Origin of the sequence: Paraburkholderia sediminicola (genome assembly GCF_902859805.1) — a bacterium.
Taxonomy (GTDB): domain Bacteria; phylum Pseudomonadota; class Gammaproteobacteria; order Burkholderiales; family Burkholderiaceae; genus Paraburkholderia; species Paraburkholderia sediminicola.
In genome coordinates, this window is record NZ_CADIKC010000007.1 from 115,344 (window position 1) to 230,686 (window position 115,343).

Annotated in this window: 99 protein-coding genes, 1 tRNA gene, 1 other RNA gene, 1 pseudogene and 1 riboswitch (2 of these 103 cut by a window edge); of the genes and pseudogenes, 59 read left to right on the forward strand and 43 right to left on the reverse strand. The window is 62.3% G+C overall.

Features of this window, described 5'->3' with window-relative positions; genetic code table 11:
- From R8871_RS23625 to R8871_RS23655, 7 genes are all read left to right on the forward strand, one after another.
- Positions 1-1,149: the 3' portion of a nitrite/sulfite reductase gene (locus R8871_RS23625; protein ID WP_175052648.1), read on the forward strand. Its footprint begins 531 nt before the window's first position; the window shows 1,149 of its 1,680 coding nt (coding positions 532-1,680); its start codon lies off the left edge, out of view; it ends in the stop codon at positions 1,147-1,149.
- A gap of 22 nt (positions 1,150-1,171) precedes the next feature.
- Entirely contained in the window at positions 1,172-1,711 is a 540-nt protein-coding gene (locus tag R8871_RS23630) for a DUF934 domain-containing protein (RefSeq protein WP_175052649.1), read from the forward strand.
- Positions 1,708-2,454, forward strand: a complete 747-nt coding sequence (locus R8871_RS23635) for a phosphoadenylyl-sulfate reductase (protein ID WP_175052650.1) — start codon at positions 1,708-1,710, stop codon at positions 2,452-2,454. Before R8871_RS23630 ends, R8871_RS23635 begins: the two co-directional genes overlap by 4 nt.
- Before the next feature lie 113 nt (positions 2,455-2,567).
- A complete protein-coding gene (gene cysD / locus R8871_RS23640; RefSeq protein WP_054042851.1) occupies positions 2,568-3,530 on the forward strand; it encodes a sulfate adenylyltransferase subunit CysD in 963 nt (320 codons plus the stop codon).
- Between the two features lie 25 nt (positions 3,531-3,555).
- Positions 3,556-4,872, forward strand: coding sequence for a sulfate adenylyltransferase subunit 1 (locus tag R8871_RS23645; protein ID WP_054042849.1), 1,317 nt, complete (start codon positions 3,556-3,558; stop codon positions 4,870-4,872).
- 74 nt (positions 4,873-4,946) lie between these two features.
- The gene (cobA, locus tag R8871_RS23650) at positions 4,947-5,699 is read left to right on the forward strand and encodes a uroporphyrinogen-III C-methyltransferase (RefSeq protein ID WP_175052651.1); all 753 of its coding nucleotides are present in this window, start codon (positions 4,947-4,949) and stop codon (positions 5,697-5,699) included.
- A 716-nt stretch (positions 5,700-6,415) separates the two neighbouring features.
- Complete coding sequence (locus R8871_RS23655) at positions 6,416-6,868, forward strand: hypothetical protein (RefSeq protein WP_175052652.1); 453 nt, start codon at positions 6,416-6,418, stop codon at positions 6,866-6,868.
- A gap of 596 nt (positions 6,869-7,464) precedes the next feature.
- Here R8871_RS23655 and R8871_RS23660 read toward each other — a convergent pair.
- From R8871_RS23660 to lptF, 3 genes are read right to left on the reverse strand one after another with little or no spacing between them, the layout of a single operon-like run.
- On the reverse strand, positions 7,465-7,839 hold the full coding sequence (locus R8871_RS23660; RefSeq protein WP_175052653.1) for a sirohydrochlorin chelatase: 375 nt from the start codon (positions 7,837-7,839) through the stop codon (positions 7,465-7,467).
- An 11-nt stretch (positions 7,840-7,850) separates the two neighbouring features.
- Positions 7,851-8,999: an LPS export ABC transporter permease LptG gene (lptG, locus tag R8871_RS23665; RefSeq protein WP_175052654.1), complete on the reverse strand. Its 1,149-nt coding sequence runs from the start codon at positions 8,997-8,999 to the stop codon at positions 7,851-7,853.
- Positions 9,000-9,002: 3 nt separating this feature from the next.
- The gene (gene lptF / locus R8871_RS23670) at positions 9,003-10,100 is read right to left on the reverse strand and encodes an LPS export ABC transporter permease LptF (RefSeq protein ID WP_175052655.1); all 1,098 of its coding nucleotides are present in this window, start codon (positions 10,098-10,100) and stop codon (positions 9,003-9,005) included.
- A gap of 137 nt (positions 10,101-10,237) precedes the next feature.
- Here lptF and R8871_RS23675 point away from each other — a divergent pair, with 137 nt between their 5' ends.
- The 3 genes from R8871_RS23675 to R8871_RS23685 all read left to right on the forward strand — a co-directional run bounded on the left by R8871_RS23675 (position 10,238) and on the right by R8871_RS23685 (position 13,031).
- Entirely contained in the window at positions 10,238-11,764 is a 1,527-nt protein-coding gene (locus R8871_RS23675) for a leucyl aminopeptidase (RefSeq protein ID WP_175052656.1), read from the forward strand.
- A 52-nt stretch (positions 11,765-11,816) separates the two neighbouring features.
- Positions 11,817-12,233: a DNA polymerase III subunit chi gene (locus R8871_RS23680; RefSeq protein WP_175052657.1), complete on the forward strand. Its 417-nt coding sequence runs from the start codon at positions 11,817-11,819 to the stop codon at positions 12,231-12,233.
- A 117-nt stretch (positions 12,234-12,350) separates the two neighbouring features.
- Positions 12,351-13,031, forward strand: coding sequence for a DUF2486 family protein (locus tag R8871_RS23685; RefSeq protein WP_175052658.1), 681 nt, complete (start codon positions 12,351-12,353; stop codon positions 13,029-13,031).
- 83 nt (positions 13,032-13,114) lie between these two features.
- On the opposite strand, the gene R8871_RS23690 is transcribed toward R8871_RS23685, so the two are convergent.
- Positions 13,115-13,456 carry a c-type cytochrome gene (locus tag R8871_RS23690; protein WP_175052659.1) on the reverse strand — a complete coding sequence of 114 codons (342 nt, stop codon included), beginning with the start codon at positions 13,454-13,456 and terminating at the stop codon, positions 13,115-13,117.
- A gap of 198 nt (positions 13,457-13,654) precedes the next feature.
- Entirely contained in the window at positions 13,655-15,328 is a 1,674-nt protein-coding gene (gene ilvD / locus R8871_RS23695; RefSeq protein WP_175052660.1) for a dihydroxy-acid dehydratase, read from the reverse strand.
- 228 nt (positions 15,329-15,556) lie between these two features.
- Here ilvD and R8871_RS23700 point away from each other — a divergent pair, with 228 nt between their 5' ends.
- Together R8871_RS23700 and lgt are read left to right on the forward strand one after the other, a co-directional pair.
- Entirely contained in the window at positions 15,557-16,540 is a 984-nt protein-coding gene (locus tag R8871_RS23700; protein ID WP_175052661.1) for a LysR family transcriptional regulator, read from the forward strand.
- Between the two features lie 143 nt (positions 16,541-16,683).
- The gene (gene lgt, locus R8871_RS23705) at positions 16,684-17,589 is read left to right on the forward strand and encodes a prolipoprotein diacylglyceryl transferase (RefSeq protein WP_175052662.1); all 906 of its coding nucleotides are present in this window, start codon (positions 16,684-16,686) and stop codon (positions 17,587-17,589) included.
- Positions 17,590-17,683: 94 nt separating this feature from the next.
- Here the strand turns inward: lgt and R8871_RS23710 are convergent, their stop codons facing one another.
- The 5 genes from R8871_RS23710 to R8871_RS23730 form a co-directional block, all read right to left on the reverse strand.
- Positions 17,684-18,415 carry an SIMPL domain-containing protein gene (locus R8871_RS23710; protein WP_175052663.1) on the reverse strand — a complete coding sequence of 244 codons (732 nt, stop codon included), beginning with the start codon at positions 18,413-18,415 and terminating at the stop codon, positions 17,684-17,686.
- 196 nt (positions 18,416-18,611) lie between these two features.
- Positions 18,612-19,070 carry an EVE domain-containing protein gene (locus R8871_RS23715; RefSeq protein WP_175052664.1) on the reverse strand — a complete coding sequence of 153 codons (459 nt, stop codon included), beginning with the start codon at positions 19,068-19,070 and terminating at the stop codon, positions 18,612-18,614.
- Between the two features lie 95 nt (positions 19,071-19,165).
- Positions 19,166-19,347: non-coding RNA, 6S RNA (ssrS, locus tag R8871_RS23720), on the reverse strand.
- Between the two features lie 94 nt (positions 19,348-19,441).
- Positions 19,442-19,753 (reverse strand): cell division protein ZapA, encoded by a 312-nt coding sequence (locus tag R8871_RS23725; RefSeq protein WP_054035122.1) that lies wholly within the window; start codon positions 19,751-19,753, stop codon positions 19,442-19,444.
- Positions 19,750-20,106 carry a hypothetical protein gene (locus R8871_RS23730; RefSeq protein ID WP_054035121.1) on the reverse strand — a complete coding sequence of 119 codons (357 nt, stop codon included), beginning with the start codon at positions 20,104-20,106 and terminating at the stop codon, positions 19,750-19,752. Before R8871_RS23730 ends, R8871_RS23725 begins: the two co-directional genes overlap by 4 nt.
- 207 nt (positions 20,107-20,313) lie before the next feature.
- Positions 20,314-20,570, forward strand: a riboswitch (cobalamin riboswitch).
- 91 nt (positions 20,571-20,661) lie between these two features.
- Here R8871_RS23730 and R8871_RS23735 point away from each other — a divergent pair.
- The 7 genes from R8871_RS23735 (at position 20,662) to R8871_RS23765 (ending at position 28,608) form a co-directional block, all read left to right on the forward strand.
- Positions 20,662-22,569, forward strand: a complete 1,908-nt coding sequence (locus R8871_RS23735; protein ID WP_175052665.1) for a TonB-dependent receptor domain-containing protein — start codon at positions 20,662-20,664, stop codon at positions 22,567-22,569.
- 27 nt (positions 22,570-22,596) lie between these two features.
- The gene (locus tag R8871_RS23740; RefSeq protein ID WP_175052666.1) at positions 22,597-23,652 is read left to right on the forward strand and encodes a FecCD family ABC transporter permease; all 1,056 of its coding nucleotides are present in this window, start codon (positions 22,597-22,599) and stop codon (positions 23,650-23,652) included.
- Positions 23,649-24,488, forward strand: a complete 840-nt coding sequence (locus R8871_RS23745; RefSeq protein WP_175052667.1) for an ABC transporter ATP-binding protein — start codon at positions 23,649-23,651, stop codon at positions 24,486-24,488. The genes R8871_RS23740 and R8871_RS23745 overlap by 4 nt, the downstream gene beginning before the upstream one ends.
- A 36-nt stretch (positions 24,489-24,524) precedes the next feature.
- Positions 24,525-25,586, forward strand: a complete 1,062-nt coding sequence (gene cobT / locus R8871_RS23750) for a nicotinate-nucleotide--dimethylbenzimidazole phosphoribosyltransferase (protein WP_175052668.1) — start codon at positions 24,525-24,527, stop codon at positions 25,584-25,586.
- Between the two features lie 48 nt (positions 25,587-25,634).
- Positions 25,635-26,411, forward strand: a complete 777-nt coding sequence (locus R8871_RS23755) for an adenosylcobinamide-GDP ribazoletransferase (RefSeq protein WP_175052669.1) — start codon at positions 25,635-25,637, stop codon at positions 26,409-26,411.
- On the forward strand, positions 26,396-26,986 hold the full coding sequence (cobC, locus tag R8871_RS23760) for an alpha-ribazole phosphatase (protein WP_175052670.1): 591 nt from the start codon (positions 26,396-26,398) through the stop codon (positions 26,984-26,986). The genes R8871_RS23755 and cobC overlap by 16 nt, the downstream gene beginning before the upstream one ends.
- 206 nt (positions 26,987-27,192) lie before the next feature.
- Positions 27,193-28,608 (forward strand): Fic family protein, encoded by a 1,416-nt coding sequence (locus R8871_RS23765; RefSeq protein WP_175052671.1) that lies wholly within the window; start codon positions 27,193-27,195, stop codon positions 28,606-28,608.
- 36 nt (positions 28,609-28,644) lie between these two features.
- On the opposite strand, the gene R8871_RS23770 is transcribed toward R8871_RS23765, so the two are convergent.
- From R8871_RS23770 to cobU, 4 genes are read right to left on the reverse strand one after another with little or no spacing between them, the layout of a single operon-like run.
- Entirely contained in the window at positions 28,645-29,556 is a 912-nt protein-coding gene (locus R8871_RS23770; RefSeq protein WP_175052672.1) for a cobalamin-binding protein, read from the reverse strand.
- Entirely contained in the window at positions 29,553-30,590 is a 1,038-nt protein-coding gene (gene cobD, locus R8871_RS23775) for a threonine-phosphate decarboxylase CobD (RefSeq protein WP_246287676.1), read from the reverse strand. The genes R8871_RS23770 and cobD overlap by 4 nt, the downstream gene beginning before the upstream one ends.
- Complete coding sequence (gene cbiB / locus R8871_RS23780; protein ID WP_175052673.1) at positions 30,583-31,518, reverse strand: adenosylcobinamide-phosphate synthase CbiB; 936 nt, start codon at positions 31,516-31,518, stop codon at positions 30,583-30,585. Before cbiB ends, cobD begins: the two co-directional genes overlap by 8 nt.
- Positions 31,518-32,072, reverse strand: coding sequence for a bifunctional adenosylcobinamide kinase/adenosylcobinamide-phosphate guanylyltransferase (cobU, locus tag R8871_RS23785; protein ID WP_175052674.1), 555 nt, complete (start codon positions 32,070-32,072; stop codon positions 31,518-31,520). The genes cbiB and cobU overlap by 1 nt, the downstream gene beginning before the upstream one ends.
- 154 nt (positions 32,073-32,226) lie before the next feature.
- On the opposite strand from cobU, the gene R8871_RS23790 reads away from it, so the two are divergent.
- Positions 32,227-33,696, forward strand: a complete 1,470-nt coding sequence (locus R8871_RS23790) for a cobyric acid synthase (RefSeq protein ID WP_246287696.1) — start codon at positions 32,227-32,229, stop codon at positions 33,694-33,696.
- A 143-nt stretch (positions 33,697-33,839) separates the two neighbouring features.
- Complete coding sequence (locus tag R8871_RS23795) at positions 33,840-34,256, forward strand: DoxX family protein (RefSeq protein WP_054035112.1); 417 nt, start codon at positions 33,840-33,842, stop codon at positions 34,254-34,256.
- Positions 34,257-34,408: 152 nt separating this feature from the next.
- Here R8871_RS23795 and R8871_RS23800 read toward each other — a convergent pair whose 3' ends face one another.
- Positions 34,409-34,828 (reverse strand): PaaI family thioesterase, encoded by a 420-nt coding sequence (locus R8871_RS23800; RefSeq protein ID WP_054035109.1) that lies wholly within the window; start codon positions 34,826-34,828, stop codon positions 34,409-34,411.
- A gap of 210 nt (positions 34,829-35,038) precedes the next feature.
- On the opposite strand from R8871_RS23800, the gene R8871_RS23805 reads away from it, so the two are divergent.
- Positions 35,039-35,677 (forward strand): ParA family protein, encoded by a 639-nt coding sequence (locus R8871_RS23805; RefSeq protein ID WP_115782118.1) that lies wholly within the window; start codon positions 35,039-35,041, stop codon positions 35,675-35,677.
- Between the two features lie 74 nt (positions 35,678-35,751).
- On the opposite strand, the gene panD is transcribed toward R8871_RS23805, so the two are convergent.
- The 4 genes from panD to R8871_RS23825 all read right to left on the reverse strand — a co-directional run bounded on the left by panD (position 35,752) and on the right by R8871_RS23825 (position 38,272).
- Positions 35,752-36,138, reverse strand: coding sequence for an aspartate 1-decarboxylase (gene panD, locus R8871_RS23810; RefSeq protein ID WP_046566452.1), 387 nt, complete (start codon positions 36,136-36,138; stop codon positions 35,752-35,754).
- A 49-nt stretch (positions 36,139-36,187) separates the two neighbouring features.
- A complete protein-coding gene (gene panC, locus R8871_RS23815; RefSeq protein ID WP_175052675.1) occupies positions 36,188-37,021 on the reverse strand; it encodes a pantoate--beta-alanine ligase in 834 nt (277 codons plus the stop codon).
- Between the two features lie 188 nt (positions 37,022-37,209).
- Positions 37,210-38,082 (reverse strand): segregation and condensation protein A, encoded by an 873-nt coding sequence (locus R8871_RS23820; protein ID WP_175052676.1) that lies wholly within the window; start codon positions 38,080-38,082, stop codon positions 37,210-37,212.
- Positions 38,083-38,086: 4 nt separating this feature from the next.
- Positions 38,087-38,272: a DUF3460 family protein gene (locus R8871_RS23825; RefSeq protein ID WP_054035105.1), complete on the reverse strand. Its 186-nt coding sequence runs from the start codon at positions 38,270-38,272 to the stop codon at positions 38,087-38,089.
- Positions 38,273-38,686: 414 nt separating this feature from the next.
- Between R8871_RS23825 and R8871_RS23830 the strand changes: the two genes are divergently transcribed.
- Positions 38,687-40,525, forward strand: a complete 1,839-nt coding sequence (locus tag R8871_RS23830; protein WP_175052677.1) for an autotransporter assembly complex protein TamA — start codon at positions 38,687-38,689, stop codon at positions 40,523-40,525.
- Between the two features lie 28 nt (positions 40,526-40,553).
- A complete protein-coding gene (locus R8871_RS23835; RefSeq protein ID WP_175052678.1) occupies positions 40,554-45,017 on the forward strand; it encodes a translocation/assembly module TamB domain-containing protein in 4,464 nt (1,487 codons plus the stop codon).
- A 125-nt stretch (positions 45,018-45,142) separates the two neighbouring features.
- Here the strand turns inward: R8871_RS23835 and metG are convergent, their stop codons facing one another.
- Both metG and R8871_RS23845 read right to left on the reverse strand, forming a co-directional pair.
- Positions 45,143-47,278 carry a methionine--tRNA ligase gene (metG, locus tag R8871_RS23840; protein ID WP_175052679.1) on the reverse strand — a complete coding sequence of 712 codons (2,136 nt, stop codon included), beginning with the start codon at positions 47,276-47,278 and terminating at the stop codon, positions 45,143-45,145.
- Between the two features lie 394 nt (positions 47,279-47,672).
- Positions 47,673-48,326, reverse strand: a complete 654-nt coding sequence (locus R8871_RS23845) for an OmpA family protein (RefSeq protein WP_093636247.1) — start codon at positions 48,324-48,326, stop codon at positions 47,673-47,675.
- 340 nt (positions 48,327-48,666) lie between these two features.
- Here R8871_RS23845 and apbC point away from each other — a divergent pair, with 340 nt between their 5' ends.
- The 5 genes from apbC to R8871_RS23870 all read left to right on the forward strand — a co-directional run bounded on the left by apbC (position 48,667) and on the right by R8871_RS23870 (position 54,367).
- Positions 48,667-49,755: an iron-sulfur cluster carrier protein ApbC gene (apbC, locus tag R8871_RS23850; RefSeq protein WP_175052680.1), complete on the forward strand. Its 1,089-nt coding sequence runs from the start codon at positions 48,667-48,669 to the stop codon at positions 49,753-49,755.
- A 131-nt stretch (positions 49,756-49,886) separates the two neighbouring features.
- On the forward strand, positions 49,887-50,420 hold the full coding sequence (locus R8871_RS23855) for a superoxide dismutase family protein (RefSeq protein ID WP_093636251.1): 534 nt from the start codon (positions 49,887-49,889) through the stop codon (positions 50,418-50,420).
- 262 nt (positions 50,421-50,682) lie between these two features.
- The gene (gene dcd, locus R8871_RS23860; RefSeq protein WP_012432068.1) at positions 50,683-51,252 is read left to right on the forward strand and encodes a dCTP deaminase; all 570 of its coding nucleotides are present in this window, start codon (positions 50,683-50,685) and stop codon (positions 51,250-51,252) included.
- An 83-nt stretch (positions 51,253-51,335) separates the two neighbouring features.
- Positions 51,336-53,621, forward strand: a complete 2,286-nt coding sequence (locus R8871_RS23865; protein ID WP_175052681.1) for an arginine/lysine/ornithine decarboxylase — start codon at positions 51,336-51,338, stop codon at positions 53,619-53,621.
- 2 nt (positions 53,622-53,623) lie between these two features.
- Positions 53,624-54,367, forward strand: coding sequence for a lysozyme inhibitor LprI family protein (locus R8871_RS23870; protein WP_175052682.1), 744 nt, complete (start codon positions 53,624-53,626; stop codon positions 54,365-54,367).
- Between the two features lie 11 nt (positions 54,368-54,378).
- Here R8871_RS23870 and R8871_RS23875 read toward each other — a convergent pair whose 3' ends face one another.
- The 4 genes from R8871_RS23875 to zwf form a co-directional block, all read right to left on the reverse strand.
- Positions 54,379-55,305: a bestrophin family protein gene (locus R8871_RS23875; RefSeq protein ID WP_175052683.1), complete on the reverse strand. Its 927-nt coding sequence runs from the start codon at positions 55,303-55,305 to the stop codon at positions 54,379-54,381.
- A gap of 1,018 nt (positions 55,306-56,323) precedes the next feature.
- A complete protein-coding gene (locus tag R8871_RS23880) occupies positions 56,324-58,240 on the reverse strand; it encodes a bifunctional transcriptional regulator/glucokinase (protein ID WP_175052684.1) in 1,917 nt (638 codons plus the stop codon).
- Positions 58,218-58,925 carry a 6-phosphogluconolactonase gene (pgl, locus tag R8871_RS23885; RefSeq protein ID WP_175052685.1) on the reverse strand — a complete coding sequence of 236 codons (708 nt, stop codon included), beginning with the start codon at positions 58,923-58,925 and terminating at the stop codon, positions 58,218-58,220. Before pgl ends, R8871_RS23880 begins: the two co-directional genes overlap by 23 nt.
- 196 nt (positions 58,926-59,121) lie before the next feature.
- Positions 59,122-60,585 carry a glucose-6-phosphate dehydrogenase gene (gene zwf / locus R8871_RS23890; RefSeq protein ID WP_175052686.1) on the reverse strand — a complete coding sequence of 488 codons (1,464 nt, stop codon included), beginning with the start codon at positions 60,583-60,585 and terminating at the stop codon, positions 59,122-59,124.
- Positions 60,586-61,118: 533 nt separating this feature from the next.
- On the opposite strand from zwf, the gene R8871_RS23895 reads away from it, so the two are divergent.
- The 4 genes from R8871_RS23895 (at position 61,119) to R8871_RS23910 (ending at position 65,569) form a co-directional block, all read left to right on the forward strand.
- Complete coding sequence (locus tag R8871_RS23895) at positions 61,119-62,366, forward strand: ABC transporter substrate-binding protein (protein WP_175052687.1); 1,248 nt, start codon at positions 61,119-61,121, stop codon at positions 62,364-62,366.
- Between the two features lie 198 nt (positions 62,367-62,564).
- On the forward strand, positions 62,565-63,503 hold the full coding sequence (locus R8871_RS23900) for a carbohydrate ABC transporter permease (RefSeq protein WP_175052688.1): 939 nt from the start codon (positions 62,565-62,567) through the stop codon (positions 63,501-63,503).
- Complete coding sequence (locus tag R8871_RS23905; protein WP_175052689.1) at positions 63,493-64,350, forward strand: carbohydrate ABC transporter permease; 858 nt, start codon at positions 63,493-63,495, stop codon at positions 64,348-64,350. The genes R8871_RS23900 and R8871_RS23905 overlap by 11 nt, the downstream gene beginning before the upstream one ends.
- Before the next feature lie 103 nt (positions 64,351-64,453).
- A complete protein-coding gene (locus R8871_RS23910) occupies positions 64,454-65,569 on the forward strand; it encodes an ABC transporter ATP-binding protein (RefSeq protein WP_175052690.1) in 1,116 nt (371 codons plus the stop codon).
- Positions 65,570-65,708: 139 nt separating this feature from the next.
- Here the strand turns inward: R8871_RS23910 and R8871_RS23915 are convergent, their stop codons facing one another.
- On the reverse strand, positions 65,709-66,626 hold the full coding sequence (locus R8871_RS23915) for a LysR family transcriptional regulator (protein WP_175052691.1): 918 nt from the start codon (positions 66,624-66,626) through the stop codon (positions 65,709-65,711).
- A 111-nt stretch (positions 66,627-66,737) separates the two neighbouring features.
- Positions 66,738-67,397 carry a glutathione S-transferase family protein gene (locus tag R8871_RS23920; RefSeq protein ID WP_175052692.1) on the reverse strand — a complete coding sequence of 220 codons (660 nt, stop codon included), beginning with the start codon at positions 67,395-67,397 and terminating at the stop codon, positions 66,738-66,740.
- A gap of 84 nt (positions 67,398-67,481) precedes the next feature.
- Between R8871_RS23920 and R8871_RS23925 the strand changes: the two genes are divergently transcribed.
- Together R8871_RS23925 and fliD are read left to right on the forward strand one after the other, a co-directional pair.
- Positions 67,482-67,631, forward strand: coding sequence for a hypothetical protein (locus R8871_RS23925; protein WP_175052693.1), 150 nt, complete (start codon positions 67,482-67,484; stop codon positions 67,629-67,631).
- Positions 67,632-67,753: 122 nt separating this feature from the next.
- A complete protein-coding gene (fliD, locus tag R8871_RS23930; RefSeq protein WP_175052694.1) occupies positions 67,754-69,262 on the forward strand; it encodes a flagellar filament capping protein FliD in 1,509 nt (502 codons plus the stop codon).
- Positions 69,263-69,352: 90 nt separating this feature from the next.
- On the opposite strand, the gene R8871_RS23935 is transcribed toward fliD, so the two are convergent.
- The 3 genes from R8871_RS23935 to trxB all read right to left on the reverse strand — a co-directional run bounded on the left by R8871_RS23935 (position 69,353) and on the right by trxB (position 71,907).
- Positions 69,353-69,973, reverse strand: coding sequence for a trimeric intracellular cation channel family protein (locus R8871_RS23935; protein ID WP_175052894.1), 621 nt, complete (start codon positions 69,971-69,973; stop codon positions 69,353-69,355).
- 13 nt (positions 69,974-69,986) lie between these two features.
- Positions 69,987-70,745: a Smr/MutS family protein gene (locus R8871_RS23940; protein WP_175052695.1), complete on the reverse strand. Its 759-nt coding sequence runs from the start codon at positions 70,743-70,745 to the stop codon at positions 69,987-69,989.
- A gap of 163 nt (positions 70,746-70,908) precedes the next feature.
- Complete coding sequence (trxB, locus tag R8871_RS23945) at positions 70,909-71,907, reverse strand: thioredoxin-disulfide reductase (protein ID WP_175052696.1); 999 nt, start codon at positions 71,905-71,907, stop codon at positions 70,909-70,911.
- Positions 71,908-72,253: 346 nt separating this feature from the next.
- Between trxB and R8871_RS23950 the strand changes: the two genes are divergently transcribed.
- Together R8871_RS23950 and lolA are read left to right on the forward strand one after the other, a co-directional pair.
- Complete coding sequence (locus tag R8871_RS23950; protein WP_175052697.1) at positions 72,254-74,569, forward strand: DNA translocase FtsK; 2,316 nt, start codon at positions 72,254-72,256, stop codon at positions 74,567-74,569.
- Positions 74,570-74,785: 216 nt separating this feature from the next.
- On the forward strand, positions 74,786-75,523 hold the full coding sequence (gene lolA, locus R8871_RS23955) for an outer membrane lipoprotein chaperone LolA (RefSeq protein ID WP_175052698.1): 738 nt from the start codon (positions 74,786-74,788) through the stop codon (positions 75,521-75,523).
- Between the two features lie 85 nt (positions 75,524-75,608).
- Here lolA and R8871_RS23960 read toward each other — a convergent pair whose 3' ends face one another.
- Positions 75,609-76,529: a LysR family transcriptional regulator gene (locus R8871_RS23960; RefSeq protein ID WP_175052699.1), complete on the reverse strand. Its 921-nt coding sequence runs from the start codon at positions 76,527-76,529 to the stop codon at positions 75,609-75,611.
- A 171-nt stretch (positions 76,530-76,700) separates the two neighbouring features.
- On the opposite strand from R8871_RS23960, the gene speB reads away from it, so the two are divergent.
- Positions 76,701-77,690: an agmatinase gene (gene speB / locus R8871_RS23965; protein WP_175052700.1), complete on the forward strand. Its 990-nt coding sequence runs from the start codon at positions 76,701-76,703 to the stop codon at positions 77,688-77,690.
- 93 nt (positions 77,691-77,783) lie between these two features.
- Here speB and cytX read toward each other — a convergent pair whose 3' ends face one another.
- Positions 77,784-79,100: a putative hydroxymethylpyrimidine transporter CytX gene (gene cytX / locus R8871_RS23970; RefSeq protein ID WP_175052701.1), complete on the reverse strand. Its 1,317-nt coding sequence runs from the start codon at positions 79,098-79,100 to the stop codon at positions 77,784-77,786.
- A gap of 448 nt (positions 79,101-79,548) precedes the next feature.
- Between cytX and R8871_RS23975 the strand changes: the two genes are divergently transcribed.
- The 3 genes from R8871_RS23975 (at position 79,549) to R8871_RS23985 (ending at position 82,568) form a co-directional block, all read left to right on the forward strand.
- Entirely contained in the window at positions 79,549-80,862 is a 1,314-nt protein-coding gene (locus R8871_RS23975; RefSeq protein ID WP_175052702.1) for a replication-associated recombination protein A, read from the forward strand.
- Between the two features lie 136 nt (positions 80,863-80,998).
- Positions 80,999-82,294, forward strand: a complete 1,296-nt coding sequence (gene serS, locus R8871_RS23980; protein WP_175052703.1) for a serine--tRNA ligase — start codon at positions 80,999-81,001, stop codon at positions 82,292-82,294.
- 184 nt (positions 82,295-82,478) lie between these two features.
- A tRNA-Ser gene (locus R8871_RS23985) sits at positions 82,479-82,568 on the forward strand.
- A 103-nt stretch (positions 82,569-82,671) separates the two neighbouring features.
- On the opposite strand, the gene R8871_RS23990 is transcribed toward R8871_RS23985, so the two are convergent.
- Complete coding sequence (locus R8871_RS23990; protein ID WP_175052704.1) at positions 82,672-83,193, reverse strand: hypothetical protein; 522 nt, start codon at positions 83,191-83,193, stop codon at positions 82,672-82,674.
- 757 nt (positions 83,194-83,950) lie between these two features.
- Between R8871_RS23990 and R8871_RS23995 the strand changes: the two genes are divergently transcribed.
- The 6 genes from R8871_RS23995 (at position 83,951) to R8871_RS38875 (ending at position 90,068) form a co-directional block, all read left to right on the forward strand.
- The gene (locus R8871_RS23995) at positions 83,951-84,709 is read left to right on the forward strand and encodes a hypothetical protein (RefSeq protein ID WP_175052705.1); all 759 of its coding nucleotides are present in this window, start codon (positions 83,951-83,953) and stop codon (positions 84,707-84,709) included.
- 42 nt (positions 84,710-84,751) lie between these two features.
- Positions 84,752-85,933 (forward strand): transporter substrate-binding and LysM peptidoglycan-binding domain-containing protein, encoded by a 1,182-nt coding sequence (locus tag R8871_RS24000; protein ID WP_175052706.1) that lies wholly within the window; start codon positions 84,752-84,754, stop codon positions 85,931-85,933.
- A 244-nt stretch (positions 85,934-86,177) separates the two neighbouring features.
- Positions 86,178-87,482 carry an NAD(P)/FAD-dependent oxidoreductase gene (locus R8871_RS24005; protein WP_175052707.1) on the forward strand — a complete coding sequence of 435 codons (1,305 nt, stop codon included), beginning with the start codon at positions 86,178-86,180 and terminating at the stop codon, positions 87,480-87,482.
- Positions 87,479-88,330 carry a DUF1365 domain-containing protein gene (locus tag R8871_RS24010; RefSeq protein WP_175052708.1) on the forward strand — a complete coding sequence of 284 codons (852 nt, stop codon included), beginning with the start codon at positions 87,479-87,481 and terminating at the stop codon, positions 88,328-88,330. Before R8871_RS24005 ends, R8871_RS24010 begins: the two co-directional genes overlap by 4 nt.
- A 12-nt stretch (positions 88,331-88,342) precedes the next feature.
- Positions 88,343-89,554, forward strand: a complete 1,212-nt coding sequence (locus R8871_RS24015; protein WP_175052709.1) for an SAM-dependent methyltransferase — start codon at positions 88,343-88,345, stop codon at positions 89,552-89,554.
- 1 nt (position 89,555) lies between these two features.
- Positions 89,556-90,068, forward strand: a complete 513-nt coding sequence (locus tag R8871_RS38875; RefSeq protein ID WP_175052710.1) for a chalcone isomerase family protein — start codon at positions 89,556-89,558, stop codon at positions 90,066-90,068.
- Positions 90,069-90,133: 65 nt separating this feature from the next.
- On the opposite strand, the pseudogene R8871_RS24025 reads toward R8871_RS38875, so the two are convergent.
- The 3 genes and pseudogenes from R8871_RS24025 to R8871_RS24035 all read right to left on the reverse strand — a co-directional run.
- Positions 90,134-90,991 (reverse strand): annotated as a pseudogene (locus tag R8871_RS24025) (alpha/beta hydrolase); the annotation flags it as partial.
- 94 nt (positions 90,992-91,085) lie between these two features.
- The gene (locus R8871_RS24030) at positions 91,086-92,411 is read right to left on the reverse strand and encodes an Nramp family divalent metal transporter (protein ID WP_175052711.1); all 1,326 of its coding nucleotides are present in this window, start codon (positions 92,409-92,411) and stop codon (positions 91,086-91,088) included.
- A 121-nt stretch (positions 92,412-92,532) separates the two neighbouring features.
- Positions 92,533-93,510, reverse strand: coding sequence for a ferritin-like domain-containing protein (locus R8871_RS24035; RefSeq protein ID WP_175052712.1), 978 nt, complete (start codon positions 93,508-93,510; stop codon positions 92,533-92,535).
- Positions 93,511-93,899: 389 nt separating this feature from the next.
- Between R8871_RS24035 and map the strand changes: the two genes are divergently transcribed.
- The 6 genes from map (at position 93,900) to R8871_RS24065 (ending at position 98,280) form a co-directional block, all read left to right on the forward strand.
- The gene (map, locus tag R8871_RS24040; RefSeq protein WP_175052713.1) at positions 93,900-94,685 is read left to right on the forward strand and encodes a type I methionyl aminopeptidase; all 786 of its coding nucleotides are present in this window, start codon (positions 93,900-93,902) and stop codon (positions 94,683-94,685) included.
- A 185-nt stretch (positions 94,686-94,870) separates the two neighbouring features.
- On the forward strand, positions 94,871-95,404 hold the full coding sequence (locus tag R8871_RS24045) for a GNAT family N-acetyltransferase (protein ID WP_175052714.1): 534 nt from the start codon (positions 94,871-94,873) through the stop codon (positions 95,402-95,404).
- Between the two features lie 207 nt (positions 95,405-95,611).
- Positions 95,612-96,445: a septum site-determining protein MinC gene (gene minC / locus R8871_RS24050; RefSeq protein ID WP_175052715.1), complete on the forward strand. Its 834-nt coding sequence runs from the start codon at positions 95,612-95,614 to the stop codon at positions 96,443-96,445.
- 104 nt (positions 96,446-96,549) lie between these two features.
- A complete protein-coding gene (gene minD / locus R8871_RS24055; protein WP_054035077.1) occupies positions 96,550-97,365 on the forward strand; it encodes a septum site-determining protein MinD in 816 nt (271 codons plus the stop codon).
- Positions 97,366-97,379: 14 nt separating this feature from the next.
- Positions 97,380-97,643, forward strand: coding sequence for a cell division topological specificity factor MinE (gene minE / locus R8871_RS24060; protein WP_054035076.1), 264 nt, complete (start codon positions 97,380-97,382; stop codon positions 97,641-97,643).
- A 325-nt stretch (positions 97,644-97,968) separates the two neighbouring features.
- Positions 97,969-98,280, forward strand: coding sequence for a YXWGXW repeat-containing protein (locus tag R8871_RS24065; protein WP_175052716.1), 312 nt, complete (start codon positions 97,969-97,971; stop codon positions 98,278-98,280).
- A gap of 233 nt (positions 98,281-98,513) precedes the next feature.
- Here the strand turns inward: R8871_RS24065 and R8871_RS24070 are convergent, their stop codons facing one another.
- Positions 98,514-99,929, reverse strand: coding sequence for a chloride channel protein (locus R8871_RS24070; RefSeq protein WP_175052717.1), 1,416 nt, complete (start codon positions 99,927-99,929; stop codon positions 98,514-98,516).
- 212 nt (positions 99,930-100,141) lie between these two features.
- Between R8871_RS24070 and waaC the strand changes: the two genes are divergently transcribed.
- Positions 100,142-101,146, forward strand: coding sequence for a lipopolysaccharide heptosyltransferase I (waaC, locus tag R8871_RS24075; protein ID WP_175052718.1), 1,005 nt, complete (start codon positions 100,142-100,144; stop codon positions 101,144-101,146).
- Positions 101,147-101,865: 719 nt separating this feature from the next.
- Positions 101,866-102,000: a hypothetical protein gene (locus R8871_RS38745; RefSeq protein ID WP_256390474.1), complete on the forward strand. Its 135-nt coding sequence runs from the start codon at positions 101,866-101,868 to the stop codon at positions 101,998-102,000.
- A gap of 165 nt (positions 102,001-102,165) precedes the next feature.
- Here R8871_RS38745 and R8871_RS24080 read toward each other — a convergent pair whose 3' ends face one another.
- The 5 genes from R8871_RS24080 to R8871_RS24100 all read right to left on the reverse strand — a co-directional run bounded on the left by R8871_RS24080 (position 102,166) and on the right by R8871_RS24100 (position 107,321).
- Positions 102,166-102,345, reverse strand: coding sequence for a hypothetical protein (locus R8871_RS24080; RefSeq protein ID WP_054035073.1), 180 nt, complete (start codon positions 102,343-102,345; stop codon positions 102,166-102,168).
- Positions 102,346-102,443: 98 nt separating this feature from the next.
- A complete protein-coding gene (locus R8871_RS24085; protein ID WP_175052719.1) occupies positions 102,444-103,751 on the reverse strand; it encodes an MFS transporter in 1,308 nt (435 codons plus the stop codon).
- 246 nt (positions 103,752-103,997) lie between these two features.
- A complete protein-coding gene (locus tag R8871_RS24090; protein WP_246287680.1) occupies positions 103,998-104,456 on the reverse strand; it encodes an energy transducer TonB family protein in 459 nt (152 codons plus the stop codon).
- Positions 104,457-104,939: 483 nt separating this feature from the next.
- Complete coding sequence (gene argH / locus R8871_RS24095; protein WP_175052721.1) at positions 104,940-106,346, reverse strand: argininosuccinate lyase; 1,407 nt, start codon at positions 106,344-106,346, stop codon at positions 104,940-104,942.
- A 162-nt stretch (positions 106,347-106,508) separates the two neighbouring features.
- Positions 106,509-107,321 (reverse strand): helix-turn-helix transcriptional regulator, encoded by an 813-nt coding sequence (locus R8871_RS24100; protein ID WP_093643881.1) that lies wholly within the window; start codon positions 107,319-107,321, stop codon positions 106,509-106,511.
- A 168-nt stretch (positions 107,322-107,489) separates the two neighbouring features.
- On the opposite strand from R8871_RS24100, the gene R8871_RS24105 reads away from it, so the two are divergent.
- Both R8871_RS24105 and R8871_RS24110 read left to right on the forward strand, forming a co-directional pair.
- A complete protein-coding gene (locus R8871_RS24105) occupies positions 107,490-108,242 on the forward strand; it encodes a class I SAM-dependent methyltransferase (protein ID WP_175052722.1) in 753 nt (250 codons plus the stop codon).
- A gap of 121 nt (positions 108,243-108,363) precedes the next feature.
- The gene (locus tag R8871_RS24110; protein ID WP_175052723.1) at positions 108,364-108,693 is read left to right on the forward strand and encodes a hypothetical protein; all 330 of its coding nucleotides are present in this window, start codon (positions 108,364-108,366) and stop codon (positions 108,691-108,693) included.
- A 55-nt stretch (positions 108,694-108,748) separates the two neighbouring features.
- Here R8871_RS24110 and ppc read toward each other — a convergent pair whose 3' ends face one another.
- The gene (ppc, locus tag R8871_RS24115; protein WP_175052724.1) at positions 108,749-111,943 is read right to left on the reverse strand and encodes a phosphoenolpyruvate carboxylase; all 3,195 of its coding nucleotides are present in this window, start codon (positions 111,941-111,943) and stop codon (positions 108,749-108,751) included.
- A 408-nt stretch (positions 111,944-112,351) separates the two neighbouring features.
- Here ppc and hemC point away from each other — a divergent pair, with 408 nt between their 5' ends.
- Together hemC and hemDX are read left to right on the forward strand one after the other, a co-directional pair.
- Positions 112,352-113,356: a hydroxymethylbilane synthase gene (gene hemC / locus R8871_RS24120; RefSeq protein WP_175052725.1), complete on the forward strand. Its 1,005-nt coding sequence runs from the start codon at positions 112,352-112,354 to the stop codon at positions 113,354-113,356.
- Positions 113,356-115,343, forward strand: the 5' portion of a protein-coding gene (gene hemDX, locus R8871_RS24125; RefSeq protein WP_175052726.1) for a fused uroporphyrinogen-III synthase HemD/membrane protein HemX. 34 nt of this gene lie beyond the right edge of the window; the window shows 1,988 of its 2,022 coding nt (coding positions 1-1,988); its start codon is at positions 113,356-113,358; its stop codon lies off the right edge, out of view. Before hemC ends, hemDX begins: the two co-directional genes overlap by 1 nt.

Genomic DNA, 115,343 nt, shown 5'->3' on the forward strand with positions numbered 1-115,343 from the left:
GCTGCCGTGCAGATTCACGACATGGGCGTGTATCTGAAGAAGAACGAGCAGGGCGAGCTGGTGGCCGACATTCTGGCCGGCGGCGGCATGGGCCGTACGCCGATCATCGGCGCGATCATCCGTAAAGATCTGCCGTGGCAACACCTGCTGACGTACTGCGAAGCCGTGCTGCGCGTGTACAACCGCTATGGCCGCCGCGACAACATTTACAAGGCGCGTATCAAGATTCTCGTGAAGGCCTTGAGCCCGGAGAAATTCTCGGCGCAGGTCGAAGAAGAATGGCAACACCTGAAAGACGGTCCTTCGACGCTGACGCAAACTGAAGTCGACCGCGTGTCGCAATACTTCCAGCCGCCGGTGTATGAAAAGCTGGCCGACACGGATGCATCGTTCGAAAAGCATCTGCTGGAAAACCGTGCGTTTGCCCGTTGGGTCGAACGTAACGTGCGTCCGCACAAGGTCGAGGGTTATTCGTCGGTCACGTTGTCGCTGAAGCCGACCACGATCGCCCCGGGCGATGCAACCGACGCGCAGATGGAAGCGGTCGCCGATTGGGCCGACGAGTACTCGCTCGGCGAAATCCGCGTGTCGCACGAACAGAACCTGATTCTCGCGAACGTGAAGAAGCGCGACCTGTTCGCCCTGTGGGAAAAAGCCAAGGCACAAGGTTTCGCGACGCCGAATATCGGCTTGCTGACCGACATCATCGCGTGCCCGGGCGGCGATTTCTGCTCGCTCGCGAATGCGAAGTCGATTCCGATCGCGCTGGCGATTCAGGAACGCTTCAACGATCTCGACTACGTGTACGACCTCGGTGACGTGTCGCTGAACATCTCGGGTTGTATCAATGCTTGCGGTCACCACCACGTCGGCAACATCGGCATTCTGGGCGTCGATAAGGACGGCTCGGAGTGGTACCAGGTGACGCTCGGTGGCGAGCAGGGCACGGGTGCCACCGGCGCGCATCTCGGCCGCGTGATCGGCCCGTCGTTCTCGGCGGAAGAAATGCCGGACGTGATGAGCAAGGTGATCGACACGTTCGTGGAGAATCGCCACGAAGGCGAACGCTTCATCGAAACGTACAACCGCATCGGCATGGCCCCGTTCAAGGAACGTGTGTACGCCTCGCGTCAACCGGCTCACGCGTAACCGCGAAAAGGATACTGAACAGATGGCTTCTATTATCAAGAACCGCGCGATCGTCAACGATGACTGGACGGTGGTGCGCGCCGCTGAAGACGGCACGCTGCCCGCAGTGAATGACTTGCCGGCCGGCAAAGTGCTGGTGCCGCTCGCGCTGTGGCAGGCTTCGCGTGATGCACTGATCGCATCGCGCAGCACCGCTGAAATCGGCGTGTGGCTCGCGCCGGATAGCGAACCGGTGGATATCGTCGGCGACTTCGACACGATCGCGCTGATCGGCGTGGACTTCCCGGTGTTCCGCGACGGCCGCGGCTATAGCATCGGCCGCCTGTTGCGCGAGCGTTATGGCTACAAGGGTGAACTGCGCGCGATCGGCGACGTGCTGCGCGATCAGCTGGCGTTCATGTTCCGCTGCGGCTTCGACGCGTATGCACTGCGTGAAGACAAAGACTTCGACGACGCGCTCAAGGCGTTCGACGAATTCAGCTTCAACTATCAGGGTGCGGTGGGCTCGTCGCCGCTGTTCCGCCGCCGCGAAGCGGGCGAACTGGCGAAGGCCTCGGCATGAGCGGCGCACAATTGCTCACGCCGGAACTCGCTGCGAAGGTTGAGCGCCTCGATGCGCTGCTCGATTCGATCGCAGCGCGTCACGCGAACGTGAAACTTGCCAGCAGCCTCGCAGCGGAAGACATGCTGCTCACGCACGCGATTCTGTCGCGTGGCGTGAAGATCGGCATTTTCTCGTTGAACACGGGCCGTCTGCACGCGGAAACGCTGGGCATGCTCGATCGCGTGAAAGAGCGCTACGGTTACGATATCGAGCAGTTTCACCCGCAAGCCGCCGCGGTTGAAGAGTATGTCGGCTCGCATGGGCTGAACGCGTTTTATGAAAGCGTCGATCTGCGCAAGCGTTGCTGCGAAATCCGCAAGGTCGAACCGTTGAACCGCGCGTTGTCGGATGTCAGCGCATGGGTGACGGGTCAACGCCGCGAGCAGTCGGTGACGCGTGCCGAACTGCACGAGGAAGAGCACGACGCCGCTCGCAACATCGCCAAGTTCAATCCGCTGACGGACTGGACCGAAGCTGAAGTGTGGGACTATCTGAAAGCGTTGGACGTGCCGGTCAATCCGCTGCATGCGCGCGGTTACCCGAGCATCGGCTGCGAACCTTGTACCCGCGCGATCCGCCCCGGTGAAGACAGCCGGGCAGGGCGCTGGTGGTGGGAGTCGCGCGATACGAAGGAGTGCGGGCTACACATCACGACGATTACGCCGATCCACGTCAGCAGCAGCGAGAACGCTTCGGCATAAAGCATTCAGGCGAATCAGGCCTTGGTTTTTAGCTTGAACGCCGCACATACCGATTTGAATACTTCCGCGACGCAGGCAACCGCTTGCGACGCGAATCAACGAAGGACCCAGACATGAGCACCACGCTCGATTCCACTGTGAATGCACCGCTTACCAACACGGCGAACCGGATGGATCACCTCGATTGGCTCGAAGCCGAATCGATCCACATCCTGCGCGAACTGGTCGCCGAATGCAGCAAGCCCGCGTTGCTGTTTTCGGGCGGCAAGGATTCGGTCGTGGTGCTGCACCTCGCACTGAAAGCTTTCGGCATCGGCGCAAATCGCAAGACTGTGCTGCCGTTCCCGCTCGTGCATATCGACACCGGTCACAACTATGACGAAGTGATCGACTTCCGCGATCGTCGCGCGAAAGAGATCGGTGCTGAACTGGTGGTGGGTCACGTCGAAGATTCGATCAAGCGCGGCACCGTGCGTCTGCGCCGTGAACTGGATTCGCGCAATGCTGCGCAAGCCGTAACGCTGCTCGAAACGATCGCTGAACATGAGTACACCGCGCTGATCGGTGGCGCACGCCGTGACGAAGAAAAGGCCCGTGCGAAAGAACGGATCTTCTCGTTCCGTGACGAATTCGGCCAATGGGATCCGAAGGCGCAGCGCCCGGAACTGTGGAGCCTGTATAACGCGCGTCTGCATAACGGCGAACATCTGCGTGTGTTCCCGATCTCGAACTGGACCGAACTCGACGTGTGGCAATACATTGCCCGCGAACAGCTTGAACTGCCGTCGATCTATTACGCGCATCAACGCGAGATCGTGCGCCGCAACGGCCTGCTCGTGCCGGTCACGCCGCTTACGCCGATGCGTGAAGGCGAGACCAGCGAAACCGCGCTGGTGCGTTTCCGTACCGTGGGCGATATCAGCTGCACGTGCCCGGTGGAAAGCGATGCGGATGATCTCGAGAAGATCATCGCCGAAACGGCCGTGACCGAAATCACGGAACGCGGCGCGACGCGGATGGACGATCAGGTCTCCGAAGCCGCGATGGAACAGCGTAAGAAGCAAGGTTATTTCTAAGCACACGAACCAAGGTAAAGCAATCATGAGCGGTATTCACCAACCAGAAGACCTCGGCGTGCTGCGTTTCATCACTGCGGGCAGCGTCGACGATGGCAAGAGCACATTGATCGGCCGCCTGCTGTACGACAGCAAGGCGGTATTGAGCGATCAACTCTCCGCACTGTCGCGCGCAAAGAATAAGCGTACCGTTGGCGACGAAATCGATTTGTCGCTGCTGACAGACGGCCTCGAAGCCGAACGCGAACAAGGCATTACGATCGACGTCGCATACCGTTACTTCGCAACGGCCAAGCGCAAGTTCATCATCGCCGACACGCCGGGCCACGAGCAATACACGCGCAACATGGTGACGGGTGCATCGACCGCGCACGCAGCGATCATTCTGGTCGACGCAACGCGTGTGACGTTCATCGACGGCGTCGCGCAACTGCTGCCGCAAACCAAACGTCACAGCGCGCTGGTGAAGCTGCTCGGCTTGCAACACGCGATCGTCGCGATCAACAAGATGGACCTCGTCGACTACAGCGAAACGCGCTTCAACGAGATTCGTGATGCGTATGTCGAACTCGCGCGTCAACTCGGTCTGAACGATGTGCGCTTCGTGCCGGTGTCGGCGCTGAAGGGCGACAACATCGTGACGGCAAGCGAAAGCATGCCGTGGTACGCGGGCGAGCCGCTGCTCGATTTGCTCGAGGCGTTGCCGGTCGAAGTTCCGACGGGCCAGGCGCTGCGTTTCCCGGTGCAATGGGTCGCGCGTCAGGACGGCAGCCAGGCCGACGATTTCCGCGGCTACATGGGCCGTGTCGAAGCGGGCGAGGTGAAGGTCGGCGATACCATCGTCGTGCTGCCGGCGAACCGTGAAGCAACGGTTGCCGAGATCATCGCACCCGTGACGGGCGGAACGGCCGCGGTGGACCGCGCATTTGCTGGCCAAACCGTGACGATCCGTCTGGCGGAAGACGTCGACGTGTCGCGCGGCGACACCTTCGTGCTGCGCGAAGCAGCGCCGGAACCGGCCAAGAAACTGGAAGCCGATCTATGCTGGTTCGACGACACGCCGCTGTCGACGCAACGCAAGTATCTGTTGAAGCAGACCACCAACACGGTGTTCGCCCGGATCGGCGCGATCAAGGAAGTGCTCGACGTGCATACGTTGTCGCAGGCCACCGATCGCAAGGATCTGACGATGAACGACATCGGCCGCGTGTCGCTGACGTTGCAAAAGCCGCTGGTGTGCGACGTGTACGACTCGCATCAGGGCACGGGCGCATTCGTGCTGATCGACGAAGCGACGCACCACACAGTCGCCGCTGGGATGATCCGGGCGTTTTCGGCTTGAGTTGCCGACTGGGCAACTAACGCGCGCTCACGGCTTCGGGTTTCGCACGAACTGGACGAATGGGGTTAAGGCGAATGGGTAAGGTGTATCTGATCGGTGCAGGGCCAGGGGCCGCGGATCTCATCACGGTGCGCGGCGCGCGGCTGCTCGGCACGGCTGATGTCGTGTTGCACGACGCGCTTGTCGAGCCGGCGATGCTCGACTACGCACCTTCCCACGCGCGGCGGATTGCGGTTGGCAAGCGGTGCGGGCAGTTGTCGACGGCGCAGCAGTTCATCAACAAGCAGATCGTGGATGCCGCGCTTGAGCACGATGTGGTGGTGCGTTTGAAGGGCGGCGATCCGATGTTGTTTGGGCGCGCTGATGAGGAGATGCGGGCGCTCGAGGCGGCGGGTATCGAGTATGAGGTGGTGCCTGGGATTACGGCGGCACTTGCCAGTGCGGCAACGCTAAAGCGGTCGTTGACGCTTCGCGGCGTGTCTCGCAGTGTTGCGTTGGCGACGCATAGCCGGGCGGCTGATACCGCGGCGATTCGGGAGCAGGTGAATGCTGATTCGCTCGTGTTCTACATGGGGCGGGATAGCGGGCCCGAGATCGCGCAACAGTTGATCGATGCTGGGCGCGATGGCGCGACTCCTGTGGCGATTGTGGAGGCGTGTAGTACGCCTCGTGAGCGGATGCTGACTCTTACGCTTTCGGGTCTCGCTTGTGGTGAGGCTCAGCAGTGGCTTGATGGGTCGCAGCCTAGTTTGCTGATGATAGGGGAGGCGTTTGCTGCTCGGCAGCTGGGTGTTCGCTCCGCGGATGGGATGTTAGTGGCTGCTTGAGGTTTTTTTGCCTTTTGCGGCGCTTGTTTGTCCGTGTTCCTGGGGCTTTGGCCTTTCCTTGCAGTGTTAGTGGTCTATTAGCGTTGCCCCTGTGCGGGGCGGCACCTACTTTTCTTTGCCGGCTGCAAAGAAAAGTAGGCAAAAGAAAGCAGCTCAAACCGCTAATGCTAAGCGGGCACCGTGGTTTTCTGCGGGTAGTGGTGCATCTGGAATCTGTGTTCTCCCGCATTCGGCGCCAGTGACAAGGGCGTCATACTTCCCATCTCACACTTCGTGCTCGCCGGAAGCGTTTGCCCGGCCGCGCTTCGCGCGACGTCATGGTCGGTTATCTGCCACTACTCCGTTTCTTTGCTGACGTTTCTTCAGTGCTGTAGTCCTGTGTGCGGGCGCGCGCTTGGGAAATTTCGGAAATGCTGGCTTCGCGCGCTCTTTAGCCCAAGCAGGCGATCACTCGCGAAACGATACGTTTTAAACTCAATTCGCCGTCAAAACAACGACGGTCAGGCTTGGCGGCCTGTTGCCAAACGCATACCTGCCTCGGCGGGTCTGTGTCTATCTCTGCGCGTCTTATGGGCGGGCCGTGATGGGGAGGCCTTCGGGCCTGCCGGTTTTCGTTTGGCACCGGTCGCCAACCTTGTCATTGAGCCCGCTCACCACTTTGCAAACTACAAGCTAGTGCGCCGGGCGGTCCAGGTAAGTTTCAGGGAGATCGCGCCATGAGTAAATCCGCCAAAAATTCACGAACCACGTCGCGCCCACCCGTTGACGCACTTCAGTACGAAAAGCTCGCCTTATCCGCTTTCGGACTTGTTGACCGGCAACTAAGCCAACTGGACAAGTTGGTCACGCTTGCGGCCTCGATATTCAGGAGTCCGGCGGTGACACGGGAAGAGAGGCATCGTCAGCGAAAATTGCTGGAAGTGTTGATCGACACTGGCGAGGATTATCGGCGAGAAGTCGAGATTGATCGCGAGTTGTACCAGGTCATCGCGCTTGATGCGAAGGGAGTGCCGCAAAGCTGCATTACCGCGCGCCGCGCAGCGAACCTTCTGGCGAAGGCCACGCAGAGGGCACCGGAGAACTGCAGAGGCATGCGCGCACTGGGGACAATGCGAAACAGGCAAGGGCGTTTTAAAACGATCACGCGCCCTATTGCAACAGCACACTGACAAAAACCCACGGTACCAGGCTACAAACATAAAAAGGCGCGAGCGCCTTTTTATGTTGTAACTGGATGGCACCCATGCCTCGCCAACAGATGTGGCTCGTCATCGCATCTGCCTCACCATCATCATGGCGATTGGAACAACGACCGCAACGGCACCCGCGGCCGGGACGGTGATTCAGCACACCGACATATCATTGAGGTGGGGTTCCTGGGGAGTACAGAGGCGCGTACCGAGGCGAAGCCGACGGCCCCCACGGCGCGCAACCGAAGCCGGCGGTTTCCCATGCAGACCCATCCGCGACGCACGCAGTGCGGAGTGGGAACTGATGAGTCCTTTGTCACTAACGCCGAATGTGCGAGAGCACGGATTCCAGTCGCACCACTACCCGCAGCGGACCACGGTGCCCACTTAGCATTAGCGGTTTGAGCCGCTTTCTTTGCTTATCTTTCTTTGCGGCGGCAAAGAAAGTAAGTGCCGCCCCGCACAGGGGCAACGCTAATAGACCACTAACAAATCAAGGAAAGGCACGAAAGCCAGAACAAGGAAAAGCCAACGCCCAAGGCAAACAGAAAAGAAGCCCCGCACAGGCAAAAAAATCAACCCTGCCGAAGGCAATACCCAGCAACAGCCTCCAACACCCCTTCATCCTCGCCAACAGCAACAGCACACCTAATCTCGACCGCAGGATACAACCCCCGACACCGCTCAATCACCTCCGGCAGATCCCTACGCACATGCCCACCTTGCCCAAAAAACACAGGCACAACAGTCACAACAGAACACCCGTCGGAGACAAGATCCCCCACAGCGGTAGGCAAGTCCGGCTCCATCAACTCAAGAAAAGCCAACAACACCGCCCCGGTATCAGAACCGCGCGCAGCGCGCACCTTCTCAGCGAGCCTCTCAAACGGCTCCCGCCACCGCACATCCCGCGCGCCATGCGCAAACAGCACAAGTCCATGCGTAGCCATGACAAAGGCCCCTAATGGCGATCAACCCACTTCAATCCGACCAGCCCGAGCACGAGATAAACAAGCCCAGGCGTAGCCGCAGTCAACGGCGCAGGCCACGTATTCAACGTGCCGATATGCGAGAACAGCGTATTGAACAGCTGGAAACTCATCCCCAGCATGATCCCGCCGAAAACCTTCACACCCACCACGCCGGCACGCGTATGCAGATACGCAAACGGCAGCGACAACACCAGCATCACGAACACCGCGAACGGATACAGCAGCTTGCGCCACAGCGCAATTTCATACCGCTGCGTGTCCTGATGATTCTCGGTCAAATGCTGGATGTAGCGGAACAGGTTGAACATCGACATCCGGTCCGGCGACACCAGCAGCACCGACAAAATCTGTGGCGTCAGTTCCGAACGCAGCGAATACTCCGGCAACGCCACCTGCTTTGCACGGTACACCGGATTCAACGCATCGGCCGGCGTGCCCGCGGGAGGGGGCACGTCGATCAGTTGCGTGTCCGTCACATCAGTCAGTTGCCAATGACCCGGCGGCTGATACGTGCCGCTCTTCGCAATCCGCACGTTCGAGAGACGGAACTGCGAATCGAATTCGTAAATGCGCACGTTGCTGATCGTCGCATCCGGCTTCAATTCGCCGACGTTGACGAAGCGCGTCACCTGCTCGCCGTCGGCGCGCGCCGTGAGCGTGTCCTTGACCCATACGCCCGACTCGAAGTTGCTCGAGACCGACGACCCCAGTGCCTCGAGCCTCACGCGCTCCGACAGCTGATCCGTGTACGGGCCAATCACTTCGCCGATCAGGTAAGTCAGGAACACCAGCGGAATGCCGATTTTCATGAGCGAGCGCAGCGCCTGATTGGTGGCGAGGCCGGACACGCGAAAAATCGTGTACTCGGAATTCGCCGCCATCTGCGCGAACACGTAGATCGCGCTGATCAACGCCGCAACCGGAATGATTTCGTAGAAGCGCGACGGCGTTTGCAACGCGACGCGCAGCACTGCGTACTGGAACTTGTAGTTGCCGTGGCCGACGGAATTCAGTTCATTGATCAGGTCGAAGAAAAAGAACAGACCCGAAAACGCGAACAGAATAAAGACGAACGTGAGATAGATCTGACGCGCGAAGTACCTTTCATAGATGCGCATCGGTCAGGCCCCCTGCGAACGGCTGAACATCGCCCGCGTGAATAGCGGCCGGTTGCGCACGCGCAGCCAGAAGATGAACGCGACGATCAACGCCACAATAACGTGCAGGCCCACCAGTCCAACCGCGAACGACATCCGGCCTTGCTCGATCCATGCCTGCACGACGTTCAACAGATTGGAGTACGTCAGATAGATCAGGACGGCCATCACCAGATTGATCGTGCGGCTGCGTCGCGGATTCTGGTGCGCAAGCGGAATCGCCAGCAGCATCAGGTTGATCGCGATCAGCGGCAGCCCCGCGCGCCAGGCAAATTCGGCGAGATTGTCGTCGGTCGGGTTACGCAGGAGCGTAAGCGTGGGCAAGCTGGTCGTGGTGGGCGTATTGACGACCGGCTGGCTCTGGATCTTCAGGCCGTAGCGTTCGAATTCCATGATGCGGAAATCGGGGTGGCCCGGTTCGCCGTCATAGCGGCGGCCGTTTTCCAGCACGACAAAGCGGTCGCCGTTCTTATGAGTTTCGGTGTGGCCGGTTTTCGACACGACCACGTTGACCTTACCGTTCTCCGTACTGGTCACGAAGACGTTCTCGACGCGCGCCTGGTCGGGCGACATCTTCTCGATGAAGAACACACGGTGGTTGGTGGTCGACTCGCGGAATTGACCCGGCGCGAGCAGCGAGACTTCGTCGCGCTGCTGGAAACGCGCGCGCAGCAGCTTGTTCTGCTGGTTCGACCACGGCCAGCCTACGAACACGAAGAACATGATGAGAATGATGATCGGCGTGGAAAAAATGGCGATCGGCTTGATGAATTGCGTCAGGCTGACACCGGAGGACAGCCATACGACCATCTCGGAGTCTTTGTACCAGCGTGTCAGGACGAACAGGATCGACACGAACAGGGTCGCGACGAGCATGATCGCCAGGTAGCCGATCACAGTCAGGCCGATCAGGACCAGCACGTCGCGCGGGTCGATCTCGCCCGAGGCCGCGAGGCCGACGATGCGGATCATCATCGTCGTCAGCACGAGCGTGAGGAGAACCATGAACACGGCACCAGCCGTATACGCGAGTTCGCGCTGGAGGGAGCGTTCGAAGATCATTATTGATGATGAGGTGGGGCGCTCTCAGTGACGAACGGATTGGTTCCCGTCACGCCTCCGGTGCAGCCGCCGCGGGAAAAATAGCGGATAATTGCGGCTTTCATCCTAAGCCCAGATTTTATCCGAGGACAAGCGCGATGGACTTTAGCATAAAAGCCTGTGATTGGACCAAAGGCTCGTCAAACGGTTTCCTGACCGGGAAATCCGATTGCATCGTAATCGGCGTGTTCGAGTCGCAAACGCTCTCGGGCGCTGCGCTGGAGATCGACGCGGCCACCAAGGGCCTCCTGACCCGCGTCATCAAGGCCGGCGACATGGACGGCAAGGCCGGCACTACCCTGTTCCTGCACGAAGTCTCAGGCATCGGCGCTTCGCGCGTGCTGCTGGTCGGCCTCGGCAAGCAGGATGCTTTCAGTCAGAAAGCCTACGGCGAAGCCGTGCGGGCCGCCTGGCGCGCATTGCTCGGCACCAAGATCGTCCAGGTCACCTTCACGCTCGCCCAGTTGCCGATCCTCGAGCGCTCGGCCGATTGGGGCGTGCGCGCCGCGATCCTCGCGCTGCGCGAGTTGAGCTACCGCTTCACGCAAATGAAGAGCAAGCCGGACAACGCGCCGCGCGCTCTGAAGCGCATCGTGTTCAGCGTCAACACCGGCGACGAAAAGGCCGCCAAGCTCGCGGCCAAGCAGGGCGCCGCGCTTGCCAACGGCATGGATCTGACGCGCGACCTCGGCAACCTGCCGAGCAATGTCTGCACGCCGACCTATCTTGCCAACACCGCTAAGAAGCTCGCCAAAGACTGGAAGCTGAAAGTCGAAGTGCTCGGCGAGAAGCAGTGCGAGGCCCTGAAGATGGGCTCGTTCCTGTCGGTCACGGCCGGCTCGGTCGAACCGGCCCAGTTCATCGTGCTGCAGTACCAGGGCGGCGCCGCGAAAGCCGCGCCGGTGGTGCTGGTCGGCAAAGGCGTCACGTTCGATACCGGCGGCATTTCGCTCAAGCCGGGCGAAGGCATGGACGAGATGAAGTACGACATGTGCGGCGCCGGTTCGGTGCTGGGCACGTTGCGCGCCGTCGCCGAAATGGGCCTGAAGATCAACGTGGTCGGCATCATCCCGGCCGTCGAGAACATGCCGTCGGCCACGGCCACCAAGCCTGGCGACATCGTCACCAGCATGAAGGGCCTGACGATCGAAGTGCTCAACACGGACGCCGAAGGCCGGCTCATCCTGTGCGACGCGCTGACCTATGCCGAGCGTTTCAAGCCGGCAGCGGTGATCGACATCGCCACGCTCACAGGCGCCTGCATCATTGCGCTGGGTCATCACAACAGCGGTCTGTTCTCGAAAGACGACGCGCTGGCGGGCGAGCTGCTCGATGCCTCGCGTGAAGCCTCCGACCCGGCCTGGCGCCTGCCGCTCGACGACGAGTATCAGGATCAGCTCAAGTCGAATTTCGCGGATCTCGCCAACATCGGTGGACGTCCGGCGGGCAGCGTGACGGCGGCGTGCTTCCTGTCGCGCTTCACTGAAGCGTATCCGTGGGCCCATCTGGACATCGCCGGCACCGCGTGGAAGAGCGGCGCGGCGAAGGGTGCCACCGGCCGCCCGGTGCCCTTGCTCGCGCAGTTCCTGATCGATAGGGCCGCGGACGGTCGCGCTGCACAATGACGCATTGCAGTAAGGTTGCGGGCGTCGCTGTAGGCGCAAAGCGGAGCCGCCGATGACGAGAATCGATTTTCACTCGAACGTCGGCGATTCGCTGCTGTATGCGTGCCGCCTGATCCGCAAGGCGTATCAGGCGGGCCAGCCGACCATCGTGCTGGCCGAGCCCGCGCGTCTGCGGGCTTTCGACGAGCAGTTGTGGACCTTCTCGCCCCTCGACTTCGTGCCGCACTGCATGGCGGGCACGCCGCTCGCGGCGCAAACGCCAATCGTGCTGGCGTCGAACCTCGATGATGTGCCGCATCATCAGGTGCTGCTCAATCTCGGCGCCACGGTTCCGGCGCAATTCGCTCGCTTCGAAAGATTGCTGGAAGTGGTCGGTAACGCACACGACGAACTCGCGGCGGGCCGCGAACGCTATCGTTTCTATCGCGATCGCGGCTATGCTTTGAACAACTACAAGCAAGGCAGCTAGGTCCTCAACCAGGTCCTCGACCAGGTCCTATCTGGCCCGCGTCGCGTGATGTTTTGTCGGATGGATTCGACGCGCGCGCGGCCTGCCTCGGCTTGGACTCAAACACGGAGAGCGCGCGTGTCCGATCCTAACGATAGTTCGATCCCGGTTCTGAACGAGATTCTCGTGCCGGGCAATCCTGCCCAGGCGCGTCAGGCTGAGGGCGGCGCAGCGGCGCCGGCCACCCAGCCAGCGGCCGATCCCGCGACTGCGCAAGAACCGGTCCTTACGCCAGAACCCAGGCACGAGCCTGAGCCGCTGCTTGCACCAGAATCCGCGCACGCGCCAAAGGAGCCGACGCTCGCGCCGGAGCCCACGCATGTGTCGGAGGAAGCGCATCCGGCCGAGCACCACGCCCACCCGAAAAAGCGCTCGAGGGCGCACCACGCTTCCGATCACCGGCACGGGCATGAGCCGGCGTTGGCGCCGTCAGCGGGCGTCTTCGATCGGGCTGAACCGCATGCGCCGATCGAGGCGGGTGCGATCGTGCCGCCGGATATCGCTCACGAAACACAGCCGCAGCCGAATCTCGATGCCGATGTCATCGCCGAACGTCTGCGTGGACGGTTCGCGGGTTTTCTGACGGGCGATGGACGCGGCATCATCGAAGCACGTTGCCGCGATGCATTGCAGGATCACACGTCGTGGCTGGTCAACCAGATCACGCGCGAAGTGGCGTTGGCGCTGGAGACGGAATTGACCGGCTGGGTCAGGGAAGCGGTCGATCAGGAGATCGCGCGGCGCTCGGGCAGCGCCTGATCGTGGCTGAGGGCGCGCCGTTATCCGGGCGCGCTCACCGCTTTCATCAAGCGGCGTTCATTTGAGTCTTCGTTCGAATGTGCTTATTTGAGCGTCAGCACCCAGCTCGCCAGCGTAGCCGCCTGATCGGGCGTGAGTTGCGTATTCGCGGGCATCGGCACCGCGCCCCACACGCCCGTGCTGCCATCCAGAATCTTGTGCTTCAGATAGGTGGCGGCATCTTCGCGGCCGGCGTATTTCGAGGCGACGTCATGCAGCGCCGGTCCCATGAATGGACGCGACACCGAGTGGCAGCTCATGCAGTTCTGCTGCTGGGCAAGCGCGAGGGCGGCGGGCACCTCCGCGTGCGCCGCCGGACTGCCGGCGCCTAACATAGCGCTCAGCACGCTGGCCGACGCGAGCGCTGCATACGACATTGATTTCATTCTGGTCTCCGTCGGTGCAAGTGCCCGACTCGTGGTGCTCGCATTATAAAAGGAAAGGGGCGCACGGTTTCCCGTGCGCCCCTTTGCGCTTTCTCGTAACTGACGCAGCCGATGTGGCGTCGAGCGATGCGGCGCATCCGCCCCGGAGTATCGAGGCGGATCAGCGCAGCGCGTGCTTAGTGCGCGCTTAGTGCCCGCTTAGCCCGTCACTGCGCCCTTGTTGGCCGGCAGGGCCAACGCGGAGTACTTCGCCAGCACGCCACGCGTGTAGCGCGGCTTCGGTTGCTGCCATGCTGCGCGGCGGCGTTCCAGTTCGGCGTCGTCGATGTTCAGTTGCAGGAGCAGCTTATGCGCGTCGATCGTGATCGAGTCGCCTTCCTGCACGAACGCGATCGTGCCGCCCACAAAGGCTTCCGGCGCCACGTGACCGACCACCATCCCCCACGTGCCGCCCGAGAAACGGCCGTCGGTGATCAGGCCGACGCTTTCGCCGAGTCCCTTACCGATGATCGCGGATGTAGGCGCGAGCATTTCCGGCATGCCGGGGCCGCCCTTCGGGCCGAGGTAGCGCAGCACGACCACGTCGCCTGCAACGATCTTGTCGGCCAGAATGGCTTCGAGCGCGCTTTGCTCGTCGTCGAACACGCGGGCCGGACCGGTGATGACCGGGTTCTTCAGACCGGTGATCTTGGCGACGGCGCCGTCGACGGCCAGGTTGCCCTTCAGGATCGCCAGATGGCCTTCCTTGTACAGCGCCTGCTCGATCGGGAAAATCACCTGCTGGTCGGCGCGCGGCTTGCTCGGCACGTCCTTCAGTTCTTCGGCGATCGTCTTGCCGGTGATCGTCATGCAATCGCCGTGCAACAGGCCTGCGTCGAGCAGGATCTTCATGACTTGCGGAATGCCGCCGGCCTTGTGCAGATCGGTCGCCACGAACTGGCCCGACGGCTTCAGGTTGCAGATCACCGGCACTTTCTTGCGCATGCGCTCGAAGTCCTCGATGGTCCATTCCACTTCTGCCGCGTGGGCGATGGCGAGGAAGTGCAGCACGGCGTTGGTCGAGCCACCCGTGGCCATCAGCACGGCCACGGCGTTTTCGATCGCCTTCTTCGTGACGATGTCGCGCGGCTTCAAATCCTTCTTGACCGCTTCGACCAGCACACGTGCCGATTCGGCCGCCGAGTCGACCTTTTCCTGGTCCGGATTGGCCATCGTCGACGAATAGAACAGCGACATGCCCAGCGCTTCGAACGACGAGCTCATCGTGTTGGCGGTGTACATGCCGCCGCACGAACCCGTGGATGGGCACGCGTTCTTTTCGACCCCTTCGAAATCTTCCTGCGACATCCGGCCGGCTGTGAATTCGCCCACGGCTTCGAACGACGACACGATGGTCAGGTCCGTGCCCTTCCAGTTGCCCGGACGGATCGTCCCGCCATACACGTAGATGCTCGGCACGTTGGTGCGCAGCATGCCGATCATGCCGCCCGGCATGTTCTTGTCGCAGCCGCCGATCACCACCACGCCGTCCATCCACTGGCCTTGCACGCACGTCTCGATACAGTCGGAGATGACTTCGCGCGACACGAGCGAGTACTTCATGCCTTCGGTGCCCATCGACATGCCGTCCGAAATCGTCGGCGTGCCGAAGATCTGCGGATTTGCGTCGGCGCCCTTGACCGCGGCGACCGCTGCGTCGGCCAGACGCTGCAGGCCGGCGTTACACGGCGTGATGGTCGAGTGGCCGTTGGCGATGCCGATCATCGGCTTGTCGAAATCGGCCTTTTCGTAGCCGAGTGCGTAGTACATCGAGCGGTTCGGTGAGCGCGCCACGCCTTGCGTGATGTTCTTGGAACGACGGTTGTATGCCATGGGGAACTCCAATCTGTTTTGTTTTGATCCGTGCTGCGTGTGCGGGACTCGGGTGCTGCCGCAGAGGCTGGGCTGACGCTGCCGATGTCTTACCGGCGTCGGCGTCGGCCGATACGGCGATTCAGGTCAGTTCAGTGTAGTTCCGACGCGTTGCGCAAGGGTGCAGTTTTGCGAAGCGCGTGTCCAATATATTATTCAGGCTCTATTAGGTCGTAAAATGTATTAATCATGTTGCCTGCGATTCCTGACCTGCGCCAATTGCGCTATTTCGTGACCGTCGCCGAAGAAAAGCACTTCGGGCGGGCGGCCGTGCGTCTTTCCATGACGCAGCCGCCGTTGTCGCAGGCGATTCGGGCGCTGGAGGAAACGCTCGGGGTCGAGTTGTTCGCGCGGACCAAGCGCTCGGTGGAGCTGACTCCGGTGGGCGCTGACCTGTTGCCCGAGGTGCAGCGTCTGCTGGCGAGCGCCGAAGGGCTGCGGCCGCTGGCGCAGAGCCTCGCCCGAGGCGAGGCCGGGGCGCTGTCGCTGGCTTTTGTCTCGACGGCCGATTACGGCCTGCTGCCGCTGCTGCTGCGCGATTTCGGCGCGCGCCATCCCCGGGTGCGGCTCGAACTGACCGAAGCCACCAGCGACGTGCAGGTCGACGAACTGGTGGCCGGACGCATCGACGCGGGCCTCGTGATCGCGCCGCTGCCGTTGCGGCATGCCACCCAGCTCTCGTGGTTGCCGATCGCTCGCGAGCCGCTGGTGATCGCGATGTCGACGGATATGGCGAAGCGCGTGGGCAGCGCCGCCGGCTCCGTGGCTGACTCGCATGCGGAGTGGCTGGACACGCCCATCAGCCTGCGCGACGTCGCCGAGGAGCCGCTCGTGATCTTCCCAAGACGTCTGGCGCCAGGCTTTTATGACATCATTATGGATTGCTACGGCGTGGCGGGGCTGGCACCGCGGGTTGGCCAGGAGGCGATCCAGATGCAGACGATCGTGAGCCTTGTGTCGGCCGGGATGGGCGTCGCACTGGTGCCGCAATCGTTGCGTAATCTGCGCCGCACGGGTGTCGTGTACCGGCCGCTCGCCGAATCGGTGCCGGCGATCGAAACGGGGTTGGTCTGGCGCACGGCGGAGGTGAGTCCGGTGCTGGCCGGCTTCATCGAGATCGTGCGGGCGCACGCGGCCACCATGGAGGCGCCGTCCGCGGCGCCTCGTGCTTAGGCGAGCTCAGGTGAGCCGCTGCCGCGAACGCATTGCAAACGGAACCGTCCAACGCATGCGCCGCATGATGCGCGTACCGCCGGCCGCTACTTGAAACTCGACTAGAAATCCGCTTCTGAACCTGAACTGCCCATAACAACACGATGCTCATTCACCCGAATTTCGACCCCATTGCCATTCATCTGGGGCCGCTTGCTGTGCGCTGGTATGGACTGATGTACCTCGTTGCGTTCATCGCGGCGATCGTCGTCGGCCGCTTGCGGCTGCGTTTGCCGTACGTCGCCGCGCAAGGCTGGACCGCTAAAGATATCGACGACATGCTGTTTTACGGCGTGCTCGGTACGATCCTCGGCGGCCGGCTTGGCTACGTGCTGTTCTATAAGGCGAGCTTTTACTTCGCGCATCCGCTCGACATCTTCAAGGTGTGGGAAGGCGGGATGTCGTTTCACGGCGGCTTCCTTGGCGTCACGCTGGCAATGGTGCTGTTCGCCTATCAGCGCAAGCGCTCGTGGCTGCAGGTCACCGATTTCGTCGCGCCGATGGTGCCGACCGGGCTCGCGGCAGGGCGCCTCGGCAACTTTATCAACGGGGAGTTGTGGGGCCGCGTAACCGATCCGTCAGCGCCCTGGGCGATGCTGTTTCCGGGCGCCGCGCCGGACGACGCCACGTGGCTCACCACTCATCCGCAACTGGCCGCGCAATGGCATCTGAACGAAGTGTTCGCGCAATATCACATGCTGCCGCGTCATCCGTCGGAGTTGTATGAGATCGCGCTGGAAGGCGTGGCGCTGTTCTTCGTGCTGTTCTTCTTCTCACGCAAACCCAAGCCGTTGGGCGCGATTTCCGCGGTGTTCCTGATCGGCTACGGCCTCGCACGTTTCACGGTGGAATTCGCACGTGAGCCGGATGACTTCCTTGGCCTTCTGGCAATGGGTCTCTCGATGGGCCAATGGCTCTCGCTGCCCATGATCCTGGTCGGCATCGGGATACTGGTGTGGTCCTATCGCCGTGCGCGGCGTGAACCGGCGCAACCAGTCGGCGCAAACTAAGCGCTACGTTTTATCGTAGTGAGAAGCCAACAAAAAAAAGCCACGGCATGCCGTGGCTTTTTCTTTTACAACGAGACGTCTGGTGTAAAACGCGTTACTTCATCTGCACCGAGCCCGACACATTGACCGTGACAGTCGACGTGCCGCCTTCAATCGGCACCGGCGCGGATGCCTTCGCATCGGCGCCCATTGCGCGTGCGCTCATCATCATCATGGGACGCGGCATGACGCCGTTGTGCCCAACGTTGACCTCGCGAATCGAATAGCCGCTGTAGCCGAATGCCTGCGCCGACGAAGCGGCTTGCTCACGGAACGACTTGATGGCTTCACCGGTGAGCTTCTGCTCCGCTGCACGCTGCGCTTCCGGCGACAACGAAAACTGCACGTTGCCGACCTGCATGATCGATGCCATCTGGCCCGCGAGTTTCGATGCCGCGGCGAAGTCGTGCGATTCAAGCACAATTTCAGTACGGCCGCGCCATGCGGAAATGCGGCCGTCACGATCGGTGGACGGATAGATCGAGAAGGAGCCAGTGCGAGCCGTTACGCCGTTCACGCCCTTGGCTTTTTGCAGCGCCGAATCGGCGCGCTGATTCAGCGTGGAGGTGAGCACAGACGGATCACTCGCTTCCTGCTCATAAAACAGTGTGATATCGACGACGTCTTGCGGCACTTCCGAGCTTGCCTGCGCATTCAGCGATAGCACGCCCGCGGGCTGATATTGCGTCACGCCCTGCGCGCGGGCCATAGCCGGCGTCAGCGCGAGCGCGGCAGGCGCGGCGCATACGAGAGCGAGCGCGAGTGCACGTGCGGTGTTTTTCGTCATTCTTGGACTCCTTGCTTGAACAGGTTGTGCACGATTGGAGCGAACGCCATGCAGTGGCACAACGTTTGCGAGTCCGTTAGGCGCTTGTAACCTGAGCTTGGTTCCCTAATTTGACGTTTGCTGAACGTTTGTGTTCATCGGCGCACAGACTTGCGCGTGACACAAGCGGCAACAGGTCACATGCGCGTATGCAACTTTAAACAAGACGTTTGGTGATGAAGCGCCATTCAGCTTCGGTCACTGGTGTGATCGACAGGCGGTTGCCTTTGACGAGCACGCGCATGTCCTGCAATTCCTCATGCTCGCGCAGCGCCGCAAGCGGAATCAAGGGGATCTTCTTCTTGAACACCACATCGACGAGCAGCCAGCGCGGCGTTTCCTGCGACGACTTCGGGTCGTAGTAGGGGCTCTTCTTATCGAATTGAGTGGGGTCCGGATATGCGGTGGACGATACCTCCGCGAGCCCTGCAATGCCTGGCTCCGGGCAACTCGAGTGATAGAACAGCACGCCGTCGCCGACCTGCATCATGTCGCGCATGAAGTTGCGCGCCTGATAGTTGCGCACGCCGGTCCACGGCAGCGTATGGTGCGGTGCCTGGGCGAGATGGTCGATGCTTGCTTCGTCCGGTTCGGACTTCATTAGCCAGTAGCGCATGAATCGAATTGAACGTTAAAGGTTTGAAGATACAGCAAGAAAAATCGAGGCCCAAAGAAAAACGGCACCGAACCGAAGTCCGATGCCGTTTGAATAGGGTCCCCGCCTTAGCCGCTAGGCCGGCATCCTGAACCGGGGGTTCAGAATTGGTCGCAGTTAGCAGCACTTCGGGTACATCAGACAGAGTGACGCGCACACCCGTGCTACAAATTTCCACAACCGTGCACATGGCATTGGTTCAAGGAATATATGACCTTGGCGAACCAGGCAGGGAAGTCAAACCGATTGAATTCAAAACGTTTGCATGAATCTTTGCTCATGCACCTCGTTTGAATCCGCAGCCGATCTCAGGACCGGCTACAAGATACTTTCTACATGCTGTACTGCTGAATCACAGTACCCAGTTGTTCGTTCATTTGGTGCATTGTACGCCGGATTTCTTCAGCGGGAAATGCTTCTCCGTGCCGCACGCTGCTTTGCAGCTTAAGCAGTTCTGATGCCAGCGACAGCGCAGCCATGACGGCAATGCGATCCGTGCCACGCACGTTGCTGCTATTGCGGATCTTCGACATCTCTGCGTCAACGCGTGCAACCGCTTCAAGCAGCGCGCCTTCAGTTTCCGGCGAGCAGGCGAGACGATAGGGCACGCCGAGAATCGATACTTCGATCTGCTTGGTGGTCATGCATTTTCTCCATGGCGGGTGACGTCGCTCTCCGCTTCTTCCTCATGCGGCGCGGCCTCGAGCAGATCGAGCTGATTATCAGGCTCGCTGTGCGCGCGGGCCCGCGGCAATTTTTCGAGGATCGCATTGAGGCGCACCTGTGCGTCGTCGATCTTTGCCGACAGCGCGTCGCGTTCCGCTTGCAGCGCATCGCGCTCCTCGCGCATCAGCGCGAGTTCCGTGCGCGTGGCTTCGGCTTCCGCACGCGTTTGGGCGAGCTGATCTTCGAGCGCGAGCCGCGCTTCATTGTGGCGTTGGCTGATCGTGATCAGCTTGCCGATATTCTGTGAAAGTGTTTCGAGTTCGGTGAGCATCTGCTGCGTCCTCTAAAGACATCGCATTTTAGCGCGGAATGTCGCAGGTTCCGACAATTGTCTCGTTTCGAGACGTAACAACATCGCTTTGTGCCGGCTTTTATCGACCATATGATGAAAAACAACTCATGCATCGGACAATAACCTGCACTTAACAGAACAGTTTGCGCACGGATTAACCATTCTTGACGGACCCGAAGGCCGCTCCTAAACTGGCCGCACTTTGGTGCCCGCGCGCGCTTTTCCACAGTGCGCGCAGTTAAACGGGAAGCAGGGCGCGCGCTTCGCCTGAACGCGCCAACCTGCGCTGCCCCCGCAACGGTAAGCGACCGCATTCGTCATGCAGGTCGATCCTGATCGCGTGTTTGAAGCTGAACACGCGAGTGTGCCACTGCGCGTCACGCGTGGGAAGGCGGGATCGATGTGTCGCCAGCCCGGATACCGGCCAGAGGGAGAGGCTCGTTCCCGCGCAAACGTAAAACAACGCGGGCGCCTCGTTACGCATCGGCCCGCGGGGAAGCGGGCCGCGCACGCTATCCACAGGAATGTCATCCCATGCTGTCCCCTATCGCTCGCGCGGCGTTGCTCGCCTTTGCGAGCCTGCCGCTCGTCGTGCATGCGCAAGCTGCTTCTTCTTCGTCGCCGTCTTCACCTTCATCGCCATCTTCTTCAGCTGATACAGGGGCGAGCGGTTTGTCAGCCGCGGTGTTGTCGCCCGTTGTCGTGACCGCGGAGCGTGGGCCACAACCGCTCGCCGATGCGATCCCGCAGACTACGCTGTTCGATCAGCAGGACATCGCCGATACAACCGCGACCGATTTGCCCGGTCTGTTGCAACTCGCGCCCGGCGCGCAAATTTCGCGCACCGGTGGCCCCGGTTCCACGACGAGCCTGTTTCTGCGCGGCGCGTCGTCGACACAATCGCTTTTGCTGATCGACGGCGTGCGGGTCGACTCCGTGAGCCTGGGCGCGCCGCAACTCGCGCAGATTCCGCTCGACCAGATCGATCACGTCGAAGTGGTAAATGGCAACGTGTCCGCGCTTTACGGCTCTGGCGCAATTGGCGGCGTGGTGCAAGTGTTCACCAAAGACGGCGGCGACCATCCGCCGCGTTTCAATTTTTCGGTAGGCTACGGCAGCTATCACACGCAGACGCAGCAGGTCGGCGTGAACGGTGCGCTGGATAAAGACGGCAACACCACCTTCAGCATTTCGCTCGCGCGTTCGAAAGACGACGGTTTCTCCTCGCTCAATCCGTCACAGGCGCCCAACGCGAATCCGAACGCGAACGGCTATCTGAACGAAAGCATCTCGGCTTCGTTGCGTCACAAGTTCAGCGACAAGTGGGACGCGGGCGTCACCTACTTCCAGTCGAACGGCAATAACAGCTACGACAACGCGTATGGCGTGCCGACCGATCTGAACAACCTCTACAGCAAAGTGCGTCAGATGTCGGTGTTTGCGAACGGCAAACTGACCGACTGGTGGACCACACACTTCATCGTTTCCGAAGGAGACGACCGCAGTGTGTCGAATACCAACGGCCTCTACAACGGTCGCTTCGATACGGACAATCGCCAGTACACGTGGCAGAACGATTTCGCGCTCGCCGCGCAGCAGAAGCTGCAGGTCGGCTACGAGCATCTCGATCAGAGCCTCGACTCGGATACGTTCGCCGCACCCGACCGGCATGTGGATTCGGGCTTTGTCGGCTACACGGGGCGCTTTGGGCGCAATCAGATTCAGGCCAACGTGCGGCGCGATCAGTATTCCGATTTCGGCGGGGCGAACAGTTACTATCTCGGCTACGGTTTCGTCATCACCGAGCATTGGAAGGCGACTGCAAGCTATTCGGATTCGTTCCGCGCGCCGAGCTTCGACGATCTGTACTATCCGATCAGCGGCAATCCGTCGATCCAGCCGGAGCGCAGCCATTCAATCGAAGCAGCGTTGCAGTACGCGTCGAACGCGCTTGGTGTGATGCGGCTGAGCGCATTCCAGACGCGTTATTCGAATCTGATCGACTACGAACAGGTCACGCCCGGCATCTATCTGGCCGAGAACGTCGGCCATGCGAAGGTGCAGGGGCTTGAGGGATCGTGGAGCGGGCATGTGGGCAAGACGGATGTGCGCGCGTCGGTAACGCTGCAAAATCCCGTCGACCTCGATAGCGATACCGATCTCGTGCGGCGTGCAAGGCGCTTCGCGTCGCTGGCGGTAAATCGCAGCATTGCCGGGTGGCGTGTCGGCGGCGAGTGGATCGTCAGCGGCGCCCGTGAAGATAGCAGCGGCACGCTGGGCGGCTATGGCGTGGTGAATCTGTCGGCGCGCTACAACATCACGAAGGCGTGGTACGTCGCCGCGCAGATCCAGAACCTGTTGAACAAGGACTATGAAACGGCCTACTCGTATAACTCGCCGCGGCGCGGTGCGTATGTCACGGTCGGTTGGCAGCAGCAGTGACGAACGTACTTGCATGAGAACGCGCCGATGATCCGTAGCTCGAGCCCGATGCCCACGACCCCGTTGCGCGTGATGAGCGCGAAGCGCGCGGCCGCGATCTGGCTCGTGCTCGCGGTAATCGCGCTAGTTGTGCTGATGGCGTCGCTCGCGCTCGGCAGCGTGTCGCTTGCACCGGCGCGCGTGTTGGCGGCATTGCTGCCGTCGCATGCGTCGCATGTCGAGTCCGGCGATCTTGCCGGCGAGATCGTGCGCACGCTGCGTTTGCCACGCGCGCTGGCCGGCTTCACGTGCGGCGCGTTACTTGCGCTGGCCGGTGCGCTGCTGCAAGTGCTGTTGCGCAACCCATTGGCCGAACCCTACGTATTGGGCGTATCGGGTGGCGCGGCGACGTTCGCGCTGGTGGCGATGATCGCTGGTTGTGCGTGGTGGATTGTCGACGCCAGCGCATTCGCCGGCGCCTTCGTGTCTATCCTGCTGGTGCTCGGCCTCGCCCGCCGTGAGTTGTGGCGGGGCGAGCCGCAGGATACGTCGCCGCGTTTGCTGCTGACCGGTGCGGTGATCGCGGCCGGTTGGGGCGCTTTGATCACCTTGCTGCTCAACCTTGCGCCGGACAATCGGCTGCGCGGCATGCTGTTCTGGCTGACCGGCGATCTGAACGGCGGCGCGATGCCGTGGACGGCGCTCGCCGCGCTCGTCGTCGTGCTGGTGGCAATCGTGCCGGTTGCACCGCGTCTGAATGTGCTGCTGCGGGGCGACGCCGCCGCGCAGGCGCTGGGCGTCGCCGTGATGCCGCTGCGCTTGCGTGTGTATCTGGTGGCGTCGCTGGCGGCCGCTGCCGCGGTGACCACGGCCGGTACGATTGGCTTTGTCGGGCTCGTCGTGCCGCATATGCTGCGGCTCGCGTTCGGCAACGATCAGCGCATGCTGCTGCCCGCAGCGGCGCTCGGTGGAGGTGTCGCGGTGATGGGCGCGGACCTGATTGCGCGTACGGTGATTGCACCGGCGCAATTGCCGGTCGGCGTGATCACGTCGATCGTCGGCGTGCCCGTGTTCCTGTGGATGCTATTGCGCAGACGCCGATGATGAATGCACATAACGCTCCGCATTCGGCGCTCAGCGCGCAACGCCTGACCTTGCGCGCGGGCATGCGCACCTTGCTCGACGCATTCACGCATACGTTCTACGCAGGCGAGATCTGGTGTATCGCGGGCCCCAACGGCGCGGGCAAGACGACCTTGCTATCCACGCTCGCCGGTCTCGCGCAGCCGTCGGCGGGGCATGTCGAACTCGACGGCGTGCGTCTCGCCGACTGGCGGCCGTTGCCGCTTGCGCAGCGTCGCGCGCTGATGCCGCAAAGCGCTGCGGACGCCTTCAGCGCGAGCGTCCTCGACATCGTGATGCTGAACCGCTTTCCGCATTTGACCGGCTGGGGTTGGGAGGGCGAGGCCGATCGCGCGGCCGCGCATGCCGCGCTGGACGCTTTGGGCCTCGCCGCATTTGCTGCACGCGACGTGCTGTCGCTCTCGGGTGGCGAACGTCAACGCGTCGCCCTCGCGGGGGTGTTGTGCCAGGGGGCGCCGTTGTTGCTGCTCGACGAACCGCTCTCGCATCTGGATCTGCACCATCAGATCGACTGTCTCGAAGCGCTGACCGCCTGGACACGTGAACCTCGGCGTACAGTGATGTTTTCGTGCCACGATCTGAACCTCGCGCGCCGCTTCGCGACGCACGCGTTGCTGCTTGACGGCAACGGCGGCGCGTATGCTGGACCGGTGCGCGATGTCCTGACGCCCACGCTGACAAGCCGTGCGTTCGGCTATCCGTTGATTCTGATTCGCGACGGCGAGCATGAGGCGCTGATTCCCGCGCCGCGCTCGCGTCACGAATCGCCTGCGGCGCATGACACGCCGGCAGGCTAAGCGCTTTATAAAACACTCTCTTTTTTAGAAACGTCTATGACTTCTTTGCCAGGTTTGCCGGGATTGACCGAAGTCGAACCGCTCGATCAAACGTTGCGTGCCGAACTGCAACACATCATCGATACCAAGACCAAGCCGCCTGGCAGTCTTGGGCGGCTGGAGACGCTCGCGCGCCAGATGGGGCTGATCCAGCGTACGACGCGCCCCACGGTCGAACGTCCGACGATGATCGTGTTCGCCGGCGATCACGGTATTGCGCAGGAAGGCGTGAGTCCGTATCCACAAGCCGTGACCGCGCAAATGGTCGCTAACTTTCTCACCGGCGGTGCGGCGATCAATGCGTTGAGCCGTGTCTCGGGCGTCGAGCTCGAAGTGGTCAACTCGGGCATTGCGACGCCGCTGCCGTCGACGGAAGGTCTCATCGACATTCCGGTTGCGGCCGGCACGCGCAACTTCGCGCACGAGCCCGCCATGACGCACGAACAGGCGCTGGCCGCAATGCAGGCAGGTGCAACTCGCGTGCGGCATCACGCGGCGCTCGGCACCAATGTGATCGGCTTCGGCGAAATGGGGATTGCGAATACGTCGTCGGCCGCGTGTCTGATGAGCCGCTTGTGCGGCGTGCCGATCGACGAATGCGTCGGCCGCGGAACGGGTCTCGACAACGCGGGGCTTGCAAAAAAGCGCAACGTACTTGCCTCCGCAGTCGCGCATCACGCGGCGTCCAGCGATCCGCTCAACGTGCTCGCCACGTTCGGCGGCTTCGAAATCGCCATGATGGTGGGGGCATACCTTGCTGCAGCGCAAGCGCATATGACGATCCTCGTCGACGGTTTCATCGCGACCTCGGCGTTGCTGGTGGCCGATGCGTTCGCACCGAACGTCCGCGAGTATTGTGTGTTCGCGCATGCGTCGAATGAGGCGGGGCATCGGCGCATGCTCGATCATTTCGGCGCGCTGCCCTTGCTCTCGCTCGATATGCGTCTCGGCGAGGGGACCGGCGCGGTACTCGCGGTGCCGTTGCTGCGCGCGGCGGTAGCGTTCGTGAACGAAATGGCCAGCTTCGAATCGGCCGGTGTCGCCAATCGCGATGCGTGAGCTGTTATACGAAGCGCAGTCATACAGAAGCGTGCGTCCTGCTCACTCATGAATCCGCTCGCTGAACTCCGCTATTTCTTCACGGCGCTCGGCTATTTCACGCGTGTGCCTGTGCCGCGCTGGGTCGGCTATGAGCCGCACTATCTGAATGCGGCGGCGCGCTATTTTCCGCTTGTCGGTCTATTGGTCGGCGGATTGAGCGCGCTGGTTTATCTCGCGGCCTTGCGTGTCTTTCCAGCGGGCGTGGCGGTGCTCCTGTCGATGGCGGTGTCGCTTCTCGTCACCGGCGCCTTTCACGAGGACGGACTCGCCGATTGCGTCGATGCGTTCGGTGGCGCCTATACGCGAGAGGACGTGCTGCGCATCATGCATGATTCGCGCATCGGCGCTTTCGGCGCCATCGCGCTCGTGATTGCGCTAGCACTGAAGTGGCAAACGCTCACCGCGTTGCCGCCGATGCGCGCAGCAAGTCTGATGATTGCAGCGCATGCCGCGAGCCGTGTGTTCGCCATCAGCTATCTGGCCACACTCGACTACGTGCGCGCCGAAGGCAAAGCCAAACCGGTTGCGCAACGCTTGAGCGGCCCCGCGTTGCTTTGCGCGGCGGTGTTCGGCCTGCCGTTGTTGCTCTGGCCGAACCTGCTGGATTCGCCGAATTGGCGCTTCGCCTGCGTGACGCTCGCCATACTGGTGGCGCTGCGTTTTGCGTTGGGCCGCTATTTCGTCAGACGCATCGGTGGCTACACCGGTGACTGCCTCGGCTTCGCGCAACAGATCTTTGAACTGAGCATCTACCTCGTGGGGCTCGCATGGATATCGTCCTGATCCGTCATCCTGCCGTCGCGCTCGATTCAGGGGTGTGCTACGGCCACAGCGACGTAGCGCTCGCCGAAGACGTTGAGGTATCGGCAAGTGCTCTTGCACTGAAGCTGGCGACCTTGCAGATACCGCCGCCGCGTGTGCTGATGTCGAGCCCGTTGACACGTTGCGCGACACTGGCCGCGGTCATGGCGAACGACTTCGGTTGCGCGCTCAGTCACGACGATCGTCTGAAGGAAATGAATTTCGGCGACTGGGAAGAGCAGCGTTGGGACTCGATCGATCGCGAACTGCTCGACGCCTGGGCGGCCAACTTCGAGCACGCGCGTGCGCATGGCGGCGAGAGCGTCGCGCAATTCGTCGCGCGGGTGCGGGCGTGGTTTGACGCGTTTGCGCTGACGCGCGAGTTGTCGCCGGCATACGTGGTCACGCATGCCGGCGTGATACGGGTGATCGCTTCGCTGGTGCTGGAGGTGCCGGTGGAAAGCTGTCTGCGCTGGTCGTTGGAGATGGCGGGGATTGTCTGGCTGCGCAGGGATGATGAGACGCAGCAGTGGTCGTTGGTGAGGTGGAATGTGTGAGGGACGGGGCTTGGTCCCTGCAGTCCCTTGAATCGCGTCAGTCCAGCGCTATTCGTGACACTTTTTCAGGAAATTTGTCGCGAAAACAGAAATCGTGACACTTTTAGACATCAAAAGTGTCGCGATTCGCGCGATTTGTGCCACAATGTCATGAAAAAGTGTCGCGATTAGGATTTATCGCGCCACATTGGCACGAGGTGGCGCGCATGAACAGCAGTGGCATCAAGCAGGAACTGGATCTGATCGAGCAGCTCATCGCTGCAAGCGCCGCGGGGCGAGGCGTTCGCGCGCTTGCAGCGGCACTTGCCGGGCGCCGCCATCCCATGCAACGCCGCACGCTGCAACGTCGTCTTGACGTGTTGCTCGAAGCGGGCCGGATCGTCTCGGAAGGTGCCGGCCGGGCAGTGTCCTACAAGCAGGTTGCGGTTCAAGGCGCGGCTGTTTCCCCCACCCAGGTTGTCGCTGCCGCAAGCACCTCCGGCGAGGCCTACGTGCCCGTATCGAGTGCGGGCCTCGAGGTGCGCGCGGAAGTGAACCGGCCGCTGCACGAGCGCCGGCCGGTTGGCTATAACCGTGCGTTTCTCGAACGCTATCGTCCGAATCAGGACGCGTATCTATCGCAAGCGCAGCGTGAACGCCTGCATGAATGGGGCCGTACGTCGGCCGATGTGCGGCCGGCCGGCACATATGCACGCGACATCATGAGTAGGCTTCTGATCGATTTGTCGTGGGCTTCGTCGCGGCTCGAGGGCAACACCTACACGCGGCTCGACACCGTGCGGCTGATCGAGCAAGGGCACATTGCGGAAGGCAAGGACGCCCAGGAAACGCAGATGATCCTGAACCACAAGGCCGCGATCGAAATGATCGTCGAGAGCGCTGACGAGGTGGGCTTCAATCGATTCACCGTACTGAACCTTCACGCGATTCTCTCCGACAACCTGATGTCCGATCCGTTCGCCAGCGGCCGTTTGCGCGCGCGCGAAGTAGAGATCAGCGGCACCGTATTTTTTCCGCTCGCGGTACCGCAGCAAATCGCCGAATGCTTCGAGGCCGTGTTGAACAAGGCCGCCCAGATCGACGATCCCTTCGAGCAGGCTTTCTTCAGCATGGTGCATCTGCCCTATCTGCAGCCGTTCGAAGACGTCAACAAACGGGTCTCGCGTCTGACCGCGAATATCCCGCTGATCCGGCAGAATCTGTGTCCGCTGTCGTTCATCGACGTTCCCGAAAAGGCCTATGTCGACGGCACACTCGGGGTGTACGAGACCAATCGCGTCGAGTTGTTGCGCGACGTCTTCATCTGGGCATACGAGCGCTCGTGTCAGCGTTATCTGGCGATTCGACAATCGATCGGTGAGCCTGACGCGTTCCGCCTCAAGTATCGCAATGCGTTGATACAGGTGGTGCAGGAGGTGATTCGCGGCGGCCTTGCCGGCACACGCGGCGAGATTGAAACGCTCGCACAGAATCAGGTGGAGGCGGCGGAGGTGTCTTCGTTCGTCGATGCGATCCAGTCCGATCTCGATCAACTCTATCTAGGCAATGTCGCGCGCTACCGGCTGCGGCTTTCCGAATTCGAACACTGGCCGTTCAAGCGGGCAGACGCCGTCTCGCGCTAACGCGGCACGGCTTGCTTCACGACTTTCGCGGCGGCATCACTGCGCGCCGTTCTTTCTCCGCGAGCGCGCAAGCTCCAGGTCTTCGCACATCTGCTTCGCCCCTTGCGCAATACGCGGCGCGGGCCGGTTGATCAGATCGCCGTCGATCGCGAACAGATTGTTGTTCGCCACCGCTTTGAGGCTCGGCCAGGCTCGCCATGTGTCGAGTCGCGGCAAGGTGGTGTCCGGTTTGGTCGCGCCGGGTGCGGCGGTGACGATCGCTTCCGGATTCGCTGCGAGCACCGCTTCGGTCGAGACGGTCGGCACCAGCGGTTCGAGTTTCGCAAACACATTGCGGCCGCCGCATAGCGCAATCACGTCGCTGACCATATGCTCGCCGTTGAGCGTCATCAACGGCTGATCCCACACCTGATAGAACACGCTGACAGGCGGGCGGCTCGCATACTGCGTGCGCAGTCGTGCGATGTCCTGGCGGTATGTTGCCGCTGCGGCATCGGCGGTCGGCGAGGTGCCCAGCAATTGCCCAAGCTTCGTCAGCGACACCGCAACATCGTCGAGATGATGCGGCTCGCTGAAGAACAACGGCACATGCATTTCACGAAGGCGATCGAGTTGGCGCTGCGCATTGCCATGCCGCCACACGACGATCAGATCGGGCTTCAACGCGACGATCCGTTCTAGGTCGAGCGCTTTGTTGTCGCCAACGCGCGGCAGTTGCTTTGCTTCAAGCGGGTAGTCGCTGTAGGACACGGCGCCGACCATTTTCGCGCCACCGCCTGCGGCGTACAGCAGTTCGGTGACATGCGGCGCGAGACTGATGACGCGCTGTGCGGGAGTGGGCAGCGCGACGGTTGCGCCGGTGTCGTCGGTGACGGTGATCTCGGCATGCGCGTGCAGCGTGCTCACTCCAAGTGCCGCGGCGATGAAGAAGCGCGAGAGTCGAATCATCGAACGGCCTCGCGCAGACTCTCTTCAAGGCGTGCCCATTCCGTGTCGCTGGCGGGCAGCCCGAAACGCACGCTGCCCGTTGCCGTGAAGAGGCGTGTCCACACGCCGCGTTGCGCTAACGCTTCATGTAGAGCGGCGGCGCGAGCATCGTTGGTCCACGCAAAGAGGGGAGTGCTGTTCGTGGCGAGACCGTGTGCTTGCAAGAGACTTACCAGACGGGCGCTCTCGGCTTCGAGCAGCGTACGCATCTGCTGCTGCCACGCCACGTCTTCAAACGCGGCTTTGACGGCGTGACGAGCCGGGCCGCTGACAGTCCACGCCCCGAGCGTTAGACGCAATGCATCGAGCAAAGCCGGCGCACCGAGTACGAAACCTGCGCGCACACCCGCGAGCCCGAAGAATTTCCCCGGTGAACGCAACACGATCAACCCATTGCGATGGGTGCTTGCCGCGAGCGACGCTGAAGGCAGCGTGTCGGCGAAGGCCTCGTCGATCAGCAGCGTGCCGCCGCGTGCGCTAAGTTGCGCGTGCCAGTGCAGCAGCTTGCCGGCGCTGAGATGCTCGGCGGTCGGATTGTTAGGATTCACGACGACAACATGGGTGAACGCATCGGGCAACGTGTCCCAGGACACATCCAGTGGCACAACCTCGTGCCCTGCGCGCTCGAATGCGGGCGCGTATTCGCTGTACGTGAGCGGCGCGATGCCGACCCGGGCACGTGGCAAAAGTGACGGCAGTGCGCGAATCGCCGCCTGGCTTCCTGCTACGGGGAGCACATGGGCTGCATCGGGCGCGCCATAGTAACGCGCGGCACAGTCGGCAAAACCGTCACCGTCGTCGGGCAGGCGGCGCCATGCATCGGCGGGAACCGGCGGCACCGGATAGCCGTGCGGATTGATACCCGTCGACAGGTCGAGCCATTGCGCGTACGGAATGCCGTAACGCTCAGCCGCTTCGTGCAGATTGCCGCCATGAACCACGGCGTTGAACGAGATACCGGCATTCGTCGTGCGCTCGACCATTCGATCAGCCATGAAAGGGAACACTCAGCAACGCCATCACGATCAGTACCGCCAGCCAGAGAATGACCGTCCGTTCGACCAGCATCAACGCTGCCGTAACGTGACTGGCCTTCGCCGCGTGTCCGAAACCAAGCATCGGCCTGTGTTCAAGCGCGCCGTGATACACCGCAGGCCCGCCGATCAGCACGTTCAGACTGCCCGCGCCCGAGGCCATGACCGGCCCGGCGTTCGGACTGTCCCAACGCGGCGCCTGTTCGCGCCAGCAACGCAGCGCGGTGCGCGTGTCACCGAGCAAGGCGTAGCTCGCCGCGGTGAGGCGCGCGGGAATCCAGTTGAGCACGTCGTCGATGCGCGCGGCGGCCCAGCCGAAGCGCAAATAGCGCGGCGTGCGGTAGCCCCACATGGCATCGAGCGTGTTGGCCAGACGAAACCCCAGCGCGCCCGGACCGCCCGCGATCGCAAACCAGAACAGCGCGCCGAAGATCGCGTCGTTGCCGTTTTCGAGCGCCGATTCGACGGCAGCGCGTGACAGCGCCGCTTCGTCGGCATGAGCGGTTTCGCGCGACACGATGCGCGAGGTCAGGAGGCGCGCTTGCGCCAGATCGCGCCGCGTCAGGGCCTCGGCGATCGGTGCAATGTGATCGTGCAGGCTGCGTGCGCCGAGCGCGAACCACAGCAACACGACATGCACCGCGCATGCCGCAAAAAAAGGCAGCACGGAGACGAGCCACCAGGCAATCAGCACCGGCGGCATCACCGTCAGCGACCAGGCGAGCAGCCCCTTGAGACGCAAGCGCCGGCCAGTGTTGTAGTGCGTTTCGAAGCGCATCGCCCATTTGCCGAAGCCGACCAGCGGATGCGCCGTGCGCGGCTCACCAAGCCAACGGTCGACGGCGACGCCCGCCGTTGCCAGCGTAACGATCAAAGGAAGCGACAGCATCACGCACCCCCCGCTGTCTTCAAGGCGAGCGGCAAGCCCGCGACCATCATCGTGACCTGGGTGCTCAACGCGGCGATGCGCTGATTGAGCCGCCCGAGTTCGTCGACGTAGAGGCGTGTTTCCGCGCCGAGCGGCACCACGCCCAAACCGATTTCATTGCTGACCACGATGATCTTGCCTCTGGCGTTGATGAGCGCTGCTTCGAAAGCGGCAAAGTGCGTGTGATAGTGATCGACCGGCAAGCCGTCGCCGTCGGGTGGGCACAGCAGGTTGGCGAGCCACAGCGTCAGGCAGTCGATCAGAATGCAGTGACCCGGCGAGTCGATTTGCGTGACGGCGCCGGCGAGATCCACGTCTGCTTCGTGCAAAGCCCAATGCGCCGGACGCCGTTCGCGATGATGCGCGATTCGCGCGCTGAATTCGGCGTCGTCGGCTACGCGCGCGGTGGCGATGTACGTGACGGGGAGGGCGCTATCGTTCGCCAGTTTTTCGGCGTGCACGCTCTTGCCCGAACGGGCGCCGCCGAGAACGAAGGTGAGGTCGCGGGAAATCATCGCGTGATTGTACCGGCGTGCAGCGCGTGCCGGCACGATGGGATAATGCCGCGTTCATCGCCCGCATTCATTGCTTATTCACCGCCGAAGCCGATATTCCGTGACCGCCATTTCGAACCCGCATGACGCCGTACCCGTGCCGCGCGGCACGCTGATGATTCAGGGCACTACGTCCGATGCGGGCAAGAGCACGCTCGTCGCGGGTTTATGCCGGCTGGCGCGCCGCGCCGGCGTGCGGGTCGCGCCGTTCAAGCCGCAGAACATGGCGCTCAATAGCGCGGTGACAGTTGACGGTGGCGAAATCGGCCGCGCTCAGGCCTTGCAGGCGGTGGCGGCCGGCATTGACGCTCACACCGATCTGAACCCGGTGTTGCTCAAGCCGACGAGCGACCGTGGCGCGCAAGTGATCATCCACGGCAAGGCGCGCATGAATCTCGATGCTCGCGCGTATCACGACTACAAGCCGGTCGCCTTCGAGGCGGTGCTGGAATCGTATGCGCGTCTGCAAGCGGCGTATGACACGATTTTTGTCGAAGGCGCGGGCAGTCCCGCCGAGATCAATCTGCGCGACCGCGATATCGCCAACATGGGTTTCGCTGAAGCTGTTGATTGTCCGGTCGTGCTGGTGGCCGACATCGACCGGGGTGGGGTGTTCGCGCACCTGACCGGTACGCTCGCGTGTCTGTCGGACAGCGAGCAGGCGCGTGTGCGCGGCTTCATCATCAATCGCTTTCGCGGTGACGTCAGTTTGCTCAAGCCCGGGCTCGACTGGCTCGAAGCGAAGACCGGCAAACCGGTGCTCGGCGTGGTGCCGTATCTGCACGGTCTGACGCTCGATGCCGAAGACATGCTGCCGCCCGAGTTGCGCGCGGCGCACAGCGGCCAAGGTGACGACCCGAACCGGATGTTGCGGGTAGTCGTGCCGGTGTTGCCGCACATCAGCAATCACACGGATTTCGACGCGCTGCGCGCGCATCCCCAGGTCGATTTTCACTACGTGCGAAGCGGCACGCCGCCTCCGCCGGCCGATCTGATCATTCTGCCGGGCTCGAAGAACGTGCCGGGCGATCTGGCCTTTCTGCGTGCGCAAGGCTGGGACGCGGTGCTGCAACGGCATCTGCGCTATGGCGGCCGCGTTATCGGAATTTGCGGCGGCATGCAGATGCTCGGACACGAAGTAGCCGACCCGCACGGCGTGGAAGGCGCGCCTGGCACAAGCGCCGGCCTTGGCTGGCTCGATTATTCGACAGTGCTGACGCGCGAAAAAACGCTCAAGAACGTGACCGGGCGTCTCGCGTTGCCAGGGGCGCCCGAGGTGGCCGGCTACGAGATTCACATGGGCGAGACGCAGGGCCCGGCGCTCGGCTCGCCCGCGCTGCAGTTGGGCGAAACGCCAAATGCGCATCCGGACGGTGCGATCTCGGCCGATGGCCAAATCCTCGCGACCTACGTGCACGGGCTGTTCGACACGCCGGCCGCGTGCGCCGCATTGTTGGCGTGGGCAGGACTGAGCGACGCCGAGAAAATCGACTACCCGGCGTTGCGTGAGGCCTCGCTGGATCGTCTGGCCGACACGCTGGCCGAACACCTCGATCTTTCGAAGCTTTTCGCCGCGATTGGCTGACTGAAGTTGACTGGATGGCAGCGATTAAACCCCATTGGGAAATAATCAAAGCCTGAAAGGCAGTTTTTCACCTCATCTGGTTCGAATACAGTCGTGACATCGACGGCCGATGCGGGCCGTCTCCCTTTCGTAAAGGACTCGTCATGAACTCGAACCGCTCCGCCGATCTGGCCGCCTTGATCCTTCGTCTCGCCTTGGGCGTTCTCTATCTCGCGCACAGCTTGCAGAAGATATTTGTTTTCACGCTGCCGGGAACGGCGCAGTTTTTTGTTTCGCTCGGCTTGCCGGGCTGGCTCGGCTATGTGACGGCGTTCGTCGAATTGATCGGCGGTATTGCGCTGCTGCTCGGCGTGCAGGTCCGCTGGGTCGCGCTGGTGCTGCTGCCGTTCATGCTCGGCGCAACGTCGCAGCATCTGCAGAACGGCTGGGGGTTCGCTTCGCCGCACGGCGGCTGGGAATATCCGGCTTTCTGGGCAGTGACTCTGGTTGTGCAGTCGCTGCTTGGCGCCGGTGCGCTGGCGCTGAGCGGTGCGAAGGCGCCGCGCGCAGTGGCCGCCTGATACGCCTCACCCAGGCACGAAACCGCCGCTGGCGCTTCGCCGCGCCGGCAACAAAAAAGCACGCGCCGTGTTGCCGCGTGCTTTTTTATTTGCGCTGAGCAAGGCGTACTTCAGGCGTTCCGGTCCCTGCGCCGTACCCCCGCGCCAATCAATCAATACAACACGATCTGCGTGCAGCGAAACAGCGCCATCGTCTTGCCGTTCGGATCGGTGACGGTGGCGTCCCACACCTGCGTGCTGCGGCCCAGATGGACGGCCTTGGCGACCGCGCGGATCGTGCCCTCCGTCGCCGTGCCGAGAAAATTGCTTTTCAGCTCGATGGTCGTGAAATTGCGCGCCGTCTCGGGCAGGTGGGCGAGGCACGCATAGCCGCAGGCGGTATCGGCGAGGCCGATCACCGTGGCGGCATGCAAAAAGCCGTTCGGCGCCAGCAACTCCTCGCGCACGGTCAATTCAGCGGTCAGCGTGCCTTCCTCCAGCGCCAGAACATGCACGCCCAGCAAGCCGGGCAGCTTGCCCTTTTGGCGTTCGTGCAGGCGCTCGATGGAGTATTCCGGGCGAAGTTTGCTCATGAGATTCGGGTCCTCGATGGAAAAAACAGCGATGTAAGGCGGTCAATAGCCGTTTGGGGGCTTCGGCCCCGGTGAATTTGTCGATATTATCAACGGCTGGATCGGCGGGTGAACCTGAAACGGGCACGAATCAGGGCACCTCGGCGCAAGTCAGAGCAAACTGCGCGGTAAACCGGCTGGCGGCGCCCAGCCTTCTTTCCGGGAGAATTCATGACGGTAATCGTGGTGGCGAATCCGAAGGGCGGCGTGGGCAAAAGCACGCTGTCCACCAATCTGGCCGGCTATTTCGCGTCGCAAGGGGAATGGATCGCGCTGGCGGACATGGACAAACAGCAGTCGTCGCACGCGTGGCTGTCGCTGCGGCCGCCCGCGCTGCCGCCTATCGAGACCTGGGAGGTCGACCTTGAAAACCCCGCCAAACCGCCCCGAGGTCTGGAACACGCGGTCATCGACACGCCGGCCGGGTTGCATGGCAACCGACTGAATATCGCGCTGGATCTGGCTGACAAGGTGATTGTTCCGCTGCAGCCGTCGATGTTCGACATTCTCGCCACCCAGGAATTTCTCGAGCGGCTGGCCAAGGAGAAGGCGGTCCGGAAAGGCGCGATCGAGATCGGTGTGGTGGGCATGCGCGTCGACGCGCGCACCCGCTCAGCGGAGCAGCTGCATCGCTTTGTCGAGGGACTGAAGCTGCCGGTGCTGGGTTACCTGCGCGACACGCAGAATTACGTGCAACTGGCCGCGCACGGCCTGACCTTGTGGGACGTCGCGAAAAGCCGCGTGGAGAAGGATCTGGAGCAGTGGCAGCCGATCATCCAATGGACCAACGGCGCCGGTAAGAAGGCTTGAAGTGAATGGCAGGCGGCGTGGCCGCCCGCTTTATGGAACCGTGCCGTGCGGCGAAAAGCCGGTTCAGATCCCGCTTAAGTCCAGTTCTGGGTCGGCACGTGGTCGCGGCTGCCCTTGATCTTGTTGTTGTCGTCGACAAACACCAGATCCGGTTTCCAGCCTGCCTTCAATTCCGCTTCGTCGACTACGGCGAACGCCGCGATGATCACCAGATCGCCCAACTGAGCACGCCGCGCGGCCGAACCGTTCAGCGAAATCATGCCGCTGCCGCGTTCACCCTTGATTGCGTACGTCGAGAAGCGCTCGCCGTTGTTGATATTCCAGATGTCGATCCGCTCGTTTTCAATGATGTTCGCGGCTTCCAGCAAGTCTTCGTCGATCGCGCACGAACCTTCGTAGTGCAGTTCGCAGTGCGTGACCGCGACGCGATGGATTTTCGACTTCAGCATGTTGCGTTGCATGACCAATCCCTTGTGCTTCTAATGCGTGTTTGCGCAGCCTAAGACGGCTTCAGATTTCGAGGTTGTCGATGAGACGGGTGCTGCCGAGCTTGGCGGCAGCCAGCACGACCAACTCCGCATTCGCGTCTTGTGCGCCCGGCGCCAGCAGATTCGAGCGCTTGCGCACCGCGATGTAGTCAGGCTGCCAGCCGCGCGCGGCCAGTGCCGCCATCGCTGCCTGTTCGAGTTTTGCGAAGTCGCGGTCGCCGGCGAGCACCGCATCGCGCACGCGATTGAGTTCGGCAGCCAGCATCGGCGCCTCGGCGCGTTCGGCCGTTTGCAGAAAACGGTTGCGCGAGCTGAGCGCGAGGCCGTCCGTATCACGCACGGTTTCCGCGGCGATGATGTCGGTCGGCAGCGCGAACTGGTGGCACATGCTGCGCACGATCATCAACTGCTGGTAATCCTTCTTACCGAACACCGCGACGCGCGGCTGCACGCACGACATCAGCTTCATCACCACCGTGCACACGCCCTGGAAGAAACCAGGCCGGAATTCGCCTTCGAGGATGTCGCCCAGATCGTGCGGCGGATGCACGCGGTACTCCTGCGGCTCCGGATACAGATCCCGTTCCGTCGGCGCGAACAGCACGTAGACGCCTTCTTTCTGCAGCTTCTCGATGTCGGCTTCGAGCGTGCGCGGGTATTTGTCGAAATCTTCGTTCGGACCGAACTGCAGGCGGTTGACGAAGATGCTCGCCACCACCGGATCGCCGTGCTGGCGCGCGAGGCGCATCAGCGACAGATGGCCCTCGTGCAGATTGCCCATGGTCGGCACAAAGGCGGTGCGATTCTGGCCGCGCAACTGGTCGCGCAATTCATGGATCGAGCTGATGACTTTCATGATCGGACAGGGATTTCCTCGCGCGGCGCGAGACCCGGTTGGCGCAAAAACTTAGGTTTTCGCGTGACCCGTGGCCTCACTGGTAATGACAGGTTCGGAGCGCGGGATTGTAGTGGATTTGCTCCCGGGGCGCACCGAAATGAGGCGTTTGCGGCAGCGATAGCGCACGCAAGCCCCGTTTCGCGGCGTCAGGCCGGCAGATAGGCGAGGCGCACGTAGATCGGTGCGAACGGCTCGGCCTGCGTGATTTCGACGAGCGACTCACGGCACAACTCGAGCATCGCGATGAAATTCACCACGACCACTGGCACGCCTTTGCTCGTGTCGAACAGGTCCGAGAACTCCATGAAGCGCGCGTTCTGCAGTCGCCGAAGGATCGTGCTCATATGCTCGCGCACCGATAACTCTTCGCGCGAAATCTTGTGATGCTGGACCAGCTTGGCGCGTTTGATCACGTCGGCCCACGCGGCGCGCAGGTCTTCGCTATCCACGTCCGGGAAACGCGGCGTGATGCTTTGCTCGATATACACCTCTGCGCGCAGGAAATCGCGGCCAAGCTGCGGCAGATGGTCGATGCGCTGGGCAGCGAGCTTCATCTGTTCGTATTCGAGCAGACGGCGCACCAGTTCGGCACGCGGATCTTCGGCTTCGTCGCCGCTGTCGGCCTTCTTCACCGGCAACAGCATGCGCGACTTGATCTCGATCAGCATGGCGGCCATCAGCAGATACTCGGACGCGAGTTCGAGATTGGTCTGGCGCAGCTGATCGACGTAGCCGAGGTATTGGACCGTGACATCCGCCATCGGGATGTCGAGCACGTTGAAGTTCTGCTTGCGGATCAGGTACAGCAACAGATCCAGCGGGCCTTCGAACGTTTCGAGGAACACTTCGAGCGCGTCCGGCGGAATGTACAGATCCGTCGGCAGCTTGAAGAGCGGCTCACCGTACAGGCGTGCGAAAGCGATGCCGTCTACAGTGTCCGGCGTCGAATCGGTGGTGGGCGCGGCAAGCGCGGCGTCGGGCGCCAGTGCGGCGCCCTTTGCCTCGTCGGCGTGACTCACGCGCTTAGAAGTTTTGATAGTACGAGTAAGGCGTCTGCTCCACGCGCGAGGCTTTCTGCTCGGCGCGTTCTTCGAGGTCGATCGGCTGTTTGTCCCACAGCAGCGACCGGCCACGGCGCTGCTCAGCTTCCAGATTCGGTTTTTGTTGCTTGAGCTGGTTCAGGAACTGGGTGATGTCCGATTGATACATGGCTAGACGTCCGTGGTGTGGGGAATGGCGGCTGCTGGGCGGAAACAGGCGTGAACCCGCGCAGCATCGCTCCTATTCGATAATTTTACCGCATGCGCCGCGCGTGGTCGAAAAACGATGGCCGGCGCGAGCGGCCCGCCTGCAAAAACGTCTGGAACCCGTGCTGCTGCGACGCGTCAAAGGCGGGCGCGCCGTCGGCGGGCGGTGCGCGAATCGGGACCGTGCGTCCATGTGGAAATCACTACGCATGCGGCATGGGGCGCGGCACATCGGGCCAAAGCGCCTGCCGGGTCCCATGCGGCAAACGCCCTTTTAAGAGATGGCGCGGTCTCGCCGATGTGGTCAAATAGCGAGCTTCGGCCGCCGCGGCGAGCCCGAGCGACAGAATTCATCAACCACGGCCGGAGGTCCTGTTTGGCGGGGTGTGCGATCGAAGAGCCGCAAAGGCGGCGCGGCAAAACCGGTGACGAGCGAGGGCCGCTGACGCCCATTCGGCGCTGGCTGCACGCGTGGCTGGCATTCAGCATCCTCATGCTCATGCTTGCCTCGGTCGACGCGCACGCGGCGCGGCGCCCGCCCGCCAGCTACAAGGTCGATATCGAAGCCACGCCGCGCTCGCTGCGCAAGCTGCTCGAAGCGCATCTGGACGTGGCGCGTTTCGCCAAGCGTCCCGACATAAGCGACGACCAGTTTGAATTTCTGATTACGGCCACCCCGCAGCAGGTGCGCGACCTGGCCGCCACGCAGGGCTATTTCTCGCCGGTCGTACGCACCGACGTGCGAACCGTCGACGACCAGAAGCAGGTGACCGTGAGCGTCGATCCCGGCCCGCAAACCCTCATCACGTTGATTTCGCTGTCATTTCGCGGCCCAGTGCTGACCGAAGACCCGGCGCAGGAAAATGCGGCGCGCTTCGCGTTTTCATTGCACGAGGGCGATCCGTTTTCGCAAGGCGACTGGGACGACGCGAAAAACGCGTCGCTCAAGGCGCTGCAGTCGCGTCGTTACCTGGGCGCGAAGATCTACCACTCCGAAGCGCGGATCGACCCGCGTACGCACGAGGCGAAACTGTCGGTGACGTACGAGAGCGGCCCGACCTTTACGATGGGCAAACTCGACGTGTCCGGCACGCGGCGCTATCCGGAACAGATCGTCGACAACGTAAATCCGATTTCGCCCGGCGATATCTACGACGTGCAACGTGTCGCCGAATTGCAGCGGCAGCTGCAGAACACGCCGTACTACGCGAGCGTGGCGATCGACGTGGACAGCGATCCGGCCAAGCCGGTCGAGACACCGATGCACGTGAAGGTGTCGGAATACCCGTACAACAGTATCCGCGGTGGCGTGGGTTATTCGACCGACAACGGCCCGCTGATCCAGGGCTCGTATTCGTATCTCGACACGTTCGGCAAAGCATGGCCGTTCACGGTCGACGGCCGCATCGACCAGATTCAGCAGTACGGGCAAATTCAGCTCGCAATGCCGCCGGGGCCGCGCGCGTGGACCAACAGCGTGCTGGCTTCCTACACCACGACCGACGTGTCCGACACGCGCATCTACAGTATCCGTGGCGGCGTGCAGCGGTCCCGTACGTCGCAGTTCATCGACTATAACTACGCGATTCTCTATTACCAGGACCGGCTCGATCAGAACGCGATCGCGCCGACTACCAGCCGCGCGCTGGTGCCGTCGTGGTCGTGGACGCGCCGCAATACCGACGATCCATTGTTCCCGCGTTCGGGCAACCTGATTCACGTCGAAGCGGGCTTCGCGGTCAAAGGTGCGCTGACCGACCAGACATTCGCGCGCGGCTACGCCCGTGGCCAGCAGTACCTGCCGATCGGCAGGGAAGATCTCGTGCTGATCCGTGCCGAACTCGGCGGCGTGTTCACGAGCGGCAGTTCGAGCGGGATTCCGGCTTCGCTGCTGTTCCGCGCGGGCGGCTCGAATTCGATACGTGGCTATAGCTATCAAAGCATTGGTAATAACGTCGACGGTTCGGTGCTGCCCACCAAGTATCTCGTGACCGCGTCGGCGGAGTACCAGCATTGGTTCAATCACGACTGGGGCGCAGCCGCGTTCTTCGACGTCGGCACCGCTACCGATACCTGGGGCGAGAAAGTTTTTTATCCCGGCGTCGGCGTTGGGGCGCGCTGGCGCAGCCCGGTCGGCCCGGTCAATGTCGACGTCGCCTATGGGATCCGCAACCGGAGCGTGCGGCCGTACCTGACCCTCGGCATCGCCTTCTGATGGAAAGCCGCTTTTACATGATCCACGCATGACCACGGACGTTTCCGCCCAACCTCCCGCGCAGCCGCCCGGCGCTCTTCCGCCAGGAGAGCACGGACAGCAGCCTCCGCCCGATGCGCCGCAGCCCAGGCGCCGTCGCGGGCGGTTGTTGCTGAAAACGCTTGCGTGGATGGTCGCCGTGCTGGTGCTGCTGGTCGCCATGGCAATCGGCCTGCTGTACGGCGCGCTGACGACTGAGCGTGGCACGGCTTACGCGTGGCAGGCGGCCGTCAAACTGCTGGGCGGCAAGCTGACCGGCACGCTCGAGAGTGGCGCTATCGCCCACGGCGTCCAACTTCGCCAGGTGCGCTGGCGCAGTTTCGACGGCAGCGGCACCGATATCCAGATCGACCGCGTGGCCGGCCGCTGGGAACTGACAAACAAGCCTTGGCGCTTCTCGATCGACTATCTGCATGTCGGTACGATTGACGCCCGTATCGGCTCGTCGTCGTCCAGCAGCAGCGGGCCGCTGAAACTGCCGCAAGACTTGCGCTTGCCGATGCAACTCGAAGTGCGCGACGTGCAGGTCGACAAACTGCTGTTGCGCGAGGGCGGATCGACGACCGAGCTGTCCCGTTTCATGTTTCATGGCCGCAGCGACGGCCGGCACCACGAGGCCGCGATCGAGCGGCTCGACACACCGTTCGGCGCCGTGACGGCAATGGCGAAGCTCGATGGGGTGCGGCCGTTTCCGCTGACCGGCGACCTCGGCTATTCGGGCAAGGTCAACGACGAGGCGGTGCAGGTGGGCGGCCATCTGACTGGCTCGCTGGAGAATCTCATCGCCGAACTCGACGCTAGCGGCATGAAGCTCGCCGGCCATGCGCGAGTCGAGGCGACGCCGTTCGGCGACGTGCCGTTGCAACGCGCCACGCTGACTTTTGATCACATCAACCCGCAGGCGTTTGCGCCGGGCGCGCCGCTGGCGGATCTGGCGGTGCGGGCTGAACTGCAGCCGGTGGGGCAGGATGCAACTGGTGCGGTGACGTTGGGTGCGGCGGGTGGGGCTAGTGCGGCCAGTGGGGTGAGTGTTGCCGGCGCGGCAGATATGGCGAGTTCGGCGAAGGCGGCGAAGGCGGCAAGTTCGGTCAGCGCTTCCCGCACCACGAGCACCGCGGGTGCCAGCAGCGCTACCGGTATTGCCGAGCCGCAGCACGTTGTCAAAAATGGCAAAGGCGGCGTCAACACCGATGCGGCAGCAAAAGCCGCAGCGGGATTCGCCGTCGCCGGCCATATCTCGATCGTCAACGCCAAACCCGGTGCGATCGACCAGAACCTGCTTCCTGTGATCGATGCCAACGCCGACGTACGCCTCGACGCGCAGGCGCAGCGTATTTCGAACTTGATGGTGCGGCTCGTGAAAAGCGCCACGCTTACGGGCGGTGGTGCGCTGACCGGCAAGCGCGGCCAGTTCGATCTGCAAGTCGCCGGACTCGACCTGAATGCGCTCGAAGCGACCGTGCGGCCTACCCAGCTTTCCGGCCCGATCGGCATCCGTCTGAACGACGATGTGCAAAGCCTGACACTCGATCTCGCCGATCCGAAAGCGGGTCTGCGCGCGCAAGGCAAGGTGACCTTCGATCCCGCGCGCATGAGCTTCAACGACGTGCGTGTCACGTCGGGCAAAGGCCGCATCGATCTGTCCGGTGCGCTTAAGCACGATGCGAATTCCACCTACAACCTGAAGGCGCAACTGACGGATTTCGATCCGTTGACGCTGACTTCGCAGATGCCGTCCCGCACGCCGGTAACGGGCCCGGCGCCTGCGGCAAGCTCTGCCAAAAACACAAAAGGCGCACAAGGCGCGAAAAACGCACAAGGCGCGGCAGAAGCGGGCAGCACCGCCGGTGCGAAAAGCGCGGCCCCCGGCGACAAGGCCGCCGCCGTGGTAAAGAACACCGCCAAAGCCGCCGTGCGAACCGAAGTGGTTCAACGTAAGACGCCACCCCCCAGGCACGCCGCGCCGGCCGCCCACAAGATCGAGGCACGCGTGAACGGCACGCTCACGGCAGCCGGTATGCTCGGCCCGGTCTTCACCACCAAGGCCGAATTCAAACTCGGCCCGAGCGTCTACGACGGCCTGCCGTTGACGGGGGGCGGCGTGGTCCAGTTGTCCGGCTCGCGGATTCTGCCGAGCCGCGCGAATCTCTCGGTGGCGGGCAATCAGGTGGACTTGCAGGGCAGCTTCGGCGCGCGCGGCGACCGGCTGCGTTTCCGCGTCGATGCGCCGGAACTGGAGCGCCTCGGTTTCGGCCTCGCGGGTCTCATTGCCGCGGATGGCGACGTTACCGGCTCGTTCGCGCATCCGAACGTGGTGCTGAACTACAAGGCAGACAGTGTGGTGTTCAGCAGCAACCGCATCGGTCATGCCGAAGGTCACGCCGAATTGCGCGACGGCGCGAACGGCGCGCTCGTTTTCACGACCGATGCGCGCAATCTCAGCGCCGGCGGCGTCGATCTCACCACGCTCACGGCGCGCCTGTCCGGCACGCGCGCCAACCATACGCTGGAGGCGGCGGCCACCGGCAAATTGCAGGAGCGTCCGCTCGATCTGACGCTTGCCGCCAACGGCAAATTGACCGAAGCACGTGATGGCACGCGCTGGGACGGCACTGTGACCCGCCTGCAGAATCGCGGCACACCGGCGCTGAATCTCGAATCGCCGCTCGCCGTGAGTGCCGGGCCGAATCGTCTGACGCTCGGCGCAACGCGTCTCACGCTGGAAGGCGCGGTGCTGAGCCTGAAATCGTTCGCGTTCGACCACGGCAAGATCCAGTCCGCAGGCACCTTGACCGATATTTCGCTCGCGCGCCTGCAGGATCTGCGGCGGCAAATCACGGGCGAGCCGCCGGCTGTCAAAACCGATCTGGTGTTCGACGGCGATTGGGACTTTGCGCTCGGCAGCACCGCGAGCGGCCACGTCCAGTTGAGGCGTCGCAGCGGCGACGTCACGGTCGAGATCGGCCGTGGTCTGGCCTCGCTGGGCATCACGGATATGAACGCGCGCGCAGAATTCAGCGGCGGCAACCGGCTAAATGCAACCGTGCACGCGCAGGCTACCCGAATCGGCGTGGTCGACGCCGACGCGCACACTACACTCGTGATGCGCGACGGCTTCCTGACCGTCAACGAGGAGGGCGCGGTCAGCGGGAATGTGAATGCGAACGTGCCGTCGCTGAAAACGACCGGCGGCCTGTTCGGCCCGAGCTATCTGCTCGACGGCCACCTCGCGCTAAAACTTGCGCTCGGCGGCACGGTCGCCAAGCCGAACCTGACAGGGTCGCTGATCGGCGATGGCTTGTCAGCGACGATGGTCGATCAGGGCGTGCAGTTGAAGGACGGCGTGGTGCGGATCGCGCTCTCGCAAAATCTGGTGGACTTCCAGCAGGTGGAGTTTCACGGTGCGAGCGGCACACTGCGCGCCACCGGCCACGTGCGTCTGGACGGCGCGCAACCGGATCTGACCGCGAGCATCGTCGCGGACAAGCTGGAATTGTTTGCGGCGCCGGACCGCAATCTGTCGCTGTCGGGCAGCGCGAGCGTGGCGAACGCCGGGGCAGAGGGCGGTATGGCGATCAACGGCAAATTCGTGGTCGATCACGCGCTGTTCGATATGCCGGAGCAGTCCGCGCCGAAGCTTGGCGACGACGTCGTGGTGGTGCGCCCCGACGGTACGGTGGCAGGCGAGCGGCCACCGCCACAGGTGGCAGGCACGAACAAGCCGATCGGCCCGTTTGCGCCGCGCGCCAATATCGACATCAGTCTCGGCAACAGCTTCCGTTTCCGTGGCATGGGCGCGGACCTCGGCCTGAGCGGCACGATCACCGCGATGAGCGCGCCGAACCTGCCGTTGCGGGCGGTCGGCAATGTCCGCGTGACGCAGGGCTCGACCTATACCGCGTTCGGCCGCAAGCTCAACATCGAGAATGGTTTCTTCACGTTCAACGGTCCGGTGGCCAATCCGGGGATCAACATCCTGGCCATGCGCCGCAATCAGCAGGTCGAGGCGGGTGTGCAGGTCACAGGCACCGTCCAGTTCCCGGTCGCGAAGCTGGTGTCCGAGCCGAACGTGGCGGACAACGAAAAGCTCTCGTGGCTGCTGTTCGGACACGGCACGGATCAGGGCAACAACCTCGGTCAGCAAAGCACCATGACAACCGCGCTCGCCTTGCTCGGCAGTGCGAGCGGCAAGCGGATCGCGCAGACCTTCGGGCTCGACGAGTTTTCGATCGGGCGAAGCGAAGTCGGGCTGACCGATCCGCAAGTGGTGATGGTGTCGAAGGCGATCAACGAGTGGCTCGTGGTGGGCTACGAGCAGGGGCTGCAGTCGGCGAGCAATGCGATCAAGGCAACGGTGAACCTCACGCGCTATTGGTCGGTCGCGGCATATGGCGGCACGTTCGACGGCTTGGAATTGCTGTACACGCGGCGCTTCGATCAGATCCGGTGGTGAGTTGATGGAGGCGATGGTGATGGCGATGGCCGTGGTCTGAGCAAGGCCACGACACAAAAGAAAACGGCACGCTTTTTAAAGCGTGCCGTTTTTGTTGATGCCGGCAGCGTTCGACGCCGCGCGCTTTACTTCACGCGCATGCCTGGCTTCGCACCGCTATCCGGTTCGAGCACGTAGAGGCCCGGTTCCGCTTTCTCGTCGGTGGCCGAGGCCGCCAGCACCATGCCTTCGGACAGGCCGAACTTCATCTTGCGCGGCGCGAGGTTCGCGACCATGACCGTCAGCTTGCCGACCAGTTGCTCCGGCTGATAGGCTGACTTGATGCCCGAGAACACGTTGCGCGTCTTCTCTTCGCCGATGTCGAGCGTGAGTTGCAGCAGCTTGTCCGAGCCTTCCACCGCCTTGCAGTCGACGATCTTCGCGATGCGCAGATCGACCTTGGCGAAGTCGTCGATCGAGATGATGCCGGGCGTTTCATCCTTGTCGGCGGCGGCTGCTTTCGCTGCCTTCGACTTGGCCTTAGCATCCGCCGGCGCCGCGGCTTCCGGCGTGGCTTGCAGCGAATCGCGATTCGCTGCGATGAGCGCCTCGATCTGCTTCGGATCGACGCGTGTCATCAGATGCTTGTACGCATTGATCGGGCGCGTGGAGGAGAGCGGCACGCTCGCGTCGGCCCACACCAGCGGCTCGATGCCGAGGAAAGCTTCGACCGCTTCCGCCAGCTTCGGCAGCACCGGCTTGAGCGCCAGCGACAGCAGACGGAATGCCTCGACGCTCACGCTGCAGGTTTCGTGCAGCGCGACCGAGTTGACCGGATCTTTCGCCTGATCCCACGGCTTGGCGGAGTCCACGTATGCATTGACCGCGTCGGCCAGTTCCATGGTCTGACGCAGCGCGCGGTTGTACTCGCGCGCCTCATAGTTCGCGGCGATTTGCGGCACGGCGGCGCGCAGCGAGGCGAGCAGCGGATGCTGCATCGCGCTGTCCTGCACGCGGCCGTCGAAACGCTTGATCAGGAAACCGGCGGCGCGGCTCGCGATGTTCACGTACTTGCCGACCAGATCGCTGTTCACGCGCGCCTGGAAGTCGTCGAGGTTGAGGTCGAGGTCTTCCATCGTGCTGTTCAGCTTGGCCGCGAAGTAATAGCGCAGCCACTCCGGATTCAGGCCCGTGTCGATCACGCTTTGCGCGGTGATGAAGGTGCCGCGCGACTTCGACATCTTCGCGCCATCCACCGTCAGGAAGCCGTGCGCGAACACGTTGGTCGGCGTGCGGTGGCCCGAAAATTCGAGCATGGCCGGCCAGAACAGCGTGTGGAAATACAGAATGTCTTTGCCGATGAAGTGGTACTGCTCGGCGGTCGAGCCCTTGCGAATCCACGCGTCGAAGTCGAGGCCGCGTTTTTCAGCGAGGTTCTTGAAGCTTGCGTAATAGCCGATCGGCGCATCCAGCCACACGTAGAAATACTTGCCCGGCGCGCCCGGAATTTCGAAGCCGAAGTACGGCGCGTCGCGCGAAATATCCCAGTCGGCGAGCTTGGCTTCGCCAGCGTCGCCGAGCCACTCGCGCATCTTGTTGGTGGCTTCCGGCTGTGCCAGACCACCCACCCACGCGCGCAGGAAATTCTCGCAGCGCGGATCGGACAGGCGGAAGAAGTAGTGCGTCGAGGTCTTACGAATCGGCGTGGCGCCCGAGACGACGGAGTACGGATTGATCAGATCGGTCGGCAGGTAAGTCGAACCGCATACTTCGCAGCTGTCGCCGTACTGATCCTTCGCGCCGCACTTCGGGCATTCGCCCTTGATGAAGCGGTCCGGCAGGAACATTTCCTTGACGGGGTCGTATGCCTGTTCGATGTCACGCGCTTCGATCAGGCCGGCTTCCTTCAGCGCCAGATAGACCGATTCGCTCAGCACGCGATTCTCTTCAGAATCGGTCGTGTAGTAATTGTCGAACGAAATCCCGAAGCTGTCGAAATCGCGCTTGTGTTCCTGCCAGACGCGGTCGATCAGCTGCTTCGGCGTCAGACCTTCCTTTTCCGCGCGCAGCATGACCGGTGTGCCGTGCGTGTCGTCGGCGCCCACGTAGTAGACCTCGTGCCCGTGCATTCGCAACGTCCGGACCCAGATGTCCGTCTGGATATATTCAACCAGATGGCCGATATGGATTTGCCCGTTCGCATACGGAAGGGCCGACGTGACGAGAACCTGGCGACGGCCTGACGGCGCGCCTGCGGAGAGATCGGTTGCGGGTGCTGACATAAGGATGGTGGGAGCCTGCGGTGGGACGAAACGTTGATTCTAGCAGGGCCGGCGTCTGGCGCGGGCTGGGCCGCTTGGGCCAGGGCTGGGTCGCTGCAAGGGCAGGGCGGTGTGTCCCTCAGGGAGACTCCTGCGGAACGAAAACCGAGCGCCCAAAAAAAAACCGGGGCTATTAACCCCGGAGCAACAACGACAAGAGGAGAATGGTGACGCGGCGGCTTCGCCAGCCACGTACCGTAAAGACAGACCGCGGATTTTCGGCAGAGTTCGAAATTTTTTTCGTTCTCGTGCGAGATTTTGTTTCCCGCGCCTTTTACGGCTTACCGGACGCCTCTGACCAAACTGGCAAAAGCCGCCCTGCGCCCGGTTGCTCCCCCCTCTTCAGGCTGTGCCGTTATTGCGTGGCGTGCTGAGCCGTGGCGCGCAGATAGATTTCCACGCGACGGTTTGCGGCACGGCCGGCTTCGGTGTTGTTGTCGGCGACCGGCTGGTTCTGGCCCATGCCTTGTGCCGACAGGCGTTGCGGCGCAACGCCGCGTTGCCCCAGATAGCCCGTCACGCTTTCCGCGCGATTGACCGACAGCGTCTGGTTATAAGCCGGCTGACCCGTGCTATCCGTATAGCCGATCACCTGGGCGATCAGTTCCGGATTCTGCTGCATGGTCTGCGTCAGCTGATCCAGCACAGGCGCGAACGACGGCTTGACCGCGTAGCTGTTGGTGTCGAACGTGACCGAGCTCGGGATGTTCAGCTTGAGCGAGCCGTCCGGCTGCTCGGTGATCTGCGTGCCGGTGCCCTTGGTGGCGCCCGACAGCTTGTTGTGAATGGCTTGCCAGTTGTAGCCGGTGATACCGCCCACCGCCGCGCCGACGCCCGCGCCGATCGCCGCGCCCTTGCCGCCACCGAAGATTGCGCCGAGTGCCGCGCCCGTGCCGGCGCCCACGCCCGTACCGACGGCCGTGTTAGTGCCTTGTTGGGTTGCGCAGCCAGCCAGCAACGAACCGGCAACGGCAAAAACAGCCAGGCGAGTCATGAGTTTTGCGTTCATTTTCTGTTTCCTCTTGAGTGAAGCGAGTAAAGCGGGTGGAAGCTATAAATCTATCCGTCGAACGTGACGGCCGTAAAGCGCGTTACTCGACAATATGAGAATCCTGCGTCTTCCCTGGTCCCGGTCCGACAGTGGAGAAGGGTCTTCCGGCAAGGCTTGGCGCCAGCCACTACAATGATGACTGAAGTACGCAGCGATGCGACCCCATGGCGGTCCGCCTGCCCGAAGGGTGCACGGCGTGCCTGGTTTTAGCAATGCTGTCTAACAATTTTTTTCAAATTCTGGCGCGTGGCGGAGTCTTGGATTCCACCGCGCCGCAAGTGTTCCCCACGGAGTGTCAATGAGTATCGATCGGGCTTTGGTCGACGCCGCCCTCGCGGCCGTCGCTGACCCCAACACGGGCAAGCCCTACGCGGCGGCCAGGAACATCAGGAACGTGGCCGTGGAGGGTGACACGGTTAGCCTCGAGGTGGTACTCGGCTATCCGGCCAAGCGGCAGTTTGAAGCGATCCGCACGCAATTCACCGAAGCGCTGAAAGCCGTTTCCGGCGTGGCAAACGCGCGCGTCGAGGTGTCCCAGCAAATCGCCGCGCATACCGTGCAGCGCGGCGTCAAACTCTTGCCGAACGTTAAAAACATCGTCGCGGTGGCGTCGGGCAAAGGCGGGGTCGGCAAGAGCACGACCGCCGTGAATCTCGCGCTGGCACTGGCGAGCGAAGGCGCGTCGGTCGGCATCCTCGATGCGGACATCTATGGCCCCTCGCTGCCGATGATGCTGGGGATTGTCGGCCGTCCGGAATCACCCGACGAAAAGTCGATGAACCCGATGACAGGCCACGGCTTGCAGGCCAACTCGATCGGCTTTCTGATCGAGCAGGACAACCCGATGGTGTGGCGTGGCCCGATGGCTACTTCAGCGCTCGAACAGCTGCTGCGGCAGACCAACTGGCAAGATCTCGACTACCTGATCGTCGATATGCCGCCGGGCACCGGCGACATCCAGCTGACCTTGTCGCAGCGCGTGCCGGTGACGGGCGCCGTGATCGTCACGACGCCGCAGGACATCGCATTGCTCGACGCGAAGAAGGGTCTCAAGATGTTCGAGAAGGTCGGCATTCCGATTCTCGGCATCGTCGAGAACATGGGGATGCATATCTGCTCGAATTGCGGTCACGAAGAGCATATCTTCGGCGCCGGCGGCGGCGAGCGGATGGGCAAGGAATACGGCGTCGACGTGCTCGGCAGCCTGCCGCTCGACATCGCTATCCGTGAGCAGGCCGACTCCGGCAAACCTACCGTCGTGGCGGACCCGCAAGGGCGTATCGCGGAGATCTACCGGTCGATCGCACGCAAGGTTGCGATCCATATCGCCGAGCGGGCGCGCGACATGACCTCGAAGTTTCCCAGCATCGTCGTTCAGAACACCTGACTCGCCGTTCGGACAAGGGGTTAAAGCGGGGCCAAGTCGCCAATTTGCGTCTGGTCTCGCGGTATCATGTCGACTTCACAAGTTCGGCTCGGCGGCCGCAGGGGCGGCCACCAGGCCGGCAAGAGGATCGCATGGGAAAACGAATCGACGGGCAGGCGGTGCATGCGTTCATCGTCCTGGCTGCCAGCAGTGTGCTGTTATGCGGCTGTAGCACGTTCCTGAGACCACAGGAAAAGCGTGCTGACGCGCAGTTGCTGCCCACCGTGGGCAATCAGGCACGCGGTCTCGTCACGTTCATCGAGCGTTCGGACGGTGTGCAGGTCACCTACAATCTCTCGGGTTTGCCGCCCGATAGCGACCACGCGTTGCAGGTGCATGAGCGTGGCGACTGCAATGCCGCCGACGGCTCCAGCGCCGGCCCGGTGTTCTCGCCGGCAGCAGAGCGTCTGAAAACCGGCGCCCGGGTCGAAGGCGATCTCGGCAACATCCACGCGGACGCGAACGGCGTGGCCACTGGCTTCATCGTTGCGCCGGACGTGTCGCTCGACGGTATCCGCTCGGTGTTGCAACGCGCGGTTCTGTTGCATCACGACGCGACCGACCCTTACGCGTATCCGCAGCATGGCGCGGGCCCCGCGCTCGCATGCGGGTTGATTCGCCAGTGAGGGCAATGCCCTGCGGGTCTCATCAGACGCAAGCGGTTAGCCGTTTGAATTGCGTTGCAGCAAGTCTTTTGCGGCGCCGGGGGCGGCTTTCAGGCCCCGCCGGCGGCACCGTTTTCCTGATCGCGTAAAATAAGCGCCTTTCGGCGGGGCGCGTAGCCGGAGGAGCCCAGTCCGGAGCGAGTAGCCGGCGCGCCCGGCCCGGACCTTATGCCGGATCGTTACCCGTCACACATCTGTCACTCAAGTCGAGCAGCGTTCACCTATGACTATCAAATCCGACAAGTGGATCCGACGCATGGCCGCGTCGCACAACATGATCGAGCCGTTTGCACCGGATCAGGTCCGCGTCTCAGAAGACGGCCGGAAGATTGTCAGCTACGGCACCTCGAGCTACGGCTACGACATTCGCTGCGCCGACGAATTCAAGATTTTCACCAACATCAACTCGACCATCGTCGACCCGAAGAACTTTGACGAGAAGTCGTTTGTCGACTTCAAGGGCGATGTCTGCATCATCCCGCCGAATTCGTTCGCGCTGGCCCGCACCGTCGAATATTTCCGCATTCCGCGCAGCGTCCTGACCGTGTGTCTGGGCAAATCCACGTATGCGCGTTGCGGGATTATCGTGAACGTGACGCCGTTCGAGCCGGAATGGGAAGGACACGTCACGCTCGAATTCTCAAATACGACACCTTTGCCTGCGAAAATCTACGCGAACGAAGGCGTCGCCCAGGTGTTGTTTTTCGAAAGCGACGAAATTTGTGAAACGTCGTACGCGGATCGCGGCGGCAAATATCAAGGTCAGCACGGCGTCACGTTGCCCAAGACGTGACGCCCGGCAGTACTGACCCACCAGCTATTCGGGTGACCGCTGCCTAGTCGAATGCAGCGGTCGTTCTTTTTGGAGAATCGCCCATGAAGTTTCGTTTTCCCGTCGTCGTCATCGACGAAGATTTTCGCTCCGAGAACATCTCAGGTTCCGGCATCCGGGCTTTGGCCGAAGCTATAGAGAAAGAAGGCGTGGAAGTGCTCGGGTTGACGAGCTACGGCGACCTGACCTCGTTCGCGCAGCAATCGAGCCGCGCGTCGTGCTTCATCCTCTCGATCGACGACGACGAGTTGCTGCCGTACGTCGATAACGTGGTGGTGGAAGGCGAGACGCCGGAACTGGCGGCCGCGATCATCGCGCTGCGCGCGTTCGTGACCGAAGTGCGCCGCCGCAACGCCGATATTCCGATCTTCCTGTACGGCGAAACGCGCACCTCGCGCCACCTGCCGAACGACATCCTGCGCGAACTGCACGGCTTCATCCACATGTTCGAGGACACGCCGGAGTTCGTCGCGCGCCACATCATCCGCGAGACCAAGGTGTACCTGGATTCGCTCGCGCCGCCGTTCTTCAAGGAACTGGTGCAGTACGCGGACGAAGGTTCGTATTCGTGGCATTGCCCTGGACACTCGGGCGGCGTCGCGTTCCTGAAGAGCCCGCTTGGCCAGATGTTCCACCAGTTCTTCGGCGAGAACATGCTGCGCGCCGACGTGTGTAATGCCGTCGACGAACTCGGTCAGCTGCTCGATCACACCGGCCCGATTGCCGCCTCCGAGCGCAATGCGGCGCGCATTTTCAGCGCGGACCACGTGTTCTTCGTGACCAACGGCACGTCGACCTCGAACAAGATCGTCTGGCACGGCACCGTGGCGCCGGGCGATATCGTGCTGGTGGACCGCAATTGCCACAAGTCGATCCTGCACGCGATCACGATGACCGGCGCGATTCCGGTGTTCCTCACGCCGACGCGCAATAACTTCGGCATCATCGGCCCGATTCCGCGCAGCGAATTCGAGCCGGAAAACATCAAGAAGAAGATCCTGGCGAATCCGTTCGCCCGCGAAGCATTGGCGAAGAATCCGGACCTGAAGCCGCGCATTCTGACCATCACGCAAAGCACGTACGACGGCGTGATCTACAACGTCGAGATGATCAAGGAAATGCTCGGCGACTGGCTCGACACGCTGCACTTCGACGAAGCGTGGCTGCCGCATGCCGAGTTCCACGAGTTCTATCAGGACATGCACGCGATCGGCGCGGGCCGTCCGCGCATCGGCGCACTGGTGTTCGCCACGCACTCCACGCACAAGCTGCTGGCCGGTATTTCGCAGGCTTCGCAGATCGTCGTGCAGGATTCGAAGAACAGCCGCTTCGACAAGCATCGCTTTAACGAAGCGTATCTGATGCACACGTCGACCAGCCCGCAGTACGCGATCATCGCCTCGTGCGACGTGGCCGCGGCCATGATGGAAGCGCCTGGCGGCACGGCTCTGGTTGAAGAGTCGATTGCCGAAGCGCTGGATTTCCGCCGCGCGATGAGCAAGGTCGACGCCGAATACGGCGACGACTGGTTCTTCAAGGTGTGGGGCCCGGAGACGTTCGCGGAAGAGGGCATCGGTTCGCGCGAAGACTGGATGCTGCGCCCGAACGACGCGTGGCACGGCTTCGGCCCGCTCGCCGAAGGCTTCAACATGCTCGACCCGATCAAGGCGACCATCGTCACGCCGGGTCTGGATATGGACGGCGGCTTCGGCGAGTCCGGCATTCCGGCTGCGATTGTGACGAAGTATCTGGCCGAGCACGGCATCATCGTCGAGAAGACCGGCCTGTATTCGTTCTTTATCATGTTCACGATCGGCATCACCAAGGGCCGCTGGAACTCGATGGTGACCGAGTTGCAGCAGTTCAAGGACGACTACGATAACAACCAGCCGCTGTGGCGTGTGTTGCCCGAGTTCGTCTCGCATCATCCGATGTACGAGCGTGTCGGTCTGCGCGATCTGTGCGAGCAGATCCACAGCGTGTACCGCGCGAACGACATTGCGCGCCTGACGACCGAGATGTACCTGTCGAGCATGGAGCCGGCAATGAAGCCGTCGGATGCGTTTGCAAAGCTCGCGCACCGCGAGATCGACCGGGTACCGATCGACGAACTCGAAGGCCGTGTCACGTCGATCCTGTTGACGCCGTATCCGCCGGGTATTCCGCTGCTGATTCCGGGCGAGCGCTTCAACAAGACCATCGTCAACTATCTGCGTTTCGCGCGCGAGTTCAACGAACGCTTCCCGGGTTTCCACACGGATATCCACGGGCTTGTCGGCGAAACCATCAACGGGCGCATCGAATACTTCGTCGATTGCGTGCGCGCCTGACGATGTGGGTGGGGAAGTCCTTGCCGGGTGCTGACGGCTGGCGGCGCGCGTTTGGCGCGCTGACCCTGACGTCGGCGCTGTCGGTGGCGGTGTTCGGCATCGCGCCGCTTCAGGCGCATGCCGAAGTCGCCGCTGCCGACCCGATCGACGCGTCGATGCGCACCTGTCTTGCGCGCAGCGACATGTCGTCGACGGCGGGGCAGGTGCAGTGCATGGACAACGCGCGAATCGGCTGGAAGGCCGCATTGGACGGCGCCTGGCAGCAGCTTCAGGCGAAGTTGCCGCCGGCGCAGCGCAAAGCATGGGAAAAGAGCCAGGCAAGCTGGCTCGCCTCGCGCGATGTCGAGAAGCAGTTGCTCGCTGCCGTGTTCGCGACCACTCACGGCTCGATGTATGTGCTGGCCGAAGCCGATATGCAATTACAGCCGGTGCGTGACCGCGCGCTTGCGCTGCGCAGCGCCTTGGCCAGGGTCAGTGCCGGCGGCGGGGATCCACCGCGCCGTCCGCGCGCCTGTACGGCGGACGCGCAATGCGAACACGCGATGTTCGATCTGAATCGCTATTACAGCCGCTTGCAGGCGAAGATGCCGTCGCGCTCGCGTCCGACGCTTGCGCGTGCTCAAAAGGCCTGGACCGCGTATCTCAACGCCGCTACGCCGGTGATCGATGAAAACAGCCGCATCGATATCATTGGTGCGCGGGTGGCGACGCTCAAGCGCTTGTCAGAGACGGTCGGCAACAACTGAGTGTTCGCGGCTTACGTGAGCACGTAGGTTTCGGCTTGCGACGACGGCCGTGCAAGGGCCGGCTCTCCTAGCAGATCGCGCATGGCGTCTTCGATGCCGAGCGACATTGTTTCGAGCGCGAGGTCGTTGTCGTCGGTGCCGAAGGGCTCTTCGATCTGCGAGGCGATCGCTTCGTGCGCCATGAACGTGTACGCGACGAACACGGCGAAGACTGGCGTGAAGATGCCGATACTGTCGACCAGTCCGAACGGCAGGGACGCGCAGAAGAAATACACCGTGCGGTGAATCATCACCGAGTAGGCGAAGGGCAGCGGCGTCGACACGATGCGCTCGCAACCGCCGATCACATCCGACAGACCATTCAGATTCCGATCGAAGGCGAGCACCGCCATCGGATCGATCGTGCCTGCTTGCGCGTGGCGCTGTACCCATTCCCCGAGAAACAGCAGGAGTGTTGCCGGTTTGTAGCGCGACGCTATGACGCGGTCAAAAAGCGCTTTGGGCAGGCGTGCCGCGAGATCTTCACGCGGGTCGCTATTGCGGAGTTGGTGGCGCAGGGCGTGGGGGAGTGCGCTGAGGGCGGCGACGAACTCCTTGATGTCTTCCTTTGGCAACTGTTTATTTTGCAGCGTGAGGGCCTGGCGGGTGAGCGAGCGGGACTCGTTCAGGAGCTGCCCCCAGAGCTTGCGGGCTTCCCACCAGCGGTCGTAGCTGGCGTTGTTCCGGAAGCCTAGAAAGACCGCCAATGCTATGCCCAGCAACGAGAATGGGGTGGTGGTGTTGAGATTGAGCGAGACCGGCAGCAGGTGGTCGTGGGCGGCGACTGCGACGATCGCGATGCAGAAAATGAGGAATAGCCTTGGGAGCAGTTGCGGGAGGACGGAGCCTCGCCAGGCAAGCAGCATGCGGAACCAGTGGAGGTGAGGGCGGATGATCATCGCAGCGGGGTTTTTGCCTTCGGCGGGTGGGGATTCTATTATCGCTAATGGTGTTGGGGTATGGTTTTTTTTGCCTTTTGCGGCGCTTGATTGTCAGTGTTCCTGGGGCTTTGGGCTTTCCTTGTTTTGTTAGTGGTCTATTAGCGTTCCCCCTGTGCGGGGGGGGCACCTACTTTTCTTTGCTTGCCGCAAAGAAAAGTAGGCAAAAGAAAGCGGCTCAAACCGCTAATGCTAAGTGGGCACCGTAGCCTGCAACGGGTGGTGGTGCATCTGGAATCCGTGTTCTCGAGCATTCCACGCTAGTGACAAAGGAGTCATCAGCTCCCACTCCGCACTGTGTGCGTCGCGGACGGGTATGCATGGGAAACCACGGGCTTCGGTTGACGTTTGTGAGGCCATCGGCTTCGCCTCGGCGACGCGCGTCTGCACTCTCCCGCGAACCCCCACTTCAAATGATATGTCGGTGTGCTGAATCACCGTCCCACTCACGACCACAGTCCCAGCCGCGGATACCGTTGCGGTTGTCGTTCCACTCGTGAAGACGATGATGGTGAGGCGGTGCGATGACGAGCCACGACCTGTTGGCGAGGCGTGGGCATCAAAACGTAGCGGGGGGGGTTAAGAATTACTCTTCGGCGCGCGGAGCGCCGCCGGAAGTATGACGCCCGTGTCACTGGTGTCGAATGCGGGAGAACCCAGATTCCAGATGCACCACTACCCGCAGAAAACCACGGGCCCCGCTTAGCATTAGCGGTTTGAGCTGCTTTCTTTTGCCTACTTTTCTTTGCAGCCGGCAAAGAAAAGTAGGTGCCCCCCCGCACAGGGGGAACGCTAATAGACCACTAACAAAACAAGGAAAGGCACCAAAGCCAGAACAAGGAAAGGCACCAAAGCCAGAACAAGGAAAGCCCAAAGCCCCAGGAACACTGCCAAAAAGCGCCGAGCAGGCAACAACCCTAAACCAAACGCCAACGCCGCAGGCAACCAACCCCCCTGCAACGAAGGCGCAATCCAACCTTCAATCCCGCGGCGAAGAAGCCGCCCCATGACTTAACCAATCAAGCACAGCAGTAGCATCATCATCCGCGCCCTGTCGCGCCTTAGCGACCGTCTCAGCCACATCCGCGCTAGGCACAGCGCGCCGGATCGCCACACCAACAGCAAGAATATCGATCATGACGAGATGCAGAATCCGCGAAATCATCGACAACTGCGACTCGCGAATCTCGATGTGATCGGTCTCCAAAGCAACGGTAGCCCGCTTGGCCAGCGCCGTGTTGCTGGATGTAATGGCAATCACCTTCGCCCCCGCCTGCATGGCGACGTCAAGCACGCGCAGTAACTCAGGCGCACGTCCCGACTTGGATACGGCCACAATCACGTCGCCCTTGCCCAGCAGCGCAGCAGACGCCGCCTGCATATACAGATCGCCGTAGGCAATCGTCGGGATACCAAACCGGAAGAACTTGTAGTGCGCGTCCTGCGCGACGATGTTCGAATTGCCGAGTCCATAAAACTCGATCCGCCGCGCACCGTTCAACAGATCAATGGCCCGCTCGACCTGGTCGAAATTCAAATGCTCGCGCAACTGCAAAATCGCCGACACGGTGTTGTCCAGCACCTTCGCGCCGAAGTCCGTCGCGGTGTCGCCCAGATGCACCTGGCTATGACTCACCGGAATCGTGCCGGTCAAACCCGTCGCCAGCTTCAGCTTGAAATCCGACAAACCCTGGCAGCCGAGCGAGCGGCAAAAGCGGATCACTGTCGGCTGGCTCACGTCGGCCTTGCGCGCGATATCCACGATCGGATCGTTGATGATCGAGCGCGGATGATTCAACGCGAGATCGGCCACGCGGCGCTCGGCCGGCGTCAACGCGTCGCGCATCTGGCGAATCCGCTCGAACACGGCCGATGAACTGCCGCCCGCGCGGTTCGACAACTGCTCCGCGAGAATCGCCGACACACCCAGAAACGCCGGGTATTCAGCGGTAATCACGTAAGTTGGCACGTTCTGTAGATACGCCTCGAAGCGGCCCTTCGCCTCGAACCGTTTGCGAAACGACGAACGCGCGAAGAACTCGCCGAGCCGCGGCACGACGCCGCCGCCAATGTAGATGCCGCCCAATGCGCCGAGCGTCACCGCGATATTGCCGGCGAAGGTGCCAAGAATTCCGCAGAACACGTCGACGGATTCGGCCGCGAGCGGCTCGCCTTCCATCGCGCGCTTGACGATCTCGATCGTGTCGACGTTCGCCGCCACGCGTTTCTTGTCGCGGCCCGCCAGTGCGCGGTAGATCACTTCGAGGCCGGGACCCGCCGCCACACGTTCGAACGAGACGTGTGACCATTTCTTGCGTGCGTATTGCAGCACGATGTCTTCGCGTTCGTCGGCCGGCGCGAAGGTGGCGTGGCCACCTTCGCTGCCGAGCGCGATCCAGCGGTCGTCGGCGGGAATCAGGCCGGACACGCCCATGCCGGTGCCCGGACCGAGCAGGCCGATCACGCTGTTCGGACGGCGCGAGCCGCCGCCCACCTGCACGCGCTGCGCGTCGGTCAGGCCGGGCAGCGCCATGGCCAGCGCGGTAAAGTCGTTCACCACCAGCAAGGTGTCGAAGCCGAGCGCGCGGCGCGTGGCTTCGATCGAAAAGCTCCAGTCGTGATTGGTCATGCTGACCTGATCGCCGTCGACCGGATTCGCAATCGCAATCGCCGCGTGATTCACGCGGCCGATCTTGGTGTCCTTCAGATACTTCTTGATGACTTCGGCAACGCCCGGATAGTCCGCGCACGGATAGACCTGCACCGAGCCGATTTCGCCCGGGCTGTATTCGAGCGCGAAACGCGCATTGGTGCCGCCGATGTCGGCGAGCAGCCTCGGTCCATCGGCGTGCTGGCCCGCGCCCGGAACAGCCTTAGTTTGCACACCAGTAGACATCGAGTCTCACTCCCTTGTCGTTTGCCAACTGCGAGATGGCATTTTTTTGTAGCGCAACGGTGGCGGCATTGAGCACGTCCATCTTGCGCGGTCCTGCGATCAGCAAAAACAGATGCTTCACTTCTTTCAATGCGGAGAGCGACCAGCTCACACGCGCATGCGGCGCGCTGCCGGGATGCACGGCAACGAAGCGCTCGGGGGTGGTGATCGCGTAGTCCCATTCGGGCGCATCCGCGAAAATCGACGCAGTGTGGCCGTCTTCGCCCATGCCGAGAATCGCGACGTCCGGCACGGCGCTAAAGCGCGGGTCGGCGTTCAGCGCGGCAACGTGCGCGTTCAGGTCTTGCGTGGCGTCGACCAGCGGCCAGAAAGCGGCATTTTTCGCGGCGTTCTGCAACAGCGTGTCGTGCACGAGTTGCGAATTGCTCGCGCTGTCCGTTTCCGGCACCCAGCGGTCGTCGACCAGCGTCACGGCAATGCGCGACCAGCCGAAGGATTGCGTGGACAACGTCTGCAGGAACGGCCGCGGGCTGCTGCCGCCGGACACTGCAAGCATGGCCGGGCGCGCGTCGTTGGTTGACGTAGCCGTCTGTGCGGCGAGCGACGCATGTAACGCGTCGCCAACCGCCTTCGCCAACGCGTCGGATTGGGCGCGTTGATCGTCGAAAGCGTGAAGCTCGATCACTTCTCCTCCGTGCTGCTTTCTTGTTAGATCTGCGGAATGTGCCGTCCTGCTCTCACGCGATGCCTGCAAGTGGGATGACTTGCAGGCGCCTTCGTGATACCGGCGCCATTCCGTTCAGTTCGTCGGTGGGTCTTGCAGGCGCCGTGCCGTGCCTCGATCGGGATCGCGCATGGTACGACGCCGTAATTCAGTTGATTCAATTCTCTTCTTCGAGCCAGCAGGTGCCGTGCTGCGCCAACATCGCGCTCGCCGCGGCCGGCCCCCACGTGCCTGCTGCATACGGCTTGGGCGGCTTGTTGGCGGTAGCCCATTCGTTGAGGATCGGTTCGACCCAACGCCATGCCGCTTCCTGCTCGTCGCGCCGCACAAACAGCGCGAGGCGGCCGTTGATGACATCGAGCAGCAGACGTTGATACGCCTCCATTTGTCCTTCGCGGAAGAAGCGGTCGAACGCGAGGTCGAGGTGGACGCTGGCGAGGTTCATACCTTCGCCTGGCTGCTTCGCGAGGCAGTAGAGGCGAATGGTTTCGTTCGGCTGCAGTCGGATCACGAGACGGTTCGCACCGCCGCGCAACGCGGACGCGCCCAGCGCCGAATGCGGCACCGCACGAAAATTCACCACGATCTCGGCGACGCGATCCGCGAGGCGCTTGCCTGTGCGCAGGAAAAACGGCACACCGGCCCAGCGCCAGTTTTCGATTTCCACCTTCACCGCAACGAAGGTTTCGGTGTTGCTGTCCGGCTTCACGCCAGGCTCGGTTGCATACGCCGGCACCGCGCTGCCGCGGATCACGCCCGCATGATACTGGCCGCGCACGGCGACCTTGCCGATATCGCGCGGATCGATCGGCTTCAACGCGCGCAGCACGCGCAGCTTTTCGTCGCGGACCGAGTCGGAATCCATGGAATGCGGCGGTTCCATCGCGACGATGGAAAGCAGTTGCAGCAAGTGGTTCTGCACCATGTCGCGCAACGCGCCGGTGTTGTCGTAGAAGTCTCCGCGCGCTTCCACGCCGAGTTCTTCCGCAATCGTGATCTGAATGCTCTCCACCCATTCGCGGCGCCACAGCGGTTCGAACAGCACATTGCCGAAGCGCAGCGCGAGCAGGTTCTGCACCGGCTCCTTACCGAGGTAGTGGTCGATCCGGTAGATCTGTTCTTCAGCGAAGATTTCACCGACTGCATCATTAATTGCGTTGGACGACTTGAGGTCGTAGCCGAGCGGCTTCTCCAGCACGATGCGCGAATTTTCGTTGAGTCCCACCGACGCGAGCGCGCGGCAGATCGGCACGAACAGCGACGGGCCCGTGGCCAGATAGAACACCCGGATGCCGGCGCGGCCGCTCAAGGCGTCGCGCAGCAGCGTGAAGTCTTCGGGGTTGCCGAGATCGATCTTCACGAACTCGATACGGTCGAGGAAGCTCGCCCATGCTGTTTCATCCACACCGTTCTTCGACACGTGCGGTTTGACGTGCTCATTGACCCAGTCAATGTAGGCCGCACGATCCGCTATATGCCGCGCCACCGCGACGATCTTGCCACTGTCGGCCAGCATGCCGCCTGCACGGTGCGCTTCATACAGTGCCGGCAGGATCTTGCGCATCGACAGGTCGCCGGTTCCGCCGAAGAGAACGAAGGTGAAGCTTGAATCGGTTTGCATGTGTCTCCGTCGATATCCTGGGGCCGCCGTGGGGACCGAAAAAGGGCGACCGTAGTCCGATAAAATATTTTTTGACACTGAATTGTAGTTTAACTACAATCCAAATCAAGAGGTAGCGCTAATTCGATGAAAAAAGCGTGCGCTGTGAGGCTAGATGCGCGTTTTCCCGAATCGGCAGGCGTCCCCTGCATGTTAACGGACATTGCGTGCGAGCACGTGCCAGCATGCCCCCGGCGGCCCTTACGGAAGGCCGGAAAGCTGATCTGGCGTCAGGGTTAACGTGCAAGGCACCTCGAGTCTGCCGCGCGCGACGCGGGCAGGCAAAAATCAAAAGAGGAGACAGTCAGTTGCATCCCGAACCACTCATCTCTTGAGCTTCCAGCGGCCGGATATCGGTCCGCCGGCACATGCCTTAACGCATGCGCCCGACCGTGCTCGATTGCCCAGTGTTTTGCCTGTTTGAACCAACCACAGCACCCTGGCGACATCAGGGGCCATTTGTTTTTTGTTCAGGTGTCTGGAGGAGATAAGCAATGAAATTTCGCGCGATCATGGGCGCTTTGTGCGCCGCAGGTCTGATGTGTGGCGTCTCGGCTGTGCAAGCTGCCGAGTCGATCGAAGTGTTGCACTGGTGGACTTCGGGCGGCGAATCGAAAGCCGTCGGCGTCCTCAAGGACGACATGACGAAGCAGGGTTACACGTGGAAGGACTTCGCGGTTGCTGGCGGCGCAGGTGCGGCTGCCATGACGGCACTGAAGACGCAGGTGATCTCGGGCAACGCGCCGAGCGCTGCGCAGATCAAGGGTCCGCTGATCCAGGACTGGGCTTCGCAAGGCGTGCTGGTGCCGATCGACTCGGCCGCAGCCGACTGGAAGAAGAACCTGCCGCCGGAAATCGACAAGATCATGCACGCGGACGGTCACTATGTGGCAGCGCCGTTCTCGGTGCACCGCGTGAACTGGCTGTACATCAACAAGGCAGCGCTGGACAAGGCAGGCGGCAAGGTGCCGACCACGTGGCCTGAGTTCTTCGCGGTGGCCGACAAGATGAAGGCCGCGGGTATCCAGCCGATCGCGATGGGCGGCCAGCCGTGGCAAGACCTGACGCTGTGGGAAGACGTGGTGCTGTCGCAAGGCGCAGGCTTCTACAAGAAGGCGCTGGTTGATCTCGACGAGAAGACGCTGACGTCGGATCAGATGGTCGGCGTGTTCGACACGGTCCGCAAGATCCAGGGTTACTTCGACGCGGGCCGCACGGGCCGTGACTGGAACCTGGCAACGGCGATGGTCATCAACGGCAAGGCCGGCATGCAGTTCATGGGCGACTGGGCGAAGGGCGAGTTCGCCAACGCCGGCAAGAAGGCGGGTTCGGACTACGTCTGCGCTGCGGTTCCGGGCACGGAAAAGTCGTACACGTTTAACGTCGACTCGTTCGTGTTCTTCCAGCAGAAGGGCCAGACGGGTGCAACGCCGGGTCAACTGGCGCTGGCCAAGACGATCATGTCGCCGGACTTCCAGGAACAGTTCAGCCTGAACAAGGGTTCGATCCCGGTTCGTCTGGGCGTGTCGATGGCCAAGTTCGACGACTGCGCGAAGAAGTCGTACGCGGATGAACAAGTGGCGATCAAGTCGGGCGGCTATGTGCCTTCGCTGGCACACGGCATGGCGCAACCGGATGCAGCAGCCGGCGCGATCTCGGACGTGGTCACGAAGTTCATGAACTCGCAGCAGGATTCGAAGAGCGCGGTTGCTGCGCTCGCGAAGGCTGCGAAGACCAAGTAAGTAGCGTCAAGCGAAGTAGTGCGCCTGGTCGTTCCCTGCGGGGGCGCCGGGCGCGTTCTTCGGAATGCTTGCAGCCGTTGCGTTACTTAGGGCGAGACACTTCACCCCTGGTTTCATCGAGTCATACCTATGCCGTTCCGGTCTCGCGTCTTTCGTGAGCGAGCGCCCCGGCGGTACAGTTTCAGCAGGAGTCGAGTAGTGACTGCTTCTATCAGCGGAAACGGGAAAACGGCCACCGTGACCCGCCGCACGTCGCCGATGGCGGCCCTTGCCGATCGCTGGATTCCGAAGCTGGTGCTCGCACCCAGCGTCGTGATCAGCCTGATCTTTGTGTACGGCTTTATCGCTATTACCGGCTATCTGTCGCTGTCGAATTCGCGGCTGATGCCTCGTTATGAATTTGTCGGTCTCGACCGTTATCGCGAACTGTTCGATAACGATGTGTTCTGGACTTCGGCTGCCAACCTCGGCTGGTTCGGCATTCCGTTTATCGGTATCTGTATCGGCCTCGGCCTGTTCCTCGCGATCCTGCTCGATCAGCAGATCCGCAATGAAGGCGCGCTGCGCGCCGTGTTCCTGTACCCGATGGCGCTTTCGTTCATCGTGACGGGTACCGCGTGGCAATGGATCATGACGCCGAGCGTCGGCCTTGAAAAGGTGTTCCACGACTGGGGCTGGACGAGCTTCTCATTCAGCTGGCTCGGCGACCCTGATAAAGCGATTTTCTGCGTCGTGATCGCGGCCGTGTGGCAATCCACCGGCTTTGTGATGGCGCTGTTCCTCGCGGGCCTGCGCGGTGTCGACGGTGAAATCTTCAAGGCCGCGCAAATGGACGGCGCGGGCTTGCCCACCATCTATCGCAAGATCGTGATTCCGAGCATGCGCCCGGTGTTCTTCTCCGTGCTGCTGATTCTCTGCCACATCACGATCAAGACCTTCGACCTGGTGGTCGCGTTGACCGCGGGCGGTCCGGGTACGTCTTCATCGCTGCCGGCTATTTTCATGTACACGTTTTCGTTCAATCGCGGGCAGCTGGGCGTCGGCGCTGCATCGTCGATGATGATGCTCGCCACCGTTGTGGCCGTGCTCGTGCCGCTGATGTATCTGGAATCGAGGAGCACCCGCAATGCAGCCTAAGATGACGATCAGCCGTGCCGTCATTTATGCGGCCTTGATTCTGTTTGCCCTGTATTTCCTGTTTCCGCTGTACGTGATGCTGTCCACGTCGTTCAAGGACATCGATCAGCTGCGCTCCGGCAACCTGCTCACGCCGCCTACTCACTGGACCGTCGACCCGTGGATCAAGGCGTGGAGCGGTGCATGTACGGGTGTGCGCTGCGACGGCATGCAGCCGTTCTTCATGAACTCCGTGCGCATGGTGATTCCGGCCGTGCTGATCTCGTCGATCATCGGCGCGTTCAACGGTTATGTGCTCACGCACTGGCGCTTCCGCGGCGCGGATCCGATCTTCACGATGATCCTGGTCGGCTGCTTTATTCCGTTCCAGGCAATCCTGCTGCCGATGGCGCGTTTCGAAGGCCTGCTCGGCCTGTCGAATTCGATTACCGGTCTGGTGGTGGTGCACGTGATCTACGGTATTGCCTTCACGACGATGTTCTTCCGCAACTTCTACGTGAGCATTCCGGCTGAACTCGTGAAGGCCGCGCGGATCGACGGTGCGGGTTTCTTCACGATCTTCACGAAGATTCTGATGCCGGTGTCGCTGCCGATTTTCATGGTGTGCCTGATCTGGCAATTCACGCAGATCTGGAATGACTTCCTGTTCGGGATTGTGTTCTCCGGTGTCGATTCGATGCCGATCACGGTGGCGCTGAACAACCTCGTGAACACTTCGACCGGCGTGAAGGAATACAACGTGGACATGGCCGGCGCGATCATCGCGGCATTGCCGACCTTGCTCGTCTACATCGTTGCCGGCCGCTATTTCGTGCGCGGTTTGACGGCGGGCGCAGTCAAGGGTTAAGCCCGGGCTAACCATACGCATCGCGGCGGCGCTTCGTTGATAATGCGCCGCCGTCATCCGACCAGAGTTTTCAAGCAGTACCAGAGACAAGAGGATTCACAGCATGGCAAGCCTTTCCATCCGTGACGTGTACAAGACTTACCCGAATGGGGTGCCGGTTCTGAAGGGTGTCAACATCGACATCGAAGACGGCCAGTTCCTGATTCTCGTTGGCGGCTCGGGCTGCGGTAAGTCGACGCTGCTCAATATGATCGCCGGCCTCGAAACCGTGACCAAGGGCGAGATCCAGATCGACGGCAAGACGGTGAACAACCTCTCGCCGAAAGATCGCGACATCGCGATGGTGTTCCAGTCGTACGCGCTGTATCCGTCCATGACGGTGCGCGAGAACATCTCGTTCGGCCTGGGTATCCGCAAGGTGCCGAAGCAGGAGCAGGCGCAGATCGTCGACCGCGTGTCGAATACGCTGCAGATTACGCACCTGCTGGACCGCAAGCCGGGTCAGCTCTCCGGTGGCCAGCGTCAGCGCGTGGCCATGGGCCGTGCGCTCGCGCGCGATCCGGTGATGTTCCTGTTCGACGAACCGCTGTCGAACCTCGACGCGAAGCTGCGTATCGAAATGCGCTCGGAAATCAAGCTGCTGCACCAACGCCTCGGCACGACGATCGTCTATGTGACGCACGATCAGATCGAAGCCATGACGCTCGGCGACCGCATCGCGGTGATGAAAGACGGCATCGTCCAGCAGTTCGGCGCGCCGCAGGAAATCTACGACTCGCCGGCGAATCTGTTCGTGGCCGGCTTTATCGGCGCGCCGCCGATGAACTTCATCCAGGGCAAGCTGGTGGAGCAGGGTTCAGGCGTGGGCATCGAACTGGATACGGGCACGGCGCGCAATGTGCTGAATCTGCCGTTCGATTCCGCGAAGGTGAAGTCGCACATTGGGCGCGAAGTGATTCTCGGCTTGCGCCCTGAGCGGATCACCGACGCACGTGGTGCGCACGGCGACCACGCGAACCTGCAGGCAATCGATGTGAACGTCGACGTGATCGAGCCGACCGGTCCGGACACGCTGGTGTTCGCGCAGGTGAACGGCAAGCGCATTGTGAGCCGCGTGCACCCGGCTTCGAATCCGCAGCCTTTGTCGACTGCGACCTTGTTGTTCGACGCGTCGAAGGCGGTGTTGTTCGACCCGACTAATGAAGAGCGGATTGCCTGAGGCGAATTATTCGCTGAGCGATTCGCGTTGAAGAAAGGCCCCATGCGTTGTGAGACGCATGGGGCCTTTCTTCATTTGCCGCGTGTTGTTTGCGTCGGATTGCAGCGGGCCCGGAACATCGCGCCCCTGCGGCACGACGTCAAGCGTCCTTGATGCGCAGATCCGGATTGTTCCGCGCCAGCTCGGTGACCCACTCGGTGAAGGCGCGCAGCCGTGAACTCAGATTGCGGCGATGCGCGTACAGGATCGACAGCGGCGTGCCGGGGCTCTTGTAGTTCGTGAGAATCTCCTTGAGCGCGCCTTGCGCAATCAGATCCGCGACCATGAAGCGCGACGGCTGGATGATGCCGTGGCCAAGCGCGCTCGCGCTGATGTAGACGCTGCCGTCATTCACCGCGAGCACGCTTTTCAGCGTGACCTTGGCGATCTCGCCATCCACCTCGTATTCGAACGGAAAGGTCTTGCCGCTGCGTGCGGAAACGTAGTTGACCGCGCGATGCTCGCTGAGCTCCTCGAGCGTGGTCGGCGTGCCGTATTGCTCCAGATAGGCGGGCGACGCGCACGTCACGATCCGCGCCTCGCCGATGCGCCGCGCGACGAGACTCGACTCTTCCGGCGTGCCCATGCGGATCACGCAATCCACCCCGTCCTGAATCAGATCGATGTTGCGATCCGCCAGCCCAAGACGCACGTCGATCTCGGGGTATTGCCGGTAAAAGTCGTCGAGCGCGGGCAGCAGCAACGCACGGGCGAGCGTGCCGGACGTATCCACGCGAATCGTGCCGCTCGGATGTTCGCGCTTGTTCGACAGCGACGACTCGGCATCGGCGACTTCGGCGAGGATGCTCACGCAGCGGTCGTAAAACAGCGCGCCGTCTTCAGTGACGCTGACCTGCCGCGTCGAACGGTTCAGGAGCCGCACGCCGACGTGTTCTTCCAGGGCCTGAATGGTCCGGCTGACTTTGGCGCGAGGCAGGTCGAGCGACTCGGATACTTTGGTGAAGCTGTTCGCCTCGACCACACGCGTAAATATCTCCATCGCTTCGAAACGGTCCATGTTTTGCCTTATGAGTGATGGGCGGAAGTGGGTTTCGAAGTGAAGTGTATCGCTTGGAAATAGTGTTGGCGCGCTCGTGTGCTTATGTCGGACCCGAGCGCGTCCGTACGATCAATCCCGATCGGGCGCGCCAAGCGGGAATAGCGGGCGATACGGGCGTGCCTCGTCGACTGCGCGAGCGAACGATGGCCGGGCCAGCAGCCGCTTCCGGTAGGCGAGCACGTGCTCAAAAGCCGGGCCGATGCGATGTGTCCAGTCGGCGTAGAAGAGGAACGGCGCGGCGCCGCAGTCGGCGAGGCTGAAGGTATCGCCGGCCGCCCATTCGCGCCCGGCCATGACCTTGTCGAGCCAGCCGTAGGCGGTGTCGAGCATGCTGCGGGCTTCGGCCACGGCCCGCGGATCACGCTCCGGCTCGGCGCGCAGGCTGTCGTACACGATCTTTTGCTGCGGCGTGGAGATGTAGTTGTCGAAGAAGCGATCCATGCTGCGCACTTCCAGCGCGGCGCGGGCGTCGGCCGGCAAAAGCGGCACCGGGCCCGGGTGATACAGGCCGAGATACTCAATGATGATGCTCGCCTCCATCACGGTCCGGCTGCCGTCGACCAGCACGGGAAAGCGCTTGATGGGCCAGAGCGCGGCGAACTCCGCCATGACCTGCGGGTCGTCGTGCGCCAGCAGGCGCAGCTCGAACGGCGTGCCGTTTTCGTAAAGCGCGGTCAGCACCTTCTGGCAGTAGGAGGAGAAGGGGTGGGCATAGAGCTTCAGGGTCATCGGGGTCACCTAGGGCGGTTTGCGAGGAGCGCTGTGGCGCGACGACGGCCGGAGGGGCCGTTTACCTGACGACGAACGAGAGCGATGGGAATCGACAATCTCACGACAACCCCGAAAATTTTAGCGGAAGACGAATGGTCATCCGTATCCGGCAAAGGCTGGACGCTGGAAAAAGCCTTTGCGCCGCGATTTGTTACGACAAAACGTCACAAACTTTCCAGAAATATCGTGTAACATTTGAAAAAATTGTAATAAATCGACGTGACCGCGACATCACCGGTTCGCCGCCGCCATCAGAAAGACCACCGGGGCGTCACGTAATAAATAACGAATAACTCGACGCACGGAGCCTTTGCATGTCAACGATCACCACGTCTGTGAACAGCGCGACTGCTAACGCACAAAGCCAGGTGCAGCAAGCGGCGCAATCGATTATCAGCGGTTCCACGGGCAACTCGACGATGGACGTGGCGACGCTGGTGTCGGCCCTCGTGAATGCGAAGACGGCCGGCCAGACGGCGGCGCTGAAGGCCAAACAGACGAGCGATACCACGACCTTATCCGCGTTCGGCGCCCTGAGCTCCGCGTTGAACGCCTTGCAGGCAGCGATCAAGAGTCTCTCCGACGGAACCACCCTGTCGACCTTCGGCGCCACCGCGAGCGGCAAAGGCATGGATCCCAAGGCGGGCCCCGGCGCGGTCGCCGGCAGCTATTCGATCGATGTCAAGCAGATCGCTGCGTCGCAGAGTCTCTCGTCGGCGGCGTTCGATGCCACGGCCAAGTTGGGCACCGGCAAGCTGACCATCTCGATCGGCGGCAAGTCGACGGATGTCACGATCGACAGCACCAACAACACGCTGAGCGGTATCGCCAATGCGATCAACAAGGCCGGCAACAATCCGGGCGTCACGGCCACCATTGTGACCGGCACGGGTGGCGCCCACCTGGTGTTGCGCTCGACCACCACCGGCGCGGCCAACACGATCAACGTGTCCACCAGCAACGTCCAGAACGACACAGGCCTGTCGAGCCTGGGCGTAACCTCCACGCCGGGTGCGAACGGCGCGGCGTCCACGATCGTGTCCTCGGATACCAGCAAAGCCTGGCAGCAAAGCGAGGCCGCTCAGGACGCGCTGTTCACCATCGGCGGGATTGCCGCGAGCAGTTCCGCGAACGCGGTCACGGCGGCAATTTCCGGCGTCACGCTGAACCTGTCGAGCGCCGCGGTCGGCACCACGCAAACACTGACGATCGCGCCGGATACGACCGCGCAGAACACGGCCATCACCAATTTCGCCAATCTCTACAACACCGTCGTCACGACCATCAACTCGCTGTCCTCGTACGACAAGACGTCGAAAACCGGCGGCGCACTGCTCGGCGATTCGACGCTGACGACGATCAAGAATTCGTTGGCGTCGATCGTCGGCGGGGGCGTCGGCACGGGTTCTTCGGCGATCGGGCTCGCTTCGATCGGTATTACGCTGAAGGGCGACCCGGCGGACGGCACGCTGGTCATCGACAGCAAGAAGCTGAGTACGGCGCTCACCAGCAGCCCGGCGCAGGTCGCCGCGTTGTTCAACTCGACCAACGGCATCGGCGCAAAGTTGAACAAGAGCATTACCGATTTCGTGAAGACGGGCGGCATCATCGACACCCGCAGCACAGCGTTGAATGCCGACCTGAAGAGCATCACCACGCAGCAGACCACGCTCGCCAATTACAGCGCGCAATTGACGAAGCAGTACCAGAATCAGTTCACCGCGCTCAACACGCTGATGGCGACAATGAACAACAACTCCCAGTACCTGACGGCGCTGTTTGGCGGCTCGAAGAGTGCGGGGGCGTTGGCGACCAACAAGTAAGGCTGCCTTAAAGGGCGCGCCGCCTGATTCCGGGCGGCGCGCTTTGGATGAAGGCAGTTTGGTGAAGCAAGCAAGCTCAGTGAAGCAAGCTTAGTGAGGCAGCCGGACGTTGAACCTGAACGTCGCCAGCCTCGCGAGCAGGATAAAAGCGGTGGCGATCAACACGCTATAAACCGTATCGACGTTCATGTAGTCCAGCAGCACGTACAGCCAGCACCCCACGAAAGCGCATGTCGCGTACGGCCGCGAATCGCGCAAAATCAGCGGCACCTCGTTGCACAGCACGTCGCGAATCACGCCGCCGAATACGCCTGCCAACACCCCCATCATCACCGACGTGAACCACGGCATCTGCGCGTCGTGCGCGATCGACGTGCCTGAAATGCTGAACAAGCCCAGCCCGATCGCATCGGCCACCAGCAGGACGCGCTCGGAGAGCAGCCGCGACGTCATCTTCAGGAGCGTTGGCGCAAACAACGACATCACGAAAATCGCGATCAGATAGGTCTGATGCTCGACCCAGTAAAAGGGCCGCCGCTCGAGCAGCACGTCGCGCAACGTGCCACCGCCGAAGGCCGTCGCGATGGCCACGAGGAAGGTGCCCACAGCGTCGAGCCGGCGAGTCCTCGCTTCGATAAAACCGGAAATCGCGTACGCGAAAATAGCCAGCGCTTCCATGATGGTCAGCGCCAGCGTCAGCCTCGGATGGATCACCGGGACTCCGTCAGGACTTGGGGGAAGCCGGCAATGCGCCCGGCTGCAACAGAACAACCACCGCACCCGCGCCGCCGTCATGCGGACGCGCCTGGCAGAACGCAATCACCTCGGACTTCTGCACGAGCCACGCGCGCACTTTGCCCTTCAATACGGGTTCTTTTCCAATCGACCCGAGGCCCTTGCCGTGGATCACGCGCAAACACCGCAGGCCACGTTTCACCGACTCACGAATGAATTCGGCCAGTGCCTCGCGCGCTTCCTCGCGACGCATGCCGTGCAGGTCGATCTGTGCCTGCACGATCCAGTCGCCGCGCCGCAGTTTGCGTACGACTTCCTGGCTCACGCCGGGACGGCAATAGGAGAGCGTTTCGTCGGTTTCGAGCAGGACCTCGGGATCGAACTCGTCGGAGATCGCTTCGTGCAACACGGCTTCTTCGTCGAGTCTGGTTTGCACCGGCAGCGGCGGCGGAGGATTGCGCGGCAAGCTGGCGCGCGGCGGGACCGCCAGTGGCGCAACCGCGCCGATCTCGCGGCGAAACAGATCGGCATCCGCTGACGCTTCGCGTTGCGCTGCTGCTGCAGCCGCACGCTCGCGTTCACGGCGTTGCGTGTCGCCCTTTAACGCATCGCGCAACGCGCCGAGGCCGGCCAGGCCGGCGGCCGGCTCGATCTTCGGTTTGACGGCGGGTGCGAGTACCTCGGGCGCGGGCCTGGCAACAGCTCGGGCGCGCTTCGGTTCGCTAGGGTGGGGCTGATTCTTCGGCATATCGGTAATACACAGAAAAGTAGATCGATCGCGCGAATCCGACGCGAACAGAATGCAAACAGGACGCAAAAAAGGCCGCCGGCTTCTCAGCCGCGGCCTTCTTCAAAGCTGGCGGCCGGGCTATGCCCAGCCGCCATTTTACCGTTGCACCTGATGTTTCAGATTAGCGGTCGGCTTCTGCGCTCATCACGTGTTCGCCGATCTCATCGAGCGTTTCCAGATAACGTTGCGCGTCGAGCGCGGCCATACAGCCCGTGCCCGCGCTGGTGATTGCCTGACGATAGACGTGGTCCTGCACGTCGCCCGCTGCGAACACGCCCGGCACGCTGGTCGCCGTTGCGAAACCGTTCAGGCCGCCCTTGGTGATGATGTAGCCGTTCTTCATCTCCAGCTGGCCGGCGAAAATGTCCGTGTTCGGCTTGTGGCCGATCGCGACGAAGATGCCTTGCAGCGCGATATCCGTGGTGTCGCCGGTTTGCGTGTTCTTGATACGCAGGCCGGTTACGCCGGACTGGTCGCCGGTCACTTCGTCGAGCGTGCTGTTCCATTTGATCTCGACCAGGCCTTCCTTTTCCTTCGCCAGCAAGCGGTCGATCAGGATCGGTTCGGCGCGGAACTTGTCGCGGCGATGGATCACTGTCACCTTTTTGGCGATGCCGGAAAGGTAGAGGGCTTCCTCGACCGCGGTATTGCCGCCGCCGATCACGGCCACATGTTGTTGCTTGTAGAAGAAACCGTCGCAGGTGGCGCAAGCCGACACGCCCTTGCCCATGAACAATTCTTCAGACGGCAGGCCGAGATACTGCGCCGATGCGCCGGTCGAAATGATCAGCGAGTCGCAGGTGTATTCGCCCGAGTCGCCGATCAGGCGGATCGGCTTTTCATCCAGCTTGGCCGTATGGATATGGTCGAAAATGATTTCGGTGTTGAAGCGCTCGGCGTGCTCCAGGAAGCGCTGCATCAACTCCGGGCCTTGCACGCCGTTGCCGTCCGCCGGCCAGTTTTCGACGTCGGTCGTGGTCATCAGCTGGCCGCCCTGGGCGAGACCCGTGATCATCACCGGCGACAGGTTGGCGCGTGCCGCGTAGACCGCTGCCGTGTAGCCGGCAGGACCGGAACCGAGAATCAGAACTTTGGCGTGTTTCGTGGAAGTAGCGGGCATGATCGAAATCCTTTTACGGCGCCCGGCTCGCCCATGCGAGGCCGCGCGACTTGAGCTGAGACTATAGATGGGTATCAGAGCGGCATTATAAAGGGCGGCACGCCGGCCTGCTCCATGAAGCTTTCCGATCGTGGCGATAGCGTTGCCGCGGGCTTCGGCGGCCGTTCGTGTGGTCGATCGGCTAAGTTACCGTCATTTACAGCCTCGCGTGAGGCACTGCGTTTACAATAGGCCGCATCGATGGATCCGGCAGCCGGGACCGGGTCTGGAGCCGCCTTAAGGGTCGCTTCGGGCCGCTTCGGGCCGCGACTCCAGCGGCAAATCGGCCACACAAGCAACAGGATCAATGGCAAAAGCTCCCTATTCCGCGAGCGCGCAGGCATTGCCGCACCGCATGTCGCGCCTTTTCACCGAAATCCGCTGGATCTTGCAGGTCGCGCTCGGCGTGTTCCTGCTCATGGCGCTCGTCAGCTACAGCCGGCACGATCCGAGCTGGACGCACGCCGCGCAGGTCGACCATATCGCCAACTGGGCGGGCCGCGTCGGCGCGTGGACGTCCGACATCCTGCTGCTGCTGTTCGGGCTGTCCGCCTACTGGTGGATCGTGCTGCTCGGCCGCCATATCTCGGCCAATTACCGCCGTATCACCCGTCACGAGGAATTGCAGGAAGACGCGCCGCGCGATGCCGGCTGGTTCGCGGACGCGTTCGCGTTCATGCTGGTGTTGCTCGCCTGCGACGGTATCGAAGCGCTGCGCATGTGGTCGCTGAAAGTGCAGTTGCCGCGGGCGCCGGGCGGCGTAATCGGCGAGGCGGTCGCGCGCGGCATATCGCATGCGCTCGGCTTCACGGGCGGCACGCTGGCCCTACTTATCGTGCTCGGCATCGGTTTGTCGCTGTATTTCCGTTTTTCGTGGTTGTCGGTGTCGGAAAAGGTCGGCGAGTCGATCATCTCAGCGGTCACTTTCGCCAAGCTGCGCCGCGAGGCCGGCCGCGACCGTAAATTGGGCGAAGCCGCCGCCGTGAAGCGCGAAGGCAAGGTCGAAAAGGGCCGCGTGCGGATCGAGGAACACGAGCCGGTCATGATCGTGCCGCCGATCGTCACGCCCGCCAAATCGGAGCGCGTCGAGAAAGAGCGGCAAGTGCCGCTGTTCACGGACCTGCCGGGCGACTCCACCTTGCCGCCTATCTCGCTGCTCGACGCAGCGCCGGCCGCGCAGGAAACCATTTCCGCCGATACGCTCGAATTCACTTCGCGCCTGATCGAGAAGAAGCTCAAGGACTTCGGCGTCGAAGTGAGCGTGGTCGCCGCGTATCCGGGGCCGGTCGTTACGCGTTATGAAATCGAGCCGGCTACCGGTGTGAAGGGCAGCCAGATCGTCGGTCTGGCCAAAGATCTCGCGCGTTCGCTGTCGCTGGTGTCGATTCGCGTGGTCGAAACGATTCCGGGCAAGAATTTCATGGCGCTGGAGTTGCCGAACCAGCGCCGTCAGACCGTGAGTCTCTCGGAGATTCTCGGCTCGGCAGTCTATGCGGACGCGGCTTCGCCGCTCACTATGGGTCTGGGCAAGGACATCGGCGGCAAGCCGGTGTGCGCCGACCTCGCGAAAATGCCGCACTTGCTGGTGGCCGGTACGACCGGTTCGGGCAAGTCGGTGGGTATCAACGCGATGATCCTCTCGCTGCTCTACAAGGCGAGCGCCGACCAGGTCCGCATGATCCTGATCGATCCGAAGATGCTCGAAATGAGCGTCTACGAAGGCATTCCGCATCTGCTCTGCCCGGTGGTCACCGACATGCGCCAGGCCGGTCACGCGCTCAATTGGGCGGTGGCCGAAATGGAGCGCCGCTACAAGCTGATGAGCAAGCTCGGTGTGCGTAACCTCGCCGGCTACAACAACAAGATCGACGAAGCCACCAAGCGCGAAGAGAAGCTGCCGAATCCGTTCAGCCTGACGCCGGACGATCCAGAACCGTTGTCGCGTCTGCCGAACATCGTCGTCGTGATTGACGAATTGGCCGACCTGATGATGGTGGTCGGCAAGAAGGTTGAAGAGCTGATCGCGCGGATCGCGCAGAAAGCGCGCGCGGCCGGCATCCATCTGATTCTGGCTACACAACGTCCGTCGGTCGACGTGATCACCGGCCTGATCAAGGCCAACGTGCCGACGCGCATGGCCTTCCAGGTGTCATCGAAGATCGACTCGCGCACGATTCTCGACCAGCAGGGCGCGGAGTCGCTGCTCGGTATGGGCGACATGCTGTACCTGCCACCGGGCAGCGGTTTGCCGGTGCGCGTGCACGGCGCGTTCGTGTCGGACGAGGAAGTGCATCGCGTCGTCGACAAGCTCAAGGAGCAGGGCGAGCCGAACTATATCGAGGGCATCCTTGAAGGTGGCGTGACGGGCGAGGGCGATGAAGGCTCAGCGGGTGCCGGGGGATCCGGCTCGGGCGACGGCGAGGCGGATCCGTTGTACGACCAGGCGGTCGATGTGGTGCTGAAGAACCGCCGTGCGTCGATCTCGCTGGTGCAGCGGCATTTGCGCATCGGCTATAACCGCGCGGCGCGCCTGCTCGAACAGATGGAGAACTCGGGCGTGGTGTCGGCGATGTCGTCGAACGGCAATCGAGAGATTCTTGCACCGGCGCGAGAAGCGGAATAGGCGGTCTACACGGCCAGCCCACCGAACCAGCGGCAAGACGCAGGGCATAAACGCCGTATAAGCCCCGCTTAAGGCTTCTTGCTTAAGCTGTGACCCAAGGCTGAGGGTTCGTCCCTCAGCTGCGCGGTTCACGCTAGCCGCCACGGTCACCCGGCCGCTGTCCTCACCATCCGCCGGCGTGACCGCCCAACAAATTCAATCAAGGGAGAAAACACCATGCAGCTATTCGCGCAGCAGCACGCTCGACAGAGTGCTCAACCCAACCGTGTCGGCCAACTCGCGCGCAAGATCGTGCGCGGCTTGGGCAGTGTGGCAATCGGTGCGTCGATGCTCGTCGCGTCGCAGGCATTCGCGAGCGGCACCGAGCAACTGAAGGCGTTCGTCGCGCAAGTGCATTCCGCGCGCGGTACCTTCGTGCAGCAGGAAGTGCGCGCGCCGAGCAAGGCGCAGGGTGCAAGCGGTGCGAGCGGTGTCCTGTCCACGACGGGCAAGACTGGCACGTCGAGCGGCACGTTCACGTTCGCGCGCCCCGGCAAGTTCATCTGGCAATACGAGAAGCCCTACGCGCAACTGCTGCAGGCCGACGGCGACAAGCTCTACGTGTACGACAAGGATCTGAACCAGGTGACGGTGCGCAGTCTCGGCGGCGCGCTCGGCGCGAGCCCGGCGGCGATCCTGTTCGGCAGCAACGATCTGGACAAGAACTTCACGCTGCATGATGCAGGCGTGAAGGCCGGCATCGACTGGCTCGAACTGACGCCCAAGGCGAAAGACACGCAGTTTCAACGCGTTGGCATCGGCTTCAAGGACGGCAATCTTGAAGCGATGGAGCTGCACGATGTGTTCGGCAACGTGACGCTGCTGACGTTCTCGAACATTCAGAAGAACCCGCCGCTACCGGCCGACGCGTTCAAGTTCACGGTGCCGAAGGGCGCGGATGTGATCAACGGTTAAGCTGCCGCAATTTGTCTCTGCAATGAAAAAGCCGCGCATCGGTTGCGCGGCTTTTTCTTTTGGCGGCGCGTGCAACGCCGAACCGCTACTCATCCACTTCCAGCACCTGCATGGGATGCGCGGCCTTCATATCGTCGATAAACGCTTCAACGATATCCGTTCGATGCTGCCGCGCCCGCGTGACCATATGGAACGCCACGCGGTACTTCATCTGTGCGGGATTCAACGCGGCCAACAAGCCTTGCTTCACGAACGGCGCCGCGAAATGCCCAGGCAAATAGCCGAGATGATGCCCTGACAACACCAGCATCGCGACCGCTTCCATGTTGTCCGCGACGGCGGTGACGTTCTGCGGCGAGGTCGAACTTTCGGCTTCCGGCAGGGGATAACTGCGCCACGCCCATTCGTGAGCCGCGGCTTCGACGGGGGGCACTTCGCCGGCAGAAGCGAACAGCGGATGTCCCTTCGCGCAATACGCGAACTGATCTTCGGCGAACACCTCGGTGTATTCGAGCGACGGCACGCGATGCCAGAAATAGCCGATGCCGATCTGAATGCGGCCGTTCAGCAGCAGTTCTTCGAGTTCACCCGGCGAGCGCACCAGAATCGAAAACCGCACCGACTGATCGCGTGCCCGAAACCGGCCGATCGCATCGCTGATGCGCGCGCTTGCCGATACCGGCGTGTGGCCGATCATGCCAATATCGAGCGTGCCGACCAGTTTGCGGCCGACATTGCGCGCCTGCATGCCGAACGTATCGACGGCGGACAGTAGGGCGCGGGCTGCGTCGATAAATTGCTCGCCGCGCGCGGTCAGGCTGAAGCCGCCCCGGCCGCGCTCGCACAGCCGGTAACCGAGGCGCGTTTCCAGCGTGGCGAGTTGCGTGCTGATGGTCGACTGGCCGACGTTGAGCGTGGCCTGGGCCGGCGAGACGCCGCCGGCGTCGACGATGGCGAGGAAGACGCGGATCAGCCGCAGGTCAAGATCGGTGAGTTGGGAGAACATACGGCAGGATACATCGCTACGAATCAATGTGAAGTTTATTCTGTTCGTATTTTAACTTGCGGGAAACTGCTCAAGAATCGAGATTCGCCCGGCAAGGTGCGCTTTTTCTATTGATCCCTCGGCCGGTTGCACGTATTTGCTTACTGCCCCTCTTTTCATTGCCGAGACACGATGAATACTTCCTCCTTCATTTCCCCCGACGCCGGTGAACGGCCGCAGCCGCTGTCCGGCAACGCCATGCCTCGCTGCGGCGGCATTGCGACGATGATGAGGCTGCCGAACGTCGGCTCGGCCGAAGGGTTCGACGCCTGCTTCGTGGGCGTGCCGTTCGATCTCGGCACCTCGAACCGCACCGGCGCGCGCTTCGGGCCGCGCCAGATTCGCAGCGAATCGGTGCTGCTGCGTCCGTACAACATGGCCACCCGCGCCGCGCCGTTCGATTCGCTGCGCGTGGCCGATCTCGGCGATGTCGCAATCAATCCGTACAACCTGCACGATTCGATCAGGCGCATCGAAACCGCCTACGACGAAATTCTCCAGCACAACTGCAAGCCGATCACACTGGGCGGCGATCACACGATCGCGCTGCCGATCCTGCGCGCGATTCATCGCAAGCACGGCAAGGTCGGTCTGATTCACGTGGATGCGCATGCCGACGTCAACGACACGATGATGGGCGAGAAGATCGCGCACGGCACGCCGTTCCGTCGCGCGGTGGAGGAGGGCTTGCTGGATTGCGACCGCGTCGTGCAGATCGGTCTGCGTGGCACGGGCTACGCGGCTGAAGACTTCGACTGGTGCCGCGATCAGGGCTTCGAAGTCGTGCAGGCCGAGGCGTGCTGGAACCAGTCGCTGGCGCCGCTGATGGCGCGTGTGCGTGAACGCATGGGCGACGGTCCGGTGTACATCACCTTCGACATCGACGGTATCGATCCGGCGTTTGCGCCGGGTACGGGCACGCCGGAAATCGCCGGTTTGACGGTGCCGCAGGCGCTGGAAATCATTCGCGGCTCGCATGGCTTGAACATCGTCGGCTGCGATCTGGTTGAGGTGGCACCGCCGTACGATCCGTTCGGCACGACCGCATTGCTCGGTGCGAATCTCGCGTTCGAATTGCTGTGTGTGTTGCCGGGTGTCGAGTATCGGGCGTCGAAGCGTTGAACTGCGTATTGAGCTGATCAAGCTTGATGGCGCATAAAGAGAAAAGGCCTGCATTTGCAGGCCTTTTCTTCATTGCAGTGATGCTCCAGCGACTCAAGCGTAGGCAGTCTTCCGCGCCGACACCAGCGCCAGATAACATGCCGCGCCGATGACCAACGCGGGCAACGTAGCCCCCAGATTCGGCAGCCATTGATTGATCACCTGATACGCGGCGATCCCGATTGCCCACGAGATAAATGCGCTCAGATGCCAGCCTCCCGAGAAGCCGTAACGGCCGCGCACATCGCCGAGCACGGCGGCTTCAATGCGACGCTTGCGCACGATGAAGTGATCCACCAGCACCACGCCGAACAGCGGCGCGAACACCGAGCCGATCAGCAGCAGGAAGTTCTGATACTTCGCCATCGGCACGAGCAAGGCGATCGCCGTGCACAGCGCGCCGAATGCCGCCGACAACAACGGCACGCTGCCGCGCGTCCAGAACGTGCCGGTCGAGACCGCTGCCGAGTGGATGTCGGCGAACGCGTTGTCCACTTCGTCGATCAGGATCAGCAGCAGGGCGAGACCGCCGCCTGCTTGCGCCAGCGCGCCGGTCAAGAGCGCATCGCCACCGCCGGCCGCGAGACCGTAGATCGCGCCGAGCGCGTAAAACCAGATGTTCGCAATGCCATAGCCGAGCAGCGTGCCGCGGAACGTCTCGCCGGGGCGTCGGCCGAAGCGTGTGTAGTCGGCGATCAGCGGCAGCCACGAAAGCGGCATCGCGACCACCAGGTCGATTGCTCCGCCGAACGACATCTCGCCAGTGCCCGGACGGCGCATCAACTCGGCCAGATCGTGCTTGGCAAGCAGATTCCACGAGAGCCACGCGGCGCCGGCCAGCAGCAGCCAGATGCCCCACGTGCGCAGAAATCGCCGCACGAACGACAGCGGGCCGCTGATCGCCAGCAGCGTTGCAAGCAAACCGAAGATCACGGTCCAGATCAGCGGCATCGAGAAACCGAAGGCCTGCTTGGCGAGCGCATCGGCGGAATCGCGCATCACGATCACCTCGAACGAGCCCCAGCCGACCAGTTGCACCGCGTTCAGCACGGCAGGCACCGAGGCGCCTCGTACCCCGAGCGTCGGCCGCAACGACGACATCGCCGCGAGCCCGGTATCCGTGCCGATCACGCCGGCCAGCGCCAGCAATACGACGCCGATCACGCTGCCGATCACGATCGCCAGCAACGCATGCGGCAGCGACAGCCCGGGCACCAGCAGCGCGCCCGCCTGCGCGACCAGCAGGCCGATGCCGAGCGAGAACCAGAGCGCGAAAGCGTCGCCGGTGCGGAAGGCGCGGCGCGCGTCGGGCACCGGCGTGAGCGGTGCGTAGGTGGAGCCGGCGTCGCCGGCGAGTGGATCTTGTGCCATCTAATCTTGTCCCTGTGTCGACCGGCGTTAGTGCGTTACTCCGGTCCCATGCAACGTAGTTGCGGTTGGTGTTGCTTCTAAATTCGTGTGCGATGCCGGTGTTGCCGGTCAAACCGCGCGCGATGATAGCCTGTCAGGCTGTCGGCGAGATTACGGGCTAAGCGGCGCGCTTATCAGGCTGCGATTTTGCCAGCTGAGCGATCTGCGCGGTTATCGGTCTCGTTAGCCTGCTGATTCGGGTGCTTTTTGCGCTGTTCACCACTCATGATCTTGCTCGAACCTTGCTGCTCGAATCGCTCCGGCACAGCGCACGGCCATCGCCCGGGCGCCGTCGCTGTCATAATGCTCGACGTTGCCCGCACCTTTGCGTGCCGGCTTTGTCCATCCGGCAGCACGCCGCCTTCATACGGACCGCGTCCGGAAAAGCCGAGATTATCCCCAAAACGTCATGTTTGAAGAAACCCGTGCCAATGTTCCGCTCGCCGAACGCCTGCGGCCCCGCAATATCGACGAAGTGATCGGCCAGAAGCACCTGCTCGGCCAGAACAAGCCGTTGCGGGTCGCTTTCGAATCCGGCGAAGCCCATTCGATGATCCTCTGGGGCCCGCCCGGCGTCGGCAAAACCACGCTCGCGCGGCTCATGGCCGACGCGTTTCATGCCGAGTTCATCGCGTTGTCCGCGGTGCTCTCGGGCGTGAAGGATATCCGCGAAGCCGTTGAGACCGCGCAGATTCATCGCGCGAACGGGCACCAGACGCTCGTGTTCGTCGACGAAGTGCATCGCTTCAACAAGAGCCAGCAGGACGCGTTCTTGCCGCACGTCGAGTCGGGGCTGTTCGTGTTTGTCGGCGCGACGACCGAGAATCCGTCGTTCGAGGTGAACAGCGCGTTGCTCTCGCGAGCCGCCGTCTACGTGCTGAAAAGCCTCACCGACGAAGAACAACGAGAACTGCTCGATCGCGCGCAAAAAGAACTCGGCGGCCTTACGTTCACAGACGAAGCCCGCGACGCCCTGATCGGTTCCGCCGACGGCGACGGCCGCAAGCTGCTGAACAACCTGGAAATCGTCGCGCGCGCGGCGGCCCAGCAAAAGAGCACCGAAATCGACGGCGCTTTGCTTGGCAGCGCGCTCGCCGAGAATCTGCGCCGCTTCGACAAAGGCGGCGACGCATTTTACGACCAGATCAGCGCGTTGCATAAATCGGTGCGCGGCAGCAGCCCGGACGGCGCGCTGTACTGGTTCTGCCGCATGCTCGACGGCGGCGCGGATCCGCGTTATCTCGCGCGGCGCATCGTGCGCATGGCGTGGGAAGACATCGGCCTCGCCGACCCGCGCGCGGCCCGCATCGCGCTCGACGCCTCCGAAACCTACGAGCGCCTCGGCACACCCGAAGGCGAACTGGCGCTGGCGCAGGCGATCATCTATCTGGCGGTCGCGCCGAAGTCGAACGCCGGGTACAACGCCTACAACGAGGCTCGGCGGTTCGTCAGCAAGGACCAGTCGCGCGGCGTGCCGGTGCATCTGCGTAACGCGCCGACCAAGCTGATGAAGGAACTTGGCTACGGTCACGAATACCGTTACGCGCACGACGAACCCGATGCCTACGCGGCTGGCGAGACCTATCTGCCGGACAACATGCGCGACCCGCATTGGTACGAGCCGACGCCGCGCGGTCTTGAAGGCAAGATCGGCGACAAGATGGCGCGTCTGGCCGAGCTCGACGCGCAGTGGCGCAGCGAGAACAAGCCGAAAAAGGGCTGAGCCTTTTCGCCCGTGCTTCTGCGGTCGTTTCAGATGCCGTGCCGCCATTCCGCACGCCTTGACCATCTAACGCACCGGCCGCCCGCGCCGGTGCGCTAAAATCGCTGCTTCATACAACGAACACCTGCCCCGTCCCATGCTCGACATCCAGCTGCTGCGCAAAGACCTCGACGGCGTCGCCAAACGCCTCGCCGACCGCGGCTATACCCTCGACGTGGCGGCCTTCGCCGCCCTCGAAGCGGAACGCCGCGACACCCAGACCCGTACCGAAGAGATGCAGGCGCGCCGCAACACCCTGTCGAAGCAGATCGGCGGGATGAAAGGGCGGGGCGAGGATACGTCGGCGCTGATGGCCGAAGTGGGCGGTATCGGCGACGAGATGAAAGCGTCGGCGGCCAAGCTGGACGACATCCAGAAGCGTCTGTCCGACCTGCTGCTCGGCGTGCCGAACCTGGCGCACGAAAGCGTGCCCGCAGGCAAGGACGAAACCGAGAACGTCGAAGTACGCCGCTGGGGCACGCCTCGCCAGTTCGATTTTGAGGTGAAGGATCACGTCGACGTCGGCACGCCGCTCGGCCTCGATTTTGAGACCGGCGCAAAACTGTCGGGCGCGCGTTTTACCTTGCTGCGCGGACAGATTGCGCGGCTGCATCGCGCGCTGGCGCAGTTCATGATCGACACGCACACGCTGCACCACGGCTACACCGAGGTGTACACGCCGTATATCGTGAATCCTGAGATTCTGTACGGCACCGGCCAACTGCCGAAATTCGCCGACGACATGTTCCGCGTCGAGAAGGGCGGTGAAGAGAATACGGTCACGCAGTATCTGATTTCGACTTCGGAAATTTCGCTGACAAACACGGTGCGCGACAGCATCGTCGAAGCGGACACGTTGCCGATCAAGCTCACCGCGCATTCGCCGTGCTTCCGCTCGGAAGCGGGTTCGTATGGCCGTGACACGCGTGGGCTCATCCGCCAGCATCAGTTCGACAAGGTCGAGATGGTGCAGATCGTCGCGCCGGAAACGTCGTATGACGCGCTGGAGCAGATGGTCGGCCACGCTGAGGCAATTCTGCAGAAGCTTGAACTGCCGTACCGCGTGATTACGCTGTGCACAGGCGACATGGGTTTCTCGGCTGCCAAGACGTATGACCTGGAAGTGTGGGTGCCTGCGCAGAATACGTATCGCGAGATCTCGAGCTGCTCGAACACGGAGTCGTTCCAGGCTCGCCGGATGCAGGCGCGTTTCCGCAATGCGCAAGGCAAGCCGGAGCTGGTGCATACGCTGAACGGTTCGGGTCTGGCGGTTGGCCGTACGCTCGTGGCTGTGCTGGAGAATTTCCAGAACGCGGATGGCTCGGTGACGGTACCGGTGGCGCTGCGTCCTTACCTCGGCGGAGTGGAACGGCTGGAAGTGCCGGCGGCCTGATTGGCGCTGGGCTGATGCGCGGTTAAGGCCGCTACCGATTGCCAAGTCCCTTTGAAATTTTTTGGCCGAGGGGCTTGGAAATCGGATTCAGCTGTTCTATAATCTTTCTCTCCCAAGCAGCGACCCGCTTGGATCTGACGAAATTGCAACCAAGTAGCCTTGTTTGCTGTGAGTTGGAAGACCCGGAAAGGTGGCAGAGTGGTCGAATGCGCTGGACTCGAAATCCAGTGTACCTTTAGGGGTACCGTGAGTTCGAATCTCACCCTTTCCGCCAAATTTAAAAACCCCCGCTGAGCGAAAGTTCAGCGGGGGTTTTGCTTTTGGGTCGTCCGAATTTGGGTCGTCCGAATTTGAGTCGTCTGAATCGCGTGCCCGGCTCAAAACCCATGCCAAACAGAAAGCGTCGCGCCCGTATCGTGCGAATGGAGAACTGCCACACGTGCAGTTCCAGAAAAGACCCAGTCGTTGACGCTCAACGACAGTCTTCGCTGCGGTTGCGCACCGAGCGTTAGCGTCGTGTTCGGCAACTGGACTATCGAGAGTTGCGGCGCCGTCGACGGCCCTAGATTGAGATAACTCGATGTCTGCTGCGGCGCGGCCTCAGGCGTTGGCGTTGCCGCGCTCCCAGCGCCAAATCGGAACTCGCGAATCGCCTGCGTGCTATAGAAATTATCGACTTGCGCGTAAAACGGCTTTCCCTGGTCCGACTGATATTCCATTTCATAGCGGTGCAAATACCGTTGTGGCTCCGGAATCGGCGGAGCAACCGTCTCGGGCAGAGGCGCGATGTTCGCAACGGTCATCGCTTCGGGCAGGTCGGTGGCAACGCCACCCGCGAACGCATATCCGTTCAGAACAAGGAATATTGCGCCGACAATCCTTTCGTTCAGGCAGGTCATGGCCGTGCCTCCAATGAAGGAATTGAAACGTCACGCTAGTGACCGCTATGCCTGAATGGACCGACGACCGCCCCTGCAATCTCGCTTTTATCAATACATTGTAGTCAGCCCTTTGCGTCTGGCTAGCAATGTATGCAGCATCACCGTGCTACGGAGATTGATGCGGGAGACGGTACGGGCTGGCGCGTGAGCGAGCCAGGCCGGCACCTTGAACGCATCGGATATGAAACGTTAATTTGAATCGATCGTCATTCGTTCTCTTTATCCATGCTGTCGCTGGCTACGGGACCATTTGATCATTGCGCGCCTCCGCATCGCCCGTTTGATTGCGCTGCGAGGCATTCTTCACCACCCAACTTTGCTTCATCCAAAACGATGCAAATAAAGCGAGCACAGCATCAAATTTATGCGATTCACATAATGGACATGTGCGGTTTCAGGTCGCAAGAAAGAATCCACTCACTGCAGACGCACGAATTGAAAGCAATTAGAAAATAATCCGATGCTTGTTTGTCATAAATATCTCCGCCTGCGTTCGACACGTGCAGCCATTGCCCATTAGGCCGATTCGAGTTCGTGACCCGCCGAATCAGGGTGAAAAAGAAGTGGCACTTCCCGAGTCGCCTGAGTGCCTGTAAAGTCATACAGCGTTTTCGCGTCGAGTCCAAAAACACAGACACCAAACGCATAGCCACAACGATGTCCCGAACAGTTTGCAAGACCAGTTTTGTAAAACAGGCTTCAAAAGGGGATTCACATGTCAGTCGGCAATTCGGTCGTTGACACGACCAGAAGCAGCACGAAATACAAAGTCATCAAGTGGTCGATTATCGGGCTGTGCATCGCCATCGGCGCGCCGCTCGCCATCCTGCTGGTCAAAGGCCTGGTCGGCCTGATCCTCGCGGCGGTGATTGGGCTTGCGGCGATCAACTTCGGTCCCGTTCTCGCCATGAAGTTCGCGAACCAGAAGGTCAAGATGTTCGTGAACGAAGCGAAGTCAAACCCGATCGAGACGCTCTACAACGAACTGGCCGAAAAGCAGGAAGGAGCCGAGCGGTTCAAGAAGAGCATCACCGATTTCCGCACCGAAGTAAAAAACTTCGAAGATAAAACCGCGCAGTTCAAAAAGCAGTATCCCGAAGACGCGGCTCGTTTTGAGACCCAACTCGCGACGATGAGAAAACTGCTCGCGTTTCGCGAGGGGCGCTACAAGCAGGTTCAGGACGAACTCAAGCGATTCTCCGACGCGATCGATCGGGCCAAAGCGCTGTGGGACATGTCGCAATCCGCGCAACGCATGAACAAGATCGCCGGCATGCAATCGAGCGACACGTTCGCGCAAATCAAAACCGACGCCGCACTCGATTCGGTGATGAACTCGGTCAACAAAGCATTTTCCGAAATGGAAACGTCGCTGATGGAAAGCGCGGAAGTGCAGCAAGCCAAGGCCGCTACCGAGATAGGCGCGATCAGTCAGCCCGCCCAGCAACTCGGCTCGCCCGCGGCGCCCAAATAATCTGGCGCTCACCGCTCGACTACTCAACTCGATCAAAAAATAATGAAGAAAATTCTGGGTTCGGTTCTTTTCCTGATCTTGCTGGCTGCCGGCTGGTATATCCACGAAGGCGGCCTGAAAAATCCACTTAACAGCAGCCAGAGCGCCGACAAGGACACCGTCGCGGTGAATGGCGGGGTGAATGGCGGGGCGAATGCGGTCGACACCGGCAACCCCAGCAGCGCCGACGTCAAAACGCCGGCACCGAGCAATCCGGACGGTTTCGTGCCCAACAAGGACACGCTGAAGTCGATCCTCGGCAACGGTGTCGTGCGCGTCAGTGTCGAAAATCCCTCGCGGCCGTTTTACTCGGAAGACAACGGCAAGCCGCAAGGCTTCAACGTCGACTTCGCCAATCTGCTGTTCGCCCAGAAAGAGTTCACCTCGGGCGACCATCCGACCATCGCCGTCGACACGCACCACGGCGTGGATACGTATCCGGCAGTCCCCGATCAACTGACGAAAACCGACAAGCAGGGCAACGCGGTCGTCGACGTCGCCATGGACGGCCTGACGTTCCCCGACAACACCCCGAGCGGCGTCGTCTATTCGATTCCCTATGTGGAGGACTTCGGCTATTCGTTGATCGTCGCCAAGGGTTCGCCGGTCCGCTCCGCCGCCGATCTGGCGGGCAAAACGGTCGGCGTGCTGCAGGGCGATCCGGACGTGAAAGCGTATGTCCAGAAAGCGTTCCCGAATAGCAAGATCGTCGAACTATCGGATGCGAGTATCGAAGGCCAGCGTTCCTGGATGTCGCACTTCCTGGACGACCATCAGGTCGACGCCATCGTCTACGACTATCCGTTCGGGGTATCGGAGATCAAGGGCACCGATCTGACGTTCGCGGTCACGAAGCTGGACGGTTCCAACCTCGCGTACAAAATCGGCGTACGCAAGGAAGACAGCGCGCTCCTGATCTACCTGAATTCCGCGATCGCGAAGGTCAAGCAGTCGCCGGCCTATCTGGACCTGCTGCGTAAATACTTCATCAGCGACCAGGTGCTCACCACCGCTGCGACCGGCGGCGAGAAGACCTACGTGGTCCGCTCAGGCGACACGCTGAATGCCATTGCCGCGAGCCAGTTGGGAAGCGGTGCGCGATTTGTTGACGTGCAGAAGCGCAATAACCTGCCAAACCCCAACCTCATCCTGATCGGTCAGCACCTGATCATTCCGGTGCGCTGAGGCGGTAGATTTTTCATGCCGGGCCTTCGCGGCCCGGCATGAACAACACGGCCTGATTGCCAATGTGAGGACGTCGTACGCCGGCTAGCTCTGTCTCGCCGGGTCGCGTGCCCGTGTCTGCCGCCCAAAATCCGCCAGATTTGCATCCGTTTCAACCCCCGCTGCGTAAATCCCCTCAAGGACGCGCAACCCCCGCCATACCCAACTAACCAACCGCGCGCCCCTGAAACCAGGAGACGCGCCAATGACCCATTCCGCACCGACCTCACCACTACCGCGCGGCTCGCGGGTCGCGGTTATCGGCGCCGGTATTTCGGGTTTAGCCAGCGCCTATTTGCTGGCGCGCAACCATCAGGTCACGCTGTTTGAGTCGGCAGGCTACGCGGGTGGCCATACCAACACGGTGGACGTCACGCTCGAGGGCCACACGCATCCCGTCGACACGGGCTTCCTGGTTTTCAACGACCGCACCTATCCGAACCTGATTGCGCTGTTCGCCGAACTGGGCGTCGAGTCGCATCCGAGTGAAATGACCTTCTCGGTCTCGCTCGACGAAGGCCGGCTCGAATGGGCCGGCACCAGCCTGAACACCGTGTTCGCGCAACGTCGCAACCTGTTCTCGCCGACCTTCATCGGCATGCTGCGCGACATCATGCGTTTCAACAGCAGCGCGCAAAGCAATCTCGATCTCGCGATAGAAACACGCGCATCGATGGGCGAACTGCTGACGGCCGGTGGCTACGGCGGCGCGTTCCAGCGCCACTACCTGCTGCCGATGGCCGCGGCGATCTGGTCGAGCGCGACCGCCGACATTCTCGCGTTCCCGGCCACCACGTTCCTGCGCTTTTGTCTGAACCATGCGCTGCTTCAGGTGAACCGCCGGCCGCAGTGGAAAACGGTGGTCGGAGGAGGACGCGAGTATGTGCGGCGTATCGTCGGCACGCTAGACGACGTCCGTATCGGCACCGCAGTCAAAGGTGTGCGACGCGATGCAGACGGCGTCGATGTCTTCACGGACAAGGGTACGGAGCGCTTCGACGCGCTGGTGCTCGCCACGCACGCGCCGACCTCGCTGCGCCTGCTGGACAACGACGCCGATCAGGACGAGCGCAACGTGCTGGGCGCCGTGCGCTACCAGCCGAACGTCGCGGTGCTGCATACGGATACGAATCTGCTGCCGCGTCGTCAGCGTGTGTGGTCGGCGTGGAATTATCTGGGGAGCCGCGCGGTGGACGGCACGCATCCGGTGTGCGTCAGTTATCTGGTCAATCAACTGCAGCCGCTGCCGTTCAGAACACCGCTTGTCGTCACGCTTAATCCGGTGACGCAGCCCGCGCCGGGCACCGAGTTGCGCCGCTTCGTCTACGACCATCCGTTGTTCGATCTGGCCGCCATCGATGCGCAACACCGTTTGCCGTCGCTGCAAGGCAAGCGTCGAACATGGTTTGCGGGCGCATGGACGGGCTATGGTTTTCACGAGGACGGTCTGAAATCGGCACTGCGCGTGGCCGCCGATTTCGGCTCATCGCCGGCGTGGGCCAAACTATGAATCCGGCTCACGTCGAAACCAACGTTGATCCGGCTGCCTGGATTTTGACGGGCCAGGTGATGCACGAGCGTCTGCGGCCGAAGCATCATCGCTTCACGTACCCGGTGTTTTGCGTGCGCTGCGACCTGGATCGTCTTGCGTCACTCGATCGCGGCTGGTTCGGCGTCGATCGCTGGCGGCCGCTCAGCTTGCACCAACGCGATCACGGCCCACGCGACGGCAGCGATCTCGCCACATGGATGCGCGCGCAACTATCGGCGGCAGGTATTGAAGCAGCGGACGGCAAGATCTGGCTGCAAGCGTTTCCGCGTGTGTTCGGCTATGCGTTCAATCCGGTCAGTTTCTGGTTTTGCCACGATCGCGACGGTCGTTTGCGCGCGCTGCTGACTGAGGTGCGCAATACCTTCGGCGATCGTCACAGCTATCTGCTGAGTGCCGTGGGCAACGCGCCGATCACGGCTGAAACGGAGCTCAAATGCCGAAAAGTGCTGCACGTGTCGCCATTTTGCCGCGTCGAAGGGACCTACGAATTTCGTGTGAGAGAGACGCCAAACAGCGCGTTGGTCTCAATCGACTATCAGGACGTTGACGGTTTGCTGATCCGCACGGCGCTGGGTGGCCGATTGAAACCCTTAACGCGCTCGACGGCGCTCGGCGCGTTGATCCGCCAGCCGTTGTTGACCGTCGGCGTCGTCGCACGCATTCATTGGCAGGCGTTGCGCCTTGCCATCAAGAAAGCGCCGTTCTACGGCAAACATCCCGCGCCGGCCGGCACCGCCGACACACCTGCCAATCACGCCGCAGCCGGCCAACCGTCCGCCGCTGTGCGCCCCATTTCGTCCGATTGAGGAGATTCAGCCATGGCGCTTTCAAGAACCCTGAGCGAACACCGAACCGTCCCCGCTTCGGGCCGTCTGTTTCTCTCTTTGCTCGAACGGATTCAGGTTGGCCATCTGGTGTTGATCACGCCCGACGGTCAGCAGCGCGTGTTCGGCGATCCGCACGCGGCGCCGGGCGCGCGCCTGGAGCTGCGCGACTGGCGTGCGTGCGGCGCGATTCTGCGCAAAGGCGATATCGGTTTCGCCGACGCATGGCGCGCGTTCTGGGTGGACACGCCTGATCTGGCCGCCTTGCTGCGCGTCGCGATTCGCAACGAGCGCGCGCTGCAACGTACTGTTTACGGCGGCTGGCTCGCGCAACTCTGGTACGGACTGCGTCATAAGCTCAGGCGCAATACGCGTGCGGGCAGCCAGCGCAATATTCACGCGCACTACGATATCGGCAACGCGTTCTACGCTCAGTGGCTGGATTCGACGTTCACCTATTCGAGCGCGGTGTTCGACGGCAATTTCTATCAATCGCTCGAAGCCGCACAACATGCGAAGTATCAACGCATCATCGACACGCTCGGTTTGCGCGAAGGCATGCACATTCTGGAAATCGGCTGTGGTTGGGGCGGGTTTGCGATGCACGCGGCGCGCCAGGGCATTCACGTGCACGGCATAACGATCTCACCAGCGCAGCTTGAATTCGCCCAGCAGCGTGTGAGTGAGGCAGGCCTGAGTGACCGGGTGAATCTTGAGCTGCGCGACTACCGTACGCTGACGGGCCAATACGACAGCTTCGTATCGATCGAGATGTTCGAAGCCGTCGGCGAGAAATTCTGGCCGACTTACTTTCGCATCTTGCGCGAACGCCTCCTGCCCGGCGCGCGCGCGCTCGTGCAAACCATCACGATCGACGACTCGCACTTCGCCGCCTATCGCGCAACCAGTGACTTCATCCGCGAATTCATTTTCCCGGGCGGCATGTTGCCGAGCCCGCAGCGTTTCATCGAAGCGGCGCGGCGAGGCAAGCTCACGGCGCGTACGTCGTTGGCATTCGGACGCGATTATGCCGAGACCCTGCGCCGCTGGCGCAGCGCGTTCGAAGCGCAACTCGATACGATCCGCACGCAAGGCTTCGATGAGATTTTCGTGCGGACGTGGCGGTTGTATCTGGCGTACTGCGAAGCCGGCTTCGACGAAGGACGCACCGACGTGATGCAATTCGTGCTTACGTCAGCGGACTGATATGCGTGCACTCGCGGCGATCGCGCTGGTGTTGTGGGCGACGGCCGCCTGCGCCGACTGGCGTGGCGACGTGCAGTCAGCGACCCTCGTGGGCGAGGGCGATTTCAGCGTGTTCGGCTTCAAGCTCTATCGGGCGCAGATGTGGAGCGAACGCGTACCCGTCGACTTTGACGAACGCTTCGCGCTGCACATCATTTACGCTCGCGGCATCAAGCGCGAGCGGTTCGTCGATGCGGGCATCAGCGAGATCAAGCGTCTTGCCAGCGTGCCGATTCCAGCCGATACGTTGGCGCGCTGGCGTGCGGATATGCTGCAGGCGTTCGTCGATGTCGGTCCCGGCGACCAGTTAAGTGCGGTCTATCTGCCGGACAAGGGTGTGCGTTTTTATGCCGGTGACCGTATGACTGGTGAGTTCGACGATCCGGCATTCGCGCGGGCTTTCTTCGGCATCTGGCTTGATCCGTCGACGCGCGCGCCGACCTTGCGCAGACAGTTGCTCGGTACCGCGCAGTGAAGCGTGCATGATGCGCATGGCAACGATTGCGCGTCACCATCACGCTGCGCCTCACGGCTCGTCTGTGCATCGATAAACGCGCTGGTATCGTCGAGTACTGGCGCAAAGCCACGCAGCGGCCCGGCGATGGCGCCGACCAGCAGCGCGTGCCCAATCCGCGGATAGTGTTTCACTTCAACGCTATCGCCGACGGCGCGCAGCCTGGCCGCGAACCGGTCGGTGTTGCCCGGATCGACTGTCGTGTCGCGCTCGCCCGCTGCGAGGAACACCGGTGGTTCGTCGCCTTCGACGAAGTTGATCGGCTGGCTCGCCGCCCGCAATGCAGGCGGGAAAATTTCTTCAAGCGTCGCGTCGTGCAGCGGCAGAAAATCATACGGGCCGGCAAGGCCGATCACGCCGCTCAAGTCGCGCTTGCTCATCTGCTGCGCGGCGAGATAGCGATCGTCGGTGGCCAGCAGCATCACGATATGCGCACCGGCCGAATGACCCATCAGAAAGATCCGTGACGGGTCGCCGCCGAACTCGGCCGCGTGATCGCGTGCCCAGCGCACGGCTGCGGCTGCATCGTCGACAAAGCCCGGGAAGGCGGTTTCCGGCCACGTCCGATAGTCGGGCACCACGGCCACCAAGCCACGTGAAGCCAGCGCCGCACCGACGAACAGATAGCTGTCGCGTGAACCGCTCTGCCAGCTACCGCCGTAAAAGAACACGACGATCGGACGGCCGTGTGAAGCGCTTTGCGGTGAACTGGCGGCGGGCATGTAGACATCGAGCGTCTGGCGCGGCGAGCTGCCGTACGCGAGGCCATGCTCGGTGCGGAAATTCTTGTGCGATACGGTGGCGTTGAGCACGCCCGCGGCGCTACAGCCGCCCAGAGCGGCGAGCGCCAGCGCGGCGGTCAAGGTAAGCAGGCGTCGAGTCATGGAAGTCGGATCCGTCGAGAATCGTTCGAGAATAAGCGTTCGAACAATGTACGCGCCAACCCGATAACCGGATGCAGAAAGCTGCCTTGCCACCTTATCCCGCGTGGAACGGCGGCCATGGCGAAATGCCGGCCACTTGCAGCAGCAGAATGAGGTTGAGCGCCAGCACGGCGACCGTGCCCGTCACCGCGGCGATCGTAGTCGACCGGCGATTCCGGTAGCGGCCCATCAAGTCGCCACGCGAGGTGAACCACACCAGCGCGATCATAGGCACCGGTAGCGCAATGCTCAGTACCACCTGGCTCAGCACCAGCGCGCGCGTCGCGTCCACTCCGCAGGCAACCACCACGAACGCCGGCGCCATCGTAATCAGCCGCCGCGCCCACACGGGGATATGAAAGCCGACAAAGCCCTGCATGATCATCTGCCCGGCCATTGTGCCGACGACCGAGCTCGACACACCGGACGCGATCAGTGCCGCAAGAAAGAGACCCGCCGCGGCGCCACCAAGCAGCGGCGTGAGCGTGCGCCATGCCGTTTCGATGCTGGCCATATCAGCATGCCCCGCATGAAACGCGCTCGACGCCATGATCACCATCGCCATATTGATGAGTCCGGCGACGCCGAGCGCAACCACCACCTCGATATTCGAAAAGCGCAGCAGCTTGGCGCGCTCACCTTCATTGCGCGGCTTGACGCGATTCTGCGTGAGTCCTGAATGCAGGAACAGTACATGCGGCATGACCGTTGCGCCGATGATGCCGACGGAAATCGTCAGCGCGTTGCTATCGGGCATGCCCGGCGTGAACGTATGCTTGACGACTGATGACCAGTGCACCGGCGCAATCAGCAACTCGGCGAGATACGACAGCCCGATCACACCGACGAGCGCCGCGATCGCCAGTTCGAGCGGGCGGAAGCCGCGCTTCTCGAACTGCAGCAAACCGTAGGTGACGGCGGCCGTGATCAGCATGCTCGGCACCATCGGTAGATGCGTGAGCAACGAAACGCCGATCGCACCGCCGACGAATTCCGCCAGATCGGTCGCCATCGCCGCGATTTCGCTGATGCCCCACATCGCGAGCACGCAACGGCGCGGCAACGCCGAGCGGCAAAGTTCTGCGAGATTGCTGCCGGTCACGAGCCCAAGCTTGGCGGATAACGCCTGAAATAACATCGCCACGATGTTTGCCAACGCTACCACCCAGAGCAGGGTATAGCCGTATCCGGCGCCCGCCTGAATATTAGTGGCGAAGTTGCCCGGGTCCATATATGCGATCGAAGCGACGACCGCCGGTCCAACGAACGGCAGCATCGTCCGCAAGCCACGACGCCGTCCCGCCAGCGTTTCGCGGATATCGAAACAGGTCTGCTCGGTGAGGGTTTGAGGCACAGCGGCTTGACTGATCGCTTCGTTCATGACTGCTCCTGTCCGTCTTCAAGCGTTCAAGGCAATACGGATGAAGGCCGGCCAACGGGTGAGCGCGATCGTCATCGCGGCGACCCGTTGCCGGTGCCTCCGGCACAGCACGTTGCGTGCTTCAGGCGCTCATGTTGAGCGTGCCGTTCACGCCGTTCGGGAAGAAGCCACCCTTGGTCGCCATCGAACTCGTCAGGTAGACGATGTTGAGCACGTTGCCATAGCCGCGGCTGAAGGCGAGCCCGTTGCTGTCGAGCGGCACGATGTTCGAGGAGCCGGATGTCGCGCCTGTGATGCCCTGATCGTCGTGGCCGTTCTGGTCGAGACTGGCGCGCGCGGCGGAGATGGCGTTGGCGGCGGTGTAGATACTCGCCGTGTCGACGCCCTTTGCAAACAGCACCGTACGCACGAGCCCTGCGTGATACGCCTCGGCCGCGAGGATGCCGGCAGCCGCTTCGAGGAAGGTCTTGTTGGTGATGAGCGGAGAGGCGCCCTTATAGGCGGTCACGCCGACGTCTTCGAAGATGAACGCGCCGAGCAGGAAGTTGTTGTCGTTCGCGTACGGATTGAAGGCGACACCCGCGCTGACCAGACCCGCAGCGCGCGCCGCGTTCGAGAACGCTCCGTTCGGATTCGTGCCGCCAATGTCGATCGAGGGCATTGCGACTGCCGCCGAGCCCAACGCGCTGCGCAGGAAGGTGACGTGCTCGCGCTCGTCGTTGGCGATTTCGTTCGCATAGGCCTGAACGACCGGATCCTGGAACGGCACCTGCTGCCCCGGAATTACCGTGCCCAATGTACCTACGCCGGCCGTCATGCTGGCCGCGAGCCCCGCACCTGTTGTCGCATACGTATAGAACTGCGACTCGAGGTATTCCAGATTCAGCGCGAAGTTGAGAATCTCCGGATCGGTCGGTGCGCTGGCGGCCGAGGCACTCGAACCGGAGCCCCCGCCGCACGCACTGATCAGCGTGCCGCCGACGAGACCCAGGCCCAGGCCGCCAGCGTTGCGGAAAAACTGTCTGCGTTGCAGGCGCCGTTCAACCCGGCGGTCGAATACGTCGATAAGCTCTGCTGATTTATTGCTGGATTCCGACATGGCTATGTTCCTCAGATGGTTCGACGCCAATGCCGCGGACTCGCGACGCACACGCGCGGACAACTGCTATCCACGCGATGCCCGAACGCAAATCGCGGACGCAAAGAGGCCCCGTTCTTCTGAGAAGAACTAAACGATGTGGGGAAGAAATCGAGTCCTCAACTTCTTTACGGCGCGATTGCACTGCCAGATGCAAACCTCACAAAAGATTTCTCTGCGCGCTCGCAACATGAGAGAGACCCGCACTGTTTTTCCGACTCTAGAAAGAATGATCGGCGTCATGCGGAAAAAACGCCCGGCGAACAGGTCCCGCCCGGCTCGCGGAAGCCCTCCGGCGATCCTCTGTACAATTGGCCGATCGTCAACATCGTTTCAGCCCCACCGAATTCATGGCCATTACCTACAAGACTCCTGACGACATTGCCAAGCTGCGCATTTCCGGCCGCCTCGCGGCCGACGTGCTGGCGATGATCGGCGAGCACGTCAAGGCCGGTGTCTCCACCGACGAGCTCGACGCACTGTGCAATGACTACATTGTCAATACACAAAAGTCGATTCCGGCAAATGTCGGCTATTTGGGTTTTCCGAAGACGGTTTGCACGTCCGTCAACCAGGTGGTGTGCCACGGCATTCCCAACCGCAGCGAAATCCTGAAAGACGGCGACATCATCAATATCGACGTCGCGATCATCAAAGATGGCTTTTTCGGCGACACCAGCCGCATGTATTGCGTCGGGCAGCCGAGCACCGTGGCGCGCCAACTGATCGACACAACCTACGAGGCGATGCTGGCCGGCATCCGCGAGGTCAAGCCTGGCGCCACGCTCGGCGACGTCGGCTATGCGATCCAGAAGATCGCGCAGCGCGACGGTTTCTCGATCGTGCGCGACTATTGTGGGCACGGCATCGGCAAGGTTTATCACGAAGACCCGCAAGTGCTGCACTACGGTCAGCCGGGGCAGGGCGTGCGTCTGAAGCCGGGCATGGTCTTCACGATCGAACCGATGATCAACGCGGGCCGCGCCGGCACCGCGGTTCAGCGTGACGGCTGGACCGTGGTCACCAAAGACCGTTCGCTGTCCGCCCAATGGGAGCACATGATCGCCGTGACCGAAGAGGGCTACGAGCTGCTGACGCCGTGGCCGGACGGCACCGGCAATTACGAAGCGCCTTGAACACAGTGACCAGCGCGCCTGACGAACCGGCTATCAGGACGGTGGGCGCGTGAATTGCTGCGCAGCGGGCGCGCGGCGCCTGCACCAGGAACCGCCGCTGCAGACCAATCCGGTAAATAAGGATTTGACTCGCGCGCCGGTTCGGTTAAAGCTATGCCTTAGGGTTTCAAGGGGTTTTCGTCTGCATGAGTCCGTCATTGACCGTTCGCCGTATCGCCGCTGATCAGGGCGCTGTTTTCCGCGAACTCCGTACTGCGTCGCTGCGGGAGGCACCCTATGCCTTCGGCGAGACGCTAGAAGACGCGTTGTCTGCGGATGCCGCCACGTTCGACGCCACCGCTGCCGAACACGCTGTTTCGTTTATCGCCACCACGTTCATTCTCTATACCGAGGGCCATCCGGCAGGGCTGGTCGAAGCTTATTTCGACGACACCGCGGCGCGCCGCGCGTTCGTCTGCGAGCTGTGGGTGGCGCCGGCCGTGCGTCATCTGCGAGGCGGCGAGTTGCTGGTCGACACGGCCAGCGCCTGGCTCGCCGGTGAAGGCGCCATGGAAATCTACGCATGGGTCGCCGACGCCAACCGCAATGCAATGCGCTTTTACGAGGCGCTCGGCTTCGGTCCCACTGGCGAGCATCGGCGCGTCGTACGTGCGCCCGAGCAGGCCGAGAGCCTGCTGGTCCGGCACGTGCCGACCACGTCGCAGGTATTTCAGCAGTGATCCCGCGAGCGGCGCGTCAGCCTGCCGCTCACATCCCATCCGCGTCGCTACAGCGTTCATGGCCAAACAAGCGGCCAGAACGCGGCCTGAGTGGCCGCGGCGTGGCCACGTCATGGGTATTCAGGCCGCCGTGGTGCGTTCTGTCGGCAAAAAAACTCGCTCCCCGCCTGGACGCCTGTAAAATACGCAAAATTTTTGCCGAACGCTATGTCGCCCAAGAAATCGCCCTTTTTCGAACTCCGCAGCGGCTCTGTCGACACGCTCCTGTTTGTGGTCAAGACAACCGACCTCGATGCGATGCGTGCCGAATTGACCCGGCGCTTCGAGGCGACCCCCGAATTTTTCGCTAACGACGTCGTCGCGATCGACGTGCGCCGGCTTGGCGAGAACGAACGCGTGCCGCTCGCCGACATCGCGCAACTGCTCGACAGCGTGCGCATGCGTCCGGTCGGCGTGGTGGCCAACGCGCAGCAGACGTGGGCGGCGGAGTCCGCGCTGCCCTTGCTCGAAGCGCGCGACCGTCGCGGCGCATCCGCTAAATCCGCTGACGAAGAGGCCGTCAATTCGGCCGCTACGGCGCCGGCTGCCACCGCAGCAACGGCCACGCCGCCGGCCGATCTGTTTTCGGCAGTAGACGGAACACCGGCCACGGCTGCCGCGGTCGAACCTGCGCCGGCCGCCGAGCCCGTGCGCCTCGCCACCTCGTCGCAAACCATGGTGGTCGACAAGCCGTTGCGCTCGGGCCAGCGCATCTACGCAAAGGGCGATCTGGTCGTGCTCGGTCTGGTGAGTTACGGCGCGGAAGTGATCGCGGAAGGCAACATCCATATTTACGCGCCGCTGCGCGGCCGGGCGTTGGCCGGCGTGCAGGGCAATCACGACGCGCGCATTTTCTGCACGTGTCTCGAGCCGGAACTCATCTCGATCGCGGGCATCTATCGTACGACCGAGAACCCGCTGCCGGCCGACGTGCTCGGCAAGCCGGTGCAGATCTGGCTCGAAGAAGAAAAACTGATGATCGAACCGTTGCGGCTCACCTGATCGACGTGAAGCGCGCGCTGCCCTGAACGTACACGGCACGCGGCGCTTCACGGCAAATATGGCCGCACATAATTGACGAATTTGACGAACACAAGGTAAGGGTAATGGCAAAAATCATTGTGGTGACTTCGGGCAAGGGTGGCGTGGGCAAGACGACCACGAGCGCGAGTTTTGCATCGGCCCTCGCATTGCGGGGCAGCAAAACCGCCGTGATCGACTTCGACGTCGGCCTGCGTAACCTCGACCTCATCATGGGCTGCGAGCGCCGTGTGGTGTACGACCTGATCAACGTGATCCAGGGCGAAGCCAACCTGAACCAGGCGCTGATCAAGGACAAGAAGTGCGAGAACCTCTTTATCCTCCCGGCCTCGCAAACACGTGACAAAGATGCGCTGACGCTGGAAGGCGTCGAGAAGATCATCAACGACCTGATCGCGATGGACTTCGAATACATCGTCTGCGATTCGCCGGCGGGTATCGAATCGGGCGCGCTGCTCGCCATGCACTTCGCCGACGAAGCGCTGATCGTGACGAATCCGGAAGTCTCCTCGGTGCGCGACTCGGACCGTATCCTCGGCATTCTGTCGTCGAAGACCAAGCGCGCAATCGAAAGCAAGGAGCCGATCAAGGAGCACCTGCTGATCACCCGCTACAACCCGAAGCGCGTGAGCGAAGGCGAGATGCTGTCGCTGACCGACATCCAGGAAATCCTGCGTATCGATCTGATCGGCGTGATTCCGGAATCGGAAGCGGTGCTGCATGCGTCGAACCAAGGGCTGCCGGCTGTGCACCTCGACGGTACCGACGTTGCTGAAGCCTATAAAGATGTCGTGTCGCGTTTCCTCGGCGAGCAGAAGTCGCTTCGCTTTACCGATTACCAGAAGCCAGGGCTGCTGCAGCGCCTCTTCGGCACCAAGTAAGGGGAGCGCACGTAATGTCGATTCTTTCGTTTTTGCTGGGCGAGAAGAAGAAGTCCGCGTCGGTAGCGAAGGAACGCCTGCAGTTGATCATCGCGCATGAGCGCGCCGGCGGCCATGCGCCTGCCGATTACCTGCCTGCGTTGCAACGCGAACTGGTGGCCGTGATTTCAAAGTACGTGAAAATCTCCGATGACGATATTCGTGTGAGCCTGGAACGCCAGGACGATCTCGAAGTGCTCGAGGTCAAGATCGAAATACCGCAGGTGGGTTCCGCGTAACGTGTTGCGCGCCCTGTTTCGTTCCGTCGATGTGACGTGACGAGGTGGGGCGCGTAAGCGGTGTTGTTGTATTGTTCCCTCGCCGTTTTTCTGCCGTTTTTCTGCCGTTTCTCCGCTGTTTCCCTCCGCTGTTTTTCTCGCCGTCGTCTCCGCTAATTCTGTGTTCATGTGCGCTCGCACAGGCCTTCTCACGCGTGCTTCCCACGCGGCGAAATAATCCGTTGCACTTCGGGGTGCGCCGTTACACGCCGACAGTCAGCGGTTTCGTGCCCTCGCGCATTAAACGGATAACGCCGCATCCGGTGTCCATCCAAAGAGGGAAAACATGAACAAGACCTTTCGCTTGCTGATCGCCAACGCTGTTCTGATCGCAGCTGGTGCATCCGCTGTGGCCTCCGCTTCGGCCGAGGAAGTCATTGTGATCGCGCCGTCCGCACCGCCGGCCGTGCGTTACGAAGCCGTGCCGGCACCGCGTGTCGGCTATGTATGGGATCACGGTCACTGGCGTTGGGATCACGGCCGCTATGTGTGGGACGCGGGTCACTGGCAAGCCGAGCGCGTCGGCTACCACTGGGTGCCGGGCCACTGGGTCGAACACGGTCCGAACTATCGCTGGGTCGAAGGCCACTGGGCGTAAGTCCACAGGCTTCAACAGCGTGCGGCACGGCGGAATCGATACCGCTCGTGCCGCTCCCTCCAGTTTGACGACACAGGCGCCGCTCGCGCGTCCGGCGGAGCGTTTGCCTGTGTTTCAGAGGAACACGTCATGAAAAAGAATCTGCTTCTGATCGCCGTACTGGCGGTCATGCTGGCCGGTTGCGTAGTGGTGCCGGCACGGCCGGTTTACATGCGTGCACCGGCGGTTGTTGTTTACTGATGCGGAGTGCCGTCTTCAGCGGGCGCGTCGCCCGTGATTTCATCGACGGCCGCTGGTTCGGGCACGTCGACTTCGGGGACTTCCGGCACCGGTGCGGGTGCCGGCTGCGGCAGCGGCGCCATATAGCGCTGCGCCAGCGACTCATACAACGGCGGCGCGAACAAACGCGCCACACGGCTTGCAATCAACGCGGTGGCCATCAGCGAAATCACCAGTGCATGACCATCGATCATCTCCATCACGATCACGAACGACGTAATCGGCGACTGCGTGACGGCGGCCAGATAGCCGACCATCGCGAGGGCGATCAGCATCGGCAATTGCATCGAGCCGAACACCATGTGCAGCAGATTGCCGAAGCCCGCGCCGATCGACAGCGACGGCGCGAAGATACCGCCCGGAATGCCCGGCAGGTACGAGCCGACCATCGAGATCATCTTCAGAAACGGATAGAACACGGACAGGTGCTCGTGCCCGTCGAGCAGGCCACGCGCTTCCGCATAGCCGCTGCCGAAGGTCGTGCCGCCGGAGATGAGGCCGACCACCGCGATCACGAAACCGCACAGCGCGGCGAACGCGACCGGCCGCTCGCCGTGCAACTGGCGCAGCGGCGCCGGAATCCAGCGCGCGGTGTTCAGCAGCAGCCAGCCGAACACGCCGCCCGCGATACCGGTGACGATTGCCGTGAGCACGACGGCGACCGCCAGCAGGTCCGGGAAGTGCGCGCCGATCTGGATAGTGCCGAAATAGGTGTAGTTGCCGTTCAGCCCCAGCGCGATCACACCAGCGATAATGATCGCCGTAATCAGCACGCCGCTCGCGCGAGCCTCGAAGCTGCGCGTGAGTTCTTCAATCGCGAACACGATCCCCGCCAGCGGCGTATTGAACGCTGCGGACAAACCCGCTGCCGCGCCCGCCAGCACCAGTTGCCGTTCGATCTGCGCGTTCGAGCGTGGATACAGCCGCCGCAGATTGAACATCAGCGCCGCGCCGACCTGCACAGTCGGCCCTTCGCGCCCGATGGTAAAACCACCGAGAATCGCCAGAAACGACACCGCGATCTTGCCGACCAGAATCCGCAGCGACAACAGCCGTGCGCCGTACTCACCGGGTTTGGCATGCAGGGTGGCGATGACTTGTGGAATGCCGCTGCCTTCGGCGCCGCGGAAGAACCTGCGCGTGAGCCAGACGGCGAGCGCCGCGACTGCGGGCGTGACGATCAACGGCGCCCACACGTGCTGCTGCTGCATGGTGCGGAATTCGCCGTAGCCCCAGTCAATCAGCCTGGCGTACAGCACCGCCACCAGGCCGACCGCGATCGCGCCGAGCCAGAAGATGCCGTATTGACGCCACAGGCGTTTCGCGCGACGCACGATGCCGGAAGAGAGGGGAGGAAGTACCCGGGACATGGGGATGTGCTGGCGCAAAGGGTGAATTATAAAGCGCGCCCCATCGTTTCAACCGTATGAAAGTATTTTGAAATATAGTAAAAGGGTTATTCGTAAGGCGCGTAGTGTAACGCTCTGTATTAATGACCGTACGGCGCACTGGGGCGTTCGGCGGAGATTATTCCAATCGTCGGCTAAAATGTTTTGATGTTCGAACAATTAATAGGTCCTCAATGAAGCGAGTCCTGATCGTCAAGGTCACTTCGCTCGGCGATATCGTGCAGGCGTTACCAGTCGCCGCCGACATCAAACGCGCATTTCCCGGCGTTGAAGTGGACTGGGCGGCCGACGAGGCTTTCGCCGAAGTGGTGCAATGGAGTACGAGCGTCGACCGGGTGCTTTGCGCGCCGCTGCGCCGTTTCAAGAAGGCGCGCCGCTGGGGCGATTTCAAGGCGATCGCGGCGTCGATCGCCGAATTGCGCGCCTATCGCTACGACTTCATCATCGATATTCACGGCGTGTATAAGAGCGCGATCATCGCCTTTCTGGCGCGTTCGTCGAAGCGTATTGGCTACCAGTCCCAGGATCTGGGGGAGCGGGGCGCCGCATTTGCCTACACGGGGCGTTTCGGCCCGCGTCCGCTGTGCGACGCGTGGCATGGCATGCGCATCAGCGCGAGCGAGGCGCTGGGTTACGAGGTCGAAGGTCCGGCCGTCTACAATCTGCGCCTGCCCGAGCCGGCCACCGCGCCGTTCGCGGCTGATAGCGCACCGGTCGCGGCGCTGTTTCATGCCACCTCCAAAGACGACAAGAAGTGGCCGTTGCCGCATTGGGTTGCGGTCGGTCGCGAGTTGGCGCAGCGCGGTTTTCATGTGGTGCTGCCATGGGGCTCGGAAGGCGAGCGCGCCGAAGCGGAGCAAATCGCGTCGCAGGTGCCGGGTTCGACCGTCCTGCCGAAGCTGAGCGTGACCGAAATCGCGCAAATGATCGACGCCTGCGCGCTGGTGGTCGGCACCGATACCGGTTTCGTTCATATGGCGCATGCACTGCTGAAGCGCACGGTCATGATCTTTGTGGCGACCTCGCCGGACCATTGCGGAATCGACGCACCGTACCGCTCGATCTCGATCGGCGACGGCCGTTCAGTGCCGTCCATTGCGCAGGCACTCGAGGCGATCGATTATGTGCATAGCGAGTCACACGTGAGCGCCATGCAACACGGATCGGCCGCAGCCTGAGCGTTTCTTTGCAGCGCTTTCGCGCAATCATTTGGCCAAAAGAAAAGAGGCGCGACGCGCAGTCGCCCAATCAAACGAGCGCTGCCACGGAACGCCTCTGAAAAACGCCCGCGTCGGGGAACTACGGGCGAAGAGGAATCACTGCAATAAACAAACTGACTCAAACGCTGGGCGGCCACCTCGCGTAGCCAACTCATTTCTAAAGAGACTGCCGGCCGGCGGTCGAGTTCAATCGCTCATTCAACAAGACATGCCGCGCGCGCCGAAAGGTTCGCGCACCGTTTATCGGCGTTCCAACGGGCGGCTACTCGTGGCCGTTCCCAGCGTTTGGACAAGCGCCGCGAATTACACACCTGTTAAATCTGTCGCTTTTCGTTGAGTGCCTAATTGGCTACGCGTGCGCGCTTTTGCGTCGCTATTGGCTCAGCCATGACGCATGGAAGCACGTGCTTAATGCCCATAATCGTCGCCCCGATTCGCGCACCCGCCACGGGCAGGACTTGCGCGGATTGTGCATGTCCAAAACAGTATAGGCGGTGTTTTTGTCTGATGTGAGTCTGTCGTTGTCGCGCTTCGGATGCAGTGGGTTTCGGGGTCCGAAGGTGTAACACCCCAGTGATTTTCCCTTACAAATCGCAACGGTCGCGCGAAGCTGGGTCGTGTTCAATCGAGTCATTCGGGGTTTCGGCTCGAATGAATCTGACTCGAAGGAGAACAATATGAAACGCTTAATCCTGACCCTGATCGCCGGCACGCTACTCGCAACGGCGCTCGGCGGCTGCATCGTTGCACCGGCGCCTGGCTATTACTACGGCGGCGGTTATTACCATCACGGCGGGTACTACTACCGGTAACGGCTAGCGGCGCGCGTTCGGCTTGAACGCAGCGCCAGGCGCTGACGGCTGCCGCTTGCCTGTATAGGCACGGGCAGCCGCTCAATCGCTTCTTCGGATCAGGTCAGACCGCTTTTGTCCGCTTTCTCCCGCTGCACCCAACCCGGTATCGCGACGTTTGCCCGCTCAGGCGAGCAGCATTTCGAAAGCGATCACCGCAGTGATGGCAGCGGCGTTCGCGGCCAGTGCTTCCACGACAATGCCTTTCCACGTCGCCGGACGAAAGCGCAAAGCCAGCAGCAGCGAACATAGCAACGCCAGCGCGATGATCATCACGATGTCCGCGTTATGAAGATGAACACTCATCAGAGCCTCCCTGCTTGCCTTAGGGTTATTGGAATCGAGTATAGGCAAGTCAAAAAGACGCGCAAGGCAGGGGATTTACCAGCGCGCCTTTACCCTGATCACATCAGTTGGGTATCGCGGGTTTCGCGCATGCACAGCACACCGATCATGCTGACGGCCGCCGCAATCGAAACGTAAGCACCCACCCACGGCAACCCGCCGTGCGCGGCCAGCACCTGCGCGATATACGGCGCGACCGATGCACCGAGAATCCCGCCGAGGTTATACGACACGCCTGCACCGGTATAGCGCACGTTGGTCGGAAAGAGCTCCGGCAGCAGCGCGCCCATCGGTGCGAAGGTCACGCCCATCAGGAACAGTTCGATCACGAGGAACAGCAGCACCAGCGGTGTCTGGCCGCTGCCGAGCAACGGCGCCATCGTGAAGCCTGACAGGATCGCTGCGATGATGCCGACGATCAGTACCGGCTTGCGGCCATAACGGTCGCTTGCCCAGGCCGACAGCGGCGTGGCGAGGGCCATGAACACGACTGCGATGCACAGCATGCCGAGGAACGTCGGCCGGGGAATATGCAGAACCGACACGCCGTACGACAGCGAAAACGTCGTGGCGTTGTAGAACAGCGTGTAGCAGACCACCATCGCCAGCGCGCCGAGCAGGGTCGGCAGCCCGTGCTGGGAGAACAACGTGGCGATCGGCACCTTCACGCGTTCCTTGCGTTCGATGGCGGCCTGGAAGGCCGGCGTTTCGGCGATCTTCAGGCGCACATACAAACCGAGGGCGACCAGCACTGCGCTGACGAGGAACGGCACGCGCCAGCCCCAGCTGCGGAATTGCTCGTCGCTCAAAGACAAGGCCAAGGCGAAGAACAGGCCGTTCGATGCGAGAAAACCGATCGACGGCCCCAGTTGCGGGAACATCCCGAACCAGCCGCGTTTGCCGGCCGGCGCGTTCTCGGTGGCGAGCAGCGCGGCCCCGCCCCATTCGCCGCCAAGGCCGATACCCTGGCCGAAGCGCAGCACGCACAGCAGGATCGGCGCGAGGCTGCCTATCGAGTCGTAGCCGGGCACGAAGCCGATCAGCGTGGTCGACACACCCATCACGAGCAGCGAAGCCACCAGCGTCGATTTACGGCCGATCCGGTCGCCGAAGTGGCCGAACAGGAACGAGCCGATCGGCCGCGCGACGAATGCGATACCGAACGTGACGAAAGCCGACAACGCCTGGGCGGTCGCCGAGCTGTGCGGGAAAAACACCGGTCCGATGACGAGCGCCGCGGCGGTCGCATAGACGTAGAAATCGTAGAACTCGATCGCGGTGCCGATGAAGCTCGCGAAGATGATCCGCGTGCTGCTGGTCTGCCCGGCCGCATTGGGCGGGGCCGCGGAAATCGGCGAAGTGGACATGCAGGGTCTCCTTATGTCGTGATGCCGTCGGGCGCCGTACTTCGATGTGCGGGCGGCGCGTGGTCGGTCGGCATCTTTGTTTAAGTTCGTGTGCTTCGGCGCGTCTCGCCAGCGTTCGAAGCGAGCGAGACGCGGACGATGAAGCGACAGCTTACAACGGCGGACGTCAGCCGTCAGCCGTCAACGCTTGCGCGCGAAAGCGGCCATGCCAGGGGAACAGGCGGGAGATGGGGTGAGACGTTGCGTTCAGTCGATGGTCTGCGCTTGCGGCGAGGCGAACTCGCGCAGCTGGAATTTGCCGTTGTCGTTGAACAGCCAGTCTTCGAACAGTTCGAGTTGACCGTGGCCGTTCAGCAATTTGCCGGGCGGTTGCGGCAGCGGCGAGGCGCGCCGCAAGGAGGCGAGCGCGGTGCTTTCGGCTTCGTCGTCGCCATTGGTGCGATACACCGACGACTGAAGCACCCGGCCATCGCGATCTACCGTGAATGACACCACCACCAGCGAGCGCAGCATCGCTTGCGGCGTGCCGCGCAACACAAAGGAAGGGCTGCGTTCGATGATGCGTTGCGCGACCGCGCTGCGGTACTGGTCGAGCGTCGCACTGTTGACGGCTGCCGGCGGCGTGATGACAAGCGGGCGATCAGGTGGCGTGATCGTGCAGCCTGCGAGGGTTGCGAGCGTTGCGAGAGCTAAAGCCGAAGCCACCGTCAACGCGGGAGCCGCGCTATGCGCATGCGAAAGGGATGCGCTAACGCCTGAAGCGAAGCGTCCAGTCAGGCGGCGAAGGTGACGTGTGCAGGTGGACATCGTCGAGGTAAGCACTGTGACAGGATCTAACTTGATGGTAGTCAAAAAACGCCAGGATGCAATTGTCGTTGACCCGCTCCTGTGCGATTCCAACGCTTGTAACAGGCTGAAATATGGCCGGATTTCTCTTCGGCTAAAACACGCCTACACTTCGATGGCCTCTTTCGAGAGGCATCGGTGGAAGTCTTTCATTTAGCCCGCTTCGCGCGGGCTTTCTTTTTTGCGCGACGCTTTGCGCAATCAATCCAGCCGCGAAAATAAAAAAGGCGAACCCGTCGATGAGTTCGCCTTTGTTTTCATGCTGCCTCGCGCTTGCCGTGATACCAACGCAGGCCGTCATGCACGCATTGCTCGACGCGCCCGTGCGCGCCGGGCCTTAACTTACTTCAATGCTTCCCGTGCAGCCTTGACTGCCGCGAGCACCTGCTCGGGCGCCGTGCCGCCCGGATGGTTGCGGCTCGCCACCGAACCTTCGAGCGTCAGATACGAGAACACGTCTTCGCCGATCAGATGCGCGACGTTCGGCAGTTCCTTACGCATTTCTTCCAGCGTCAGGTCGGCCAGATCGCAGCCGCGATCGGCACACACACGAACCGCCAGCGCCACTGCTTCGTGCGCGTCGCGGAACGGCAGGCCGCGCTTGACGAGGTAGTCGGCGAGATCGGTTGCCGTGGAGAAGCCTTGCAATGCGGCGTCGCGCATGGCTTGCGGCTTCACCGAGATGCCGGCGACCATTTCAGCGAAGATGCGCAGCGTGTCCGCGACCGTATCGACGGTGTCGAACAGCGGCTCCTTGTCTTCCTGGTTGTCTTTGTTGTACGCGAGCGGCTGGCCTTTCATCAAGGTCAGCAGCGCGATCAGATGGCCGTTCACGCGGCCCGTCTTGCCGCGTGCCAGTTCGGGCACGTCCGGGTTCTTCTTCTGCGGCATGATCGACGAGCCGGTGCAGAAACGGTCGGCCAGATCGATGAAGCCGACGCGCGGGCTCATCCACAGCACGAGCTCTTCGGAGAAGCGCGACACGTGCGTCATGATCAATGCCGACGCTGCCGTGAATTCGATCGCGAAGTCACGATCGGACACCGCGTCCAGCGAGTTCGCGCAGATGCCGTCGAAGCCGAGCGTCTTCGCCACGGCATGACGGTCGATCGGATAGCTGGTGCCGGCCAGAGCAGCAGCACCCAGCGGCAGGCGATTCACGCGCTTGCGGCAATCGACCATGCGTTCGGCGTCGCGCGAAAACATTTCGACGTAGGCGAGCAGGTGATGACCGAACGTGACCGGCTGCGCGACTTGCAGGTGCGTGAAGCCCGGCATGATAGTCGACGCGTTCTTTTCCGCCATGTCGAGCAGGGCCGTGCGCAATTCCGTCAGCAAGCCGCCGATACGGTCGATTTCGCCGCGCAGCCACAGGCGGATATCCGTCGCCACCTGGTCGTTACGCGAGCGGCCCGTGTGCAGGCGCTTGCCGGCGTCGCCGATCAGCGCGGTCAGGCGCGCTTCGATGTTCAGGTGCACGTCTTCCAGATCGAGTTGCCACTCGAACTCGCCTCGCTCGATTTCACCCTTGATCTGCGCCATGCCGCGTTGGATCGCGGCGAGGTCGTCGGCGGCGATGATCTTCTGCGCGGCCAGCATCGAGGCGTGCGCGAGCGACCCTTCGATATCGACGAGCGCCAGACGCTTGTCGAAGAAAACCGACGACGTGTAGCGTTTGACGAGCTCCGACATCGGCTCCGAGAAGCGAGCCGACCAGGCTTCGCCTTTTTTGTGCAGTTGGGACGTCATGGTGTTGGGCAGTTAAGCGGCAGTTGAGCGAGCGATGAAGAGGCTGACGGCGTTTGCGTACGGTGCAGGCGCCGCCGAAACGAGCGAAAGACAGAGATTTTAACACTGGCGGAGCGCATCAAAGACGCCGCCCGCCCAAGGGCTGTTCAGGCAAACGTGCTGCTATTCCCGCACCAGCACCACCAGCTTCAGATCCTCGCGATGCGCGGGCTTGAAGGTGATCTGGTCGTAGACGAGGCGGCCGTCGCGCGGATGGTTGAATTCGCGCCGGCCGCCTTCGCGGCCGCCGACGTCCTGCGAGGCCCAGAAGCGGGCGAACGCGTCGCTGGCGGCGGTGAGCGAGTCGATCAGCCCGCGAGTGGGGGCGTCGTTCAGATGGCGAATCGAGTCGGCGCGGAATTCGGCGGCGAGGCGCCGCGCGCGCGTTTCCCAGTCGACGATCAGCTCGCGCGCGGCCGGCTCGGTGAACGTGTAGCGCAGCAGATTGCGGTCGTGCGTGCCGTCCAGCCAGCCGACGAACAGGTCGGCGGCGCGTTCGTTCCAGGCGAGCGCATTCCACTGCCGGTCGAGCACGTAAGCCGGCGCGTTCACAAGTTGCACCGTTTCAAGCAGCGTGGCGGGCGCGTCGGCGGCGGCCGGATCGGGTTCGGCCGGGTCGCGCTGGGCGGCCAGCTCGAACAGATAAGCCCGTTCCGCTCGCGACAGTTGCAGCGCGACGGCGATCCGCGCCAGCGCGTCGGCGGAGGCGGAGACGGGGCGGCCCTGTTCGATCCACGTGTACCAGGTCGGGCTGACGCCGCACAGTTGCGCGACTTCCTCGCGACGCAAGCCGGGCGTGCGGCGGCGCGGGCCGGGCGGCAGACCGAGCGCCTGGGGCGAGAGCCGTTCGCGATGCGCACGGATGAAATCGCCAAGTGCACGGGCGGGCGTGGCTTCGAGCGGCGGCGGATTGTCGGCGGAGGACGGCGTGGTCATTCTGGTTGGATGGCGCTTGGCGGGGTGGTGTTATTGATACCAGAATAATTGCTTAACTTGTACTGGTACACGGCGGGCTCTATTGTAACGACTGGAACGACGCAGCGCCGTCCAGAAAGACCCGGGCCCAAGCCCGGCGCAACCCCACGTACCTAACCGGAGCCTTCCATGAAGCATCACGATCAGGTCGCCGACGCCTTCGGCTCGACCGCCGCCGCGTATTTGACGAGTCAGACGCATGCCACCGGCGCCGATCTGCAGACGCTGGCCGAATCGATCGCCGCGACGCCGGACGCGAAGGTGCTCGATATGGGTTGTGGCGCAGGTCACGCGAGTTTTGCTGTCGCGCCGCACGCAAAAGAAGTGGTCGCGTACGACATCGCGCCGCAAATGCTCGCAACCGTTGACGGCGCGGCCAAAGATCGCGGCCTGAGCAACATCCACACGCAACAGGGTGCGGCCGAAACGCTGCCGTTCGACGATCATTCGTTCGACTGGATCATCAGCCGGATGAGCGCGCATCACTGGCACGACGTGCCGCTCGCGTTGGCCGAAGTGCGGCGCGTGTTGAAGCCGGGCGGCAAGGTGCTGTTCATCGACATCGCCGGCGCCGATCATCCGTTGCTCGACACGCATATTCAGGCAATCGAAGTATTGCGCGACGGCTCGCATATCCGCGACTACCGCGCGGACGAATGGATTGCATTGTTCGAAGCGGCCGGTTTCAAGGCATCGATTCGCGAGCGTTGGCGCATTGAAATTGAGTTCAGTTCGTGGGTGGCGCGCATGCGCACGCCGGAGCCACGCGTGGTGGCGATTCGCTCGCTGTGGAGCAACTCGCCCGATGAAGTGCGCCAGTATTTCGACGTGCAGGCAGACGGCTCGTTCAAGCTCGACGCGCTGATGATCGCTGCGCAATGAGGAAAACGCCGTAAGCCATTACTGTTCTACGGCTTCGTTGCTGAGACAAACATCCCGAAATAACGGGGCATGAACACCGTGATACGCTCCGGATTGCTTAGCTATCCGGAGTGTTATTGAAATGTTGAAACAGGTCGTGACCATCTCATTGGCAACGCTGTCTCTTTGTGCCGCAGCGGAAACCAACCAGGAGTTCTACAGCCGGAACGGCACGACGATGCCACGTGCAATCGCCTCGGATCCGAGGAGCGCACCGTACGGCTCGAAGCGGCCCACGATCACGGAAGATAGCGCTGCGGTAAGAGCGTCACAGGAGGCAAGCGGCAATCTTGACAGGAGAGCGGCGGCGGAGCAGGAGGCAATCGACCAGGCAAAGCGCACGCGTGACAACCCTGAAATCAAGTTCAACATCGCGCCGCGGGAAATGCCGAAGCCGGTCACGGCGAACTGATCCGCAACCGGCTTCAATTTCAGTGCAGGCCCGCCGGGTAGCCGCTTAGCCCGTCTTAGCCCGTATTACGCAGCCCCGCCGCAATCCCGTTGATGCTCAAATGAATCCCGCGCCGCACGCGTGCGTTGGTATCGCCCGCGCGGTGACGCTTGAGCAACTCGACCTGCAAGTGATTCAACGGATCGAGATACGGGAAGCGGTTCTTGATCGAACGCGCGAGCAGCGGATTCTCCGCGAGCCGTTCGTTCTTGCCGGTGATCTCCGACAACACCTTCGACGTCCGCTCCCATTCCGCGACGATCCGCTCGAACACATGCTTGCGCAGCTTCTTGTCCGACACGAGCTGTGCGTAGCGCGAAGCCACCGCGAGGTCGGTTTTCGCCAGCACCATGTCCATGTTGGAGAGCAGGTTCGCGAAGAACGGCCACGTCTTGTGCATTTTCTTGAGCAGCGCAAGACGGCGGGTGCGCTCGGCATCGCTCGGCGCGCTGTCCAGATGTGCGGCCACCGCGCTGCCGAAACCGTACCAGCCGGTCAGCAGCAAACGGCATTGGCCCCATGAAAAACCCCACGGAATCGCGCGCAGATCTTCGATCTTGCGTTGCTTCGGATCCTGCAATTTACGCGAAGCCGGACGGCTGCCAATGTTCAACTCGGCAATCTCCGAGATCGGCGTCGATTCGAAGAAATACTCCTTGAAACCCGGCGTTTCGTAGACCAGCGCGCGATACGACGCCATCGCCGCGTCGGACAATTGCTGCATCGTTTCTTCGAAGGCGGGCAATTGCGCGGGCGCAATGCCGTGCGGCAACAACGAGGCTTCGAGCGTCGCGGCCACCACCGTCTCCAGATTGCGCCGGCCGATTTCCGGATTGCCGAACTTGCTGGCGATCACTTCGCCTTGCTCGGTCAGGCGGATCTGGCCGTCGACGGTGCCCGGCGGTTGCGACAGAATCGCCTGATACGTCGGACCACCGCCGCGGCCTACCGTGCCTCCACGTCCGTGGAACAGGCGCAGGGTCACGCCGCGCTCATTGAACAGCGACACGAGCGCCAGCTCGGCGCGGTACAGCTCCCAGTTCGACGTCAGGAAGCCGCCGTCCTTATTGCTGTCCGAATAACCGAGCATCACTTCCTGCTCGTTGCCCTGATGTTCGATCAGTGCGTCGACGCCCGGCAGTGCGATCAGATCACGCATGATGTGCGGCGCGTTGCGCAAGTCGGGGATCGTTTCGAACAGCGGGATCACCATCAAGCCCGCGCGCGCCGGATCGTGCGCGTCGCCCAGGCGGCCGTGCAGCAGGCCGGTTTCTTTCTGCAGCAACATCACTTCGACCAGATCGCTGACGGTTTCCGTGTGCGAAATGATGTAGTTGCGCACCGCACGCGCACCGAACTTCTCGCGCGTGACGCGGGCCTCTTCGAGCACGCCGAGTTCGCTCTTCACGAGATCGGAATACTCGGCGTAGGGCAGGCGCAACGGGCGCGGCTGCGAGAGCTCGGCGAGCAGCACCTTGAGCTTGTCTTCTTCGGAGAGCGACGCGTAGTCGTCTTCCACACCCGCGCGCTTCATCAACTCGGCGATCACCGCTTCGTGGATGTCGGAGCTTTGACGCAAGTCGATGCTCGCCAGATGGAAGCCGAACACTTCGGCGGCGCGCGCGAGCGGCGACAGGCGGGGTGCCGCGAGCGGCGCGCCATGATGCTCGGCGAGCGAATCGATCAGCACGTGCAGATCGCGCACGAATTCGGCGGAGTCGCCGTACGGTATCGCGCGTATCGGCGCCGCGCCGCGGCCCGCGCTGCGCACCGGCACGCTGCCTTCACCGAGACGCACGCGCGCGCTTGCCGCGAGTCGCGTGTACATGCCGATCAACGCCCGGCGATACGGTTCGTCCGTGCGGTGCGGCGACTGGTCGGGCGAGGCGGCAGCAAGTTCTTTCAACGCGTCGCTTGCGCCCGCGAGCAGGTTCGATACCGACAACTCGGCGCCCAGCTTGTGCACCTGCTCCATATAGTGTTCGAAGATCACCGCGGCCTGGCGGGTGATCGCGTTCTCTAGCGTTTCGGCCGTGACGTTCGGGTTGCCGTCGCGGTCGCCGCCGATCCAACTGCCCATCTGGAGGAACGGCGGCAGGCGCGCGTCGATGCCGTGCTCGGTGAGCGCTTCTTCGATATCGGCGTAGAGCGCCGGGATTTCTTCGAGAAAGGTGGCGCGATAGTACGACAGCGCGTTTTCGATTTCGTCGGCCACGGAAAGGCGCGAATCGCGCAGCATGCGCGTTTGCCACAGCGACGTGACGCGTGCGCGCAGCATCGCTTCGTTATGCGCGCGCTCGCGGTCGGTCAGTTGCTGATCGCGTTCGGCGAGGAGACGCGCGACGTCGTGCTGCGCGTCGAGAATGCTCTTGCGCTGCACCTCGGTAGGGTGCGCGGTCAGGACCGGCACGATCAGCGCTTCGTTGAAGAACTGCTGCAGCACCGGTGTTGCGGCGGCGCCTGCCTCGACGAGTCGTTCGAGCGCGTGCGCCATGGTGCCCGGTTGTGATGTCGAACCGGCCAGCGCGTGAATCCGGTGACGGCGATTGCGGTGGCGGTCTTCCGCGATATTCGCAAGATGCGAAAAGTAGCTGAACGCACGCACCACGCTGACCGTTTGCTCCGGGCTCAGCGAACGTAGTTTCTTGTCGAGCGTTTGCGCGGCGGCGCTGTCGTCTTCGCGGCGAAAACGCACGGCGGTCTGGCGAATCGTCTCCACGACGTCGAATACCGCGTCGCCTTCCTGTTCGCGCAGCACGTCGCCGAGCAGGCGGCCCAGATAGCGAATGTCCTGGAACAGCGGATGGTCCTTGTCCTCCCGCGTGCGGCCGCCGCTTTTCGCGGCGGGCACGACCGTATCCGGCGAAACGGCTTGCAGCTTGGGCGCCTGAGTGGCTTCCGACGCAGCTGAGCTCGCGACTGCCTTGATCTTCGGGGACTTCGCCTTGGCCGGTTTCAGCGTCTGGGCGGCGTTAGCGGCTTGCGTCGCCTTACCTGTCCTGACGGCCTTCACTGTCTTGTCCGCCTTGGCGGGCGTGGAGGCTTTGGCGGATTTGGAGGTTTTGGCGACGTTGGCGGCCTGGCTTGCCTTGGCAGTTTTGCCGGCGCGTTGGGCCGGTGTGGACTGGGCAGCCGTTGCGGCGTCAGCCGCTTGAGCGTTGGGCGATGCAGTGTTGCGGCGGGCAGGGCGCGCCGATCCGGAAGACGTCACGATGGGTTTCCTCAGGGAAGCCAGGGTCTGTTGAGTGATGAACTGCTACTGCGGAACTGCACAAAGAGTTGCAACGTGAACTGCGCGAAACCTGGACAAACCGGTATGCGGCGATGGCAATACGCCGGAGAGGGGAGCCGCGTGCCCATTTGCATGGAGCGCACGAGGTGTGTGACGTGCGTTGCATGCACGACAGCCACGTTGCGCCGCATTGCATCATCCCGCATGCCGAGCCCCGGTGCGCGAACGACCGTGCTTGAACAGGCTGGGATGAGGCAGGCGCGCGCTGTGCGAGGCCCGTCTCCTCCATCGATACCGCGTCGGCACGGCGCTCCGCTGTGCCTTGAGACACAAGGGCGCGTGCTAACATTGATTGTTATTACATCCCGTCATTCGATCAGCAAGCTAATGAACACCGAGACGTTTTCTACGCCACCCCACACGCTTGTGATTGCGTCGCGAGAAAGCCGCCTTGCCATGTGGCAGGCGGAGCATGTGCGATGTGCGCTGCACAAATTATATCCATCTTGTGACGTAAAAATCCTCGGAATGACAACACGTGGCGATCAAATTCTCGATCGCACTTTGTCGAAGGTTGGTGGTAAGGGCCTCTTCGTCAAGGAACTGGAAGCGGCGCTGGCCGACGGCCGCGCCGACCTGGCCGTGCACTCGCTCAAAGACGTGCCCATGGAGCTGCCCGCGGGCTTTGCGCTCTCAACCATCATGGAGCGCGAAGATCCGCGCGACGCGCTGGTGTCGAACGAGTACGACTCGCTTGCAGCGCTCCCGGCCGGCGCCGTGGTCGGCACCTCCAGCCTGCGCCGCGAAGCTATGCTGCGCGTGCGTTATCCGCACCTGGTGGTGCGCCCGTTGCGCGGCAATCTGGACACCCGTCTGTCGAAACTCGATCGCGGCGACTATGCGGCGATCATTCTGGCGGCTGCCGGTTTGAAGCGTCTGGGTCTCGGCGAGCGCATCCGCGCGAATCTGGACCCGGAAGACAGCTTGCCTGCGGCAGGTCAGGGCGCGCTCGGCATCGAGATTCGCGCGGATCGCGCGGACCTCGCGGCATGGCTCGCACCGTTGCATCACGAACATACGGCAGCGGCCGTCGAAGCGGAGCGGATGGTCTCGCGCGCCCTCGGCGGCAGTTGCGAAGTGCCGCTCGCGGCCTATGCGCATTGGCACGACGGCGCGCTGCATCTGCGCGGCATCGTCGCTACGCCTGACGGCCGGCGTGTCTTGAGCGCGCAGGCATCGGCGCCGGCGCCCACTGTCGAGCGCGCTGTGGCGCTCGGCAAGGAAGTGGCGAACGCGCTCGAGCAGCAAGGTGCGATGGAAATCGTCCGCGCATTGAGCACGGCCAGCGGCCCCGCCGCCGGGTCGGCGGACAGCGCGGCGACCGGCGAGTGATGGCGGCCGATATCCCGGGCAACGCATCCTCATCCGTCGACAAGGCGGCGTACACGGTCGTGATTACGCGACCGGCCGGTCAGTCGAACGAATTAATCGCGCAACTTGCGGCAGCGGGCGTTGCCGTGCTCGACTTTCCGCTGATCGACATCGCACCTGTGACCGACGAAGCGCCGTTGCGCGCAGCGCTCGCCTCGCTGGAACGCTATGCATTGGTGGTCTTCGTCTCGCCCAACGCGGTCGATCACGCGTTTGCCAGGAGCGATGCAATCTGGCCGCATGCGCTGCCGATCGGCGTAGTCGGACCAGGCAGCGTGCAGGCGCTGGCGCGCCACGGCGTCGCGGCGCCGGCGTACACCATCATCAGCCCGCCGTCCGTCCCCGACGACGATACGGCGCGCTTCGATTCCGAAGGCCTGTTCGCGGCGATCGATACCGCGCTCGGCGCGACGAGCCTCGAAGGCAAGCGCGTCCTGATCGTGCGTGGCGACGGCGGCCGAGAATGGCTCGCTGACCGCTTGCGCGAGGCGGGCGCCGAAGTCGAAACGGTCGCGGCCTATCGCCGCCTCGTGCCGGAACCGTCGATCGGCGGCTGGGCGCGTGTGCACGCGCTGCTAGCCGGTGCGCCGCACGCCTGGCTGCTCACCAGTTCGGAGGGCGTGCGCAACCTGTACGAACTCGCGCAGGAGCATCTGACTGCCGACGAAATCACGCAACTGAAGCACGCCGATCTGGTCACGCCGCATCCCCGTATCGCGCAGACCGCGCGGGCATTGGGTTTTGATAGCATTACGGTGTCCGGCGCGGGCGATGAGCGTATTGCCCGCGCCTTGCTTGCCGCCGTCCCGACCGTTGTTCAACCGGTACCGTCCAACCCGGCTCATTCACCGGCTAAATCACGCATGACTGAAACGAACGCATCCACGAACGCTTCACCCCAGCCGGCCGCAACCACTGCGTTGCCGCCGAATCCACCCTTCACGCCCTACGAAGCGCAGCAAACGCGCCGCAGCGCGAGCGGACCGCTGCTGTGGTTTGTCGTCGTGATCATCGCTTGTGCGGCGGGGGTGGGCGGCTATGCGCTCAATCGCAAGGTGGAGCGCACCGAGCAGCAGCTCGTGCAACGCCAGCAGGCGAACGACGCGCAGACTAACGACTTGCGCGTCAAGACGGACCAGGCGCTGGCCACGGTGCATCAGTCCGACTCGCAGGTGGCGCAACTCGAAGGCAAGCTCGCCGATGCGCAGACCGCGCAGCAGGCGCTGCAACAGCAATACTCCGATCTCGCCCGCAATCGCGACGACTGGACGATGGCCGAAGTCGGCCAGATGCTGTCGGCCGCGAGCCAGCAATTGCAGCTCACCGGCAATACGCAGCTCGCGCTGTTCGCGCTGCAAAGCGCGGACACGCGTCTCGCCGCGTCGGATAGCCCGCAGGCCGTGACCGTGCGCAAGGCGATCGCGCAAGACATCGACAAGCTGAAGGCCGCGCCGTCCACGGATCTGACGGGTATGGCGATCAAGCTCGACAACGCGATCGACCAGGTCGACAACCTGCCGCTCTCCGGCGAAGCCCCGATTGCCCACGCTACGCCGAAGGCCGCCACGTGGGCGGATACGGCGAAGGTGGCGGCGGCCACGGGCGAGCCGCGTTGGAAAGTGTGGTGGCGTGAAGTCACGACGGGCATTGGTCAGCAACTCACCAGTCTCGTGCAGGTGCGCCGAATCGACAATGCCGACGCCATGCTCGTCACGCCCGATCAAGGCTATTTCGTACGCGAAAATCTGAAGCTTCGTTTGCTGTCGGCGCGGCTGGCGCTGCTCTCGCGCAACCAGACCACGCTGAAGTCGGACCTGCAGGCGGCGCAGGCTGCGCTCACGCGCTACTTCGACAACACGTCGAAGAAAACGCAGACCGTAGTCGATCTGGTCAAGCAGGTGGATGCGGGCTCGGCCGCGGTTGAGTTGCCGAATCTGAACACCAGCCT

Bases quoted from the DNA above. Each gene is read 5' to 3' on its own strand.
- R8871_RS23690 (WP_175052659.1), bottom strand. From the start codon at position 13,456: ATGAAATCAATGTCGTATGCAGCGCTCGCGTCGGCCAGCGTGCTGAGC.
- R8871_RS23755 (WP_175052669.1), top strand. From the start codon at position 25,635: ATGAATCCGCTCGCTGAACTCCGCTATTTCTTCACGGCGCTCGGCTAT.
- R8871_RS23960 (WP_175052699.1), bottom strand. From the start codon at position 76,529: ATGTTCTCCCAACTCACCGATCTTGACCTGCGGCTGATCCGCGTCTTC.
- ilvD (WP_175052660.1), bottom strand. From the start codon at position 15,328: ATGGCATACAACCGTCGTTCCAAGAACATCACGCAAGGCGTGGCGCGC.
- lgt (WP_175052662.1), top strand. From the start codon at position 16,684: ATGCTCATTCACCCGAATTTCGACCCCATTGCCATTCATCTGGGGCCG.
- R8871_RS24100 (WP_093643881.1), bottom strand. From the start codon at position 107,321: ATGACCACGCCGTCCTCCGCCGACAATCCGCCGCCGCTCGAAGCCACG.
- R8871_RS23715 (WP_175052664.1), bottom strand. From the start codon at position 19,070: ATGCGCTACTGGCTAATGAAGTCCGAACCGGACGAAGCAAGCATCGAC.
- R8871_RS24000 (WP_175052706.1), top strand. From the start codon at position 84,752: ATGAAGAAAATTCTGGGTTCGGTTCTTTTCCTGATCTTGCTGGCTGCC.
- R8871_RS24030 (WP_175052711.1), bottom strand. From the start codon at position 92,411: ATGAACGAAGCGATCAGTCAAGCCGCTGTGCCTCAAACCCTCACCGAG.
- cysD (WP_054042851.1), top strand. From the start codon at position 2,568: ATGAGCACCACGCTCGATTCCACTGTGAATGCACCGCTTACCAACACG.
- R8871_RS23645 (WP_054042849.1), top strand. From the start codon at position 3,556: ATGAGCGGTATTCACCAACCAGAAGACCTCGGCGTGCTGCGTTTCATC.
- R8871_RS23905 (WP_175052689.1), top strand. From the start codon at position 63,493: ATGCAGCCTAAGATGACGATCAGCCGTGCCGTCATTTATGCGGCCTTG.
- lptG (WP_175052654.1), bottom strand. From the start codon at position 8,999: ATGCGCATCTATGAAAGGTACTTCGCGCGTCAGATCTATCTCACGTTC.
- R8871_RS24105 (WP_175052722.1), top strand. From the start codon at position 107,490: ATGAAGCATCACGATCAGGTCGCCGACGCCTTCGGCTCGACCGCCGCC.
- cbiB (WP_175052673.1), bottom strand. From the start codon at position 31,518: ATGCTGTCGCTTCCTTTGATCGTTACGCTGGCAACGGCGGGCGTCGCC.
- R8871_RS23725 (WP_054035122.1), bottom strand. From the start codon at position 19,753: ATGACCACCAAGCAGATCGAAGTATCGATTCTCGGCGTGCCCTATCGT.
- cytX (WP_175052701.1), bottom strand. From the start codon at position 79,100: ATGGCACAAGATCCACTCGCCGGCGACGCCGGCTCCACCTACGCACCG.
- R8871_RS23995 (WP_175052705.1), top strand. From the start codon at position 83,951: ATGTCAGTCGGCAATTCGGTCGTTGACACGACCAGAAGCAGCACGAAA.
- R8871_RS23880 (WP_175052684.1), bottom strand. From the start codon at position 58,240: ATGTCTACTGGTGTGCAAACTAAGGCTGTTCCGGGCGCGGGCCAGCAC.
- R8871_RS23765 (WP_175052671.1), top strand. From the start codon at position 27,193: ATGAACAGCAGTGGCATCAAGCAGGAACTGGATCTGATCGAGCAGCTC.
- R8871_RS23675 (WP_175052656.1), top strand. From the start codon at position 10,238: ATGGACTTTAGCATAAAAGCCTGTGATTGGACCAAAGGCTCGTCAAAC.
- R8871_RS23975 (WP_175052702.1), top strand. From the start codon at position 79,549: ATGTTTGAAGAAACCCGTGCCAATGTTCCGCTCGCCGAACGCCTGCGG.
- R8871_RS23730 (WP_054035121.1), bottom strand. From the start codon at position 20,106: ATGCTCACCGAACTCGAAACACTTTCACAGAATATCGGCAAGCTGATC.
- R8871_RS38875 (WP_175052710.1), top strand. From the start codon at position 89,556: ATGCGTGCACTCGCGGCGATCGCGCTGGTGTTGTGGGCGACGGCCGCC.
- R8871_RS23925 (WP_175052693.1), top strand. From the start codon at position 67,482: ATGGGAATCGACAATCTCACGACAACCCCGAAAATTTTAGCGGAAGAC.
- cobT (WP_175052668.1), top strand. From the start codon at position 24,525: ATGACTTCTTTGCCAGGTTTGCCGGGATTGACCGAAGTCGAACCGCTC.
- R8871_RS23680 (WP_175052657.1), top strand. From the start codon at position 11,817: ATGACGAGAATCGATTTTCACTCGAACGTCGGCGATTCGCTGCTGTAT.
- R8871_RS23920 (WP_175052692.1), bottom strand. From the start codon at position 67,397: ATGACCCTGAAGCTCTATGCCCACCCCTTCTCCTCCTACTGCCAGAAG.
- R8871_RS23790 (WP_246287696.1), top strand. From the start codon at position 32,227: ATGATTCAGGGCACTACGTCCGATGCGGGCAAGAGCACGCTCGTCGCG.
- R8871_RS24080 (WP_054035073.1), bottom strand. From the start codon at position 102,345: ATGAGTGTTCATCTTCATAACGCGGACATCGTGATGATCATCGCGCTG.
- apbC (WP_175052680.1), top strand. From the start codon at position 48,667: ATGAGTATCGATCGGGCTTTGGTCGACGCCGCCCTCGCGGCCGTCGCT.
- R8871_RS23800 (WP_054035109.1), bottom strand. From the start codon at position 34,828: ATGAGCAAACTTCGCCCGGAATACTCCATCGAGCGCCTGCACGAACGC.
- R8871_RS23745 (WP_175052667.1), top strand. From the start codon at position 23,649: ATGATGAATGCACATAACGCTCCGCATTCGGCGCTCAGCGCGCAACGC.
- lptF (WP_175052655.1), bottom strand. From the start codon at position 10,100: ATGATCTTCGAACGCTCCCTCCAGCGCGAACTCGCGTATACGGCTGGT.
- R8871_RS23710 (WP_175052663.1), bottom strand. From the start codon at position 18,415: ATGACGAAAAACACCGCACGTGCACTCGCGCTCGCTCTCGTATGCGCC.
- R8871_RS23700 (WP_175052661.1), top strand. From the start codon at position 15,557: ATGTTGCCTGCGATTCCTGACCTGCGCCAATTGCGCTATTTCGTGACC.
- speB (WP_175052700.1), top strand. From the start codon at position 76,701: ATGAATACTTCCTCCTTCATTTCCCCCGACGCCGGTGAACGGCCGCAG.
- hemC (WP_175052725.1), top strand. From the start codon at position 112,352: ATGAACACCGAGACGTTTTCTACGCCACCCCACACGCTTGTGATTGCG.
- fliD (WP_175052694.1), top strand. From the start codon at position 67,754: ATGTCAACGATCACCACGTCTGTGAACAGCGCGACTGCTAACGCACAA.
- R8871_RS23770 (WP_175052672.1), bottom strand. From the start codon at position 29,556: ATGATTCGACTCTCGCGCTTCTTCATCGCCGCGGCACTTGGAGTGAGC.
- R8871_RS23740 (WP_175052666.1), top strand. From the start codon at position 22,597: ATGATCCGTAGCTCGAGCCCGATGCCCACGACCCCGTTGCGCGTGATG.
- R8871_RS23875 (WP_175052683.1), bottom strand. From the start codon at position 55,305: ATGATCATCCGCCCTCACCTCCACTGGTTCCGCATGCTGCTTGCCTGG.
- R8871_RS23915 (WP_175052691.1), bottom strand. From the start codon at position 66,626: ATGGACCGTTTCGAAGCGATGGAGATATTTACGCGTGTGGTCGAGGCG.
- R8871_RS23835 (WP_175052678.1), top strand. From the start codon at position 40,554: ATGACCACGGACGTTTCCGCCCAACCTCCCGCGCAGCCGCCCGGCGCT.
- map (WP_175052713.1), top strand. From the start codon at position 93,900: ATGGCCATTACCTACAAGACTCCTGACGACATTGCCAAGCTGCGCATT.
- R8871_RS23950 (WP_175052697.1), top strand. From the start codon at position 72,254: ATGGCAAAAGCTCCCTATTCCGCGAGCGCGCAGGCATTGCCGCACCGC.
- R8871_RS23865 (WP_175052681.1), top strand. From the start codon at position 51,336: ATGAAGTTTCGTTTTCCCGTCGTCGTCATCGACGAAGATTTTCGCTCC.
- lolA (WP_175052698.1), top strand. From the start codon at position 74,786: ATGCAGCTATTCGCGCAGCAGCACGCTCGACAGAGTGCTCAACCCAAC.
- R8871_RS24110 (WP_175052723.1), top strand. From the start codon at position 108,364: ATGTTGAAACAGGTCGTGACCATCTCATTGGCAACGCTGTCTCTTTGT.
- R8871_RS23910 (WP_175052690.1), top strand. From the start codon at position 64,454: ATGGCAAGCCTTTCCATCCGTGACGTGTACAAGACTTACCCGAATGGG.
- minC (WP_175052715.1), top strand. From the start codon at position 95,612: ATGTCGCCCAAGAAATCGCCCTTTTTCGAACTCCGCAGCGGCTCTGTC.
- cobC (WP_175052670.1), top strand. From the start codon at position 26,396: ATGGATATCGTCCTGATCCGTCATCCTGCCGTCGCGCTCGATTCAGGG.
- R8871_RS23660 (WP_175052653.1), bottom strand. From the start codon at position 7,839: ATGGCTACGCATGGACTTGTGCTGTTTGCGCATGGCGCGCGGGATGTG.
- R8871_RS23825 (WP_054035105.1), bottom strand. From the start codon at position 38,272: ATGTATCAATCGGACATCACCCAGTTCCTGAACCAGCTCAAGCAACAA.
- R8871_RS23630 (WP_175052649.1), top strand. From the start codon at position 1,172: ATGGCTTCTATTATCAAGAACCGCGCGATCGTCAACGATGACTGGACG.
- argH (WP_175052721.1), bottom strand. From the start codon at position 106,346: ATGACGTCCCAACTGCACAAAAAAGGCGAAGCCTGGTCGGCTCGCTTC.
- R8871_RS24005 (WP_175052707.1), top strand. From the start codon at position 86,178: ATGACCCATTCCGCACCGACCTCACCACTACCGCGCGGCTCGCGGGTC.
- R8871_RS23805 (WP_115782118.1), top strand. From the start codon at position 35,039: ATGACGGTAATCGTGGTGGCGAATCCGAAGGGCGGCGTGGGCAAAAGC.
- R8871_RS24035 (WP_175052712.1), bottom strand. From the start codon at position 93,510: ATGTCGGAATCCAGCAATAAATCAGCAGAGCTTATCGACGTATTCGAC.
- cobU (WP_175052674.1), bottom strand. From the start codon at position 32,072: ATGATTTCCCGCGACCTCACCTTCGTTCTCGGCGGCGCCCGTTCGGGC.
- R8871_RS38745 (WP_256390474.1), top strand. From the start codon at position 101,866: ATGAAACGCTTAATCCTGACCCTGATCGCCGGCACGCTACTCGCAACG.
- cobD (WP_246287676.1), bottom strand. From the start codon at position 30,590: ATGGCTGATCGAATGGTCGAGCGCACGACGAATGCCGGTATCTCGTTC.
- panC (WP_175052675.1), bottom strand. From the start codon at position 37,021: ATGAAAGTCATCAGCTCGATCCATGAATTGCGCGACCAGTTGCGCGGC.
- dcd (WP_012432068.1), top strand. From the start codon at position 50,683: ATGACTATCAAATCCGACAAGTGGATCCGACGCATGGCCGCGTCGCAC.
- trxB (WP_175052696.1), bottom strand. From the start codon at position 71,907: ATGCCCGCTACTTCCACGAAACACGCCAAAGTTCTGATTCTCGGTTCC.
- R8871_RS24015 (WP_175052709.1), top strand. From the start codon at position 88,343: ATGGCGCTTTCAAGAACCCTGAGCGAACACCGAACCGTCCCCGCTTCG.
- waaC (WP_175052718.1), top strand. From the start codon at position 100,142: ATGAAGCGAGTCCTGATCGTCAAGGTCACTTCGCTCGGCGATATCGTG.
- zwf (WP_175052686.1), bottom strand. From the start codon at position 60,585: ATGCAAACCGATTCAAGCTTCACCTTCGTTCTCTTCGGCGGAACCGGC.
- R8871_RS23795 (WP_054035112.1), top strand. From the start codon at position 33,840: ATGAACTCGAACCGCTCCGCCGATCTGGCCGCCTTGATCCTTCGTCTC.
- R8871_RS23655 (WP_175052652.1), top strand. From the start codon at position 6,416: ATGAGTAAATCCGCCAAAAATTCACGAACCACGTCGCGCCCACCCGTT.
- R8871_RS24065 (WP_175052716.1), top strand. From the start codon at position 97,969: ATGAACAAGACCTTTCGCTTGCTGATCGCCAACGCTGTTCTGATCGCA.
- cobA (WP_175052651.1), top strand. From the start codon at position 4,947: ATGGGTAAGGTGTATCTGATCGGTGCAGGGCCAGGGGCCGCGGATCTC.
- R8871_RS23855 (WP_093636251.1), top strand. From the start codon at position 49,887: ATGGGAAAACGAATCGACGGGCAGGCGGTGCATGCGTTCATCGTCCTG.
- R8871_RS23735 (WP_175052665.1), top strand. From the start codon at position 20,662: ATGCTGTCCCCTATCGCTCGCGCGGCGTTGCTCGCCTTTGCGAGCCTG.
- serS (WP_175052703.1), top strand. From the start codon at position 80,999: ATGCTCGACATCCAGCTGCTGCGCAAAGACCTCGACGGCGTCGCCAAA.
- panD (WP_046566452.1), bottom strand. From the start codon at position 36,138: ATGCAACGCAACATGCTGAAGTCGAAAATCCATCGCGTCGCGGTCACG.
- R8871_RS23870 (WP_175052682.1), top strand. From the start codon at position 53,624: ATGTGGGTGGGGAAGTCCTTGCCGGGTGCTGACGGCTGGCGGCGCGCG.
- R8871_RS24070 (WP_175052717.1), bottom strand. From the start codon at position 99,929: ATGTCCCGGGTACTTCCTCCCCTCTCTTCCGGCATCGTGCGTCGCGCG.
- R8871_RS23635 (WP_175052650.1), top strand. From the start codon at position 1,708: ATGAGCGGCGCACAATTGCTCACGCCGGAACTCGCTGCGAAGGTTGAG.
- minE (WP_054035076.1), top strand. From the start codon at position 97,380: ATGTCGATTCTTTCGTTTTTGCTGGGCGAGAAGAAGAAGTCCGCGTCG.
- R8871_RS23990 (WP_175052704.1), bottom strand. From the start codon at position 83,193: ATGACCTGCCTGAACGAAAGGATTGTCGGCGCAATATTCCTTGTTCTG.
- R8871_RS23845 (WP_093636247.1), bottom strand. From the start codon at position 48,326: ATGAACGCAAAACTCATGACTCGCCTGGCTGTTTTTGCCGTTGCCGGT.
- R8871_RS24010 (WP_175052708.1), top strand. From the start codon at position 87,479: ATGAATCCGGCTCACGTCGAAACCAACGTTGATCCGGCTGCCTGGATT.
- minD (WP_054035077.1), top strand. From the start codon at position 96,550: ATGGCAAAAATCATTGTGGTGACTTCGGGCAAGGGTGGCGTGGGCAAG.
- R8871_RS23895 (WP_175052687.1), top strand. From the start codon at position 61,119: ATGAAATTTCGCGCGATCATGGGCGCTTTGTGCGCCGCAGGTCTGATG.
- R8871_RS23940 (WP_175052695.1), bottom strand. From the start codon at position 70,745: ATGCCGAAGAATCAGCCCCACCCTAGCGAACCGAAGCGCGCCCGAGCT.
- R8871_RS24045 (WP_175052714.1), top strand. From the start codon at position 94,871: ATGAGTCCGTCATTGACCGTTCGCCGTATCGCCGCTGATCAGGGCGCT.
- R8871_RS24085 (WP_175052719.1), bottom strand. From the start codon at position 103,751: ATGTCCACTTCGCCGATTTCCGCGGCCCCGCCCAATGCGGCCGGGCAG.
- metG (WP_175052679.1), bottom strand. From the start codon at position 47,278: ATGTCAGCACCCGCAACCGATCTCTCCGCAGGCGCGCCGTCAGGCCGT.